Here is a 114,818-nt window from a genome sequence, read left to right on the forward strand (position 1 = left end):
TCGCTCGCCCATGCGTGGATACAGCTCCCGTACCATCGCTCCGCACGATCCGGACGGTGTCACGATCGCCTCGTACCCTGTGAAGACCTCGGAGAAGTGCCGGGCGAGTGGTTCCGCCTGGTGGCGGTAGCCGGTGTTGTAGTGGGCCTGCCCGCAGCAGGTCTGGGCCATCGGGAAGTCGACCTCCACGCCCAGTCCGGTCAGGATTTTCACCACGGCCCGGCCGGTTCCCGGATAGAGCGTGTCGTTGACACAGGTCAGGAACAGTGCGACGCGCATCGCGGCTCCTTGAAGTTGATGGTTGGACGGGTCGGGAGCCGCATCGGCAGGCGGGCCGTCACGCGCGGGACAGCCGGCCCTCGGCCGCCTGCCAGGAAGCCGCGCTGCCCCGTGGCTCGTACCGGGCCAACGGCTGTGTTTCTCTGATGAGCTGACGCATCGACCGGCGATCACCGACCAGCCCGTGCCCACGGGCCTGGACGAGAACGTTGCCCAGGGCGGCGGCCTCGGCCGGTCCGGCGACAACGGGCAGCCCGCAGGCGTCCGCGGTGAGTTGGCACAGCAGTGTGTTGCGGGTGCCGCCACCGACGATGTGGACGACATCGACCGGGTAGCCGGCGAGGTGCTGCGCGTCGGCGACGGCCCTGCGATGGGCGAGGGCGAGGGAGTCGAGGATGCAGCGGGTGACCTCGGCGGGCGTACCCGGTACCGGCTGTCCCGAGGCGCGGCACGCCTCGGCGACACGCTCCGGCATCCGGCCCGGCGCGAGGAACGCGGCGGCACCCGCGTCGACGACCGACCGCAGTGCCGGAACCTCGGCCGCCTCCCGCAGCAGTACGCCCAGATCCGGGTTGCCCCAGGCTCGCAGGGACTCCTGGAGCAGCCACAGGCCCATGATGTTGCGCAGGTAGCGGACCGTGCCGTCCAGCCCCAGCTCGTTGGTGAAGTTGGCGGCGCGGCTCTCCCGGGTCAGTACCGGTGTGTCCAGCTCCAGGCCCGCCAGGGACCAGGTACCGGTGCAGATGTACGCGAACCGTTCTCCGGTGGCGGGCACGGCGGCCACGGCGGAGGCGGTGTCGTGCGACCCGACGGCTGTCACCGGCACAGGGCCCTTGAGTCCTGTCGCTTCCAGAACCTCGGCCCGCAGCGAGCCGGCCGGGTCGCCGGGGCGTCGCAGCGGTGCGAACAGGCCGAGATCGATGCCGAGCCGATCGGCGATGCCGTACGACCACTCGCACGTCCCGGGATCGATCAGCTGGGTGGTCGAGGCGTTGGTCAGCTCGGTTCCCTGTTCCCCGGTCAGCCAGTAGGTGAGCAGGTCGGGTATGAGCAACACGCGCCGAGCACGGGTGAATTGGGATGAGGAGGCCGCGGCCGTCAGCTGGTACAGGGTGTTGAACGGGGCGTACTGCACTCCGGTCGCCGCGTACAGTTCGGCTGCCGGGACGGTGGCCCAGACTTTCTCCGCGACGCCCTCGGTGCGGGTGTCGCGGTAATGGACCGGGTTGCCGAGCAGGGCCCCGTCGGCGTCGAGCAGGCCGTAGTCGACGGCCCAGCTGTCGATGCCGACGGAATCCACCTGGCCGGCCGCCCGCAGCCCGTCCAGTACTCCTGCGTACAGGGACAGCACATCCCAGCGCAGCCCTTCAGGGATCCGGACCGGCCGGTTGGGGAAGCGGTGTGCCTCAGCCAGTTCCAGCGATTGCGTACCCACTCGGCCGATCATGACGCGCCCGCTGGACGCGCCGAGGTCGACGGCCGCGTACGACCGTACGGTCGCGCTCATCGCAGGAAGGCGGCCGCGACGCCGGCATCGACGGGTATGTGCAGCCCGGTGGTGTGTGTGAGGTCGCCTCCGGTGAACGCGAGCACGGCGTTCGCCACGTGTTCGGGCAGCACCTCCTGCTTGAGGAGGGTCCGCTGCGCGTAGAACGCGCCCAGCTTGTCCTCCTCGATGCCGTAGGTGGCGGCCCGCTGTGCGCCCCAGCCGCCCGCGAAGATCCCGGATCCGCGTACCACACCGTCCGGGTTGATTCCGTTCACCCGGATGCCGTGCTCGCCCAGTTCGGCGGCGAGCAGCCGTACCTGGTGGGCCTGGTTGGCCTTGCTCGCCGAGTAGGCGATGTTGTGGGGCCCGGCGAAGACGGCGTTCTTGGAAGCGATGTACACGATGTCGCCGCCCAGTTTCTGCGCGATCATTACCTGTGCCGCCTGCTTCGACACGAGGAAGGACCCGCGGGCCATGATGTCGTGCTGGAGGTCCCAGTCCTTGGCGGTCGTCTCCAGCAGCGGCTTGGAGAGGGAGATGCCGGCGTTGTTGACGACGAGGTCGACCCCGCCGAAGGCGAGCACGGCGGTCCTGAACGCGGCGGCGATCTGTTCCTCCGAGGTGACGTCCACGGTGACGGCGACGGCTCTGTCGGCCCCGCCGAGTTCCTCGGCGACCTTTTCGGCGCTCTCCGTGTTCAGATCGGCGACGACGACACAGGCGCCCTCGGCCACCAGCCGGTGCGCGATGGCTCTGCCGATTCCGCTGCCGGCGCCGGTGACGAGGGCGACGCGCGTCGCGAGCGGCTTGGGCTTCGGCAGGCGCTGGAGCTTGGCCTCCTCCAGTGCCCAGTACTCGATGCGGAACTTCTCCGACTCCTCGATCGGCGCGTACGAGGACACCGCCTCGGCGCCGCGCATCACGTTGATGGCGTTGACGTAGAACTCGCCGGCCACGCGCGCTGTCTGCTTGTCCTTGCCGAAGGAGAACATGCCTACCCCGGGGATCAGTACGATCGCCGGGTCCGCGCCACGCATCGCGGGGGAGCCGGGCTCGGCGTGCCGTTGGTAGTAGGCGGCGTACTCCTCCCGGTATGCGATGTGCAACTCCTCCAGCCGTGCCACCGTTTCCTCCAGCGGCGCGGACGGCGGCAGGTCAAGGACCAGTGGCCGCACCTTGGTCCGGAGGAAGTGGTCCGGGCAGGAGGTTCCGAGCGCGGCGATGCGCGGGTGCTCGGCGCTCGCCAGGAAATCGAGGACGACACCGGAGTCGGTGAAATGGCCTGTCTGCGGCCGGTCCCGGGAGGCCAGCGAACGGATCACGGGAGCGAGAACGGCGGCCCGCTCCCGGCGTTCGGTGCTGCCCAGCGCCGCGTACCCCTCGATGACCGGCCCGAACGGCTCCGCCTTCCCGCGCTCGGCGAGAAAGGTCTCGGCGGTATGGATGATGTACAGCGAATTGCTCTCGCACTCCTCCGCCGTGCTGCCCCAGGCCGTGATGCCGTGCCCACCGAGGACACAGCCCACGGCCTGCGGGTTGGCGGCCTTCACCGCTGCGATGTCCAGCCCCAGCTGGAATCCGGGTCGCCGCCACGGGACCCACACCACACGGTCGCCGAAGCACTCGGCGGTCAGTCTCTCCCCGTCGGCCGCGCAGGCGATCGCGATGCCCGAGTCCGGGTGCAGGTGGTCCACATGGACGGCATCGACCAGCCCGTGCATCGCGGTGTCGATCGAGGGGGCCGCGCCGCCCCTGCCGTGCAGGCAGTAGTCGAACGCGGCGACCATCTCGTCCTCGCGCGCGACACCGGGATAGACATCGACGAGTGCCCGAAGCCGGTCCAGCCGCAGCACGGCCAGCCCGTCCTCGGTGAGCGTGCCGAGGTCGCCGCCGGACCCCTTCACCCACATCAGCTCGACTTCTCCGCCGGTGACAGGATCGGTATCGGTGCCTTTCGCCGACGCGTTGCCGCCCGCGTAGTTGGTGTTGCGCGGATCGGAGCCGAGCCGATGCGACCGGGCGAGGAGAGCTGCGGCTTCGTGATGGGGTGCCATGGTCGGTTTTCTTTCCGTGAGTTGTCGGACGGTGCGGAGGTGCGTGGCGGGGGAGTCAGGCGCCCCAACCGGCCTGGGTGCCGCCGACGCGCTCGGCGACGACGCGCCGGTGCCGGCCGGAGCGGTGGTACGCGGCGACCGGGTCGGGGTCCAGGCCCATGTCCTCGCGGACTTCGGCGAGCAGGGGCCTCACGTCGGTGTTGTACGCGTCCATGAGCACGGCGTTGGCGCCGAGCACGTCACCTTCCCACTGGGCGACGGCCAGTGCCTTCTGGTCGACGAGCAGTGCCTTCGCCGTGGCCTCCTGCACATTCATCACGGACCGGATGATTGCCGGGATCTTGGCCTCGATGTTGTGGCACTGGTCGAGCATGAAGGCGACCGCGGAGGTGAGCCCGCCGCCGCGGAGGACCTCGTGCATGATCCGGAACAGCTGGAACGGGTCCGCGGAGCCGACCATGAGGTCGTCGTCGGCGTAGAAACGCGAGTTGAAGTCGAACGCCCCGAGCCTTCCTTCCCGCAGCAGTGTGGCGACGATGAACTCGATGTTGGTACCCGGCGCGTGGTGGCCGGTGTCCACCACCACCTGCGCCCTGTCGCCGAGTTTGAGGCAGTGTGCGTAGGCCGTGCCCCAGTCCGGTACGTCGGTCGCGTAGAAGGCCGGTTCGAAGAACTTGTACTCCAGCAGCATGCGCTGTCCGTCCCCGAGCCTCGCGTACACCTCGGCCAGCGCGTCGGCCAGCCGGTCCTGCCGACCGCGGATGTCGTCCTGCCCGGGGTAGTTGGTGCCGTCGGCGAACCACAGCTTCAGATCCCCGGACCCCGTCGCGTCCATGATGTCGACACACTCCAGCAGATGGCCGACGGCTTTCCGGCGCACCGCCGCATCGGGGTGGCAGACACTGCCCAGCCGGTAGTCGTCGTCCTGGAAAGTGTTGGAGTTGATCGCACCCACCCGTACGCCGAGTTCGTCCGCGTACTTCGCGAGCGCCGCGTAGTCGTCGACCCTGTCCCAGGGGATGTGCAGAGACACTGTCGGGGCCACACCGGTGAGTGTGTGTACCGCGGCGGCGTCGGCCAGCTTCTCGTACGGGGTACGGGGTACACCCGGCTGAGCGAACACCTTGAAGCGGGTCCCCGAGTTTCCGTACGCCCATGACGGCGTCTCAACGGCCTGGTTCCTGAGCGCGGCCTTCACCGCGGCAAGGTCGGTCATATGGGGGCTCCTACGGGCTGGGTGTGTGAGAGCGCGGTCAACGGGCGGGCGAGGTTCGTGCGAGGCGGCGGCCCGGACAGCTCTCGCGAAGAGTTTTATGAAACGATTCAACACGGAAAGCTAGGTGTGGGTCGCGGGAGTGTCAACCCCTTCACTCATGCGGATCTCTTGTGATCTTGCCGTGACCGTGTACGGCTGAATAATTTGCAAGAATCCATTGACGTGATGTGGGCGGCATGCCTAACGTCCCGGCAACCCACTTGAAACCTTTCACGACGCCGTGAGGGCCCGCCCCGGGCGTCGTCGAGGAGCCATCCATGACTCACCCGTCCGACGCGGGACCGGCCCCGGTGCTGGCACTGAAGGACGTAGCCAAGTCCTTCGGTGCCGTACGCGCCCTGCGGGGTGTCTCCCTGGAGCTGTTCCCCGGTGAGGTACATGCCCTCGCCGGAGAGAACGGCGCAGGCAAGTCAACCCTCATCAAGACCCTTGCCGGGGTGCACCGACCGGACGCCGGCCAGGTGCTGCTCGACGGCGAGCCCGTCGCCTTCCACGGTCCGGCCGACGCCCGTGACTCCGGTATCGCCGTGATCTACCAGGAACCCACGCTCTTCCCGGACCTCTCGATCGCCGAGAACATCTTCATGGGACGCCGGCCCCGGCGTGCGCTCCGCCGTATCGACCACAAGGCGACCCACGCGGCCACCGTCGCCCTGATGCGGAGGCTCGGTGTCGACCTCGACCCCGATCGCCCTGCCCGCGGCCTCTCGATCGCCGATCAGCAGATCGTCGAGATCGCCAAGGCACTCTCGTTCGACGCCCGAGTCCTGATCATGGACGAACCGACGGCCGCCCTTACCGGCAGCGAGGTCGCCCGTCTCTTCGGCGTGGTGCGCACCCTGCGGGAACAGGGCGCGGCGGTGCTGTTCATCTCTCATCGGCTGGAAGAGATCTTCGAGATCTGCCAGCGGGTGACGACCTTGCGTGACGGGGCCTGGATCTCCAGTGAACTGCTGGACGGCATGACCGAGGACGACCTGGTGCGCCGGATGGTCGGCCGTGACCTCGACGAGCTCTACCCCAAACAGGACGTCAAGCCCGGCGAGGTCGCCCTCAGCGTCCGGCGTCTGACCCGCGAGGGCGTGTTCACGGACGTGTCCTTCGAGGTCCGGCGTGGCGAGATCGTAGGTCTCGCCGGCCTGGTGGGCGCCGGCCGCACCGAGGTCGCCCGAGCGGTCTTCGGGATCGACCGGTGGGACGCCGGTGAGGTGGAGATCGACGGGCGCGCGATGACCAACGGCGCGCCGTCCACCGCGATGTCCGCGGGCCTCGCACTGGTCCCCGAAGACCGGCGCGCCCAGGGCCTGGTGATGGACATGTCCATCGAGCGCAACATTGGTCTGACCGGCCTGCGTACAACTGTCAGGGCCGGTTTGATGGACCGGAACGCCGAACGCAGCCGCTCCCTGGACTGGGCGGTCAAGCTCCAGGTGAAGTACGCCCGGATCGCGGACACCGTCAACACCTTGTCCGGCGGCAACCAGCAGAAGGTCGTCCTCGCCAAGTGGCTGGCCACCGGGCCGAAGGTGCTCATCGTCGACGAGCCGACGCGCGGCATCGACGTCGGCACCAAGGCCGAGGTGCACCGGCTGCTGTCCGAGCTGGCCGCCGGCGGGGTGGCCGTACTGATGATCTCCTCCGACCTGCCCGAGATCCTCGGTATGGCCGACCGCGTGCTGGTGATGCACGAGGGCCGGCTCACCGCCGAGATACTCCGCTCCGATGCCACCGAGGAATCCGTGATGGCCGCTGCCACCGGGAGGGCCGCATGACGGTCACGGCTCCCACCCCCACCCCCGCGGCCGAGGAGAGCGGCACGCGCCTCATGGACCGCGTGTTCAAGATGCGCGAACTCGCCATACTGGGCGTGTTCCTGGTGATGATCGCCATCACTCAGGCGGGCAACAGCGAGTTCCTGTCCGAGCAGGGCATCAAGGACCTGCTGCTGAACGCGACCATCCTGGTGCTGGTCGCCACCGGCCAGTCCCTGGTCGTCCTCACCCGAAACGTCGATCTTTCCGTCGGCTCGACACTCGGCATCACCGCCTTCGCCGCCGGTATCTACCTCCAGGACGGCGGCAACCCGGTCGTGGCGATCGCCCTGGCGGTCCTGCTCGGTATCGGCTTCGGCCTGCTGAACGGTCTCCTCGTCAGCCTCGGCCAGGTGCCCGCCCTCGTCGTCACCCTCGGCACGCTCTACATCATCCGGGGCATCGACTCCATCTGGGTCGGGTCCCGCCAGATCACCGCGGCCGATCTTCCGGGCGGCTTCGTCGACTTCGGCTCCGGCGGTGTCTCCGCGGTGCCGTGGCTGGCGCTCATCGCGCTCGCCGTGGTGGGGGCGACCGCCTACTACCTCAAGCACTTCGGAAGCGGGCGTGAGATCTACGCGCTCGGTTCCAACCCCGAGGCCGCCCGTCTCGCCGGCATTCCCGTCCGCAAGCGGACCCTCGCCGCGTACACCTTCTGCGGAGCCCTCACCGGCCTGGCCGGCGCGATGTACCTGGCCCGGTTCGGAAACGTCGACTCCGGGACCGGCAGCGGCTACGAGCTGACCGTCGTCAGCGCTGTTGTGGTCGGTGGTGTGGTCTTCACCGGGGGGTCCGGCAGCGTCTACGGCGCGGCGCTCGGCGCGCTGCTGCTGACCTCGATCAACAGTGTGCTGCCCGCTCTCGGCGTCAGCTCCGTCTGGGTGCTCGCCATCAACGGCATCCTGCTCGTCCTCGCCATCTCCGTCGACCGGATCGTCGCTCTGCGGGTGGCCTCCGCGCTGAAGAAGAAGTCGGCGGCGGCCCGTCAGCCGGCCGCCGCCCACACCGTCTCTGTGAAGGGAGACACCGGCCATGCCTGAGTCGCTCACCCGAGCCGTCCGCTGGGACACGGTCGTCGGCGCCCTCCTGATCGTCCTGCTGCTGTTCTCCTTCTCCTTCGTGGACGGCTTCGGCAACGCCCTGAACCTGTCGTTCCTGATCGGCAACACCTTGCCGATCGCGCTGATCGCGCTGCCGATGACGATGCTGGTGGTCTCCGGTGAGATCGACATGTCGGTCGCCTCAACGGCCGGGCTGTCCGGCGCGGTGATGGGCGCCTTGTGGAACCAGGGCATGACCATCGAGGCGATCATCCCGATCTGCCTGCTGCTGGGCGTGGTCTGCGGGCTGATCAACGGCCTGCTCGTCACCCGGCTCGGCCTGCCCTCGCTCGCCGTCACCATCGGTACCCTCGCCGCCTACCGGGGCATCGCGCAGATCGTGCTCGGCTCCGACGCGGTGACCGGCTTCCCCGAGCCGTACCTGGACTTCTCGGCCGGCCGCATCGGGGACAGCTTCCTCCCGCAGGCATTTCTGCCCTTCCTCGTCCTGCTGGCCATCGCCGTCGTGGCCCTGCACGCCACCCCGTTCGGACGGTCGTTGTTCGCGATCGGCGCGAGTGAGGAAGCCGCGCGTTTCGCGGGCATCCGTGTCAAGCGGCAGAAGCTGATCCTTTTCACGGTGACCGGTCTCATGGCCTCCCTGACCGGTGTCTTCTGGGCGCTGCACTACTCCAGCGCCCGCTACGACAACGCCACCGGGCTCGAACTCTCCGTCGTGGCCGCCGTCCTCCTCGGCGGTATCGACTTCGACGGCGGAAAGGGCACCCTCGGCGGGGCGATCGCGGGCGTCTTCCTGCTCGGCGCGCTGCAGAACGTCATGAGCCTCCTGAACGTGTCCGCCCAGTCGCAGATCGTCGTCACCGGCGCTCTGCTCGTCGTCTCCGTGCTCGGCCCTCGGGTCGCACGGCAGATCGTCGTCGCGAGAGCCGGACACAGAGCCGCCGCGGCACCACAGCTGCCCGGAGTCCCGCCCCCGGCGTAACGCGGTTCCCACCGTCCAAAGCCGCTTCTTCCTCATCAGTTCCATAACCCTCGTAAAGGATGTACATCGTGCCCAGATCGACAATTCGCCGTGCCGGTACGGCCCTTGCCGCTGTCACCTCTCTCGCCCTGGCCGTCACCGCCTGCGGCGGCACCAGCAAGGAGGACGTCAAGAGCAGCGGCGGCTCGAACGTGACGGCCGGCAAGGCCGACCCGAACGCGGCCACCAAGAAGGGCCTGACTGTCGGCTTCCTCCCCAAGCAGGTCAACAACCCCTACTTCACCACCGCCGACAAGAGTGGCGAGGCGGCCGTCAAAGAACTGGGCTCCACCTACAAGGAGGTCGGCCCCTCCAGCGCCACCGACACCTCCGGCCAGGTCAACTACGTGAACACACTGACCCAGCAACAGGTCGACGCGATCGCGGTCTCCGCGCAGGACCCGGGCGCCCTGTGCCCCGCCCTCAAGCAGGCCATGAGCAACAACATCAAGATCGTCACCTACGACTCCGACACCAACCCCGAATGTCGCAACGCCTTCATCTCACAGGCCAGTGGCGAGGACCTGGGCCGCACCGAGGTCCAGCTGCTCGCCGAGCAGATTGGCTACAAGGGGGAGATCGCGATCCTGTCGGCGGCGCAGACCGCGACGAACCAGAACGCCTGGATCGAATTCATGAAGGCGGAGCTGAAGGACCCGAAGTACAAGGACATGAAGCTGGTGAAGGTCGCGTACGGCAACGACGACGCCCAGCAGTCCTTCCAGCAGACCCAGGGACTGCTCCAGGAATACCCGAACCTGAAGGGGATCATCTCCCCGACCACCGTCGGTATCAAGGCCGCCGCCCAGTACCTGTCCGGCTCCAAGTACAAGGGCAAGGTCAAGCTGACGGGTCTCGGCACCCCCAACGACATGCGCAAGTACGTCAAGAACGGCACCGTCGACGCCTTTGAACTGTGGGACCCGGCGAAGCTCGGCGATCTGGCCGCCCGCACAGCCATCGCCCTGGTCTCCGGCCAGATCACCGGTAAGGAGGGAGAGACCTTCAAGGCCGGAGACACCACCTACACCATCGGCAAGGACGGTGTGATCAGCCTCGGCAAGCCGACGGTCTTCGACGCCAAGAACATCGATCAGTTCAACTTCTGAGCACCGACCGCACGTACCGAGCACCCGCACCCCGGCGGCTGTGTGGCCGAATCCGCTCGAAGCGCCTCCGGCCACGGGCTCGCACCACTGCCCGCGAGGACGGCCGGACCATCGGCCACCTGTGTCCGCAGGTGATCCGAGGGCCGGCCGTCCTCATTCAAGGAAGGTCCCTGTCCGATGGTTCAGTCGGTGGGTATCAAGGATGTCGCGCGCGCCGCCGGAGTCTCTGTCGGCACGGTGTCGAACGTCATCAATCGCCCGGACACCGTCACGGCCGAGACCCGGGCGCGCGTGCTGTCCGCGATCGACCGGCTCGGCTACATCCGCAGCGAGTCCGCGCGGCAACTCCGAGCGGGCCGCAGCCGCATCATGGGCCTGCTCGTCCTCGATATGGGAAACCCGTTCTTCGTCGACGTGGCACGGGGTGCTGAGCAGGTCGCCCGCGACGCCGGGCTCGGTGTGATGGTCTGCAACAGCGCCGAGAACGCCGAAGAGGAGGCCAAATACCTTGCTCTCTTCGCCGAGCAACGGGTACGGGGCGTGCTGCTCACCCCGGCCGACGCCACTGGCGGCACCATCGATACGCTCCGTCGCCACGGAATCCCGTTCGTGTGGGTCGACCGTGTCTCCGAGGGCGCCGGCGAGTGCTCGGTCTCCGTGGATGACGTGGTGGGCGGCTCCCTTGCCGCAGGCCACCTGATCGGCGCCGGGCACCGGTCGATCGCGTACGTGAGCGGACCGCCCGGCCTCAACCAGGTCGCCGATCGCCGAACCGGAGCCCTGAACGCTCTCGCCGAGGTCGGCCTCGGCGAGAGCGCCCTGCGTGAGCTGCCCGCCGAACGCCTCGATGTCGCCGCGGGCCGGGACGCCGGCGCCCGCCTCCTCGGCCTCGCCGACCGCCCGACCGCCGTCTTCTGTGCCAACGACCTGCTCGCTCTCGGTGTCCTCCAGGCGATGTACGCGGCCGGCGTCACGGTCCCCGACGACCTCGCCATCGTGGGATACGACGACATCGAGTTCGCCGCCGCGGCGGCCGTCCCCCTCACCTCGGTCCGTCAGCCCACCGTCGGCATGGGAGCCCTGGCCGCCGAGCTTCTTCTGGCGGAGGCCCAGTCGGAAGACAGGGGGACACCGCACGAGCACCGCCGGGTCGTGCTCCAGCCGGAGCTGGTGGTCCGGCGCTCCAGTCTGCCGACGCGTTGACACCGTGTCGCATGGGCCATTGCAGGCCCTCGACGCGCCCACCGTGCGCGGGCAACGACGCCGCCCGGACCGTATCGGCCCCAGGAAACCCGCCACGCCTCGCGCACGGACAACGTCACTCCTCGGGCTCGCCCTCCACAAGCGCACTGTTCGCCGCGGCCTCGTCGCCCGTGACGGCGGTGAGTGCGGAGATGATGTGGGCGACCTGCTCGGCATAGTGGTCGATGAACTCTTGCGACGAGGGGTCCTGACGGGTGAATTCGCGTGCGATCCAAGGGAGGGCAACGGGGGCGATCGAGGCGCCGAAGAGGACGAGGGACAGCGCTCCGACATCGAGGTCGGAGCGGATCTCACCGCGCGCCTGCCGCTCACGGAGTACCTCGACGCTCTTGAACAGCTCGGCGGCCCGCTCGCTCTCGGAGGGCGGACGAGTGCCGGGTTCCTCGCGCGTCAGTGTGTGAACCCACCCCGGATCCTCGTGGGCCATGTGGACATACCTCCGGGCTGCCTCGGCGAAGGGAAGCGCCTGGCTGAGCCGCATGGACTCCGTCAGCCACCGCTCGCTCAACGCCTCGTACAGCCCGCGCTTACCCCCGAAGTAGTAGGTGATCAGCTGATGGCTGACACCGGCGGCCTTCGCGATACGGACCACCCGCGCTCCGCTGAAACCATGGACGCCGAACTCCGCACCGGCCGCGGCCAGAATGGCCTGTCGGGTGCCGACAGGATCACGATGCCGACCGGGATCGTCGGGGCGCCTTCGTCTCTGCCGCCCACCGGACGCTGCCGGCTTTCCTGGTGTCGTCTCCTCCTTCGCCACGGAGGCGATCTTACCGGCGGTCTCGTCGGAGGTGTCTCCGCGAGAGAAGAAACGCGTGGCGGTCAGATCGAAGCCACTGACGGCGGGCGGAATCCGTGTGGTTGAGGTGCGGATAGCGCCCAGCGGTGTCCACCGGGACTGTTCTGCCCGAGCCGACGCGGGTGCTCCGGTCGACCGACCGGAGCACCGGCGACAGGGCGTTGCCTTCGTCGCGCCGTGAGACCGCGGACGGGGGGCGTGGGCCTGTTGCTCATGGACCGGCCCCGGCACTGAAACTTCGGCGTTCGCCAGGACGGCGATCTGCGACCACGGCGACGAGCGGCAGGAGGCCCAGGTCGCGCAGCAGCGCCGAGATGAAGAACAGCTCACCATCGACGTCGAGGCCGCGAGTCCGCGCCCACACGGCGCCGAAGAAGTACGACCGGACGGAGTGGCGGTACAGCGGGCCGTCGCCAGGTGAACCGCGTGGACCGGCCGGGACGGTGAGCCGTGTTCAGCTCATGATCTGTGGCTACGCGCTGGGTGCCGGGCCGATGGGCCAGACGGTGTCCTGACAGGTGTCCTGGTCCGTGAGCAGGGCGGTCAGTGCGCGATCGCCTCCGGCGGCCGTGACGAGGCCGAGGCCGATGGCGCCGTCAGGCCCCCGGAGGCCCGGCAGGGTCAGCGCCGGGAGGCCCGCTGTGCTCGCGGCGCAGGAGAGCAGCACGGTGGCGGTGCGCAGGGCTATGCCGTTGCCGGTGGGTTCAGGAGCCGCTGTCGGGGCCGCGGGTTGGAGCAGGGCTGTCCCCGGCGGCAGGAGTTCGGTGAGCGCGAGCCGTGCCTGACTCATGACGTCCCGGGCCCAGGCCAGATACTCGACCGGCATGCTGCCGCCCGCCAGAATCGTTTCCGCGACGGAAGGCGAGACACTCTCGTAGTGCTCCTCGACCCACACGCCGTGCACCTGCCACATTTCCACGGCCTGGACGACACCAAGAGCTTCCGCCCAGGCGTCGAGACGGGAGGCGCACGTGTTCTCCCGCACCCGCACTGGAACGGCGAGCGAGTCCGCCCACGCGTGTGCCGACTCCAGGAGCCGCGGACGCAGCGAGGGGTCCGCGAGGTCGAACAGATCGGCGGCCAGGACGAGCTGATCGACGGGCCGCGCCGGTCGCGAGGGGAGAAGAACGTCGGACACCCGTTTCAGCAGTCCCGGCGTTCGGGTCATCCAGCCGATGGTGTCGAACGAAGGGGCGAGCGATACCCGACCGGTGTTCGGGACCATGCCGTGTGTCGGGCGCATGCTGTACAGCCCGCAGTAGGAGGCGGGTACGCGCACCGATCCCGCGGCATCGGTACCCAGGCCGATGTCCGCCAGCCCGAGCGCGACGGCACTCGCCGAGCCGCTGGAGGACCCGCCGGGCACTCGCCCCGGTGACACGGGATTCGGTGGCATGCCGTAGTGCGCGTTCAGTCCGAGCGAGCCGTAGGCCAGTTCGTCCGTATGGGCGATCCCGGTGATATCGGCTCCCGCGTTCAGCAGGGCCTGGACGGCTGGGGCATGGGTCGCCTGGACCGGCGCCCCGGCCAGCCATGTGGGATTTCCCGCTCCGATCGCGTGACCGGCGACAGCGAAAAGATCTTTGACCGCGACTCGCGAACCGGACAGGCTACCCGGATTCGATGCGGCGACGAGTGGCGCGCCGGCCAGTCGCCAGACTGAGGAGTCGGCCCCGTCGTCAATTGCTCCGCGGTCGCTGTCGCTCAATTCCTTGCTTCCCACTCGTTCGTGCCCGAATGCGTCCGGGTGTCCGGCGGGGGCGATCCCGCATCGCGGCGCCCGTGCAATTCCCTACCGGGGTGCCACGGACAGCGGTTGGTACTCGGGCCACCGCTCGCGCAGGCGACGGAGCCGGGTCCCCCAGTGACTCTCTGCTGCTGGTCAGCGCCCGCGCCCCGCCCGAGGCGTTGAACAGAGCGGCCACGAGTCGTCGGCAGCCGGGGAGTACATGCGCGCAGTTGTCCAGGAGCAGCGAGCGGCCAGCCACGTGACGGCGGAGTTGTTCCTCAGCGTCGATGGTCGGTACCGCGCCCAAGCGGAGATGCATCGTAACCGTTTCCGCGATGGTGCCCGAACTCCGTCCCGCCCGGCGCCACCGGACCGTAGCCCGGCCGGGTTGCTCCCGGCCCGTCGCGCCTGCCGTGACCATGGCGGTGGCGGGCTCGTTGCTGCCGTCGCGTTTGGCTTGCGGTTTCTAACCGGTACCGATCACCGGTGTCGGTCCACGGCCGGTATGGTCTGACCGCCCTGCGTGATCGCACCGAGCGTGGCAGTAATGATCTTCACCTCTGCCTCCTCGTGTCTCACGCGTTGACGCGCTGCTGAGCGCGCTGGTCAACGAGATCCAAGCGAAGGGTTCGCCTCCTCGTCAACGCGGATCAAGAACGAGTCGTCAACGCGGATCAAGAACGAGTCGACGCGCGTAGACCGTTGGGCTGGGAAACGGTCGCCGGGCGTACTGCGAAGAGCGCTGTACTCGTGGGCCTTCGACAAGAACGCCTGGCAGGTTGATCCGCCGGATGAGTGGAGGGACGCGCTGGACAGCACCGGAAACCGCCGACGAAGCGCGCGAGGCTGGTCTCACCCGTGATGAATACGCCCGCGGAACCATGCCAACGGCCTGATCGAGGACTCGATGCGGCGGTGGGAGGGGCCGAAGGACGAAGTCGCGCAGGGTGGGTGAGTGGAATCCTGGCCCGGAAATGCCCCGGAACAGCTGGCCAGAGGTGGGGTACCAGTGGGAGATATCGGGAGTATGCTCACTTTTTTACACGCGTCTCGACTCGGTGAATCCGAGAGCGCCTGACCAGCGTTGTTGCTGGTCAGGCGCTCTTTTTCGTCCCCTTAGAAGAAGCCCAGCTTCTTCGGCGAGTACGACACGAGAAGATTTTTTGTCTGCTGGTAGTGGTCCAGCATCATCCGGTGGTTCTCGCGGCCGATGCCGGACTGCTTGTAGCCGCCGAATGCCGCGTGGGCCGGGTAGGCGTGGTAGCAGTTGGTCCAGACGCGGCCCGCCTGGATGGCGCGGCCGGCGCGGTACGCGGTGTTGGTGTCGCGGGTCCAGACGCCGGCGCCCAGGCCGTACAGGGTGTCGTTCGCGGTCTTGATGGCGTCGTCGAAGTCGCTGAAGGACGTCACCGCGAGGACGGGGCCGAAGATCTCCTCCTGGAACACACGCATCCGGTTGTGGCCCTCGAAGATCGTGGGCTGGACGTAGTAGCCGCCGGCCAGCTCGCCGTCGTACTCGATCCGCTGGCCGCCCGTCAGAAGCTTGGCGCCCTCCTGGAGGCCGATGTCCAGGTACGAGAGGATCTTCTGGAGCTGGTCGTGGGACGCCTGGGCGCCGATCATCGTGGTGGTGTCCAGCGGATGGCCGGGGACGATCGCCTCCGTGCGGGCCACGCCCGCTTCGAGGAACTCGTTGTAGTGGCCGCCCTGGATCAGCGCCCGCGACGGACAGGTGCACACCTCGCCCTGGTTGAGGGCGAACATGGTGAAGCCCTCCAGGGCCTTGTCGCGGAAGTCGTCGTCGGCCGCCCAGATGTCGTCGAAGAAGAGGTTCGGGCTCTTGCCGCCGAGTTCCAGGGTGACCGGCTTGATGTTCTCCGAGGCGTACTGCATGATCAGCCGCCCCGTCGTGGTCTCGCCCGTGAACGCGACCTTCGCCACGCGCGGGCTGGACGCCAGTGGTTTGCCCGCCTCGACGCCGAAGCCGTTGACGATGTTGACCACGCCCGGCGGCAGCAGGTCGGCGACCAGACTCAGCCAGTAGTGGAGGGACGCCGGGGTCTGCTCGGCCGGTTTGATGACGACGGTGTTGCCCGCGGCCAGCGCGGGCGCCAGCTTCCAGGTCGCCATCAGGATGGGGAAGTTCCACGGGATGATCTGCGCCACGACCCCCAGCGGCTCGTGGAAGTGGTACGCGACGGTGTCGTCGTCGAGTTCGCTGAGTGTGCCCTCCTGGGCCCGCAGCGCGCCCGCGAAGTAGCGGAAGTGGTCGATGGCGAGCGGGATGTCGGCGGCCAGCGTCTCCCGTACCGGCTTGCCGTTCTCCCAGCTCTCCGCGACCGCCAGCTCCTCCAGCCGCGCCTCCATCCGGTCGGCGATCCGCAGGAGCACCTGGGCGCGGTCCGCCGCCGAGGTCCTCGCCCAGCCGGGGGCCGCGCCGTGCGCCGCGTCCAGCGCCCGTTCCACGTCCTCGGCGGTGCCGCGCGCGATCTCGGTGAAGGGGCGGCCGTTGACCGGGCTCGGGTTCTCGAAGTACCGGCCCCGGGCCGGCGGGACGTACTCGCCGCCGATCCAGTGGTCGTAGCGGGACTCGTACGAGACGATGCTGCCCTCGCTGCCGGGCGCTGCGTAACGGGTCATCTCCAGGGCCTCCCGAAGCTCCGCGCCGCCCGCCGTTGGACGGCGCCGGGGCCGACGCTAGGGCCGGGAACGTTGCGAGTGGGTTGCGCGTCCGCCGGGTCAGCCGCGCTGCCAGGCGTCCAGTTCCCGTACGCGCGCGAGCGCCGCCGGGCGCTGCGGTCCGGGCAGTACGGTGGCCAGCGCCCGCCACACGGCCAGGTCGTCCTCGCCCCACGGGCTGTACGCCCAGTCCGCCAGCAGGCCCGGATCCCCCCGGGCGATCAGCGCCGCGCGCAGCTGGTCCGCGAGGCGGCGGCGCAGCCGTACCACCGTCGGTGCCTGCGAGCCCGGCAGCAGCGGTCCGGCGTACGCGTGCATCGCCGAGGTCACCGCGCCGGACGCCAGCCGCCGCGCCACGGTGTCGAAGTCCGCGTCGACCGGCACGGCCAGCCGGTACGGGCGCGACCGCAGCAGCCCGGGGCCGAGCAGCGCGCGCAGCCGGGAGAGTTCGGCGCGCAGTGTGACCGGGGTGACCGACTCCTCCTCGTACAGCTCCACCAGCAGCTCGTCCCCGGCGATGCCCTCCGGGCGGCGCGCCAGCAGGGTCAGCAGCTCGCTGTGCCGGGGGCTCAGCCGTACCGTACGGCCGGCCGTCAGCAGCAGCGCCTCGTCCCGGCCCAGCGCGGAGAGCCGTACGGACCCGGTGGCGGGCGGCGGCGCGTCCAGCGCGAGCTGCGACTCGGCGGCCCGCGCGACCGCGGTCACGAAGGCCAGACTGTGCGGATGGGCCAGCCGGTCCCCGCCGGTGATGTCGACCGCGCCCAGCAGCCGTCCGGTACGCGGATCGTGGACCGGTGCCGCCGCACATGTCCACGGGTGCACGGGCCGCCGGAAGTGCTCGGCGGCGAAGACCTGTACGGGCCGGTCCACGGCGATCGCGGTCCCCGGCGCGTTCGTCCCGGCGACCCCCTCCGCCCAGCGCGCCCCTGGCACAAAGTTCATCCGGCCCGCCAGCAGCCGGGTCGCCCGGTGCCCCTCGACCCAGAGCAGCCGGCCGTGCGCGTCGCACACCGCCATCAGATGCTCGCCGTCCATGGCGTACGCGCCCATCAGCTCACGGAAGAGCGGCATCACCCGGGAGAGCGGATGGGCGTCGCGGTACGCGGTGAGTTCGTCGTCCGCCAGCTCGGTTCCCGGCGGATCCGCACCGCCCTCGGGACAGACCCGGGCGCGGGCGGAGCGCCGCCACGAGTCGGCCACCACCGGCCGTACGGGCCGCTCCACCCGTCCGCCGGCCGCGAACGACTCGTACGCGCGGCGCAGCGCACCGCGGCGCTTCGCCGGGTCTGCGCCCGGCTCCAGCGCCACCCATGGGTCGGTCAACGACGCCTCCCCGGTCGGAGTTCACCGAGTTCACCGGACAGGGCCATCGTCGCGCCGGCGGCCGGGCGGGGCAAGCGGCTTGCGGCAAGCGGCACATGGGCACGCGGCGTGCCGTGCGCGGGAAGCAGGCATGCCGTACGTGGTCATCCGTGTGTGTTCAGCCGTCCGTCATACCGTCCAGGGCCGCGGCGGGGTCGTGGGCGCCGGGTCCGGCCGGGGTCCAGCGGCCGTGCGTCACGTCGTAGGGCCACCATCGGCCGTCGCTCCCGTACCGCAGCCCCGCAGAGTCCCCGGCCACGGTCCAGCGGGCCGCGCCCGCGTGCACCGGCGCCGGACCCGGCCGGCCGCCGTCCGCCCAGGCGGCGTCGAGGGCGGCGCGCGCCCGGGCGAGGTCCGCCGGGCCCGGCTCCCACTCCTCGTCCAGTACGGCCAGGGCCGCGGCGCCCCCGTACCGCCACGCGCGCACCGCGAGGTCCAGCTCGGCCGGCGGGCGGCCGGTGCCCGACGCCAGCCGCTCGTCGATCAGGGCCGGACGCCCCGGCGCGGTGGCGGCGAGCCGTACACCGTCCTGGCGAACCGTCAGTTCAGCTTCCAGTGGCTGGAGTTCATGGCCGGGCGAGAGCGCGTCGGAGAGCAGCCGCAGGGCGCGCGCCGCCGTGGCGGCGGCCAGGAACTCCAGGGCCGCCGCCTCCGCTCCGGCGGGCGGAGCGGTCTCCGTGTTGAGGGACGGCGACGGCCCCGGCTCGGCCGGCGCCCGCGGGGGAGCGGGCAGCGGCGGCAGGATGTCACGCGCCGCGAAGGCCGCCGCCGCGTCGACCCCCGCCGGTCCCCGGTCCTCCCCGGCCGCGCGCTCCGCACCGGCGGCCCGCGCCGCGCCGCGCGACTGGAGTGCGGACAGCAGCCGCCGCTCGGTCCGGCCGCGCAACAGCAGCAGAACGAAAGGATCCTGGTCCAGCAGCCGGGCCAACTGATAGCAGAGCGCGGCCGTATGGGGACAGTGGTCCCACGCCCCGCACCCGCACTCCGCCTCCAAGTCGCCCACACCCGGCAGCAGTTCCACTCCCGCGCTCGCCGCGTCCTCCATCAGGTGCGGCGGCATCTCCCGGTCGAGCAGCGCCGCGACATGGCCCGCGCTGTCGACGGCCATCTCCACGAAGCGGTCCCATTCGTCGTCGGTCAGCCGCCGCAGCAGCACATCGCTCCGGTGGGCGGTGCCGTCCCGGTCCCGTACGACAGCGGTGATCCGGCCGGGACGTACGGACACCGCGCCCACCGCGCCGGCGCGGGCCCGCGCGCGCCCCTTCGGCAGCTGCTGGCCGTCGAGGGCGGTGTCCTCCAGCGCCTGGAGCCAGGCCCGGCCCCACCAGGTGGCCGCGAAACCCCTTCCCCGGGCAGGCGGTTGGGCGGCGAAGGTGCGTACCTCGTCCTCCGCCGCGTGCGCCGTCTCCGTCATCTCCGTCGCGTCGGCCGTACGGTTCGTCTCGCTCATCGCGCGCTTCCTCGCAGCTCCACCAGATCCGCCAGCTCGGCGTCGGTCAGTTCGGTCAGGGCGGTCTCGCCCGAGCCCAGCACGGCGTCCGCCAGCCGCTGCTTGCGGGCCAGCAGCCCGGCGATGCGGTCCTCGATCGTGCCCTCGGCGATCATCCGGTGCACCTGTACGGGCCGGTTCTGCCCGATCCGGTACGCCCGGTCCGTGGCCTGCGCCTCGACGGCGGGGTTCCACCACCGGTCGAAGTGCACGACATGCTCGGCGCGGGTGAGGTTGAGCCCGGTGCCCGCGGCCTTCAACGACAGCAGGAAAACCGGCACTTCGCCGTTCTGGAAGCTGTCGACCATGGCCTCGCGCTCCGGGATCGGCGTACCGCCGTGCAGGAACCGCGTCACCACCCCGCGCGCCGCCAGATGCCGTTCCAGCAGCCGCGCCATCCGCACGTACTGCGTGAACACCAGCACACTCGCCCCCTCCGCCAGGATGGTGTCGAGCAGCTCGTCCAGCAGCTCCAGCTTCCCCGACCGGTCCGCGAGACGCGGCTCCTCCTCCTTCAGATACTGCGCAGGGTGGTTGCAGATCTGCTTGAGCGAGGTCAGCAGCTTGACGATCAGTCCGCGCCGCTCGATGCCGCCCGCCCCGGCGATCGCCGCGAGGGTCTCGCGTACCACCGCCTCGTACAGTCCGGCCTGTTCGGCGGTGAGCTGGACGGCCCGGTCGGTCTCGGTCTTGGGCGGCAGCTCGGGCGCGATCCCGGGGTCGGACTTCCGGCGGCGCAGCAGGAACGGCCGGACCAGCGCGGCGAGCCGCTCGGCCGCCGCCGGATCCTCCCCGCGCTCGACGGCGTCGGCGTACCGGGTACGGAAGGTGCCGAGGCGGCCGAGGAGCCCCGGGGTCGTCCAGTCCAGCAGCGCCCACAGCTCGGAGAGATTGTTCTCCACGGGCGTGCCGGAGAGCGCGACCCGGGCCCGCGCGCCGATGGTCCGCAGCTGTCGCGCGGTCGAGCTGTACGGGTTCTTCACGTGCTGCGCCTCGTCGGCGACGACCAGGCCCCAGTCCACGCCCGCGAGCCGCGCCGCGTCCAGCCGCATCGTGCCGTACGTGGTGAGGACGAACTCGCCGTCCGCCGGGGCCTCCAGGGTGCGCGAGGCGCCGTGGAAGCGGCGGACGGGCGTACCGGGGGCGAAACGTTCGATCTCGCGCTGCCAGTTGCCCATCAGGGAGGCGGGACAGACCACCAGGGTCGGACCGGCCGCCGACGGATCGGTCTGGCGGTGCAGATGGAGCGCGATGAGGGTGATGGTCTTGCCGAGCCCCATGTCGTCCGCGAGACAGCCGCCGAGACCGAGCGAGGTCATCCGGTGCAGCCAGTTCAGACCGCGGAGCTGGTAGTCGCGCAGCGTCGCGGTGAGGGCCGCGGGCTGGGCGATGCCCGGCTCCGCCTCCCGTCCGGCGCGCTCCGGGTCGGCCAGCAGGTCGCGCAGGCCGGCGAAGGGCCCGGTGGGGCGGACGGCGTAGCGCCGGCCGCCGATCTCGGTGGAGCCGGTGAGTACGGCTTCGAGCGCGTCGACCGGGGTGAGTGTCCGGTCCCGGCTCTCGCGGGCGCGCCGGACCTGCGCGGGATCGACCAGCACCCACTGGTCGCGCAGCCGGACGACGGGACGGCTCGCCTCGGCGAGCCGGTCCAGCTCCGCCCGGTCGATGGTCCGGTCGCCCAGCGCGAAGTGCCAGACGAAGGAGGCGCGGGCGTCGGCGGAGAGGAAGGAGGGCAGCGCGCCGCCTTCTCCGTCGTCGGTGTCGTCGCCGCGCAGACCGATGGACGCGCTCGCGGTGAGCGTGCGTGTCAGCGCGCGCGGCCAGTGCACCTGGACACCGGTCGCGGCGAGCGCCTCCGACGCGTCACCCAGCAGCTCGGTGACCTCCTCGTCGGCCAGTTCGATCCCGTCGGGTACGGCGGCGGAAAGCAGCGGGGCCAGCGGCGGCCACGCGCGGGCGGCCCGGCGCAGGGCGAGCAGGGCGTCCATGCGGGCGCGCGGGCCGAAGGCCGTACCGGCGTCGCCCGACCACACCGCGCCCGCGTCCACGACGGTCGCCGGGTCGCTGACGCTGTGCATCTGGAGGACGGCGCGGAAGGCCGCCCCCGGAACGGCGGGCTCCGGTCCGCCGTCCGGTCCGCTGCCGATGCCGCCGTCGATACCGCCGGCGCCGTCGATACCGTCGCCGATGCCGGGCAGCTCGACGCGGAGCGAGAGCCGTACCCCCGCGTCGTGCCCGGCGGCCACCTCACCGGCCCAGTCCCGCAGTTCGGGAAAGCGCTGGGGCGGTACGGCGGCGAAGGCGGCGCCCGCGGTGACGACCGGCGCTGCGGGGGTGCGCGGCAGCCCGTCGACGACCGCGTCGAGGAACTCCCGCAACAGCCGCTCTGGGTCGGGGAGCAGCAGCGGGTCCTGCCCGGCGTCGAGCGGTACGGCGTGTGCGGTGGGCGGCATCGAGGCCGCCAGCGTACGGATCAGATCCAGGTCGTCCGCGGTCAGCGGCCCGGCCCGCCACGCGTCGTGGTCCGACTCGGTGAGGCCCGGCAGCATCCGCCCCTGGGCGGCCAGCCGGAGGGCGAGCAGCGCGGCCGTGCCCCAGAAGGCGGCCGACGGTGAGGCGTCCGCCGCGGTGCGTCCCCTCGTCAGGAGGGGCAGCGCGTCCGCCACGGGCACCAGCAGCGCCCCGGCCGTGAGGAGGCCGCCGTAGGTGTCCACGACGACCAGCTCCTCCCAGGAACCCGGAACGGCCGCCGGCCGCGCGCCCTCGGCGTGCCAGTAGGCGATCCGGCCGGCGCGCGCCGGATCGGAGGGAAGGAAGACTGCGGAACAGCGGGCGAGTCCGGCGATCCCGGAGGGTGTCGTGGCGGATGTCGTGGCGGGTGCCGCCGCGGGGAGCCTGTGCACGGGGAGACGCATTCCTCAAGTTTGACTACTGGGGGTCGGAGCGGCCGAGGGTACCCCACATCGACGCCTCCCGGAGCACGCGGCTGAGGTCAGCACCCCACGCGGCCTCCTTGAAACCCCCGTCCCGTCCGGGGGATTACCTCATGGTCCCGGCCGGTCGCGCGGCCGTACGTTGCAAGAGGTCGAGCGCGGTCCCGCTCGTACCCCTCCCGGCCCCTTCCCGGCCTCCCCGTTCACCTCATTCGCTCACAGACGCCCACAGACCGGAGACAGCCATGCCCCGAGCCGCTGCCGCGCCTCCCGCCGTACCGCTCGCCGCGCAGCCCGTGCCCATACCCGTACCCGAGCCCGCGACACCCGAGCCCGAGCCCGTGTCCGCACCCCGGCGCGCGGACGGCGCGGGTCGCACGGGCGGCAGCGAGTTCACCCCCCTTCTGCGGGTGGTGCGGGAGCAGGGCCTGCTGGAGCGCCGGGCGGGCTGGTACGCCCGGAGCATCGCGGTCAACCTCGTGTTCCTGGCCGCGCTCGTCACCGGGCTGGTCCTTCTCGGTTCCTCCTGGTGGGCACTGCTCCTGGCCCCGCCCCTGGCGATCGTCTCCGCCCGTACGGCGTTCATCGGCCACGACGCGGGCCACGGCCAGATCACGGCGGACCGGGGCCGGGGCCGCGTCATCCAGCTCGTGCACGCCAATCTGCTGCTCGGGATGAGCCAGGAGTGGTGGAACGACAAGCACAACCGGCACCACGCCAACCCCAACCACCTGGACAAGGACCCGGACGTGAAGGCGGACATCCTCGTCTTCTCCTCCGACCAGACCGCCGGGCGCACCGGGCTGCGCGGCTGGCTCACCCGCCACCAGGCATGGCTGTTCTTCCCGCTGACCACCCTGGAGGGCATCGCCCTCAAGGTGTACGGCTTCCAGGCGGTCTTCTCGCGCACCGGCCCCACCCTGCCGCCGCGCCGCCGCGCCGTGGAGGGCGCGCTGCTCCTGGTCCATGTGGCCGCCTACACGGCGCTGCTCCTCACCACCATGAGCGCCGGCCGGGCACTGGTCTTCGCCCTGATCCACCAGATGCTGCTCGGGCTGCACCTCGGTATGGCCTTCGCCCCCAACCACAAGGGCATGGAGATGGCCGACGGGGAGAACGGAGCGGACTGGGGACATCTGCGCAAGCAGGTCCTCACCTCGCGGAACGTCCGCGGCGGCCTCCTCACGGACTGGTTCCTCGGCGGGCTGAACTACCAGATCGAGCACCACCTCTTCCCCAGCATGCCCCGCCCCCATCTGCGGCTGGCCCAGCCCCTGGTACGGCGGCACTGCCGGGAGCTGGGGCTCCCGTACACCGAGACCGGGCTGATCGAGTCGTACCGGCAGGCCCTCGGATACATGCACGAGGTCGGCGAACCGCTACGCGTCGGCGCATAGTGGAACTGGCGGCCCGCCGCGTACGTTCACTGGACACGGAGCGGCACGGCCGCAGAGGAGGCGTGGAAGATGTCGACAAACGCGAAGATCGCCATCGGGGGAGTGGCCGTTGGCCTTCTTCTCTGGCCGCTGATCGGATTCTGGTTCTCCCTGCTGGTGGTGATCGGAGTGCCGGCAGCCGCGTATCTGATGCTGGACCCGTCGCAGCGCCGCAGGCTGCGCCGGATCAACCGCAAGGAGATCGGCCGCTGAGGCAGGCGGCCCATCCCGGGAGTGCGCGGGGGCCCGGACCGTCCGTTCGCGGCGGTCCGGGCCTTCGTATGCCGGGGTCCGGGCCTCGTACGCCTGTGGGCCGGGGCCCGTATCCCTGTCCCGGCGCGGTGGTCCGTAGAGTTCGGAGCCGTGAAAATCATTCCCGTCGCCTACGACCACCCCGACGCCGTCGCCCTCGCGGAGCAGGTACAGGAGGAGTACCGCCGCCGGTTCGGCTACGACGACGCGACACCCCTGCATCCCTCGTACTTCGAGCCGCCGAGCGGTCTGTACCTCCTCGCCTACGACATGGACACCGCCGTCGCCTCCGGCGGCTGGCGCGCCCAGGACAGCCGCGAGGAGGGGTACGCGCCGGGCGACGCCGAGGTCAAGCGCATGTTCGTCGCCCCGGAGGCCCGGGGGCGCGGGCTGGCGCGCCGGATCCTGGCCGCGCTGGAGGAGAGCGCGCGGAGCGCCGGACGGATCCGGATGGTGCTGGAGACCGGCCATCTGCTGGGCGAGGCGACCAGCCTGTACCGGTCCAGCGGGTACGGGCCGACGGCGGGATTCGGGCGGTATCGGGGGAACGCGGACAGCACGTTCTTCGAAAAGCCGCTGTAGGCCGCCACCGCCCGTGGGGCGCCACTCGCGGAACCTGCCCCCAGGCCGCCGCGCCGTTCAGTCCCGGCGGACGGCCAGCGCCAGGAAACGCCCCGGCTCGTCGGTGTACGACTCCAGCCGCCAGCCCGCCCCGGCGAGCAGGGGGCGCAGCCGGGGCTCGGCCCGTGCGTCGTCGTCGGTGATCCGGCGGCCCTGCCGGGCGGCGAGCGCGGCCCGGCCTAGGGGATGGAACAGCGCCAGCCGGCCGCCCGGCCGCACCACCCGGGCCAGTTCGCCGAGATCCCGTCCGGGCTCCGGGAGATGGCCGATCAGCCCCGCGCCGAAGACCGCGTCCAGCGCGCGGTCGCGCAGCGGCAGCCGCGTCACATCGGCGAGCAGCAGCCGTCCGCCGCGCCGCCGGCCCGCTCGTACGGCCTCGGCCAGCATCTCCGGGGTGAGATCGGCGCCCAGCACCGTTCCGCGCTCGCCCACCGCGGCCCGCAGGGCCGGCAGCGCGCGTCCCGTGCCGCACCCCGCGTCCAGCACGGCGTCACCGGGGCGCAGCCCCAGCGCGGCGACGGCGGCGGTGTAGGCCGGGCCGTCGTCGGGGAAGCGCCGGTCCCAGCCGGCCGCGCGGGCGGCGAAGAACTCCTGGACACGGGTGTGGTCGCGGGTCATGGGGACATGATCCCCCGGACCGGCCCGCCGATCGGTTCAGCCCATCGGTTCTGCCGGCCGGTATTGCTGCTCGGCCGGTCATCCGGTCAGCCGGTCATGTCCGCGAGGGCCGAGACCCGTTCGACCCGTACCCGCACCAGTAGCTCGCCCGGCACGGCGTTGCGCCGGCCGAACTCCGCGGCCCGCTCCTCTCCCATGTAGCGCGCGGCGATCCGGGTGCTCCATTTGAGGAGTTCCGCCGGATCCTCGTCGGTCTCGGCCCGGCCGTGGACGACCGCGAAGGCGAACGGCGGACGCTCGTCGTCCACACAGAGGGCCACCCGGCCGTCCCGCAGCAGGTTGCGGCCCTTCACGGTCTCCTTGCCGGTGTTGAAGACGAGATCATCCCCGTCCATGACGAACCAGACCGGCGCGATGTGCGGGCTTCCGTCGGCCCGTACGGTGCACAGCTTTCCGGTGCGCGTGCCCTCGGAGACGAAGGCATGCCACTCGTCCTTGCTCATGTTTGTCGGCATGACCGTATTTTCCGCCGGTGGGACAATCGGCGCGATGTGTGGCTCACGGATCGTGCCGATCCGGAGGCCGCTTGCGTCGCGGCGGCGGGTACGGAACGCTACGGGCGTTGCGGATACGGGAACATATGAACGGGGAGGGGCGGGAAATGTCACTCGAAAAGGGCCTTGACTGGCTGTTGGACGACCTGACCGAACGGGTCGAGCACATCAAACACGCACTGGTGCTCTCGAACGACGGTCTGGTGACGGGGGCCAGTTCGGCGCTGGCCCGCGAGGACGCGGAGCATCTCGCGGCGGTCTCCTCCGGGCTGCACAGCCTCGCGCGCGGCTCGGGGCGGCACTTCAGGGCGGGACAGGCGAGACAGACGATGGTGGAGTTCGACGAGGCGCTCCTGTTTGTCACGGCGGCGGGGGAGGGCAGCTGCCTGTGTGTGCTGACCACGGCGGAAGCGGATGTCGGTCAGGTGGCATACGAGATGACGCTGCTGGTCAACCGGGTCGGTGAGCATCTCGGTGTGCCGGCGCGGCAGCCGGACCACACGAGCCTGAGCGGGCTCTGACCGCCCGGCCGGTTCTGCCGTGCGCGGCGAGTTATCCACAGGCCCGGCGGGGGGTCTGCGCGCCACGCTATGGTCGTCACCGAGAGTAATTGATGCTCACGGGGGAGGACCAGCATGTCCATCAATGACGCCAGGACACGGCAGCCGGAGACGGTCGGGGTCAACACGGCCGCTCGGGAACTGGAGCTGAGGCGGGGCGAGTTCGCGCTCGCCGCCCAGCTCGGCCATATCCGCACCACCGCCGGGGCGACCGGGGCCGGCGGCGGGCGCCGGGTCAGCCGTCAGGAGATCGAGCGGCTGCGGGCCGCCGAGGGTTTCCCGGAGACGCTCCGGGAGCGGGTGCGGACGGTGGGCACGGCCGAGGGCGCGGAGCTGCTGTCCGTGAGCCCGGGCCGGTTCACCCGGCTGGCGCGGGCCGGCCTTGTCGCACCGGTGAGCTTCTATCTGAACCGGTACCGGGCGGTGGTCTGGCTCTATCTGGCGGACGACCTGCGGGCGTTCGCCGCGACGGAACCGGTCCTGCTCACCGGCCGGTTCCCGGAGGCCCTGCGCGCGGGCCTCGACGCGGGGGAGGACCGCAGGCCGCGCAACTGGCGCGGCAGGCGTGTCGGCCGGCTGCTGCACGAGAGCGACGATCCCTGGGAGCGGGCGGCCGTCGCCGGGTGCGTTCTGGACCCGGCCCATCTCGCGGAGCTGGTGCGGGATCCGTACGAGCGCGCGTATCTGACCCGGCTGCGGCCCCGTCTCACGCCCGCGTACCAGGAGTCCGAGGCGGCGCGGGAGACGGTGCGCCGGCTGGTGGTGGCGGACGATCCGGACGAGATCCAGTGGCACCGGGCCGTCCTGGGGAGCCTCTTGGAGGAGGCCCGGTCCGTACGGCCCGCTCCGCGCCCCGACGGCGACGGCCGGACCCGTCCCGCCCCCGGTCCGCCCGCCGCGCGGGAAACGTCCTGTGGAGCCCGTCGTGGCGGGCTGCTGGCCCGGCTGAGGGGCGGACGGGTCCTGCTCCCCGGCCGCCGGAGGGAGGACCGGAGAGAGGAACGGACGCCTGCGCCGGGGACCGTGACGCGGCGTGAGGGGCCGCGCCGGTGAGGCGGGAGCGTCCGGGCACCGCGCGCCGTGTACGGCGGCGCGCCGCCGCCCGGCTCCGGCGGGAGCGGGACGGCGGCGCGCGGGAGCCAGGATCAGCCGATGCGGTGGACGAGCTGGGTCGTCAGCTCGTAGCGCGCGCCGACGATGGCCAGCGTGCCCTTGTCCACCCTGGCGGCGAGATCGGGTTCGGCGGCGAGCCGCTTGCGGACGGCCTCGACCTGGGCGCTCACGGTGGAGTCGACCCGCTCGGCGCCCTCCTTGCTGTGGTCGATCACCGGGCGGATCTCGTCGGCCAGATACTGGATGTGCGCCGGAAGGTGTCCCCCGCTCTCCTCCGTCTCGACCGCCGCCTTGACGGCGCCGCACGACTGGTGGCCGAGGACGAGGATCAGCGGGATGTCCAGCTCCAGGGCGCCGTAGCAGACGGAGCCGAGGACGGCCTCGTCCAGCACCTGGCCGGCCGAGCGGACGGTCATCAGGTCGCCGAGTCCCTGGTCGAAGGCCAGCTCCGGGGGGACCCGGGAGTCGATGCAGCCGAGCACGAGGGCGAAGGGGTGCTGGCCCGAGACAAGGGCCTCGCGCACGGTCCGTGTCTCGTGCGGGTGCTGCTCCCGGAAGGTGCGCCAGCGGTGGTTGCCCTCCGCCAGCTCCCGGAGCGCGGCGTCCGGGGTGGTCGGGCGGGGGCGCTCGGCGCGGGGCCGGCCGGCGGCTCCGGCAGAGGGTGCCGTCAGTGCCACACCTGCCGTCGCGGCCGTCCCCGCGAGGGCCGCGCGCAGCAGGGAACGGCGAGGAGTGCCGAGCGTGGGGGTGGTGGGGGTGGTGGAGGGTGCGTGTCTGGTCGATATCACGGCCGGAGACTATCCGTGAGATCTTTGGCCATGGATTTCGGTTGGTGATTTATTGACCCGATCTTGAACCAACGACCGCTCTCGCACCAGGTATTTGGCGTGAAGTCGCCAACTCTTCGCCTCTCGGTTTGGATCGCGGTGGAGCGTGTGCGTGCCGCTGACCATGGTGTGGTTGCATGATCCGGTGATACGACCGATCGGTTCCATGGACGAGAACGCCGGCCCGGCACATCGAATCCGGCCACGGGAGAAGGGTGACCTGGAGGCGTGCGCGCGGGTGCTCGCCGAGGTGCACCGGGGCGACGGCTACCCGGTGAACTGGCCCGAAATCCCCGCCGATTGGCTGGCGCCCCCGGGACAGCTGGCCGGCTGGGTCGCCGAGCTGGACGGCCGCATCGTCGGACATCTGGCGCTGTCCCCGGCGGGCGACGGGGACGCGGCGCCCGGGCTGTGGAGCGCGCGCACGGGCCGGCCCGCCGCCGGCAGCGCGGTGGTGAGCCGGCTGTTCGTCTCGCCGTCGGCGCGCGGCCACGGCCTCGGCGCCCTGCTGCTGGACCGGGCGGTACGGGACGCCGCCGCGCGCGGACTCCACCCCGTACTGGACGTCGTCGCCTCCGACACCGCGGCGGCGGCGCTCTACGAACGCCTCGGCTGGCACCTGCTGGCCGTCGTGGAGCAGCGCTGGAGCCCGGACCGGACGGTCACGGTCCGCTGTTACGCGGCGCCCGCCTGAGCCGCGCGGACGGTCAGCGCGCCGCCGGCCGCCGGGTCGAGCTGCGGACCACCAGTTCGGGCTGGAGCACCACCGAACGGTGCGTATGACGCTCCGCGCCGGGTCCCGTCTCGGCCATCAGCATCTCGGCGGCCGTCCGCCCCATCGCGTCCGCCGGCTGCCGTACCGAGGTCAGCGGGACGACCGCCGCCGCGGCGAACTCGATGTCGTCGTACCCGACGATCGACACATCGCCCGGCACATCGACCCCGGCCCCGTACATGGCCTGGAGCACCCCCAGCGCCAGCAGGTCGTTGGCGCAGAAGACGGCGGTGGGGCGCTCGGCGAGGCCCAGCAGCCGGGCCCCGGCGTCGATGCCCGAGGCCACGTCCAGCCGCGCCGACTCCACATGGCGCAGCGCCCCGTCCGGCAGCCCCGCCTCGCGCAGGGCGCGCAGCGCGCCCGAGTGCCGGTCGCGGCACTGGGGCAGCGACATCGGGCCGCTGATGTACGTCACCGAGCGGTGCCCCGCGGCGAGCAGATGCCGCACCGCGAGGGCGCCCCCGGCGACATCGTCCACCGAGACCGAGCAGCCCTCGGCGGCCGGCACGGCCCGGTCCACATGGACGAACGGAATGTCCCGGCGCGCGAACTCCCGCACATTGCGGCCCGTCGCGTCCGCCGGGGTCAGCAGTACCCCGCGCACCCGCTGCTCGGCGAAGAGCGACAGATACTCGGCCTCCTCGGCCGGGCTGCCCGCGCTGTTGCAGAGCATCACCCCGAGCCCCGTCTCCCGCGCCGCGCGCTCCGCGCCCTTCGCGATGGCGACGAAGAACGGATTCGCCATGTCCAGCACCAGAATCGCCAGAATGCGGCTGGTGCCGACCCTGAGCTGACGGGCCGTCTCGCTCCGGACGAAACCGAGCTGGTCTATGGCCGCCCGTACCCGCACCCGGGTGTGCTCGGACACCTTCTCCGGCCTGTTGAGCACGTTCGAGACAGTGCCGACCGAGACACCGGCCATCCTGGCCACGTCCTTGATGCCGACCGTCTGCGCCACGCGTCCTGCCTGTCCTGTCACATCCCGTGGGTCACCTCACGCGGTACCCCTGCTCGCGCCGGTCATCATATCGGCGCGCGCTCCCCGTGAGCCGCCGCCCGGTCCCAGGCCCGCCGGGCATCCCGGTCGCGCGTCGGCTCGTACCGGCGCGGCTCCGTCGTGGCGCGCAGCAGGGCGCGCAGATCGGACAGATCGCCGCGGACGGCGCCCGCGGCGCGCGCCTGCACGAGTACGTTGCCGAGCGCCGCCGCCTCGGCCGGCCCGGCCACCACGGGCAGCCCGCACGCGTCGGCGGTGAGTTGGCACAGCAGCTCGTTGTGGGCGCCGCCACCGACGATGTGCACGGTGTCCACGGCCCGGCCCGACAGCCGCTGCGCGTCCTCGATCGCCCGCCGGTGGGCGAGGGCCAGCGAGTCCAGCACACAGCGGGTGATCTCGGCCGGGCTCTCCGGGGCCTTCCCGCCCGAACGGCGCGCGGCGTCCGCGATCCGCCGCGGCATGTCGCCGGGCGGCAGGAACGCCGGGTCGTCGGCGTCCACGTACGACCGCAGCCCCGGCACCTCGGTGGCCTCGGCCAGCAGCCGGTCCAGCGACCGGGGCGCCCCCTCGGCCTCCCAGGTGCGCAGGCACTCCTGGAGCAGCCAGAGCCCCATGATGTTCCGCAGATAGCGGACGGTGCCGTCCACCCCCAGCTCATTGGTGAAGTTGGCCCGTCTGCTCTCCTCGGTCAGCACGGGCGCGTCCAGTTCCAGACCGGCCAGCGACCAGGTGCCGGTGGCGACATAGGCGAAGCGGTTCCCGGACGCGGGGACCGCCGCGACGGCCGAGGCCGTGTCGTGCGACCCGACGGCCGTCACCGGCACCGGACCCGTCAGCCCGGTCTCGGCCAGCACGTCGGGCAGCAGCACACCGGCCGGGTCACCGGGGCCGCGCAGCGGCGCGAACAGCCCCAGATCGATACCGAGCGCGTCGGCCACCGACGGCGACCAGTCCCGCGCCCGCGGATCGATGAGCTGGGTGGTGGACGCGTTGGTCAGCTCCGTACCCGCCTCGCCGGTCAGCCAGTACGAGATGAGGTCGGGGATCAGCAGCAGCCGGTGCGCCGCGTCCAGCGCCGCGCTCCCGCGCGCGGCCGTGAGCTGGTACAGCGTGTTGAACGGCAGGTACTGGAGCCCGGTGGCCGCGTACAGCGCGGCGGGCCCCAGCACCGCGCCGGCTCTCTCGCCCTCGCCCTCCGTACGGGCGTCCCGGTAGTGCACCGGATTGCCGAGCAGGGCCCCCGACGCGTCGAGCAGCCCGTAGTCGACGGCCCAGGTGTCGACGCCGACACTCGCCGGCGCGCGCCCGGCGGCGGCGCCGGCCGCCCGCAGCCCGTCCAGCACCCCGCCGTACAGCGACAGGATGTCCCAGTGCAGGGTGCCGGCGATCCGCACCGGCCGGTTGGGGAAACGGTGCACCTCGTCGAGGCGCAGCGTGCCGGCGCCCCGGTCGGAGACATGCCCGACCATGACACGCCCGCTGGACGCGCCGAGGTCGACGGCGGCGAAGGGAAGCGGTTCGGAGAGTGACACGGCAGACCTCGTGAAGGGGACAGGGAGACAGGGAGACAGGGAGACAGGGAGACAGGGAGGGACAAGGAGAGAAGGGAGACGCAGGGAGATACGAGGGGTACGGGTGCGGGGTGTACGGGGCCGGAGCAGCCCGTCCCGTACACCCCGCACCCGCCGCGCGCTCAGCGCAGGAACGCCGCCGCGACCCCCGCGTCCACCGGGATGTGCAGCCCCGTCGTATGGCTCAGCTCACCGCCCGTCAGCGCGAACACCGCGTTGGCCACATGCTCCGGCAGCACCTCCCGCTTGAGGATCGTCCGCTGCGCGTAGAACTCGCCGAGCTTCTCCTCCTCCACGCCGTACACCGCGGCCCGCTCCGCGCCCCAGCCGCCCGCGAAGATCCCCGAACCGCGTACCACCCCGTCGGGGTTCACCCCGTTCACCCGGATCCCGAGTCCGCCCAGCTCGGCGGCGAGCAGCCGCACCTGGTGGGCCTGGTCGGCCTTGGTCGCGGAGTACGCGATGTTGTTGGGGCCCGCGAACACCGCGTTCTTGGAGGCGATGTAGACGATGTCACCGCCGGACTTCTGATCGGTCATCACCCGGGCCGCCTCGCGCGAGACCAGGAAGGACCCGCGCGCCATGATGGAGTGCTGGAGGTCCCAGTCCCGGGCCGTCGTCTCCAGCAGCGGCTTCGAGATCGAGATACCGGCGTTGTTGACGACCAGGTCCACCCCGCCGAAGGCGAGCACGGCCGCGTCGAACGCCGCCCCGATCGCCGCCTCGTCCGTCACGTCCACCGTCACCGCCACGGCCCGGTCCGCGCCGCCCAGCTCCTCGACGACCGCCGCCGCGCCCCCGGCGTTCAGATCGGCCACCACGACGCACGCGCCCTCGGCGGCCAGCCGGTGCGCGATGGCCCGGCCGATCCCCGACCCCGCGCCGGTGACCAGCGCGACCCGCGCGGCCAGCGCCTTCGGCGCCGGCATCCGGCGCAGCTTGGCCTCCTCCAGCTCCCAGTACTCGATCCGGAACTTCTCCGACTCCTCGATCGGCGCGTACGAGGAGACGGCCTCGGCGCCGCGCATCACGTTGACCGCGTTGAGGTAGAACTCCCCGGCGACCCGGGCGGTCTGCTTGTCCTTGCCGAAGGAGAACATGCCCACCCCGGGCACCAGCACGATCGCCGGGTCCGCGCCGCGCATCGCCGGCGAGCCGGGCACCGCGTGCCGCTCGTAGTAGGCGCGGTACTCCTCGCGGTACGCGGTGTGCAGGGCGGCCAGCCGCTCCCGTACCTCCTCCAGCGGCGCGCCGGCCGGCAGATCGAGGACCAGCGGGCGGACCTTGGTGCGCAGGAAGTGGTCCGGGCAGGAGGTGCCCAGCGCGGCCAGCCGCGGATGCTCCGCGCGGGCGAGGAAGTCGAGGACCGGCTCCGTGTCGGTGAAGTGCCCGACCTGCCGCCGGTCGGTGGAGGCGATCCCGCGGATCAGCGGCGCCAGCGCGGCGGCCCGGGCGCGCCGCTGCTCCGCCGGCAGCGGCTCGTACCCCGGCAGGACCGGACCGAAGGGCTCCGGCGCGCCCCGCTCGGCGAGAAACGTCTCGGCGGTGCGGATGATGTGCAGGGAGTTACGCTCGCACTCCTCGGAGGTCGCGCCCCAGGCGGTGATGCCGTGGCCGCCGAGCACACAGCCGATCGCCCGCGGGTTGGCCGCCTTGACCGCGGCGATGTCCAGACCGAGCTGGAAGCCGGGGCGCCGCCAGGGCACCCAGACGACCGTGTCGCCGAAACACTCGGCCGTCAGCTTCTCGCCGTCGGCCGCGCAGGCCAGCGCGATACCCGAGTCGGGGTGCAGATGGTCCACATGAGGGGCGTCGACCAGCCCGTGCATCGCGGTGTCGATCGACGGGGCCGCGCCGCCCTTTCCGTGCAGGCAGTAGTCGAACGCGGCGACCATCTCGTCCTCGCGGTCGACCCCCGGATAGACACCGCTCAGCGCGCGCAGCCGGTCGACCCGCAGCGCGGCCAGGCCCTCCGGCCGCAGCGTGCCCAGATCGCCGCCCGATCCCTTCACCCACATCAGCTCGACCTCGTCACCCGTGACCGGGTCGGTGGCGGAGCCCTTGGCGGAGGTGTTGCCGCCCGCGTAATTGGTGTTGCGCGGATCGGCGCCGAGCCGGTGCGAACGGGCGAGCAACTGCTCGGCCTCGGGGTGAAGACGGGGCTGGTCGTTCATCATGTCCCTCGGTGAAGTGCGGTCTCTACGGGTGGACGGGGCACGGAGTACGGGTACGGGCCCGGCGGCGGCGGCCGACGGGCGCTCAGGCACCCCAGCCGGCCTGGGTGCCGCCGACCCGCTCCGCGGCGATCCTCTTGCCGTAACCGGAGGCGTGGTACGCGGCGACCGGGTCGGCGTCCGCGCCCAGCTCCGCGCGCGCCTCGGCCACCAGCGGGCGGACATCGGTGTTGAAGGCGTCCATCAGCACCGCGTTGGCGGCCAGCACGTCCCCGGAGCGCTGCGCCGCGTCCAGCGCGTCCGCGTCCACCAGCAGCGCCTTGGCCGTGGCCTCCTGGACGTTCATCACCGAGCGGATGATCGCGGGGATCTTCTCCTCGATGTTGTGGCACTGGTCGAGCATGAACGCCGTCCGCGAGGTGTACCCGCCGCCCCTGATCACCTCGTACATGATCCGGAACAGCTGGAAGGGGTCGGCGGCGCCGGCCATCAGGTCGTCGTCCGCGTAGAAGCGCGAGTTGAAGTCGAAGCCGCCGAGCTTCCCCTCCCGCAGCAGCAGCGCGACGATGAACTCGATGTTGGTGCCCGGCGCGTGGTGCCCGGTGTCCACGACGACCTGGGCCTTCTCACCGAGCTTGAGGCAGTGCGCGTACGCCGTGCCCCAGTCCGGTACGTCCGTGGCGTAGAAGGCGGGCTCGAACAGCTTGTACTCCAGCAGCATCCGCTGGTCGTCACCGAGCCGTTCGTACACCGCCGACAGGGCCTCGGCGAGCCGTCCCTGGCGCGCGGAGATGTCGTCCTGGCCCGGGTAGTTGATGCCGTCGGAGAACCAGAGCTTCAAATCGCGCGACCCGGTGGCGTCCATGACGTCCACGCACTCCAGCAGATGCCCCAGCGCCTTGCGGCGCACGGCGGCGTCCGGATGGGTGACGGAACCGAGCTTGTAGTCGTCGTCCTGGAACACGTTCGAGTTGATCGCCCCGATCCGCAGCCCCAGCTCCCGCGCCCCGTCCGCGAGCCCGGCGTAGTCGTCGACGCGGTCCCACGGGATGTGCAGGGCCACCGTCGGCGCCACGCCCGTGTGGGCGTGCACCCGGGCGGCGTCCGCCAGCTTCTCGGCCGGGGTGCGCGGCACGCCCGGCTGGGTGAACACCTTGAACCGCGTACCGGAATTCCCGAACGCCCACGACGGCGTCTCGACGGCCTGTGACTTCAGCGCCGCCTTCACAGCGGACACGGCGGATCGACCCGTCATCTCTCAGCGCTCCCGTGGTGCGGACTCGCCAGGCGAGTCGGTGTCGCGATTCCTTATGAATCGTTTCATCGCGGTGAAGCTATGGGAGTGGACCACGTGTGTCAACCCTCCGCGCAGCACCCGTGAGCCCCCTGCGGCGCGCGGGGGAAGCCCCCGGAAAATGTCGTGCGCGGCCCATTGACGCCGTCCCTGGGCGACGTTTAGCTTCCGTGCAACTTCTTTGAAACCTTTCACGGCGGGTGGTGCTCTCCGGCCATTACCGCTGAGGAGCCCCCATGAACCAGCCCGCCACAGGTCCCGCCCCGGTCCTGGCCCTCAAGGACGTGAGCAAGTCCTTCGGCGCTGTCAGGGCTTTGCGGGATGTCTCCCTGCGTCTGCTCCCCGGTGAGGTCCACGCCCTCGCCGGGGAGAACGGCGCGGGCAAGTCCACGCTGATCAAGACGCTCGCCGGGGTGCACCGGCCCGACAGCGGCGCCGTGCTGCTCGACGGCGAGCCCGTCGTCTTCCACGGCCCGGCCGACGCCCGGGACGCCGGTATCGCCGTCATCTACCAGGAGCCGACCCTCTTCCCCGATCTGTCGATCGCGGAGAACATCTTCATGGGCCGTCAGCCCCGCCGCTCCTTCGGCCGTATCGACCGCGCCGCCGTACGGGAGACCACCGCCGCCCTGATGAAGCGGCTCGGCGTCGACCTCGAACCCGACCGGCCCGCCCGTGGCCTCTCCATCGCCGACCAGCAGATCGTCGAGATCGCCAAGGCGCTCTCCTTCGACGCGCGGGTCCTCATCATGGACGAACCGACCGCCGCCCTCACCGGCGGCGAGACCGCCCGGCTCTTCTCCGTCGTGCGCACCCTGCGGGCCGAGGGCGCCGCCGTCCTGTTCATCTCGCACCGGCTGGAGGAGATCTTCGCGCTCTGCCAGCGGGTCACCACCCTGCGGGACGGCCGCTGGATCTCCTCGCTGCCGCTGGCCGGACTCACCGAGGACGATCTCGTACGCTCCATGGTCGGCCGCGACCTCGGCGAGCTGTACCCCAAGCAGCAGACCACCGCAGGCGACACCGCGCTGTCGGTCCGGAGACTGACCCGTGAGGGCGTCTTCCACGACATCTCCTTCGACGTACGGCGCGGCGAGATCGTCGCGCTCGCCGGGCTGGTCGGCGCGGGCCGCAGCGAGGTCGCGCAGGCCGTCTTCGGCGTCGACCGGGCCGACGCCGGCGAGGTGACCGTCGACGGCCGTACGCTGCCCGCCGGTTCACCGACCGCCGCCATGGCGGCCGGACTCGCGCTGGTCCCCGAGGACCGGCGGCAGCGCGGACTGGTGATGGACATGTCCATCGAACGCAATATCGCGCTCACCGGCCTGGACCGGCTGGGCCGCGCCGGTCTGGTCCGCCGTCCGCTGGAGCGCGGCCGGGCCGCGGACTGGGCCGTACGCCTCCAGCTCAAGTACAACCGCCTCGCCGACCCGGTCGGTGTGCTCTCCGGCGGCAACCAGCAGAAGGTCGTCCTCGCCAAGTGGCTGGCCACCGAACCGGCCGTCCTCATCGTCGACGAACCCACCCGCGGGATCGACGTCGGCACCAAGGCCGAGGTGCACCGGCTGCTCTCCTCGCTCGCCGCCGAGGGGCTCGCCGTCCTCATGATCTCCTCCGACCTGCCGGAGGTCCTCGGCATGGCCGACCGGGTGCTCGTCATGCGCGAGGGCCGGCTCACCGCCGAGATCCCCCGCGCCGAGGCGACCGAGGAGACCGTCATGGCGGCGGCGACCGGACTGGGCGAAGGCGAAAGGGCCACGGCATGACCACACTTCTCGACCAGCCCCCCACGGACACCGGCGGCGCCCGCTCGGCGCGCTCGCTCGTGGACGCCGTGTTCCGGGCCCGGGAGATCAGCATCGCCGGAGCCCTGGCGCTGCTCATCCTCTTCACCTGGATCTCCAACTCCCGCTTCCTCGACGACCAGGGCGTCAAGGACCTCCTGCTCAACGCCTCCATCCTGGTCCTGCTCGCCGTCGGCCAGTCCGTGGTCGTCGTCACCCGCAACATCGACCTCTCGGTCGGCTCGGTCGTCGGGCTCTCCGCCTTCGCCTGCGGCAAGTTCGTCGCCGGCAGCGACCACGGCGTGCTCACCGTCCTGCTGCTCGGCATCGCCCTCGGCACCGTCTGCGGACTGGTCAGCGGCGCACTGGTCAGCTTCGGCCGGGTGCCCGCGCTCGTGGTCACCCTCGGCATGCTCTACATCATCCAGGGCCTCGACTACTGGTGGGCCCAGGGCGAGCAGATCAGCGCCAACGACGTGCCCGACGCCATCCTGCGCCTCGGCAGCGGCGGCGTCCTCGGCGTGCCCTATCTGCCGCTGATCGCGCTGGCCCTGCTCGCCGCCACCGCGTACTTCCTGCGCTCCTACCGCTCGGGCCGCGAGCTGTACGCCATCGGCTCCAACCCCGAGGCCGCCCGGCTCGCCGGAGTGCCGATCCGCCGCCGGGTCCTCGGCGCGTACGCCTTCTCCGGCGCCGTCGCCGGATTCGCCGGCGCCCTGTGGCTCGCCCGCTTCGGCACGGTCGTCGCGGACAACGCCCACGGCTGGGAACTCACCGTCGTCAGCGCCGTGGTCGTCGGCGGGGTCGCCATCACCGGCGGCACCGGAACGGTCTGGGGCGCGGCGCTCGGCGCCCTGCTGCTCACCACCATCGGCAGCGCGCTGATCGTCCTGAAGGTCGACGCGTTCTGGCAGGGCGCCATCACCGGCGCGCTGCTCCTCGCGGCCATCAGCGTCGACCGGATCGTCTCCCTGCGCATGACCGCAGCACTGAGGAAGAGGAGCGCCCGACATGGGAATGGCGCCTGACACGCAGACCGCGCCGCCGCCCCCGGCGACGGCACCGCACGAGCGGGGCGCGACCCCCGGTGAACGCGTCAGGGCCGTCGGACTGCGCTGGGACACCGCGGTCGGCGCCCTGCTGGTGGCGGTCTTCGTCGTGGGACTCGGCAGCACCGACGGCTTCGCGTCCGGCGAGAACCTCGCCTTCGCGTTCAACGACATCGCCGAAGTCGCCCTGATCGCCCTGCCGATGACCCTGCTGGTGGTCGCCGGGCAGGTCGATCTCTCCGTCGCCTCCATGCTCGGTCTGGGCAGCGCGCTGACCGGCGCGCTGTGGAACGCCGGCTGGGCCTTCGAGACCATCGTCCCCGTCGTGCTCCTCGTCGGCGTCGCCGGCGGACTCCTCAACGGCTGGCTGGTCACCCGGGTCGGACTGCCCTCGCTCGCCGTCACCATCGGCACCCTCGCCCTCTACCGGGGCCTCGCCTCCGTGGCGCTCGGCAGCGACGCCGTCACCGACTTCCCCCGTACGTACGCGGACTGGGCCGTCGACACCACCACGATCCCCGGCACCTTCGTCACCTACCCCGTCGCGCTGTTCATCGTCCTGGCGATCGCGACCGCCGTCCTGCTGCACTCCACCGCCTTCGGCCGGTCCCTGTTCGCCATCGGCGCGCAGGAGGAGGCCGCCTACTTCGCCGGGATCAGGGTCAAGCGCTACAAACTCGTTCTCTTCGTCGTCACGGGCGCGTTCGCCGCCTTCGCCGGGATCGTCTTCACCCTCCGGTACGGCAGCGCCCGCGCCGACAACGGGCTCGGCTTCGAGATGCTCGTCATCGCCTCCGTCCTGCTGGGCGGGGTGGACTTCGACGGCGGCCGGGGCACGCTCTTCGGCGCGGTCGCCGGCGTCCTGCTGATCAGCGTCCTGAAGAACCTGCTGACCCTCAACGACGTGCCGAACGAGGTCCAGGTCATCGTCACCGGCCTGCTGCTCGTCGCCTCCGTCCTCACCCCCCGCCTGATCGCCGCCGCCGTCGAACGCCGGCACCGGCGCGCGGCCGACGACACCGCCGCCCCCACGCCCTGAAGCCCCGTCCGCCGCCCGTCGCACCGCGCCGTACCGCCCGTCGCACCACGCCGAGCCACCCGACCCTTCAGAAAGGCACCCCGCCATGCCGATCCGTCACCCCGCCCGACGCCGCGCGGCCGTCACCGCCGCCACCGCCTGTGTCCTCGCCGTCGCCCTGACCGCCTGCTCCGGCACCACCAAGGACAGCGTGAAGCAGGACGACAGCACCGTCGGTACGGACACCTCCACCGCCGCCTCGGCCGACCCGGACGCGCCCCTGAAGAAGGGCCTCAAGCTCGCCTTCCTGCCCAAGCAGATCAACAACCCCTACGAGAAGATCGTCGACGAGGCCGGTATCGCCGCGGCCAAGGAGTACGGCGCCACCGGCAAGGAGGTCGGTCCCTCCGACGCCAGCGCCTCCTCCCAGGTCTCGTACATCAACACCCTCATCCAGCAGCGCCAGGACGCCATCCTGATCGCGGCCAACGACCCGAACGCGGTGTGCGGTCCGCTCAAGCAGGCCATGAAGAAGGGCATCAAGGTCGTCGCGTACGACTCCGACACCGCCAAGGACTGCCGCCAGCTCTTCATCAACCAGGCCAGCTCCGAGGAGATCGGCCGCAGCCTGGTCCAGCACCTCGGCGAACAGCTCGGCCACAAGGGCAAGATCGCGATCCTCTCGGCCACCCAGAACGCCACGAACCAGAACACCTGGATCGAGTTCATGAAGGACGAGCTGAAGCTGCCCGCCTACAAGGACATGGAGCTGGTGAAGGTCGCGTACGGCGACGACGCGGACCAGAAATCCTTCCAGCAGACCCAGGGTCTCCTCCAGGCGTACCCCGACCTCAAGGGCATCATCTCGCCCACCACCGTCGGTATCGCCGCCGCCGCCCGCTACCTCAGCGACTCCTCGTACAAGGGCAAGGTCGTCCTCAACGGCCTCGGCACCCCGAACCAGATGCGCAAGTACGTCAAGGACGGCACCGTCGAGCAGTTCTCCCTCTGGAACCCGGAGGAGCTGGGCTACCTCGGCTCGTACGCCGCCGCCTCCCTGGCCTCCGGGCAGATCACCGGCGCCGAGGGCGAGACGTTCAAGGCCGGCACGCTCGGCGAGTACACCATCGGCAAGGACGGCGAGGTCATCCTCGGCGAGCCGACCGTCTTCGACAAGAAGAACATCGACAAGTTCGACTTCTGATCTGCTTCCGACCGCTTTCGACCCGACTTCCGATCGGACTTCCGATCCGACCTCCGAGAGGGGCCAGCACCCGTGCGGCGCGTCTGTTTCCTGCTGAAGGTCCGCCAGGACCGCATCACCGAGTACCGAGAGCGGCACGCCACCGTCTGGCCGGACATGCTCCGCGCCCTGTCGGAGAGCGGCTGGCACAACTACTCGCTCTTCCTGCGCGACGACGGACTGCTCGTCGGCTATCTGGAGCTGGCGGACGGGGACTTCGCCGCGGCCCAGGCGGCCATGGCGGCCACCGAGGTCAACGCCCGCTGGCAGAAGGAGATGGCCCCCTTCTTCGAATCCCTCGACGGCGACCGGCCGGACGAGGCGATGAAACCGCTCACCGAGGTCTTCCACCTGGCCTGAGCGGCCGGCCGGGCCGGGCCCCACCGGGGTCCGGCCCCGTCCCGTACCGGAGTTCCGCACTCAACGGAGAGATACGGACATGAGACTCAGGACCGCCGCGACCGCGACCGCGGCCACCGTGCTCCTCGCCACCGCCACCCTGCCCGGCGCCACCGGTACGGCCCTCGCCGCCGACCCCGCCCCGGCCGTCACACCGCTCGCCGACACTCAGCTCGACGCCCAGGCCGTCTACTTCGTCTCGTACAACGGCCTGGTCAACAACAACGCCTTCCAGAAGAACGGACTGCTCACCTACCGGGGCTATCAGTACGCCGCCTGGTACACCGCCGACCGCACCGCCGTCGTCGGCCGCCGCGCGCTCGGCGCCTCCTCCTGGGCGACCGTACGCCTGCCCCACCAGCTCACCGCGAACGACTCCCACAACGTCATCTCCATGGGCCTCTCCCGTGTCGACGGCCGGCTGCACCTCAACATGGACTCGCACAGCAACGGCTTCTTCTACGTCAAATCCGCCGCCGGACTCCTCGACGACCCCGCCGCACGCGCCTGGACCGGCGGCCAGTTCGGCTCCGTACAGACCTCACTGGACGGGCTCGCGCTCACCTCGCAGTTCACCTACCCGCAGTTCGTCGCCACCCCCGAGGGCCGCCTCCAGCTCAGCTACCGGGCGGGCATCTCGGGCAACGGCCGCAACGGACTCGCCGAGTACGACGGCACGAAGTGGACCGCCCTGGGCGAATGGTCCGGCTCCACCGGCACCTACACCAGCGAGCACGGCTCCAGCACCGCCCGCAACATGTATCTGCACGGCATCGACTACGGAAGCGACGGCCGGCTCCACGCCTTCTACACCTGGCGCGAGCAGAGCGCCGCCGTCATGTGCAACAGCGGCGGCATCACCAACCACGACACCGGCTACGTGTACAGCACCGACCGCGGCCGGACCTGGCGCAACGCGGCCGGCACCCAGGTCGGCACCACCGGCGGCAGCGACCCGGTGACGGTGAACGACGCCGGCACGGTCGTCGACGCCCTCAACCCCGACCACTCGCTGATGAACCAGGAGAGCCAGGCCACCGACTCCGCCGGCCTCCCGCAGGCGGTCATCAGCTACGTCCCGGGCCGCTTCGGCCAGTGCACCACCAACTACGTCGCCGACCGGACGGCCAACGGCCGCGCCTTCCATCTCGTCAGGAACGCCGCCGGCGCCTGGAAGAAGACCGAGATACCCGTCCCGCTCAACTCCAGCCAGCGCACCCATCTCGTCCTCGACCGGTACGACAACGCCTACGCCGTCCTGCCCTACGGCCGGATCGCCGCCGCGTCCAAGGCGTCCGGGTACACCGACTGGAAGACCCTCTTCGACGCCAACGGGCTGAACGCCTTCGGCGAGGTCGTGGTGGACGACACCCGGCTCGCCCAGGACGGTGTTCTGTCGTACATGTACCAGCAGAGGTCGAGCGGCACCACGCCCTCGGCGCTGCGCGTCATCGACTTCCGGCTCCCGTCCTGAGACACGAAAGCCGCTGTCCGACCGAAGGAACCCCATGACCGCACGGACCCCCGCCGTCGCCAGGAAACCCAGGATCGGCCTGGTCGCGGGCGGACTGGGAGCGTACTGGCCCCAGTTCCCCGAGCTGCTCCCGCGGCTGCGCCGATCGGCCGCCCGCGTCACCGAACGCCTGAGCGCGTTCGACGCCGAGGTCGTCGACGCCGGCTTCATCTCGGACGCCGAGGAGGGCGCGGCGGCGGCCGAGCGGCTGCGCGCCGCCGACTGCGACCTGATCGTCGGCTTCCTCACCACCTATATGACCGCCACGATGCTCGTGCCCGTCGCCCAGCGCAGCGGCGCGCCCGTGCTGCTCATCAACCTCCAGCCCAGCCCCGCCATGGACCACGCCTCGTTCGACACCGGCCAGTGGCTCGCGTACTGCGGCGCCTGCCCGCTGCCCGAGATGGCCAACGCCTTCGAACGCGTCGGCGTCCCCTTCCGCTCGGTCTCCGGCCATCTGGAGGACGAGCGCGCCTGGGAACGCATCGGCCGCTGGATCCGCGCCGCCGGGGTCCGCGCGGCGCTCCGGGGTGGCCGGCACGGGCTGATGGGACACCTCTACCCCGGCATGTACGACGTCGCCACCGACCTCACCATGGTCCCCGGACAGCTCGGCGGCCATGTGGAGGTCGTCGAGTTCGACGATCTGCGGGTACGGGTCGAGGAGGCCCGGGACGGCGACATCACGGCGCAGCTGGACCGGACCCGGGAGGTCTTCGACATCGCCGCCTCCGTGGACGAGGACGACCTGCGCTGGGCCGCCCGCGTCGCCGTCGGCCTCGACCGGCTCGTCGCCGACTTCGACCTGGACTCCCTCGCGTACTACCACCGCGGACTGAACGGCGAGGTCCACGAACGGCTCGGCGCCGGAATGATCCTGGGCTCCTCCCTGCTGACCTCGCGCGGGGTGCCCGCCTGCGGGGAGTACGAACTGCGCACCTCGCTGGCCATGCTGATCACCGACCGCCTCGGCGCGGGCGGCTCCTTCACCGAACTCCAGGCGCTGGACTTCACCGCCGACGTGGTCGAGATGGGCCACGACGGCCCCGGACACCTCGCCATCAGCGCCCGCAAACCGCTGCTGCGCGGACTCGGCGTCTACCACGGCAAGCGCGGCTGGGGCGTCTCCGTCGAATTCGACGTACGGCACGGACCCGTCACCCTGGTCGGCCTCGGCCAGACCCGCGACGGCCGCTACCGGCTGATCGCCGCCGAGGGCGAGGTGGTCGACGGACCGCACCTGGAGATCGGCAACACCACCTCCCGGGTCTCCTTCGGCTGCGACCCGGGGGAGTGGACCGACGCGTGGAGCGCCAGCGGGGTCGGCCACCACTGGGCCCTGGCCACCGGCGCGCTGCTCCCCGAACTGCGCGCGCTGGCCGGACTGACCGGCCTCGACCTGGTGGAAGTCGCCGTCCGATGAGACGGCCGGTGGGCATCAAGGACGTGGCCGGGGCGGCCGGTGTCTCGGTGGGCACCGTCTCGAACGTGATCAACCGCCCCGACTCCGTCACCGAGGAGACCCGCCGGCGCGTCCTGTCCGCCATCGAACGCCTCGGTTACGTACGCAGCGAGTCCGCGCGCCAGCTGCGCGCGGGCCGCAGCCGCATCCTGGCCGTACTCGTCCTCGACATGGCCAACCCGTTCTTCGTGGGCGTCGCCTCGGGCGCGGAACGCTCCGCGCGCGCCGCCGGGCTCGGGGTGATGCTCTGCAACAGCGCGGAGAGCCCGGCGGAGGAGGCCGCCTATCTCACCCTCTTCTCCGAACAGCGGGTACGCGGCGTCCTGGTCACCCCCGCCGACATGAGCGGCCGCAACCTCGACGCGTTCCGCCGCCATGGCATCCCGTTCGTCTTCGTGGACCGGGTCGTGCCCAGCGCCGACGGCTGCTCGGTCTCCGTCGACGACGTCAACGGCGGCGCGCTGGCCGTCCGCCATCTGCTGCGCCGCGGCAGCCGCGACATCGCGTACGTCAGCGGACCGATGCATCTGACGCAGTGCCAGAACCGCCGCGACGGCGCGCTGCGGGCCCTCGCCGAGGTCGGCCTGCCGCCCGCCGCGCTGCGCCATGTCGAGGCCGCGCGGCTCGATGTCACCGCGGGCCGGGACGCCGGGGCGCGGCTGCTCGGCATGGCGCCCCGGCCGACCGCCGTGTTCTGCGCCAACGACCTGCTCGCGCTCGGGGTCCTCCAGACCCTCTACCACGCGGGGGTACGGGTGCCCGAGGACATCGCCCTCGTCGGCTACGACGACATCGAGTTCGCCGCGGCGGCGGCCGTGCCGCTCACCTCGGTGCGCCAGCCCGCCCGCCGGCTCGGCGGCGCCGCGGCCGATCTGCTGATCGAGGAGACCGGCGACGATGCCGCCGCGCACCGGCACCGGCGCATCGTGCTCCAGCCCGAACTGGTCGTCCGCGCCTCCACACTGGCCGGCGCGCGGCACTGACGGCGGTCGGCGAGGGGGAGCGGCTCACCCCGGCCGCTTCTCCGCACTGGCCGGCCCCGTCGGCGCGGGCACCCGCGCGGCCCCGGCCCCGTCCGCGTCGGCCCCCGTTGTGTCCGCCCCCGCCGTGTCCGCCGCGGCGCCCCGGGCGAGTTCGGCGTTGAACTGGGCACCGGCCAGCAGCGACAGATTGGTGACCCAGAGCCAGACCAGGAACACGATGATCCCGGCGAGCGAGCCGTACAGCCGGTTGTACGTGCCCGCGTGCGACGTGTAGACCGCGAACCCCGCCGATGTCAGCAGCCAGAGCGCGACCGCCAGAATCCCGCCGGGCAGCGCCCTCCGCAGCCGGCGCGTACCGACCGGCCCCGTCCGGAACACCATCAGCACCAGCACCGCCGCCAGTGCCAGCAGCAGCGGCCACTTCAGCGACCGCCACACCAGCGACACCGTCATCCCCATCCCCAGCAGCCGCCCCAGCGTTGTCGCGGCCTCCCCGGTGAGAACGAGCGTGAAGGCGCTGGTCACCAGCAGCGTCAGCATGCCGAGCGCGGTCAGCGCGATCCGCGGCGCGGTCCGCCACGGCGGCCGGTGGTCCACCGCGCCGTGCATCGCGTGCAGCCCCCGGCGGAACACGCTGAGATAGCTGGACGACGACCACAGCGCGCCGACCGCGCCGACCGACCCCAGCAGCCAGGCCGCCGACCGCTGCTCCGCCATCTCCACCAGCGCGCTGTGCACCAGCTGCCGCGACTGCCCCGGCACCAGCCCCGCCGCCTGATCGGTGAACTGCCCGCTGGCGTCCGGGCCGACCAGCCCGATGGCGCAGACGGTGACCAGCAGCGCCGGGAAGATCGCCAGCACCGCGTAGTACGTGAGCGCCGCCGCCCGGTCCATGGCGTCGTCGTTCCACAGCGCCACCGGCGTACGACGCAGCGCGCCGGCCAGCCGGTCGCGCCACGCCGGCGCGCTCCCGGTGGTCTCCTTCACGTCCCTGCGTCCGGATTCCTCGGCGGACAACGCTGCCTCCTGCGTACTCGACCGTGCCGTCATGGTTCGACGGGCCAGGTCACAGCCTGCCTGATCACGCCGGCGCCACCGACCGGCGGTGTCGGGCGGCGGCGTCGGCAGGCCGCTACGAGACCCGCGCCTCGGCGCCGCCCGTGTCGTGCTCGTCGTCCGGGAGATGCACGTCGTTGACCGTCACGTTCACCTCGACGACTTCGAGGCCGGTGATCCGCTCGACCGCCGCGATGACGTTCTCCCGGACATCACGCGCCACCTCGGTGATCGCCACGCCGTACTCCACCACCAGGTCCAGATCGATCGCGGTCTGCCGCTCGCCGACCTCCACCTTGACGCCCCGCCCCACATTGGGCCGCCCGCCGGGCACCCGGTCGCGCACCGCGCCGATCGTACGGGAGAGCCCGCCGCCCATGTCGTACACGCCGGGGATCTCCCGCGCCGCCATGCCCGCGATCTTGACGACCACGACATCCGCGATCGAGGTCCTGCCGCGGGTGGCGGCCGGCTCGTCCGCGCCCGCCGCACCGGCGCCCACGGTCGTGGAGCCCACGGGGGCGGGGCTCGCGCCGCCCGGTCCGGGCACGGCCTTCTTGAACACGGGAGCTTCCTGCGTCGCTGTCATGGAACAGCCTCCTGACTTCTCGTCCGGTCGCCCGGATCTCGGGGACTCTCAACTCGTTGGACCCACCATCGGGGACATCGTCACGCGGACACGACGGGATTCGGGAAAATTCTTCCGACGGCGTTCCGCGCGTGACGATGGCCCGTGTCAGGTGTCCAAGCCCTCGGCCCCCGGAAAAGCGGGGGTACGGGGATGTCGAGAGGAGCCGCTGAGTGCCCGGCAACGGGAAACAACTGCCGGCCCGCGCGCCGGACCGGGAACCGGAGCCGGACCGGGAACGGGAGCGGGAACGGGAGCCGGACCGGTCCGACGACGGCCTGCTCGCCGTACGCGCGGGCGAAGGCGACGAAGAGGCGTTCGAGACGCTGGTGCGCCGGCACGGCCCGGTCATGCTCCAGCTGGCCACCCGGCTGCTCGGCAGCCGTACCGAGGCCGAGGACGCCGTACAGGACGCGTTCGTGAACGCCTGGCGGAAGCTGCCGGAGTTCCGCGGCGAATCCGCCTTCAGGACCTGGATGTACCGGATCGTCACCAACCGGTGCCTCAACCAGCTACGCGCCCGCCGCCCGGCCGCCGATCTCTACTCGGTACCGGAACCGGCCGCGCCCGAACACCAGTCCTCACCCGCCCGCGTGGCCGAGTCCCACGCCGCCACCCGAGCCCTGGCCGGGGCCATGGCCGGGCTCTCGCCGGAGCAGCGTGCCTGCTGGGTCCTGCGCGAGCTGCACGGACTGTCGTACGAGGACATCGCGGAGACGGTCGGAATCAGCCTTCAGGCGGTCCGCGGCCGGGTCTTCCGAGCACGCCGCTACCTGACGGAGGCGATGAGCGCATGGCGCTGAACGCGCGCCCGGGCCGCCCCGGGGAGCCGGGGGAGACACCCGGGCACGAGCAGATCCACGAGCAGATCCACGAGCAGTTCCATGACGAGGAACCGCTGCCCTGCGGTCGCGAACTGAGCGCCGTCTGGGAAGCGTGGGACGCCGGGGAGACCGCCGGCGACCCCCATCTGACCACCTGCCCGCACTGCGCCGCCGCCCTGGCCGATCTGGCCGCCCTGGACGACGCCGTACGCGAGGCACGCGCCGACGAGGCACCCGACCCGACCGGTCTCGCCGAGCTGACCGGCCGGGTCATGGACATCGTGCGGCTGGAGCTGCGCCCCGGTCGGCCGCTGCCGCTCGGCGGGCCCGAGGACGACGCCTGGATCGTGGAGGCCGCGGCCGCCCGCGCCTTCCGCGCCGCCGCCGAGACCCTGCCGTCCGTACGGGCCGGCAGCTGCCGGATCACCCCGCTGGACCCGGACGCCGCCCGGCGCCCGACGGCGGCTGGCACGGGCTCGGGGGACCGGGGCCCGGTCCGGGTCAGGCTGGAGGTGGCCGCCGGACTGCGGTGGCCGCTGCCCGAACTGGCCGAGTCGGTACGGGAACGGGTGGCGGAAGCCGCCAGGGAGGCCATCGGCATCGAGGTGGGACGTATCGACGTGGTGATCGTGGATGTCCTGGCAGCCGCGGAGCACGAGGAGGGAGGACACCGATGAGCGCACAGCGGAAGATCCAGGACGAACTGTCCCTCGCGGCGGCGGACGCCGCGCGCGGGGTCCCGGGGGTGGCGTTCCTGCGGCCCGGGATCGTCGACCGGCTCCGCGCCTCCGCCGCCTCCCGCGCCGGACGCGCCGGTGCCGGGACGGACGGCGCGACGGGAGGAGGGACCGCGGGCGTACGGGTACGGCCGCCGGCCGGCGGTGAGGGTGTCTGGCAGATCGACATTCAGCTCGTCACCCGTGCCGCGCACCGGACGCTCGATGTCACCCGCGCCGTACGGGAGACGGCCGGGGCGGCGGCCGGCGCCGTCCTGCCCGGGCCGGGTGACCGGGTGCGGATCACGGTGACGGTCACCGGCATCGTCTGACCCGCCCGCCGCCCGCGGTCCCGCCCCGTCCCCCCCCTCCGTCCCGCTCCCGGCCGTCCGATAACCCTTGCCCCGCCGTCTCGTTGTCCCCACCGAAGGGTGTGCGACGAGCGGAGGCCGGATGACAGACGGAAGTTGGACGGGGCCGGGGGACGGCCGGGGGCACGGGGCCGGGAGCACGGGGGCGACCGTCCGCGACCGCACCCGGCGCCGGTTCCTGCGCGCGCTGTTCGCCCTCGGGGTGGTCACGGGCACGACGGCGGCGCTGACCCCGATCCTCCGGGCCGGCCGCTCCGGCGACGGGCACGGCGCCCGTCCGGTGGCCGACGAGATGTACCGGGGACGCCATATCCGGATCCTGGCCGGCGACCCGGCCCCCGGCTCCCTGCCCGACATCCGCATCGACGGGCGGCCCCTGCATGTGATGCGGCGCGCGGACGGCAGCTATCTGAGCGCGGTCAACCACTACGAGCCGTTCCCCACGCCGATCGAGGCGGCCAGGGCGGCGGTGGACGACCTCAGGGGCGCCCAGCTCGCCGGGGCCGTACCGGCCCACCACATCTGACGTGTCCGAACCCGGGGAGGGCCTGTCCGTGTACACCAGGAAGAATCAGCGCGATCTCACCGCCGCCGAGAAGAAGGGCTTCGTCGCGGCCGTCCTCGCGGTGAAACGCTCCGGCGAGTACGAGGACTTCGTCCGGCTGCACGACGAGTACAACGTCTCCGACCAGCAGGGCGGCCTGCGCGCCGGGCACATGGCGCCGTCCTTCCTGCCCTGGCACCGGCGGTTCCTGCTGGAGTTCGAGCGCGCCCTCCAGCGCGTGGACCCCAAGGTGACCGTCCCGTACTGGGACTGGACGGCCGACAACACCCCCGCCGCCGGTCTCTGGGCCGAGGACTTCCTCGGCGGCACCGGCAGGGCGCGCGACCAGCAGGTCACCACCGGGCCGTTCGCCCACAAGGAGGGCAACTGGACCATCAGGAACGGTGTGACGACGGGGAAGTTCCTGACCCGTGACCTCGGCCGCCCGTCCTCCCCGGTCTCCCTGCCCAGCAGGGCCGAGATCGCCGCCGCGCTCGACGAGACGGTGTACGACGCGGCGCCCTGGGACTCGACGGTCACCACCGGCTTCCGCAACCGGCTGGAGGGCTGGATCACCGGCGACGCGCGCGGCCGCAACCACAACCGGGTCCACCGCTGGGTCGGCGGCGCCATGCTCAGCACGGCCTCCCCGAACGATCCCGTCTTCTGGCTCCACCACTCCTTCGTCGATCTGCTCTGGGACCGCTGGCAGCGCGCACACCCGGCGTCCGGCTATCTGCCCGAGCGGCGGCTTGGCGCGGGCGATCCGCAGCGCGGCCGGGTGATCAGCCGGGAGGAACCCCTCCCGCCGTGGAACGTCGCCCCGTCCGCACTCCTCGACCACAGCGGGCTCTACCGCTACGCCGAGTAGAGCCGGGCGACGGAGCCGGCCGTACACGCGCGACGGCCCCCCGCGTTCGCACGCGGGGGGCCGTCCCTCACCGGATCGCGCGGCCCGCGGGCCGCGCACCGTCATTCAGCGGTCGGTGACCGTGGCTCAGTAGCCGTAGCCGCCGTGGTGACCCGAGGCGTTGACGCACGTGTTGCCGAACGCCGGGTTCAGCAGACCGACGACGTCGATCGAGTTGCCGCAGAGGTTGACGGGGAGATGCACCGGCACCTGGAGGACATTGCCGGAGAGCACACCGGGGGAGCCGACAGCGGTGGCGCCGGCGCCGGCGTCGGCAGCGGCCATACCGGCGCCACCGGCCAGGACGGCGCCCGTGCCGACGAGAACAGCGGTTGCCTTCGCGATACGCGACATCAAGAATCTCCTTGAACGTGTGGAGCACAGCCGCACGATGTGCGGCCTTCACGCGGTTCAACGCCGGGATCCACACGCGGTAACGCCCAACACGCCATCCATTTCGGATCGGTTCGCTTCCCCACCTGATCAGCGCAGCCTCAGCCCGAGCGGCGCGGCTGGAGCGTGGTGGCGTACGTACCGCCCCGGGCCAGCAGTTCCTGGTGGCTGCCCACCTCGACGATCCGGCCGCGGTCCATCACGACGATCCGGTCCGCGCCCCGGATGGTGGACAGCCGGTGCGCGACGACGAACACCGTCCGGCCCCGTACCAGCTGGGACAGCGCGTCCTGGATCAGCGCCTCGGACCGGTTGTCCAGCGCCGAGGTCGCCTCGTCCAGCACCAGCACGCGCGGGTCCCTGATCAGGGCCCGGGCGATGGCGAGCCGCTGCCGCTGTCCTCCGGACAGCCGGGCGCCGCGCTGCCCGACCACCGTGTCCAGCCCCTCGGGCAGCCGGTCGACGAACTCCGTCGCGTTCGCCGCGACCAGCGCCCGTCGCAGCGCGTCGTCGTCGGCGCCGCCCTCCAGACCGTAGGTGACGTTCTCCCGGACGGTCCCCTCGAAGAGGATCGACTCCTGCGGCACCACCGACAGGAAGCGCCGGTACGTGCGCAGATCCAGCTCCGCCATGTCCGCGCCGTCCAGCAGGATCCGGCCCTCCGAGGGCCGGATGAAGCCGATCAGCAGATTGAGAATGGTGGATTTTCCCGCGCCCGACGCCCCCACCAGGGCTATCGTCTCGCCGGGCCGTACGGAGAGGTCGAAGCCGCGGACCGACGCCTCCGTGGCCTCCGGGTAGCGGAAGCCCATCCCCTCGAAGTCGATCCGGCCCTCGACCCGGTCGACGCCCGCCTTGCCCTCGTTGCTCTCCAGATCGGGCGCCTGGAGCACCTCGCCCATGGACCGCACCGACTCCAGCCCCTTGGAGATGACCGGGGTCAGCCCCATCAAGGTGGTCAGCGAGGCGGTCAGCGCCGTGAAGAAGGCGCTGATCATGACGACATCACCGGCCGAGAGACCCAGCCAGCCGTGGTACGCGACGACCGCCGAGCCCGCGAGACAGCCCACCGCCATCGTGTTGAGGAGGATCCAGGACAGCGCCCCGAAGCGGCCGTTGAGCAGATCCAGCCGGAACCCGGCGGACAGCACCCGTTCCAGCGTGTGGTCGACCCGGTGCAGCGCCGTCCGCTCCAGACCGTGGGCGCGGGTGATCGGGATCAGTGTGGTCATCTCACCGACGTGCGAGGACATCCGTTCGACCTCCAGCCGGAACTCCTCGTTGTTGCTGCGGATCCGCGAGCGCAGCCGGCGCACCAGCAGCGCCGCCAGCGGGACGACGACCAGGAACACGGGCAGCACCGCGGGGGCCCGGAAGCCGATCACCACCAGCCCGCCCACCAGTGTCATGATCGCGCCGAGCCCCATGTCGGCGCTCTGCTGGGTCATCTGCTCGACGCCCTCGACATCCCGGACCACCTTGGTCTGGAGGACCCCGGCGCTGACCCGGGCGTGGTAGCCGATGGACAGGTACTGCATCCGGCGGCAGAGCGCCGAGCGCAGCTCCCGGCCCATACGGCGGATGCTGGAACTCATCAGGCGCGCGTAGAGCAGCGCCAGCGGGAAGTTCAGGACGAGGACGAACACCAGGACGCCGGTGTTGTACCAGAGTTCGGCGATCGGCCGGTGCTCCACGACGACATCGATGATGTTGGCCGTGATCAGCGGCAGCAGCCAGACGGGGATGTGCTTGACGGCGAAGACCAGCACGGCGAGCGAGAGCCTGCGGCGGTCGGGCCGGAAGAGATAGGCGAGGGTGCGGAGCGGGTGTTCCCCGGAGTAGTGGTGGTCCAGCGGGCTCGTACGCGGGACGGAATCGGGTTTCTGCATGGAGAGCGGAATCCTCTTCAGGGGTGGGTGGTGACGCACTCGGCGCGTGGAGACACGGAGGCGCGCAGACGAGTCTGCTCCCCTCCCCGGCCGATAGGAAGCGCTTTCTAGAGATCGCTTTCTACCGGTCGTTCCCCGCGTGGCCCGCGACGCCGTCCGTACCACCCCGGAGGCACTCCGCGCGTGCCGCGGGCCGATCGGTGAGAGGCTGGCCCCATGGCCGATCGGGGTGCACCACTACCGGCCGCCGCGCCGCCGGACGACTGGCCCGCCCATCCGGACCTGAGCCTCGCTCTGAACCGCATGGGCAGTTTTGACTGGGATCTCGACACCGGATCGCTGTATCTCGACCCCACCGCGCTCGCCGTGTTCGGCCTGCGGCCCGAGGAGTACACGGGCGAGCCGGCGGCCCTCGCCGACCGGATCCCGCCGCACGACGCGGCCCGCCTCAAGGCCCTGGTGGCCCGGGCGCTCAAGGAGGGGACCGCCGACTGCGGCGCGTACTTCCGCATCCGCGACCGGGACGGCACGGTCCGCTGGACGCACACCCAGGCGCACATCAGACACGACGAGGCGGGCCGGCCGCTCCGGATCATCGGCATCGTGCGCGGCGCCCGGCACGAACTGGCCGAGATCGCCGCCAGAAGCGATCTGGACGAGGACCGGCAGCGGCTGACCGGTGTGGTCGCCCGGACCACCGCGCTGCTGGCCTCCGCCGGGACCGTCGACGACGTCCTGGACATCCTGCGGGACGAGGAGGCGCTCGGGCACCTCATGGCGGTGAGCGTGATGCTCGGCGTCGTCGAGGGCGAACGGATCCGGCTGCTCGCCGAGGCCCGCTCGGGCTCCTTCGTCCCCGAGCTGCACTACACGCGGATCGCCGACCCGTACCCGATGAGCGAGGTGGTACGCACCGGACGCCCCCGCTTCCTCACCTCCCGGGCCGAGTTCCGCGCCGCCTACCCGCGGCTCTGGCCGCACATCGAACCCCTGTCGGTCGCCTCCGGCGCGTACCTCCCGCTGATCGTCGAGGCCAGGCCGATCGGCGCGCTCGGACTGCTCTACCCCCGGCCGGGCGGCTTCCACGAGGAGGAGCGCAATCTGCTGGTCGCGCTGAGCGGCGGGATCGCGCAGAGCCTCCAGCGCACCCGGCTCTACGAACAGCAGCACGATCTCGCCGAGGACCTCCAGCAGGCGATGCTGCCCCGCCACATCCCGGCCGTCCGGGGCGCGCGGACGGCCGTACGGTACCGCTCCGCGCGGATCGGCCGCAGCGTCGGCGGCGACTGGTACGACGTACTGCCGCTGCCCGGCGGGCGGGTGGGGCTGACGATCGGCGACGTCCAGGGCCACGACACCGACGCGGCCGTGGTGATGGGCCAGTTGCGCATGGCGCTGTGGGCCTACACCGCCGAGGGCCACCCGCCGGACACCGCGCTGGCCCGTGCCTCGGTCCTGCTCGGCCGGCTGGACACCGACCGCTTCGCGACCTGCACCTATGTGGAGGCCGATCTGCGCACCGGAGAGCTGCGGATCGTGCGCGCCGGGCATCTCGACCCGCTGGTACGGCGCGCCGACGGCAGCTGCGAGTGGCTGCCCACCGCCGGCGGACTGCCGCTCGGGCTCTCCGCCGAGTTCGCCGGGCCCGGCGGGATCAGCTACCCGGTCACCCACGGGACGCTCGCGCCCGGCGACACGATCCTGCTCTGCACCGACGGCCTGGTGGAGGAGCCGGGCACCGACCTGGGCGACAGCCTGGAGGTGCTCCGCCGCCGCGTCCTCGACGGCCCGGCCGGGCTCCCGGAACTGGCCGACCGGCTCTTCGCGGCGGTGGTGGAACGCGACGGCGACGACGACCGGGCGCTGCTGCTCCTGCGCAGGAACGGGCCCGGCACGGACTGAGAGCCGCCCTTCGGCCCCCTCACCGCGTGTTCTCCCCGGCCTTTGCCCGGACGCCTGGTTCATTGCTCTGTGCGCGGCCACGGTGGCCGCCGGGCGTGCCGGGGAGAAGTCGTGGACAGAGCGGAAGCCGCGCGGACGATTCCGTACCACCCGGTCCCGGCGCGGGGGCTGGTGGCGCGGACCGCCGTACTGGCCACGGCCCTGACCGCGCTGCTGGCGGGGACGCTCGCGTCGGCCCCCGGCGCGGTCGCCGACTCCGGGGTTGACCCGCGGCCCCGGAGCGCGGCGGAGGCGCTTCGGCCGGTCGCGCCGCCGCCCGCGAGCGCCGGCGCGGGCGCGCCGCGCGCCCCCGGGGCCGCCGAGGACGGCGCCGACGGGATCGAGACCGCGCGCTCCTCCCGGCCCGTCGCCCCCGGCGTCCGGCTCACCTCGTACGACCGCCTCGAAGCCGGCGCGTGGCTGCGCGTGCACACCCTCGCCGTGGATCTCGCGGCCGGCGCGGGCGTCGACCATCTCTCCACGGGGCGCGTCTCGGACCGCCGCCCGGTCTCGGAACTCGCCGCCGGGCACGACCCGGGGCCCGGCCGCCGTACGGTCGCCGCGATCAACGGGGACTTCTTCGCCATCAACGAGTCGGGCGCGCCGCAGGGCCCCGCCCTCGCGGCCGGCCGCCTCGTCCAGTCGGCGGGGGCGGGCGCCGAACGGGCCGTCGGTATCGGCCCGGGGAACGCGGGCCGTCTCCTGCGGCTCTACTTCGACGGTACGGTGACGCTCCCCTCGGGCCCGCGTCCGCTCGCCGCGTACAACGCGGCCAGGGTGCCCGCAGGCGGTATCGGCGCCTACACGGCCGGCTGGGGCGCCGCCGACCGCGCGTTCACCGTGGACCGGGCCGCCCCGGTCACCGAGGCGGCCGTACGGGACGGCCGGGTCCGGTCCGTGACGGACCGTCCGGGCACGGGCCCCGTCGAGCCGGGCACCACCGTCCTCATCGGCCGGGAAGCGGGCGCGCGGGCGCTCGCCGCGCTGCGGCCCGGTGACCCCGTCGCGCTGGAGTACCGGCCGCGCACCGACGGCGGGCCGCTGCCCCGGACCGCTGTCGGCGGCCGTGAGCTGCTGGTGGTGGACGGTGTGGCCCAGCGCCACGAGGGCGAGGGCAACAACACCGCCGCGTCGCGCACCGCCGTCGGCTTCTCCCGCGACGGCTCCCTGATGCAGGTGATCACGGTCGACGGCCGGCAGGCCGACAGCGGCGGGGTCACCCTGACCGAGCTGGGGCTGATGATGCGCCGGGCGGGCGCCCACAACGCGCTGAACCTCGACGGCGGCGGCTCGGCCACCCTCGTCGCCCGCGCCCCCGGCGGCACCGCCCTGAGCGTCGTGAACAGCCCGTCCGACGGCGGCGAGCGCCCGGTCCCCAACGGGCTCGCCATCACCGCCCCGGCCGGCGGCGGACGCCTCGCGGGCTTCCGCGTCGAGACCCGTACGCCCCCGGCCGGTGCGCCGACCGCCGACCCCGTGAAGGGCGGCCACCCGGAGCGGGTCTTCCCCGGGCTGACGCGCCGGCTCGTCGCCACGGGCTACGACGAGACATACGGACCGGCGGCCGGAGCGCCGCGCTGGCGCGTCGTACGGCCCTCGGTGGGCCGGGTCGACGGCGGCGGGGTGTTCACCGCGCGGACCGGCGGCACCACGGAGGTACGCGCGGAGCGGGGGCCCGCCGGCGGCGGTACGGAGCTGACGGTGCTCGACCCGCTCGCCCGGCTGCTGCCGACCACCGAGCGGGTGGCCCTCGCCGACGCGGCGGCGACCGGCACCTTCGGCTTCGTCGGTCTCGACGCGCACGGCGCCAGTGCCCCGGTCGAACCCGCCGACGTCACACTCGACTACGACCGCGCGCTGTTCTCCGTGGCCGACGACGGACACGGTTCCTTCACCGTACGGGCCCCGGCCGGCGGCGCGGGACGGATCACGGCGACGGTGGCCGGAGTCACGGCCGTCCTGGCGGTCACCGTCGGACTCGAAGAGCGGCCGGTGGCCGGCTTCGACGACGCGGCCTCCTGGACCTTCCGCCAGGCGCGCGCGGCCGGTTCGGTGTCGGCCACCCCCGACGGGCACACCGGCCCCGGGCTCACCCTCACGTACGACTTCACCCGGTCCACCGCCAACCGCGCCGCCTACGCGTACCCGCCGAGGCCGCTTCCGGTGCCGGGGCGTCCGCAGTCCTTCACGCTCTGGATCAAGGGAGACGGCCGGGGCGCCTGGCCCACGCTGCACCTCAAGGACGCGGCCGGCTCGGACCAGTTGCTGCGCGGCCCGTACCTCACCTGGACCGGCTGGCGGCGGGTGACGTTCGCCGTACCCCCGGTGGCCGCCGCGCCGCTGAGCATCGAGCGCTTCTATCTCGCGGAGACCGCCGCCGACCGCCAGTACTCCGGCGCGGTCACCGTGGACGAGCTGACGGCGTGGGTACCGCCCGCCGTGGAACTGCCCGGACCGGACCGCCCGGCCGGTCCGCTGATCGGTACGGCGGCCCGCACGGCGAGCCGCGACTGGCGGTTCGCGCTGATGTCCGACGCGCAGTTCGTCGCCCGGGACCCGGACAGCGCGATCGTGGCGCGGGCCCGCCGCACCCTGCGCGAGATCCGGGCGGCGAAGCCGGACTTCCTGATCGTCAACGGCGATCTCGTGGACGAGGGCGCGCCCGAGGACCTCGACTTCGCCCACGCCCTGCTGACGGCGGAGCTGGGGGACGCGCTGCCCTGGTACTACGTACCGGGCAACCACGAGGTGATGGGCGGTTCCATCGACCGGTTCGTGGCGCGCTTCGGTCCCGCCCAGCGGGTCTTCGACCACCGCGGCACCCGGCTCCTGACGCTCGACACCTCCCGGCTGACCCTGCGCGGCGGCGGTCTCGCCCAGATCCGGGCGGTACGCGACCAGCTCGACGCGGCGGTCCGGGACGACCGGGTGGGCGCGGTCCTCGTCGTCACCCACGTACCGCCGCGCGATCCGACCGGACAGCGGGCCAGTGAGCTGGGGGACCGCAAGGAGGCGGCCCTGCTGGAGCGGTGGCTCGCGGACTTCCGCCGGACGACGGGCAAGGGCGCCGCCCTCATCGGCGGCCACGCCGGGGTGTTCGACGCCTCGCGGGTGGACGGGGTGCCGTATCTGGTCAACGGCAACGCGGGGAAGGCCCCGGCGGGACCGGCCGGCCGGGGCGGCTTCACGGGCTGGTCGCTGGTCGGGGTGGACCGGGTGACCCGTGCGCGGTGGACGGACGCGCGGCTGCGGCCGTGGCGCGGCGGGCCCGACTGGCTCTCCGTACAGACGCGGGCGCACACGGACGGGCTGACCCTGACGGCGCCGCCGGTCCTGGCGGCGGGCGCGGACGCGCGCGTCACGGCGACGGTCACCCAGGGGACCGGCGCGGACGCGCGGGCGGTACCGGCGGCCTTCCCGCTCAGCGCCGACTGGACCGGCTCCCGCTCCCTGCGTATCGGCTCCCGGAGCGGTGCCCGCCCGCACCACACGGCGGTCTTCGACCCGGCCACCGGCATCCTCACCGCGCTGCGCCCCGGCCGGGTCACGCTGGCGGTGACGGTCGGCGGCGTGACCCGGCGGGCGGACATCCGGATCGCGGCGACTTCGGAACGGGGCGTCCCGCGCCCGCCCGATACTTTGGTCGGCCCGCTCGCTGCCGATGGCCGATTGCGGCTCCTGACAAGCCGTTTCTAGCCTTCACGGGTGAAGACCTTCCTCGGATTCCTGTCCTTTCTTCTGCTCTCCCAAGGAGTGGGTGGCGTGCTGTACGAGTTGACCGGCGGCTGGTTCAGGCTCTGGTCGGTGGTGTCACGGAACGACCTCTTCGACGGGTACGAGACCGCGGTGAGCATCGCCCTGATCGTGGCGGGCATCGCGGTGGGCGCGGCGGCCTCGGCGGTGTCCACGGCCCGCAGGGGCCGGGTGTAGCGCGGGCGGCCCCCGGGCGGCGGCGGTACGTTGAAGCGACGGGCGCGAGACCGGTTCACCGCGAGCGGAAGGGCGTTCCCCTCATGAAAACCGTGGCACTCGGATCGCAGGGCCTCACCGTCTCCGCCGAGGGGCTGGGCGCGATGGGCATGAGCGTCTGGTACGGCCCGCGCGACGAGCGGGAGGCCGTCGCCACGCTCAACCGGGCCGTGGACATCGGGGTCACCTTCATCGACACGGCCGAGGCGTACGGCCCGTTCGAGAACGAGAAGCTGATCGGCCGCGCCCTCGGCAAACGACGTCACGAGATCACCCTCGCCACGAAGTTCGCCACCGAGTTCGACGACGACGGCACGGCCCACGGGCTCAACGGCGGTGCCGCGTACGCGCACCGCGCGGTGGACCGCTCGCTGCGCCATCTCGGTACGGATGTCATCGACCTCTACTACCTGCACCGCGTCGACCCCCGGGTGCCGGTGGAGGAGAGCGTCGGGGCGATGGCCGAGATGGTCCGGGCCGGGAAGGTCCGCCACATCGGGCTCTCGGAGGCCACCCCCGACCAGATCCGCCGGGCCCACGCGGTCCATCCGCTGACCGCGCTCCAGTCGGAGTATTCGCTGTTCAGCCGGGACGTGGAGCACAACACGGTGCTGGCGACGGTACGGGAACTGGGCATCGGGTTCGTCGCGTTCTCCCCGCTGGGCCGGGGCTTTCTCTCCGGGAAGATCACCCGTCGCGACGACCTCGCCCCGGACGACGCCCGCCGCGGGCTGCCCCGGTTCACCGAGGAGAACATCGCGGCGAACCTGGCGGTCGTCCACAAGGTCACCGAGCTGGCCGCGGCCAAGGGCGTCACCCCGACACAGCTCACGCTGGCCTGGCTGCTGGCCCAGGACGTCGTTCCCATCCCCGGCACCAAGCGGCGCACCTACCTCGAACACAACGCGGAGGCCGCCGAGATCCACCTCGGCGCCGAGGATCTGGCGGCGATCGACGCGGCGGCGCCGCACGGCATCGCGGCGGGCGCCCGGGAGCGCCCGCCGCACACCTGACCCCGCTTCACCTCTCCCCGGCTCGTATCTTCCCGGCTGACCTCTCCCCGGCTCAGGGCTCCTCGGGGAGCCGGAGCGTCCCGTCCGGCCCTCGTACGTCGCGGATGATCCGCGGCTCTCCGACCGGATTCCCCCGCGGATCGACCGTCAGGGCGACCGCGTGATCGCCCGCGCAGCGGCGTCCGTCCGCCCGGGGCGCGTCGCAGAACGTCACATGACCGGTCATCCGGTCGACGGTCCCGGGCTTCAGCCACCAGATCCCCGAGGCCGTGCCCGGCTCGGCCGACGGCTCGACGGAGCGCAGCCAGGCACCGACCGCCTCCGTCACGGTGCTGTCGAACGCCCGGCCGTCCGCGTAGGGCCTGCTGAGGTAGGCACGCCCGGAGCGGGGATCGGCCCGGCCGTCGCGCACGGTGTACGAGGCGGTGTAGTACGGCCGCCCGGCCAGCGCGGCCAGCAGCTCGCCGCCGGACAGCCGGAGCACGGTGGGCAGCGCGGTGTTCCCGGCCGGCAGGGCGGCGGCCGCCTCGGGGGCGGCGATGTGCACGGAGACCGACCCGGTGGCGTCCGGGGCCCAGGCCGCGACACATGTCCCGAGGTCCGCGAGGATCCGGGTGACCGTGGCGTTGGCCGGCTCCGCGACCACCCAGGGGGTCCACGTACCACCACCGGGGCGCACCCCGACGACCTCGTACCCGCACCCGGCGAACGCGGCCCGCATCGCGCGCAGCGCCTCGGCCCGCTGCCGGCCGGCCGCGATCGCCTCGGCCAGCCGGGCGCCGCACTCCTCGCCGCCGCAGCCGCCGGCCTCGGCGTCGACCCGCAGCGTCACGGCCGCGTCCGGGTCGTCGGCCAGCGAGAACGTGATCTCGGACCCGGCCGCCGCCGGGAACAGGGTGCGCGCCGCGACCACGTCGAGCAGCCCGGGGTAGTGCTCCCCGGCCGCCTTCTCCGCGAGCTGCCGGTCGCTCTTCGTGGAGACCACGCCGCAGCCGCCGAGCGCCAGCGCGACCGCGCACACCAGCACCCCGCCGACCGCGCCGCCCGGCCACCATCGCTGTCGTGCACGCCCCATGATCCCGCCCCCGCTGTCCCGCCGCCGTACTGTCCGATGAGCTGACATTCGTGACGATAGGCAGCGGCCTGGGCCGGCCGGATGAGTACACCTACTCAGCTCATCGCCACCGCGGCGCGCTCAGAGCGCGCCGAACGCCCGGGCGTGGTCCCGGGCCCAGACGCGGTACGGGGTCGCCGGGCGGCCCAGAAGGCGCGTCAGATCCGGTTCCACGCCCGCCTTCGCGCCGGTGCCCTGCCGGACGGCGCTCTCCATCAGGGCGTCCGCCACCGGAGCCGGGAAGCGGGCGAGCAGGGCCCGGTGGGCCTGGTCACGGTCCAGGGGCTCCAGACGCAGCGGGCGGTTCAGTACATCGGAGAGGACGGCGAGCTGCTCGGCGGCGCCCAGGGCGGCCGGTCCGGTGAGGGCGTGTGCCCGGCCCGGGGCACCGGGGGCGGGGCCGGTGAGCGACAGCGCGGCGGCGTCCGCGATGTCGCGCGGGTCCACGGTCGCGTTGGCCGAGGCCCCGTCGAAGACCCGCACGACCCCCTCCGCGCGGATCGACCGCGCCCAGCCCAGCGTGTTGGACATGAAGGACCGCGGACGCAGGAACGTACAGCCGATCCCCGACGCCCGCAGCACCTCCTCGCAGGACCGCTGCCAGCGGGTGATCAGATCGGTCGCGTCCGGCTCGGCCACCGCCCGCGCGGACAGCTTCACCACATGGCGCACGCCCCGGGCGCGCGCCGCGGCGGCGAACCGCTCGTCGTGCTCCGGGGCCAGCGGATCGGCCGTCACCAGCAGCGCCGCCCTGACACCGGTCAGCGCGGCCGACAGACTCGTGGCATCGCCGAAGTCGCCGCCCACCACCTCGGTCCCGGGACCCGCGAGGGCCGCGGCTCGACGGGGGTCGCGGGCGAGCAGCCGGACCGGTTCGCCGGTGCGCAGCCGCCGCGCCACCAGCCCTCCGACGGTGCCGGTGACACCGGTCAACAGGATCATCGCTCGCGTCCTCCCGCGCTCTCCTCCGTACCGCCGTGTCACACCTCTGTGCGCCGCGGCCCGCCCGGCACCCCCTGAACGGACGATACGGCCCCGACCTTCCCCTACGTTCCGTAGTCGCACCGGGCGGCCCGGACGCTCCCTCAGCTGCCGCGCCCGGGCCGCGCACCGCTCGCCGGAGGGCCCGCCGGGGAGCCCGTACCCCCCTCTTCCAGCGGACCGTCCCGGGTTGCGGGGTGGTGGGCCATCCGTGAGTGTGGGCCGCAGTTCACAGTGAACACCAATGAAGGAGAGCGTGTCGTGGCGACTCTGTGTAAACCCGCGGTCTCGGTTCCCGAACATGTGATCACCATGGAGGACACACTCGCTCTCGCCCGCTCGCTCCACGCCGACCACCCGCAACTGCCCCTCGCGCTGCGGCTGATCGAGAACACCGGTGTCACCAAGCGCCATATCGTCCAGCCCATCGAGGAGACGCTCAGACACCCCGGCTTCGAGGACCGGAACGTGCTCTACGAGGCCGAGGCGAAGGCCCGGGTGCCCGAGGTCGTGCGGCGCGCCCTGGACCACGCCGAGCTGCGGCCCGCGGACATCGACATGATCGTGTACGTCTCGTGCACCGGGTTCATGATGCCGTCCCTGACCGCCTGGATGATCAACACGATGGGGTTCCCCGGCCACACCCGCCAGCTGCCGATCGCCCAGCTCGGCTGCGCGGCGGGCGGCGCGGCCATCAACCGGGCGCACGACTTCTGCCGGGCGTACCCCGGCTCGAACGTCCTCATCGTGGCGTGCGAGTTCTGCTCGCTCTGCTACCAGCCCACCGACCTCGGTGTCGGCTCGCTGCTCTCCAACGGACTCTTCGGCGACGCGGTCGCCGCCGCCGTCGTCCGGGGGGAGGGCGGCACGGGCATCACGATGGAGCGCAACGGCTCCCACCTCGTGCCCGACACCACGGACTGGATCGCCTACAGCGTCCGTGCCACCGGCTTCCACTTCCTGCTGGACAAGCGGGTGCCCACCACCATGGAACCGCTGGCGCCCGCCCTGCGCACCATGGCCGACCAGCACGGCTGGGACGCCACCGGGCTCGACTTCTACATCATCCACGCCGGCGGCCCCCGGATCCTCGACGACCTCAGCCACTTCCTCGCGGTGCCGCCCGAGGCGTTCCGCTTCAGCCGCGGCACCCTCACCGAGTACGGCAACATCGCCAGCGCGGTCGTCCTGGACGCGGTGCGCAGGCTCTTCGACGAGGGCGCCGTGGGCGACGGCGCGCGCGGTATCGTCGCCGGCTTCGGCCCCGGGATCACCGCCGAGATGGCGCTGGGACGCTGGACCTCCTCCGGGGGCGCGGTGAGCGCCGCCATGAGGGACCGCCAGATCCTGACCGGCGCGGGCCGCAGCCCGGAACGGGTGAGCTGAGCCGGGTGCGCGGCGTACGCGGGGCGTGCGGGGTGCTCGGTCCGGGCGGTCCGGGCCGGAGCCCGCTCCCGCCGCGACACACTCCGGCGGGTCCTTCGCGCCCGGTCCGGCCGGGGCGATCATGAGCGCGCGCCGAACGGGCACCGGCCGGCCGCCACCCACTCACCGTCCAGGAGACCGAATGACCCAGCTGGCGCGGCCCGAGGGACTGATCGTCCCCCCGGGCGGGGGCAACACCATCCGCACACCGGCCCAGCAGGTGACCTTCAAGGTCACCGGGGAGCACTCCCGGGTCTCCTCCAGCTTCGAGGTGATCGTGCCGCCGGGCTTCGACGTCGGCGCCCACCGGCATGTGCGCAGCGAGGAGCTGTTCTACGTACTCGACGGCGAACTGGACGTACTGGCCTTCGAACCGAGGGTACGGACCGACGACTGGCGCCACTGGGAGTCCGAGTCCGGCCTGACGGCGGTACGGGCCACCCCCGGCACCGTCATCGTCGTACCGCCGGGCTGTCCGCACGCGTTCGCCAACCGGACCGGACAGCCCGTGAAGATGTTCTTCCAGGCGTCCCCGCCCTCCGACCACGAGCGGTACTTCGAGGAGCTGCTCGACATCCTCAAGGACGGCGGCGCCCCGGACCCGGCGGCGATCGCCGATCTCCGGGTGCGCTACGACATCGAGCAGCTCACCCCGCTGCGCCACGACCCCTGAAGGGACTGCCGGCCGGTGGACACCGGACATCCGCCCCGGCGGACGGCGCCGGTCGTCGCCGTCGTCGTGCTCGTCATGGCCGCGCTGACGGCCGGCTGGCAGCTGATCGACCGGGCGCTGAACGACCGTCAGCCGCTGCCGCGCGGCGCCGTGCTGGAGCTGGGCCCCGATCCGGCCCTGCTGCGGGTGGCCGACGACGGCTGGTCGCTGAGCAAGTCGCGCAGCGACGCCGGCTCCTCGTACGTGCTGACCCGCGCCGGGGTCGAGGTGGCCGCCGTGTACGTCGGACTCACCGAGGCCGCCGGGCCCGGCGAGCTGTGGGCGGGGCTGCGCCGGGTCCAGTCCGTCGCGGACGGCGGCAGCCGGCTCGGCGCGCCGCGGGCGATCGTCGCGCGCTCCGGCGCCCGGGGCCGCACCGGGACGCTGACCAGGGACGGCCGTACGGGCACGGCCACGCTCTGGCTGCCGCCCGGCGGCGGCTACGCCGTGGAGATCACCGTCCTGGCACGGCCGGACGCCGGGGCCGGCGCGGTCCGGGCCGCCACGGCGCTGGCGCACAGCGTGTCGTTCCCCCGGCAGGGCCCGTGAGGCCCGTCGTCGCGCCGGCGCGGCCCTCGGCGTACACGGCGGTACGCGGCTCCCTGCGCCGGTGGCCGGTCGGCTGCCTCTGCGCCGTACTGTGCCTGGCGGGCTGCGCCTTCGTCGCCTTCGAGTTCGCGGCCGTCGTCCGGGTCTTCCCCGATCTCGCGTTGCTCGCCTTCGTCCTGCTGCTGTTCACGGTCGTCGTGGGCAAGGCGGCCCTGGCCCGGGTCCGGCCGTTCCGCGATCCGCCGCGCGCCTGGGCGTGGAGCGGGGTCGCCTGGGGAGCCACCGCGGCGACCGCGTGCGCCCTCGTCGCCAACGACGGGCTCCAGTCCATCTGGGCCAAGACCGCCGGAGTGGGCTTCGGCTCCCGCTGGGGAGCGGCGCTCACCGCGCCGCTCAACGAGGAACTCCTCAAGTTCTCCGGCGTCGTCCTGATCGCCCTCGTCGCCCGCCGGCTGATCCGGGGCCCGCTCGACGGGTTCTTCCTCGGCGCGTTCACCGGACTCGGCTTCCAGGCGGTGGAGAACTGGACGTACGCGATGAACGCGATCCTGGCAGGCGGCGGGGTGAACGGTGTCACCGAGGTCACCCAGTCCTTCACCACCCGGGTCCTGCTGACCGGCCTCGGCTCGCACTGGGCGATGAGCGCCGTCGCCGGGACCGGCGCCGGTGTGCTGTTCGCGCACAGCGACCGGCCCGTGCGCCGGCGGCTCGTACCGGCCGCCGCCTGTGTCCTGACGGCCATGGGCATGCACGCGCTGTTCGACGCGCCCGTGCTGGACTCCGCCGGCGGCCTCGCGGTCAAGGTCGCGGTCAACTTCCTTGTCGCCGTGGGCTTCTGCCTGGTCCTGCGCCACCGGGCCCGCCGCCGCGCCCGCGCTTTCCTGGAGTCGGCGGAGACCCCGATCGGCGTCGAACTGCTCACGCGCCGCTCCCGGCGCCGCGCCCTGGAACGGGTGGCGCCGGGCCACCGCGCCGTCGCGGCGGCGCGCGCCGCTTCCTATCTCGACATCGTCGAGGAACGGGCCGCGAACGGCGACGCTCCCGAGCGGGCGCCCGACATGAACATCATTACCAAATGATGGTCGCACCCGAATGCCGTACCGGACGGTGACGCCGTCGGCGGTTCGTCGTTACGGAGGCGAAATCAGGCCAGCAGCACCCGGAACGACCGGGTGTCACCGCCTGCCGAGGCAACTGGAGGGAACCATGACGACAACCGCGCACGCACCCCACCCGAACCACGCGCACGAGCACGGCGCGGGCTGCGGCCATGTGGCCGTCCCGCACGAGGACCACGTCGACTACGTCCACGACGGGCATCTGCACCAGGTCCACGAGGACCACGTCGACGAGTGCGAGCCGGGCGGCCACGCCCCGCACGGCGGCCACGACCACCGGCACGGCGCGGGCTGCGGCCATGTGGCGGTGCCCCACGGCGACCACGTGGACTATGTGCACGACGGACACCGCCACGCCGAGCACGAGGGCCACTGGGACGACCACTGACCGCAACGCGACCGGCCCCGGCCGCTCCCTGACGGGGGAGCGGCCGGGGCCGGGGCGTACGGCGTGGCTCTCGCTCAGCCCACCGGGGTGGCCTTGACGGGGAGGTCCTCGGCGGCGGCCTTCTCCGCCGCTTCCTCGGCGAGCCGCTCCATGCCGCTCGTCGTCTTGAGGGGCTTCTCCTTGAGGAAGACCACCGCGAGCACCGTGAACGCCGCGATGGGCGCGGCGACCAGGAAGAGTTCGGCCGTGGCCACGCCGTAGGCGTGCTCCACGATGTCCCGCATCGCCGGGGGCAGCTGCGACATGTCGGGCACGGCGTGCCCGCCGGAGCCGCCGGAGGCCGCGCCGCCCGCGTCACCGAGGCTCTTGCTCATCTCGGCGGAGACCCGGTTGGCCAGGATCGCGCCGAGCACGCTCGTCCCGATCGTGCCGCCCATGCTGCGGAAGAACGTCAGGACGGAGGTGGCGGCGCCCAGCTCCGCGGCCGGGACGTCGTTCTGCGCCACGAGGACCAGGTTCTGCATCAGCAGGCCGACGCCGATACCGAGGATGGCCATGTAGACGCTGAGCAGGGTGAAGCCCGTACCGGCGTCGATGGTGGCCAGCAGGCCCAGCCCCGCCGTCATGGTGACGGCGCCGACGATCAGATAGATCTTCCACTTGCCGGTGGAGCTGATGAGCTGTCCGGCGACGGTCGAGGAGACCAGCAGCCCGAGGATCAGCGGCAGCCCCATCAGACCGGCGACGGTGGGGGACTTGCCGAGCGAGATCTGGAAGTACTGCGAGAGGAAGACGGTGCCGCCGAACATGGCCAGACCGACCAGCAGGCTCGCGACGGTGGTGAGGCTGACCGTCCGGTTGCGGAAGATGTCCAGCGGGATGACCGGCTCGGGGACATGGGCCTCCACGTAGACCGCGGCGCCCAGCAGGGCGACTCCCGTGAGCGTCAGGGCGAACGTCTGCCAGGAGAGCCAGTCGAAGTTGTTGCCCGCCAGCGAGGTCCAGATGAGCAGCGCGCTGACGCCCGCGACGATCAGGAACGCGCCCAGGTAGTCGATCTTCACCTCACGGCGCGTCGTGGGCAGCCGCAGGGTGCGCTGGATCAGCAGGATCGCGGCCAGCGCGAACGGTACGCCGATGAAGAAGCACCAACGCCAGCCGAGCCAGGAGGTGTCCACCATGACCCCGCCGATGAGCGGTCCGGAGACCGTACCGACGGCGATGACGGCTCCGAAGATCCCGGCGTACTTGCCCAGCCTGCGGGGCGGGACGATGGCCGCCATGACGATCTGCGCGAGGGCGGTCAGCCCGCCCGCGCCGATGCCCTGGACGACCCGGCTGAAGATCAGCAGCCCCACGCCCTGCGAGAAGCCCGCGAGGAGGGAGCCCACGATGAACAGGGCCAGCGAGAGCTGGAGCAGCAGCTTCTTGTTGTAGAGGTCGGAGAGCTTGCCCCACAGGGGCACGGTCGCCGTCATGGCGAGCAGCTCGGAGGTGACGACCCAGGTGAACGCGGACTGGCTGCCGTTGAGGTCGGCGATGATCCGGGGCAGGGCGTTGGCCACCACGGTGCCGGCCAGGATGGCGACGAACATCCCCGCCATTAGCCCGGACATCGCCTGGAGTATCTGGCGGTTGGTCATGGAGGGCGGCGCCTGTTCGGGCGCCTGAGCTGAACTCACGTGTCCTTCTTCTCTCAAGACGAAAAGCGGTGGGGCACTGCGGACTCAGCCGCCGGTGGGCGGTTCCGCGAGGCCGGCGGCCAACTGGTCGAAGACGCGCCGGAAGATGCCGGAGAACGTGCCGGGCCGCCCCTGGGCGAACGAGTGCTCGACGGCGACCCGGACGGCGGTGGTGGCGACGGCGGCGAGCAGTCTCGGGTAGAGACCGAGGCCGGAGGATTCGAGCGGGCCGCACTCGACGCGGCCGTCGGCGCCGGCCCGGGAGCCGGCGCGCTCCGCCGGGCGGCCGTCGGGCACCGGACCGCCGGCGAGCCGGTCGGCGATCGCCTCGGCGAGCAGAACCTCCTCGGCGATGTGCAGCCCCAGGCCGCGCACCAGCAGATGAGGGGAGCGCTGGAGCACCTTGGCCCGCAGGCTCCAGATCTCGTGCTGCTCCTCCACATCCCTGAGTTCGGCGGCCATGGCGTCGCGGACGACGGCGAGCGCGGGCGGGCCGGCGGGCGTCTCGCGCACCGCGCGCCGTATCCGCTGCCCGGCCTCCGGGTCGAGCATGACGAACGCGTCGTCGTGGCACTCGAAGTAGTTGAAGAACGTACGCGGCGAGACACCGGCCGCCTCGCTGATCGCCTCGACGGTCACGTTCTCGGCGCCGTGCTCTGCGGCCAGCCGCACCGCGGCCTCCGCCAGCGCCGCCCGGGTGGCCCGCTTCTTGCGCTCCCGTAGCCCCGGGACCGTACCGTCACTGTTCACGTATTGCAGAGTATGCAAAAATGCAGCATCCGCAAAATTATTTTCTGCCCTTAATCTAATCCGTATGGAGCAGCGTGGTTTGGGCAGAACAGGGCGAGCGGTCTCCGCCGTCGGACTGGGAACGTGGCAGCTCGGCGCGGACTGGGGCGCGGTGACCGAACCGGACGCGTTCGCCGTCCTGGACGCGGCCGTCGAGTCGGGCGTCACCTTCTTCGACACGGCGGACGTGTACGGCGACGGCCGCAGCGAGCGGCTGATCGGCCGCTATCTGAAGGACCGGCCGGACGCCGGGGTGTACGTCGCGACGAAGATGGGCCGGCGCGCCGAGCAGCTCCCCGAGAACTACGTACTGGACAACTTCCGCGCCTGGAACGACCGTTCCCGGGCCAACCTCGGGGTGGACACCCTCGACCTCGTCCAGCTGCACTGCCCGCCCTCGTCCGTCTACTCCTCCGACGAGGTCTTCGACGCGCTCGACACCCTGGTGGCGCAGGAGCGGATCGGGGCCTACGCGGTGAGCGTCGAGACCTGCGCCGAGGCGCTGACGGCGATCACCCGGCCCGGGGTCGCGAGCGTGCAGATCATCCTCAACCCGTTCCGGACGAAGCCGCTCGAAGAGGTGCTGCCGGCGGCCCGGGCCGCCGGGGTCGGCATCATCGCGCGCGTGCCGCTCGCCTCCGGGCTGCTGTCCGGGACGTACACCGGGGAGACGGTCTTCGCCGCGGACGACCACCGCGCGTACAACCGTCTCGGCGAGGCGTTCGACCGGGGGGAGACCTTCTCGGGTGTCGACTACGGGACGGGGCTCGCGGCGGCCGCCGAGTTCGCCGGGCTGGTGGCCGGCGGCGCCACGCCGGCGCAGACCGCGCTGCGCTGGATCATCCAGCAGCCGGGCGTCAGCAGCGTCATCCCCGGCGCGCGCTCCGTCGCCCAGGTCCGCGCCAACAGCGCCGCCGCCGGACTGCCGCCGCTGACCGCGCCGGTGCTGGAGGCCGTACAGGAGCTGTACGACCGGCGGCTGCGGGCCTCGGTCCACCCGCACTGGTAGACACGCACATCCGGGGGAGCCCGGCGGGGCGACGGCGGGCGGGAGCGGCGAACGGGAGGCGGGGAGCCGTTCGCCGCTCCGATCGGGCGGCGCGACGGCAAGAGTTGGTCGTTTCTGTGGCTGTATCGCGTCGCGCCATGTAGCGTCTTGATCAGCTGTCGTGGTTCCGAAGTACCGCTCGCCCGTGACGTGCCGTTGCGGGCGTTTGTGCTGTTCAGCGTCTCTGCGGACCAGGGCGATCACCTCCGGTTCCCCGCACCGTGCGGGGAGCCTCAGCGTCCCTCGAAACGGAGACTCAACATGGCCAGCGGAACAGTGAAGTGGTTCAACTCGGAAAAGGGCTTCGGCTTCATCGCCCAGGACGGTGGCGGTCCGGACGTGTTCGCGCACTACTCGAACATCGCGGCCACGGGCTACCGTGAGCTGACGGAGGGCCAGCAGGTCAACTTCGAGGTCACGCAGGGCCAGAAGGGCCCGCAGGCGGAGAACATCACCCCCGCCTGACCCTCTCGTACGGCAGAGCGCGCAGGGCGCCGGTCCGGTGGATTTCCCCGGGCCGGCGCCCCGCTGTGTGAACTGCGTGCGGTGGGTGCGGGCGGCAGGCGCGATCAGGCCATGTGGTGATCAGGCCACGTTCTGCCGTGGCCGCGGCTCGGGGTCCCGCACGCTCTCGGGGAGCGCTAGGGCCTGTCTGACAAATAGCGCCGTCCGCCCGTAGGGCGGGGCTCGCGGCGTCTGGTGCGTGCGATCGCAAGGCGGAGGGTCGCCCCAGTACTGGACGTACTGGGGTGATCCCGACAACGCCGCGAGCGTGCGTGCCAGGCGTCGCGAGCCAGGCGGGATTTGTCAGACAGGCCCTAGGTTCCAGCCAGTGATCACCGGACGGTCGTGCTCCGTGCCGAGCCGGGACAGCGTGCCGGTGGCGAGCTGGAACAGCGCCCCGGCGGCCGGCGCGAGCCCCAGATAGCGCGCGGTGAGCACCCGCAGGAAGTGGCCGTGCGAGACGAGCGCGACATCGTCGTCCGCGGAGCGCAGCGCCTCCAGTGCCTCGTCGAGCACCCGGTCGGCGCGCCGGCCCACCTCCTCGGGGTTCTCGCCCGGCTGCTCGGGGCGGCCGGGGGTGACCCCGTCGGTCCACAGGTTCCAGCCGGGGCGCGTGCGGTGGATCTCGGCCGTCGTGACGCCCTCGTAGCCGCCGTAGTTCCACTCGTGCAGCCCGGGAGTGATCCGCTGCCGGTCGAGACCGGCCAGCTCGGCGGTGCGCCGGGCCCGGGCCAGCGGGCTGACCAGCGCGAGACCGATACGGCGTTCCGCCAGCAGCGGAGCCAGCGAGCGGGCCTCGCTCTCGCCGCGCCCGGTCAGCGGCAGATCGGTGTAGCTGGTGTGCCGGCCGGACAGGGACCAGTCGGTCTCACCGTGCCTGATCAAGATCAACTCACCCATGTGGGCCGCTCGCTTTCCGGTGCTCAGGGCTCCGTGAGCGGGGCCCGTCCTCCCAGTGTCCCCTGCCGGGGTGACCGGCGGCGCGGGGAATGCCGCTGGTGGGCGCCGTGTTATACGGGCGTACCTACCTGACGGAGACGATCTCCGTCGTAAGGAGGGAGAGAACGGTGAAGCCTCGTATCCACCCCGTCTCCCGTCCGGTCGTCTACCGCGACCGCGCGGCGGGCACCGCCTTCCTGACCCGCTCGACCGCCGACGCGGCGGAGCGCGTGGAGTGGGAGGACGGGAACACGTACCCGGTCATCGATGTGGAGATCTCTTCCGCGAGTCACCCCTTCTACACCGGCAAGGGACGCGTGGTGGACACCGCGGGGCGGGTGGAGCGGTTCGAGCGGCGTTACGGGAAGCACGACAGCTGACCCCGTAGGTCCGCCGGACGCCCGGCCCGGACCCGCAGCAGAAGATGTACGTGACAGACAGAGCCGGACAGGGGCCCGAAGAGGGCTTCTGTCCGGCTCTCCGCGTCGCGTGGGCTGCTACTTCGGCCACGTGTGTGAGCCCGCGACGGGCGGCGCCCGTCAGGCCGGAGTGGCGTCCGGACCCGGGCCCGCCTCCACGGTCCTGACCAGCGGCGCCAGCTCGGGGATCCGTGCCGCCGCGTCCAGGGCCTCGCGCAGCGCCGTGTCGTTCGTCGGCCGCGCGAGCGCGAGCAGCTCCCGGCCCGCCTCGCTGACCTCGGTGTAGATCCCGCGCCGGTCGGTCGGGCACAGGTACCGGGCGAGCAGGCCGCGGTCCTCCAGCCGGGTGACCAGGCGGGTGGTGGCGCTCTGGCTGAGCACGACGGCGTCGGCGACCTGCTTCATCTGGAGATGGCCGCCGTCGCCGTCGTGCTGCCGGCTGAGGACGTTGAGCAGCGAGTACTCGCGGACGCTGAGGTCGTGCCGGGCCTGGAGCGCGCGCTCTATGTGTCCTTCGATCCTGCTGTGCAGCAGCGAGAGCGCGCACCAGCCCTGGGCGAGTCCGGTGGGCGCGGTGTCCGCGGCGGTCATGACGTCCTCCTGCTCGGTACGGCTCGGTACGGCGTGCGTGCGACGTGCGGGGTGCGCCGTGGTGCGCTGTTCCAGGATAGGCCACCTCCGCGATATAACGCGCTTGCAATTAATCCGCGTCTGCAAGTATTGTGTGTGACGGTAAAAGGCTCACGCAATCGCTTGAAAGGTGGCACGCCATGCCCTTGGCCCTCCTCGCTCTGGCCATCGGGGCTTTCGGGATCGGAACGACAGAGTTCGTGATCATGGGACTGCTTCCCGAGGTCGCCGCCGCGTACGGCGTCACCATCCCCACGGCCGGACTGCTCGTCACCGGCTACGCCCTCGGGGTGGTCCTCGGCGCCCCGCTGATGACCGTCCTCGGCACCCGGATCTCCCGCAAGCGGATGCTGATGCTGCTGATGGTCCTGTTCGTCGCGGGCAATGTGCTCTCCGCGCTCGCGCCCACCTTCGGGGTGATGCTCGCCGGACGCGTCGTCGCCTCGCTCGCCCACGGCGCGTTCTTCGGCATCGGCGCCGTCGTCGCCGCCTCCCTGGTCGCCCCGCGCAAGAAGGCGGGCGCCATCGCCCTGATGTTCACCGGACTGACCGTCGCCAATGTCGTGGGTGTGCCGCTCGGCACCCTCATCGGCCAGAGCGCCGGCTGGCGGGCCACCTTCCTGCTGGTCGCGGGGCTTGGGGTGCTCGGCCTGGTGGGCATCGCCGCCCTCGTACCGGAACAGCCCCGTGACGGGGGCATACGGCTGCGCCACGAACTCGCGGCCCTGCGCGATGTGCAGGTGCTGCTCGCCATGGCGATGACCGTGCTCGGCTTCGGCGGGGTCTTCGCGGCGATCACCTACATCACCCCGATGATGACCCGGACCGCCGGATTCGCGGACTCCTCGGTGACCTGGCTGCTGATGCTCCTCGGGCTCGGCATGGTCGCCGGCAATCTGATCGGCGGCAGGTTCGCGGACCGCCGGCTGATGCCCCTGCTGTACGGCACGCTCGGCGCGCTCACCGTCGTTCTGGCGCTCTTCACGCTCACCGCCCACCACAAGGCCGCGGCGGCCGTCACGATCGCGCTGATCGGCGCGCTGGGCTTCGCGACCGTACCGCCGCTCCAGAAGCGGGTGCTCGACCAGGCCGCCGCCGCGCCCACGCTGGCCTCCGCCCTGAACATAGGCGCCTTCAACCTCGGGAACGCGCTGGCCGCCTGGCTCGGCGGACTGGTGATCGCCGCGGGGTACGGATACACCGCGCCCAACTGGGTCGGCGCCGCGCTCGCCGGATCCGCGCTCGTCCTCGCCCTTGTCTCCGGCGCCCTGGAACGCCGCCGTACGCCCTCTCCGTCCTCCTCTCCCCCTTCCTCTCCGGACCGTGCCGTCCCCCGCCCGGCGGCGGGCGTCCGGGCGAAGGGAGAGGTCCCGGCCCGCACCCGGTGAGCTGTCCGGTTGGCGCCCGAGGTGTCAGGCTTCGCTGGACCGGTTCCGTCGACAGTAAGGAGAACACCGCGTGTTCCCTCTTCTCCCGGCCCTCGCCGCCCGCGCGCAGCGCCCCGCCCTGCGGTTCGGTGACCGCGCCCTCAGCCACGCCGAACTGGCCGACGCGGCGGGCTCCGTGGCCGCCGGGCTCACCGGCGCGGGCCGGGTCGCGGTCTGGGCCACGCCCACCCTCGGCACGGCGGTGGGCGTGGTGGGCGCGCTGCTCGCCGGGGTCCCCGTCGTCCCCGTCAACCCCGGGAGCGGCGAGCGGGAGCTGGCGCACATCATCGGGGACAGCGCCCCCACCCATGTCGTCGCCGATCCGGACGTCATGCTCCCGCCCGCCCTGGCGGCGCTGGTACGGGTGGCTCCGGCCGCGGCCGGAGCCGGGTCGGCGACGGAGCGGTCCTTCGCGGAACCCGCCCCGGAATCACCCGCGTTGATCGTCTACACCTCCGGTACCACCGGCCCGCCCAAGGGCGTCGTCCTGCCGCGCCGGGCCGTCGCCGCCACACTGGACGCGCTGGAGGACGCCTGGCAGTGGACGGCCGACGACGTACTCGTCCACGCGCTGCCCCTCTTCCATGTGCACGGGCTGATCCTCGGCATCCTGGGACCGCTGCGCCGGGGCGGCGCCGTACGCCACCTGGGACGGTTCGACACCGAGGGCGTCACCCGCGAACTCCTCTCCGGTGCCACCATGTTCTTCGGCGTACCGACGATGTACCACCGTCTCGCGGAGGCGCTCGGCACGGATCCCGCGCTCGCCAAGGCGCTGGCCGGGGCGCGGCTGCTGGTCTCGGGCTCCGCCGCGCTGCCGCTGACCGACCACCGCCGGATCACCGCCGCGACCGGCCGCCGGGTCGTCGAGCGGTACGGGATGACCGAGACGCTGATGAACACCAGCGTCCGCGCCGACGGCGAGACCCGCGCCGGTACCGTCGGGGTGCCGCTGCGCGGGGTGGAGCTGCGGCTGGTCGACGAGGCGGGCGACGCGATCGGGACGTACGACGGGGAGAGCGTCGGTGAGATCCAGGTGCGCGGACCCAACCTGTTCACGGAGTATCTGAACCGGCCCGAGGCGACCGCCGACGCCTTCACGGACGGCTGGTTCCGTACGGGGGACATGGCGATCCGCGACCCCGACGGCCAGGTCCGGATCGTCGGCCGGAAGGCCACCGACCTGATCAAGAGCGGCGGTTACAAGATCGGCGCGGGCGAGATCGAGAACGTCCTGCTGGAGCACCCCGGGGTACGGGAGGCGGCGGTGACCGGGGAGCCGGACGCCGACCTCGGTGAGCGGATCGTCGCCTGGATCGTCCCGGCCCGCGACGAAACCCCGCCGTCCGCCGAGGAGTTGGCCGCGCATGTGGCGGCGCAGCTCGCCGCGCACAAGAGGCCCCGCGCCGTGCGGTATCTGGACGCGCTGCCCCGCAACGACATGGGCAAGATCATGAAGCGGGAACTGCGCCAACATCGGGGCGGCGGCGCGGATTTCTCATAGCCCTCTCACCGGCTTTTCAGACTGTATGCCTAAGGTGTGGGTCGTGACGAACTCGACTCCACCCGGCTGGCACCCCGACCCGGGTCACACAGGTGACGGTCCCCGTCAGGAACGATGGTGGGACGGCACGGCCTGGTCCGACGAACTCCGTCCGGGGCCACCCGGCGCGTGGGGTCCGCCGGACGCGCCGCCGTATCCGGCGCTGCCGCCCGCCACCGCGCCCTCCACCGGCCGGCGCGTGATCGTCGGGGTCACCGCGACGGTGGTGGCGCTGGCCATAGCGGGCGGTTTCTATCTGCTCGGACGGGACGGCGGGGGCGGCGGCCCGGCCGACGCGGCCGGGAACGGCTCCCCCCGGTCCGAGGCGCCCTCGCGCCCGGGGGAGCGGAGCCCGGGGCCCGACGGGCAGGGCGGCAACGGCGGATCCGGCGGCGGGAACAGCGGGCCGCAGGTGCCCACCGAGGACGGTTACGCCACGGACGCGGCCAGCGGGATCAGCATTCCGGTACCGGACGGCTGGACCGGTGTGTCCGGTGTCATCGGCGCCCAGATCACCACCGGGAACTACACCTGCCCCGGCGGCTCCGAAGGCACCTGTGTGCGCGGCGGGGTGAACTCCGCGCCCGCCGCCGCGCTGAAGAACACCGAGAAGACGGCCAAGGCGTCCGCCGAGAAGGACATCTCGGCCAATGCCGAGGAGTCGTACGGCAGCGAGGTCTACGGGATCGCCTCGCACGAGGAGCTGAAGTCCGAGGCGGTCACCGTGGCCGGTCAGAAGGGCTATCTGGTCCGCTGGAAGGTGACCACCAGCAAGGGCGACGACGGCTATGTGCAGTCGGTCGTCTTCCCCTCGCCCAGCACCCCGAACCTGCTCGTCGTCGTGCGCTCCGGGTTCGACATCAACGACAAGGCGCCCAAGCTCGCCGTCATGGACGAGATCACCAAGGGCATCAAGGCCGCGAAGACCAGCGGCACCGGCAACGGGCGCGGCGTCTGAGCGCCGGGTAGCGCCTCTTCGCGCCTCTTCGCGTGCGGGTTTCTCCGGGCGGGCCGCCGTGTGCGGCCCGCCCGTCCGTCGTGCCCGGACAGGAGAAGGGCCGCGCGGCCGTACACTCCCCTCATGGGCGGTACATGTAAGGCGATCGGCTCCTTCGTCGTGCGCGGTCACGGCTAGCGACGCGCGCCACCCGTCACCCCGCCCCCCGCCCCCTTGCCCCTCGCCTCTTCCGGCGACGGCTCAGGCCCGGCTTCTCCCTTGCGTATCACCGCCGCGTACCACCGCTTCCTCCCGTACCAACGCGTCGCCACGGACTCGTGGACCGCCGCGCCCTTCACGACGAGAGGACCCCCTGTGAAGTTGAGCGAGCTGCTCGCGGGGCACGATCACGAGACTCTGCGGGGCGAGCCGCACACGGCGGTCACCGCGGGCGTCTGTCTCGACGCGCACCGGGTGTCGCCCGGATCGCTGTTCATCGCCGTCCCCGGCCATCGCGAGGGCGGTCCCGAGGCCATCGGACCGGCGCTCGCGCGCGGCGCCGTCGCGGTGCTGGTGGACGCGTCGACGCCGGAGGTGCCGGCGGCCGTGTGGGCGCAGAACGGGGTGTGTGTCGTCCGCGTACCGGACGCCCGGCGGGCCGCGGCCCTCGTCGCCTCCCGCTACCACGGCGAGCCGGGGCGCGGCATGGACATGGTGGCCGTGACGGGCACCAACGGGAAGACCTCGGTCTCGTACATGGTGGAGTCCGTACTGCGGCTGGCCGAGGGCGCGCGGGTCGGGGTCATCGGTACGGCGGGCAGCCGGATCGGCGACGAGCTGATCCCCATGCCGAGGTCGGTGCTGACCACACCCGAGGCGCCGGACTTCCAGTACCTGCTGGGGCGGATGCGTGAGCGCGGGGTCGGCACCGTGGTCCTGGAGGCCACCTCCATGGGGCTGCTGCACCACCGTGTGGACCACGCGTTTCTCGATATCGGCGTCTTCACCAATCTGACGCAGGATCATCTTGACGACCACGGCACCATGGAGCACTACCGGGACGCCAAACTCCGGCTGTTCCAGGGGCTCTGCGAGCGCGCGGTGGTCAACGCGGACGATCCGGTGGGCGCCGGGATCGCCGCGCTGATGCCCGGGGCCGTCGTGACGTACGCGCTCGACGCCGCCGCGGACTACCGGGCGACCGATCTGACCATGGACGCGTTCGGCACCCGCTTCACCCTGCACCACGAAGGGCGCAAGTACCCGGCGGCGATTCCCGTCCCCGGCCGGTTCTCGGTGTCCAACGCCCTGGCCACGGTGGCCGCCTGCCATCTGCTGGGGCACGACCTGGCCGGTCTCGTCGGGGTCCTCGACCGGATGCCGCCGGTCCCGGGGCGGTTCGAGCGCTTCGAGACCCCGGACGGCACCGCCGTCATCGTCGACTACGCGCATTCGCCGGACTCGCTGGAGAAAGTGCTCACCGCGATCGGTGAGTTCGCCCGTGGCCGGATCATCACCGTCTTCGGCTGCGGCGGCGACCGCGACATCACCAAGCGCGCCCGGATGGGGGAGATCGCCGGAACACACTCCGATGTGTGCGTGCTGACCTCGGACAATCCGCGCGACGAGGACCCCGGGGCCATCATGGACCAGATCGCGCCGGGGCTCGACACCACCGGCACCCGGTACGAGCGGCTCCCCGACCGCCGCGACGCCATCGCATACGCCCTGGCCCAAGCGGGGCGCGGTGATGTCGTGCTGATCGCGGGGAAGGGAAGCGAGCCCCACCAGATCGTCGGTGACCGCCTCATCCCGTTCAGCGACATGGCGACGGTGCGCGAACTCGCGCGGTAGGAGCCTGCCTGCCGGCGGCCCGGGTCCGCACACGGGCCCCGGCCACCGCACGGTCAGGGCGCCGCGGTCCCGCTCTCCGTCGCCGCGCCCGCCGTCGTCGCCGCGCCCGCCGCCGGGCTTACCGGCTCGTGCGCGTACGGCAGTGCGTCCAGCGACCGGTCCGTGCAGAAGCGCGCCACGAGGTCCGCGAACTCCGTGATCCGCTCCACCGGGGCCAGATGGTCGGCCTCGTCGATCAGCAGATAGCGGGCGCCGGGCGGCAGCGCCGCGACCACCTCGTGTCCCATCGCGGGGGTGGTCAGTGTGTCGTGCTCCCCGGTCACCACCAGACTCGGGACGGCCGGTACCGGACCCGGCCGGTACCAGTCGTGCCGCATCAGCCGGGAGTTGTGCTCCGCCGACTTGCTCAGCTGCTCGGGGTCCTGGCCGACCATCTGCTGGTAGACGAGGCGGGAGACGGCCGTGTGCTTGCGGACCAGTCCGGTGCCGGGCGGCGACATGAAGTGACCGGCCAGCTCACGCGCGATGGCCGTCGTCTCGCCGCGCTCGATCATGACCGCCCAACGCTCCATCGACGCGGCGTAGTTGGCCGGAATGCGCATGGTCATACCGGTCAGCATCAGCCGGACGACCGCCTCGGGGCACTGCTGCGCGAAGCGCAGCGCGATGGCGCCGCCGAAGCAGACCCCGATCAGATTGACCCGCGCGACGCCGAGTTCGCGCAGCAGCTGCCGGACGGCGGCGGCCAGGAAATCGAGGCCGTGCTCGGCCGGCAGGAAGTCGGCGCTGCCGTACCCGGGCAGATCCACGGTGATCATTTGTGCCAGCGGAGCCAGTGTCTTCTCGTGCCGTACCCAGGAGTTGCGGTCCTGCGAGGAGCCGCCGAGGACCAGGATCGGCTCGGTCAGCGGCTCCCCGCGGCCCACGACGCGACAGGTGTAGCGGAACCCCTCGAACGTGAAGTCACGCTCCTCGACCGGGCACGCCGCGGCGGGGGGCGCCCCGTCGGCGGCCTGCCCCGGGATCAACGGGCGTGTGCCGGGCGACGGCTGGCCCTGGGCGAGAACGGTATCGGCGGACATGGCTGACTCCAGTGGGGCTCCGGGTACGGACAGGAACGTCCCTGCCTAGCAGTTGGGCCGCGCGGAGCGGGTATCGGTGACCCGATCGTGGGCGGTTCGCGGCTCCCGGTCCGCCGAGCGATTCGACACTCGCTCACCAGAGCGGGGTGCGCCCTGCGGCCGGGCCCGGTACAGACCCGTACAACGGGCAGCGATCCGGCCACCTCAACCGGATCGCGGGCAAACCGCCCACCGGGGTGAATCCGGGGTCCGCCGGGCCGGTGGGTTGACTTCGAGAGCACTCGCGCTCGTAGCGTGCCCGGCATGACTACCGCTCAGCACAGCATCGGCTCGGGTTTCGGGCCGCGCGGCACCGCCGCCGGGGTTCTCCGCGGCATCGATCTCACCGGCCGGCTCGCCGTCGTCACCGGCGGCTGCTCGGGGCTCGGCCTGGAGACCCCCCGCGCCCCGGGGACCTCGACGGCGTCCGCGGCTTCGCCGACCGCTTCCTCGCCTCGGGCCGCACCATCGACATCATGATCAACAACGCCGGGATCGTGGCCTGCCCGGAGACCCGGGTGGCGCCCGGGTGGTCTCGGTGTCCTCCGGCGGTCACCGGCTCCCGCCCGTCCGCTGGGATGACACGATGTTCGAGCGCGGCTACGACAAGTGGCTCGCCTACGGCCAGGCCAAGACGGACGGCCAACGTACTGTTCGCCGTACACCTCGACGCGCTCGGCCGGGAGTCGGGTGTACGGGCCTTCGCGCTCCACCCGGGCGGCATCATGACCCCGCTCCAGCGCCATCCGGAGCGCCGCGAGATGGTCGACGCGGGCTGGATCGACGCGGACGGCACCGTGGTGAACAGCGAATTCAAGACACCCGAGCAGGGCGCGCCCACCCAGGTGTGGGCGGCGACCTCGCCCACGCCGGCCGGGCTGGGCGGTGTCTACCGCGAGGACCGCGACATCGCGGAGCCGGCCTCCCCGGACCGCTCCGGCGGGGTCCACGGCCATGCCACCGACCCCGGGCGGGCGGCGCGTCCGTGGCGGCTCTCCGCCGGGCTGACCGGCGTCGACGCCTTCGCGCCGACCGGGTCCGCGCCCGCGTCCGCGTAGGCGCCGTCGGGCGCCCGGCCCGGCCCCGGACCGGGCGCCCGACGGACCGGCTCAGGTGGTGGCGCGGTGGACGAGCGTGGTCGGCAGGGTCAGATGGCGGCGCTCGGCGGACGGGTCCTCGATCTCGTCCAGCAGCAGCCGGGTGATCGTCCGCCCCAGCTCCTCCGTCGGCTGGTTCACGCTGGTCAGCGGCGGGACCGTATGGCGCGCGACGATCGAGTCGTCGAAGCCGATGACCGCCACGTCCTCCGGCACCCGCCGCCCCCGCTCCCGCAGGACCGTCAGCGCGCCCGCCGCCATCACGTCCGACGCGGCGAAGACGGCGTCGAGGTCCGGCCGGCGTTCGAGAAGTTCACGCATGGCGGCGCGCCCGCCCTCCTCGGTGAAGTCGCCCGGGGCGATGAGCGACTCGTCCGGCGCGGGGCCGCCCGCGGCGGTGTGCGCGTCGCGCCAGCCGCGCAGCCGGCTCCGGCCCACGTCCATGTCGAGCGGCCCGGTGATCGTCGCGACGGCCCTCCGCCCCCGGCCGAGCAGATACCGTACGGCCTGCTCCGCGCCGCCCTCGTTGTCGGAGCGCGCGTGGCTCAGCGGCTCGGCCACCGAACGCCGCCCGGCCAGGACCGTGGGGATGCCCGACGTCTCCAGGAACGCGGGCAGCGGATCGTCCCGGTGCACCGCGATGAGCAGCACCCCGTCGACCCGGCGCGCCTCCACGAAGCGGATCAGCCGGTCCCGCTCGCGCCCGTCCCGGACGAGGATCAGCAGCAGCTGCATGTCCGTGTCGGCCAGCTCGGTGCTCACCCCTCGGATGACGGCCGAAAAGTATGGTTCCGACGCCAGCCGGCTCTCCGACTCGGGGATCACCAGGGCGATGCTGTCGGTCCTGCTGGTGACCAGGGACCGGGCGGCCGGATTCGGTACGTAGCGGAGTTCGGCGATGGCGGCCTCGACGGCGGACCTGGCCCGCGCGCTGACCCCCGGGGCGTCGTTGACGACGCGTGAGACCGTACCGCGGCCTACTCCCGCCAGCTGGGCCACGGCTTCAAGAGTTGGCCTCTGGCCTGGTGGTTTACGGCTGCTCATCGCGTCTCCCGACTCTCACCCCCGGCCCGCGTCACGGCGCTCACCAGGGGATTGTGCTGTCCGGCCGGTATTTCGGCCGCTCGACGCCGCCGCCCGGACACATTCGCGCAACGGAACCGACTTCGACTCTTGACACGACCCTGTGTCTACGGAGAGTCTTCCACAACCCGTTGGGAGCGCTCCCATTCTCTGTCCGGGGCGGGTCTCCCAGCAGTCGATCCTGAGCCGCAGCCGGCGCACGCCCGTGCCCCGCTGCAAGGAGGAAGCACCATGGGCATGGCCCGTCATCGCTTCGGTACCACCCTCGCGTCAGCGACAGCAGCGGCTGTCTCACTCGCGCTCGTCGCAGGCTGCTCCAGCGGCGACGACTCGGACAAGGCGACCGCCAAGGACGGCAAGACCGTCATCACCATGGGGCTCTTCGGCGTCATGGGATACAAGGAGAGCGGCCTGCTCGACCAGTACATGAAGGACCACCCCGACATCAAGATCGAGGCGGAGGTCGCCGGTGACGAGCAGACCTACTACACCGCGCTCCAGACGCACCTGGCGGCCGGCAGCGGACTCAAGGACATCCAGGGCATAGAGATCGGCCGCGCGAAGGAAGTGGTCGACACCCAGGCCGACAAGTTCATCGACCTGTCGAAGACCGAGGGCGTCGACCACTTCCTGCCCTGGAAGCTGAGCCAGGTCACCACCAAGGACGGCAAGGTGCTGGGCCTCGGCACGGACATCGGTCCGATGGCGATCTGCTACCGCAAGGACATGTTCGAGCAGGCCGGGCTGCCGACCGACCGTGAGGAGGTCGCGAAGCTGTGGGCGGGGGACTGGTCCAAGTACGTCGAGGCGGGCCGGACCTTCAAGAAGAACTCGAAGGACAAGAAGCTCGCCTTCGTGGACGCCTCCAGCGGTCTGTTCAACGCGATGATCTACGGCGATGAGAAGCAGTTCTACGACGAGGACGGCAAGCTCATCTACCAGGACAACCCGGTGGTGCAGGACGCCTGGAACCTCGCGGTCTCCGCCGCGAAGGACGGCCTGACCGCCAAGCTGCCGCAGTTCCAGAAGGGCTGGGACCCGGGTCTCGCCCAGTCGACCTTCGCCTCCACCGTCTGCCCGGCCTGGATGCTCGGCCACATCAGCGAGAAGGCCGGACCGGCCAACAAGGGCAAGTGGGATGTCGCCCAGGCACCCAAGGGCGCCAACTGGGGCGGCGCGTTCATCGGGGTGACGGAGCAGAGCAAGGTCAAGGAGGAGGCCCAGAAGCTCGTCTCCTGGCTGACCGCTCCCGAGCAGCAGGCGTTCATCTTCGAGAAGCTCGGCAACCTGCCCTCCTCGAAGACCGCGCTCGACCTCCCGGCGGTCACGAGCGCCAAGTCCGAGTACTTCAGCGGCGCGCCGATCGGCCAGATCTTCGGCGCGGCGGCCAAGGAGATCCCGAACAAGCAGGTCCTGGGACGCAAGGACGCCGCCATCAAGGACGCGTTCTCGCAGGGGCTCCAGCTGGTCGACCGCGGCAAGGACGCCGACGAGGCATGGAAGACGACGGACGAGCGGATCAAGAAGCTGACGCGCTGACCCGGCACCGACAGCCACACCGGCACCACCGCGAAACCGACAGCGACACCGACACCGACGTCGGAACCGACAACGATCGCGGCGCCCCCAGCGGCGCCGGCGTCGTCCGGCCGGCGCACGGTGTCCCGGCGGCCGGTCCCCGATCAGGGGACCGGCCGCCCGGGCCGCCCGGCTCCCACCGGGCACCGCCGCCCCCGCTCACCACCCGTCACCGCACCACCGGTCAAACTCCACGGAAGGAAGCCCTTGTGGCCACCTCCACCCCGGCAGCCCCCACGGGCGGGCAGCCGCACCCCGCGTCAGCCGCGCCACCCGGGAAGGGCGGCGCGGGCGGCGGTTCCTCCCAGCAGTCGCGGCGCAACATCATCCACCGGTTCGACCTCAAGGGCATGCCGTACGGATTCATCGCCCCGTTCTTCCTGATCTTCGGCGCCTTCGGCCTCTACCCGCTGCTCTACACCTTCTGGATCTCGCTGCACCGTGTCGAGCTGTCCACGATGCACACCAGGGAGTGGCGCGGGCTCGCCAACTTCACCGAACTCCTCAAGGACGACCTGTTCTGGAACGCGCTGACCAACACCTTCACCATCGGGGTCATCTCCACCGTTCCCCAGCTGCTGATGGCGCTCGGCCTGGCCCATCTGCTCAACTACCGGCTCCGCGGCTCGGTGTTCTTCCGCGTCGCCGCCCTGGTGCCGTACGCGACCTCGATCGGCGCCGCCGCCCTGGTCTTCACCATGCTCTTCGAACGCGACTTCGGGATGGTCAACTGGGCCCTGGGAGCCGTCGGGATCGACGGCATCGACTGGTCGAGCGAGAAGTGGCCCGCCCAGTTCGCCATCTCCACCATCGTGATCTGGCGCTGGACCGGCTACAACGCGCTGCTCTACCTGGCCTCCATGCAGGCCATCCCGAGGGACCTCTACGAAGCCGCCGCGATCGACGGGGCCTCGCGCTGGCAGCAGTTCCGTACGGTCACCATCCCGGGCATCAGCGCCACCATCATCTTCACCATCGTCCTCTCCACGATCGGCGCGACCCAGCTCTTCGGTGAGCCGCTGATCTTCGGACAGGGGCCGAACGGGGTCAGCGGCGGCGCCGACAACCAGTACCAGACGCTCGGCCTGCTGCTCTACGAAGAGGGCTGGAAGAACTACCAGATGGGGCGGGCATCCGCGATCGCCTGGGCCATGTTCCTCATCCTCATCCTCATCTTCGTCCTCCAGCGCGTCATCGGGCGCGTCACATCCCGCAAGTCCTGACCAGGGAGCCAGCAGCCCATGACCACCGATATCGCACCGGTCCTGGCGGACGCGCAGGACCGGACCCCGCCCTCGCGCCCCGCCGAGCGCCGGCTGCGCCGCGCGCTGCGGCCGGGCGCGGGACGCCAGCACCACGCGGGTCCGCTCGCCTACGTCCTGCTCGGCTTCGCCGCCCTGGTCTCCCTCTTCCCCCTCTACTGGACGATGGTGGCCGCCTCCACCACCAACACCCGGATCACCCAGAGCCCGCCGCCGTTCCTCCCCGGGCCGAACCTGTTCAAGAACCTGGGCAAGGCGTGGACCGACGCCGCCATGGGCCAGGCGATGATGAACAGCCTGATCGTCGCGGGCGTGATCGCGCTCTCGACGGTCTTCTTCGCGACCCTGGCCGGCTTCGCCTTCGCCAAGCTCCGATTCAAGGGGCGCAACGCCCTGCTGATGCTGGTCATCGGCACGATGATGGTCCCGCCGCAGCTCGGTGTCGTACCGCTGTTCATGATGATGGCCGACCTCGGCTGGGGGCAGAAGCTGCCCTCCGTGATCTTTCCGACCCTGGTCAGCGCGGTCGGTGTGTTCTTCATGCGGCAGTATCTGAAGGAGGCGCTGCCCGACGAGCTGATCGAGGCGGGCCGGATCGACGGCGCGCACTCGCTGCGGATCTTCTGGTCCATCGTGCTGCCGATCGCCCGGCCGCCGATGGCGGTGCTGTTCATGATCACGTTCGTCCACGCGTGGAACGACTTCTTCTGGCCCTTCATCGCCCTCGACATGACGAATCCGACGGTTCCCGTGGCGCTCTCCCAGCTCAGCGCGGGGTATGTCCGGGACCAGTCGGTGATCATGGCCGGGGCGCTGCTCGGCACACTGCCGCTGCTGGCGATGTTCCTCGTCTTCGGCCGGCAGATCGTCGGCGGCATCATGCAGGGCGCCGTGAAGGGCTGACCCGGCGTCAGCCGCGCGGGGGCGCGGGCGCGCCGCGTCCGTACCACCGTTCCGGGTGCCGCCGTCGCCCGCACCATCGTGGTGCGCACCGCCGTTCCCGGCGGCGGCACCGTTCCGTACTGCACCTGTTCCACGTACCGCTGTTCCACGTAAGTCCGAACTCTGCGGAAGGACCCTTGTGGCCACCTCCACCCCCACCCCCGCACTCACCTTCCCCGCCGGTTTCCTGTGGGGAACGGCGACCGCGGCGTACCAGATCGAGGGCGCTGTCCAGGAGGACGGCCGGACCCCCTCCATCTGGGACGTCTACTCCCACACCCCGGGCCGGGTGCGCAACGGCGACACCGGCGACATCGCCGTCGACCACTACCACCGCTGGCCCGAGGACATCGAGATCATGTCCGGGCTCGGCGTCGGCGCGTACCGGTTCTCGGTCTCCTGGCCCCGCGTCCAGCCCACCGGCAAGGGACCCGCCTCGGAGAAGGGCCTCGACTTCTACCGCCGGCTCGCCGACGGACTGCTCGCGAAGGGGATCAGGCCCGTCGTCACCCTCTACCACTGGGATCTGCCCCAGGAGCTGGAGGACGCGGGCGGCTGGCCCGAGCGGGACACCGCGTCCCGGTTCGCCGAGTACGCGGGCATCGTCGCCGACGCCCTGGGTGACCGGGTCACCACCTGGACCACCCTCAACGAGCCCTGGTGCAGCGCCTTCCTCGGCTACGGGTCCGGTGTCCACGCGCCCGGCCGCACCAACGCCGCCGACTCGCTGCGCGCGGCGCACCACCTCAACCTCGGCCACGGACTCGCGGTCGCGGCGCTGCGCGAGCGGCTGCCCGCCGACGCCCAGATCTCCGTCACCCTCAACCTGCACCACGTACGGCCGCTGACGCCCGGCGCCGAGGACACCGACGCGGCGCGCCGTATCGACGCCCTGGCCAACGGGGTCTTCACGGGACCGATGCTGCGGGGCGCCTATCCGGCGGACCTCATCGAGGACACCGCCGGCGTCACCGACTGGTCGTTCGTCCGGGACGGCGATCTCGCGCGGATCCACCAGCCGCTCGACTTCCTCGGCGTCAACTACTACTCGCCGACGCTCGTCTCGCACCACGAGAGCCCCGACGCCCACCGCTCCGACGGCCACGGCGCCAGCGAGCACAGCTCCTGGCCCGGCGCCGACCGTGTCGCCTTCCACCAGACCCCCGGCGACCGGACCGCCATGGGCTGGACGATCGACCCGGACGGTCTGTACGAGCTGCTGACGCGCGTGGCCGACGACCACCCCGGGCTGCCCCTGATGATCACCGAGAACGGCGCGGCCTTCGACGACTACGCGGCCCCCGACGGCGAGGTCCGCGACCCCGAGCGCATCGCGTATCTGCGCGGTCACCTCTCCGCCGTCCACCGCGCCATCGAGTCGGGCGCCGATGTCCGCGGCTACTTCCTCTGGTCGCTGCTCGACAACTTCGAGTGGGCGTACGGCTACAGCAAGCGCTTCGGCATGGTGTACGTGGACTACGCGACCCAGCGGCGCACCCCGAAGTCCAGCGCGCGCTGGTACGCGGAGGTGGCCCGTACGGGCTCCCTGCCCGTCGAGTAGCGGGAGAACAGCGGTCGGGCGCCGGCCGCTGGTCATTCCCCCCGGCCCGCCCAGGCGCGCCGTTCGTCGTCCCGGGGCGCGTGGACGACGTACGGCGCGCCGCCCGTACCGCCGTACGTCATGACCGGCCGCGAGTTGTCCCAGGCCGGCCAGCCGGGGTCGCCCGTCGCGGCGAACGCCACCCAGGCGGCGTGCAGGGCGTCGGCGAGCGGCTGCGGGGCGCCCGGCCCGGTGAGTGCCTCGGTCGCCGGGAGCCGGAGGGTGTCGAAGACGAAGCCGATCTCCAGCGCGTGGCACGCGCGCAGGTCCAGGACCGGGGACGGCCGGCCGAACTCGTAGAAGTACGTTCCCGCCGGGGCCGAGCGCCGGGCGTCGGCCAGCCGGTTGAGCGGGACGCGCAGCAGCAGATCGGTGGCGAGCGCGCCGAGGATCTCGCCGTGGGACGCGCCGGGCCGGCCGGCCCGGTAGACCGCGGCGGTCCGGCGCCGTACCCCGAATCGCGCCGGCGCGAGCCGCAGCGTGAGCGGGCCGATCCGGTCGATTGTCCCGCCGGGCACGAACCACAGGCGGTACTCGTCGGTGGTGGTGCCCATCAGCAGGTCGATCCCGCCGGCGCGGCCGTCGACGAGCGCCCGCGCCGGATCCTCGGGGAGCACGTCCCCGTCCACCACGAGATCGAAGCCCGCGCCGCCGGACATCGGGTGCCCGCCGGCCGACTCGCGCTGCGCGCGTAGCAGTTCACCCCGGTCCACGGCGGCGAAGGCGGCGGCGGTCGGCGCGACCCCCAGCCGTTTCGCGACGCGCCGCGTCGTGCGGCGGGCCCTCGCCGGGGTCATGGCCGACGGCACCCCGCTCTGGAGCACGGCCCGCCGTACCAGCCCCTCGGAGTACGGGGACGCCAGCAGCCCGGCCACGCAGAACGCCCCCGCCGACTCTCCGAAGACGGTGACCAGATCCGGATCGCCGCCGAAGGCCGCCACGTTGCGGCGGACCCAGCCGAGCGCCGCCAGCTGGTCGCGCAGCCCGAGATTGGCGGGCGCGTCGGGGAACATCCCGAACCCCTCCATACCCAGCCGGTAGTTGACCGAGACCAGCACCACACCGTCCCGGGCGAACGCGGCGCCGTCGTACGTCTCCACGGCCGACGAGCCGTGCCGCAGCGAACCGCCGTGGATCCACACCATCACGGGCAGCCCGCCGCCGCCCGGGTCCGGGGTCCACACATTGAGGTTCAGACAGCCGTCGCCGGGGATCTCCGGATCCGGGAGCAGCCGGTCCAGCGGGGGCGCGTACGGCGTCTTCGGCGCGGTGGGCCCGAAGCGGGCCGCCGCGTACGGGATGCCGCGGAAGACGGCGACGCCGTTCTCGGTCCGCCCGCGCACCCGGCCGTACTCGGTGACGGCGACAACGGTCGGGTCCATGGCACTCCTGCCGTCCTTGCTTCCCGGCCGGGAGGGAACTCTCTCTGTATATCCAGGATATTCGGGTATATGTACCGCGTAGATACGACGTGGAGGGCAGGTGGACCCTGTGTCCGATCACTTCGAGAGCGTGCGGGCGGGCAGGGCCCGGCGGGCGGGGGCGCTGGCGGTGGCCGCGGGCCTGCTGGCGCTGGCCACGGCCGCGTGCGGGAGCGGGAGCGGTGGACAGACCGCCACGGGAGGCGGCGGGGGGACCGCGGGCGACGCGAGTTCCGGAGCGGCCAGTTCCGGTGGGGCGAGTTCCGGTGGGGCTCCGTCCCCCGCGCCTTCTTCCAGCGCGGCTCCTGCCGGTACGGCCGCCAGTACGGCTGCCGGTACCGCTCCGTCCGGTACGGCCGGCTCCGCCGCGCCCGCCCCGGCCGCGGCGCCGCGCTGTACGGCGGAGCGGCTCGGGCTGAATCTGAGCGCGCCCGACGTGGGCGCCGGGAACATCCGCTACGACCTGCGGCTCGTCAACAAGGGGACGAGCGCGTGCACACTCCAGGGCTTCCCGGGCGTCTCGCTGCTCGCGGGCGACGGTGAGCCCATCGGCCGGCCGGCCACCCAGGAGGGCGAGCGGCTGCCGGCCGTGACGCTCGCGCCCGGCGGGGTCGCCCTGACCACGCTGCACACCCTGAACAAGGGCATCAAGGGCCCGTCCTGCTGGCAGGCGCCCAGCCTCATCAGGATCTATCCGCCGGGCTCCACGGACGCCATGACGCTGCGCTCGGCCGAGCCGGTGGTCTGCGGCGACACCTTCACCGTCACCGCCATGAGCGCGGGCTGAGGAGCCCCGCCCGCGCGGCGCGGCGGGTCAGACCTCGCCGAAGAGCTGCGTCCAGTACGTACCGGCCGGACCGCCGCCCGCGTACCCCACCCCCAGATGGGTGAAGCCGGGTTTGAGGATATTGGCCCGGTGGCCGGGGCTGTCCATCCAGCCCCGGACCACCTCGCGCGCGGTGCGCTGGCCGCAGGCGATGTTCTCGCCGATCCCCCGGTGGCCGGCTCCGGCGCGGGCCGCGCGGTCCCAGGGCTGGAGCCCCTCGGGCGAGGTGTGCGCGTAGAAGGCGCGTGCGGCCATGTCGGCGCTGAAGTCCTGCGCGGCCGTCGCCAGCCGGGCATCGGCGGCCAGCGGCCGGAGCCCGGCCGCGGTCCGCTCCGCGTTGGTGAGGGCGAGGACCTCGGCGGTGGTCCGGGCCAGTCCGTCCGCCGTGAAGGGCACCGCCCACAGCGCGGTCCAGTAGACGTCACCGGAGCGGGGGTCGGTGTGCCGGCCGATGCCCGCCTCCGTGAGCGCGGGATCGCGCGGCGGACCGCCGGTGGCGTCGTCGCTCAGGCAGTACGCCACGAAGTCGCCGGGGGTGCGGGGACCGGAGACCAGATGCTGCTCGATCCGGAGATAGCGGTACCCGCCGGCGGTGATCCGCTGGAAGACGGAGACGCCGTCGTCGCCCTCCGCGTCGAGCCGCCGCTGCCGCGCCATCGCCGCCGCGTGGGCCCGGGCCGCCGCCGACAGCCGTGCGTCCACGGAGACCGGCGCCAGCCCGGCCCGCGCGCGCTCGGCGCCGACCAGCGTCGCGAACTCCGCCTCCGTACCACTGTCGCCCGAGGGGCGTGCGGGGGCGGGCCGTGACGGCGCGGGTCCGGAGGGTACGGGCCGGGGCGCGGGCGTACGGGGCGGGGTGGGCCCGGCCGACTCGTCCGCCACGTCCACACCGAAGTCCCGGGCTATCCCGGCCAGCCCGTCCGCGTACCCCTGCCCCAGCGCGCGCAGCTTCCAGCCGCCGCCGCGCCGGTAGATCTCCGCCAGCAGCAGCACCGTCTCGTGTGTCGGACGTACGGGGGTGAACCGCGCGACCACCCCCGCGCCGGGCCCGGTGACGGTCAGCGTCGGCACGGGCAGCCGGCCGAGCGCCGTCGCGGGGTCGGCGGGGCTGACGACCACGGTGACCCTGCTCGCCCCCGCCCGCAGCCGCCGGGGATGGACCCCCGCGCCGTCCGCGCGCAGCAGGGCGCCGGGCGCCGACGGCTGGTTGTAGAAGACGAAGTCGCCGTCCCCGGCGACCTTGCCGCTGTCGCCGGTGATCAGCAGGGAGAGATCGAAGGGGCCCGGTACGCGGAGGGACAGCTCCGCGTCGGGCAGGGGCAGATTCCCGCCGGATACCAACTCGGTCATCGCCACCGTCCGTTCCCCGTGCTGTGGAGCCGCCGTCCGCACGGCGTTGTGAGGGGAACGTCGCGGAGGGGCGCGGTGGTTCCGCGCGGCGGGCGCGAGTTGTCCACAGGCTCTCCCCGGGCGGCGGCGGGCTGTGCACACTGGAGCCATGGAAACACTCGTGTTCATGACGCTGCCTGGGCTGGTCATCCTGCTGACCGTGGTGGCCTTCGTCGATCAACTCCTTCTGCGCATGGGGCGGTCGGGCATGCTGCCGTGGCGCAACAGCGTGCGGCAGGGCCAGATCTCGGCCACCGGTTTCGAGCAACTGCACGCGAGCTTCTCGCCCGGCAAGCAGAACGAACTCAAGGAGCGGCAGTCGGCGCTGCTCATGCGGGACGACGAGGAGGACGGAGCGCCCCCGCACCGCACCACGGTCGATCTGGACGGCGGTACGGCGGTCATCCGCATACCGGGCGCGGGGCCGGTGGGCGGGGCCGCCCGGCCGGTGGCGAGCCCCTTCGCATAGGCTGATCACTCACCGATGCCGCGTCAACGGGCCTGCCCACAAGGCCATTTACCTGTCCCGCGGCTCCACACCCAGGAGCGCCCCCATGACGACGGGAACACCGAAGCCTCCGCTCGGCACGAACGAGCGATGTGTGGAGGGACTCAACCTTGTGGCCCGCGTCCGTTGATGTCCGGATATCAGATGAAGTAAGACCTGTTTTGGTCACGCCCAGTCGAACACCTTTATCAACAAGTGATCAGAACGATGTTTGTCACGACCCCTTATGGCCATAGTGTCGCCACCGTAAACACACGGCTTCTGCACATAAGCCACACAAGGGGGAGGGGCACACCACTCATGCAGGGCACCATCGATGGATTCAACTATGGAGCCGTCACGCCTGTGGCGGCCTACCTCATGGCATGTCTGGGCGCCGCTCTGGGGCTTCGCTGCACCACCAGGTCGCTCCGTACGGAGCGGTCCTGGAAGCCTGGATGGCTGGCCCTGGGCGCGACCTCCATCGGTTCGGGAATCTGGACGATGCACTTCATCGCCATGATCGGATTCCAGGTGAAGGAAGTGCCGATCGGATATGACGTACCCACGACGATCGCCAGCCTCGCGGTGGCGATCATCGTGGTCGGTATCGGTGTCTTCATCGTGGGTTACCGCGGTGCGACCCGGACCACACTGCTTGTCGCGGGCACCCTGACCGGTTTCGGGGTGGCGGCCATGCATTACATCGGCATGGCCGGAATGCGACTGCATGCCCGTATGGAATATGACACCACTGTCGTGGTGCTCTCCGTACTGATCGCCGTCGTCGCGGCGACCGCCGCGCTCTGGGCCGCCGTGTCGATCCACGGCTTCCTGCCGAGCCTGGCGGCGAGCATGGTGATGGGGATCGCCGTGACCGGTATGCACTACACGGGGATGGCCGCCATCAGCGTGCACCTCCAGGGACTCACCGGAGTCTCCGCGGGTGGCGGTTCGGCCTCCTCGATCATGTTCCCGATGCTGCTCGGCCCGGTGATCTTCCTGGTGCTGGCCGGCGTCGTGGTCATGTTCGACCCGCTGCTGGTGCTCGGTGAGGGGGACTGGGACCAGCCGGCCGCCAAGCCCGCGCGGAAGGACACCCAGGCCCGACCGGTCTGGCCGCCGGTGTACGACGAATCCGCCGACCGCAGGCCCCCCGCGCCCAGCGCGGGGCCGGCGCCGTACCGCGACAATCAGCGGCCCCGCGACTGGTAGACCGGATTCCCGTCCCCACGAAGAGCGCCGCCCCGCGATCCGCGGGGCGGCGTTTTCCGTCTGTGCGCCGGGGGCCGGTCCGGCGAGGGCGAATCCGTCGAGAGGTCAGTCCGCCGTCCGCTCGGCGGACTCAATGGACTCCCTCAGCCGCGCGCTGGCCATCCGCATGTGCTCGGCCATGGCCTCGTTCGCCGCGTCGGGGTCGCGGGCGCGGATGGCGGCGAGCACGGCGTCGTGCTCGCACAGGGTGCCGCTCACCGTGCCCTCCAGATCGCTGACCCGCTCCATCCACACCTGAAGCAGCGCCCGGATGCTGTGCAGGATGTCGCTGAGCACCGAGTTCCCGGCGATGTTCGCCGTCTCCAGATGGAAGGCGATGTCGGCGTCGATGAACGACGCGGCGTCCGTGCCCGCGTCCCGCATCCGCCGCAGATGCTCCTCCAGCCGGGCCACGTCCTCGTCGCCGGCCCGTTCCGCCGCCAGCCGGGCCGAGACCCCTTCGAGGTGCGTACGGACCTCGACCAGGTCCTGGGTGCGCCGCTGCCCCAGCATGAGGCCCCAGTTGATGGCGCGCGGCAGGAACTCCGAGGTTCCCTCGCGTACGTACGACCCCGACCCCGGGCGGATCTCCACGATGCCGAGCACATCGAGCGCCGAGAGCGCGCCGCGCACGCTGGAGCGCGCGACCCCCAGCGCCTCGGCGAGCTGACGCTCGGCGGGCAGTCGAGTGCCGGGCTTGATGTCACCGGCGGAGAGATGGTCGAGAAGCCGCTTCGCGACCTCGCTGACCGAGGATTCGCGGACGACGGGGCGGAGGAGCCGGGCGAGATCCGGCGAACCGGACATGGGCTGATCGGGCTGACTGGTCACGGTCACCAGTACACCAGATGGGTGTTCCCGCTGTTCAGGTACGTCCTGAGTCGCCTCATTCTCGCCCCTCGGGCACCGCTGTCAAGAGAGACGCAGGTCACATAAAGAGTGACGCTCGCCACATTGGTCAATTGGTGACCAATTTTCTTCTGGGGGTTACCTTGATGACACATCAGCCGGTCGAGCGGGTGCCGCTGTCTTTTTCAGCCACGATCGCTACCGACTATGACCCGAGTCCGGACAGAGCTGTCCGGCGCAGCCGAGGGAGTCACCATGGGTGCCACCACGTCTCCATCCGCCGTGGAGAGATCAGCCATCAGGAAGGTCTCGATCCGGCTCGTCCCGTTCGTGGCGTTGATGTTCTTCATCAACTACCTCGACCGGACCGCCGTCTCCTTCGCCGAGCCGAACGGAATGGGCCACGACCTCGCGCTCACCGCGGCGCAGTTCGGATTCGCCTCCGGTGTCTTCTTCATCGGATACATCATCCTCGAAGTGCCCAGCAACATGGCGCTCCACCGCTTCGGCGCCCGCCGCTGGCTGGCCAGGATCATGGTGACCTGGGGCATCGTGTCCCTGCTGTTCACCTGGGTGCAGAACAGCGAGCAGCTCTACGCGCTGCGCTTCCTGCTCGGTGTCGCCGAGGCCGGCTTCTTCCCCGGCGCCATCCTCTTCCTGAGCCAGTGGGTGCCCACCCGGCACCGCACCAAGGTGCTCGCCCTCTTCTACCTGGCACAGCCGCTCACCACGGTCATCGGCGCCCCGTTCGCGGGCTGGCTCATCGGCCACCACGGGCTCTTCGGCCTTGAGGGCTGGCGCGTGATGTTCCTCTTCGTGTCGATCCCCGCGATCGTCATCGGCGTCATCGCCTGGTTCTACCTGATCGACCGCCCCGCCGACGCCAAGTGGCTGACCCCGGCGGAGAAGGACTGGCTGACCACCGAGCTGGCCGCGGAGAACTCCACCAAGACCGGCAACAAGGAGAGCCACGGCCGCGAGGCCCTCAAGGAAGCCTTCCGCAGCGGCCGGGTCTGGGTCCTCGCGATGGTCTACTTCGGCTTCATCTACGGCCTGTACGCGCTCGCCTTCTTCCTGCCGACCATCATCGCCGGCTTCCAGGACAGCTTCGGCACCTCGTTCAGCGTCATGGACAAGGCGCTCATCACCGCCATCCCCTACCTCCCGGCGGCCGTCGTCCTCTTCTTCTGGTCCCGGCACGCCACCCGCAACGGCACCCGGACCTGGCATGTCGCCGGCCCCGCCGTCGTCGGCGGTATCTCGATCCCGATCGCCCTGTACATGGGCTCACCGGCCGCGACCATCGCCGTGATCACCGTGACGGCCTGCTCCATCTTCGCCGCGCTGCCCGTCTTCTGGTCGATCCCCTCCCGCTTCCTGACCGGCGCCGCCGCCGCGGCGGGCATCGCCCTGATCAACACCATGGGCAATATCGCGGGCTTCGCCGCCGGGTACGTCACCGGCTGGCTCAAGGACTTCAGCGGGAGCTACACCCTCTCCATGTTCGTCGTCGGCGGCTTCATGCTGCTCTCCGCGCTGCTCATGGTGATCCTCTCCCGGCGCCGGCCCGCCGACCCCTCCAACCCCGCGGACCAGCCGCTCCTTGAGGTGCACTGACATGACCCGCCTGTTCAACGACCCCGCAGCCTTCGCCGACGAGGCGCTGGAGGGCTTCGCCCTGGCCCACCGCCGCTGGGTGCGGCCGGTGACCGGCGGGGTCGTACGGTCCACCCCGGGCGCCGCCGGCCAGGTCGCCGTCGTGATCGGCGGCGGCTCCGGCCACTACCCGGCCTTCTCCGGCCTGGTCGGCCCCGGGCTGGCCCACGGCGCGGCCGTCGGCAATGTCTTCGCCTCGCCGTCCGCCCGGCAGATCCGTACCGTCGCCAAGAACGCCCACACCGGCGGTGGTGTGCTGCTGATGTACGGCAACTACGCGGGCGACGTCCTGCACTTCGGCCAGGCGGCCCAGCAGCTCAACGCCGAGGGCGTCGAGACCCGCTGTGTCGCGGTCACCGACGACATCTCCAGCGCGAGCGCCGCCGAGGCGGACAAGCGCCGGGGCATCGCCGGCGACCTCCCGGTCTTCAAGGCCGCCGCGGCGGCGGCCGAGGAGGGCCGCTCCCTCGACGAGGTCGTACGGGTCGCCCGGCACGCCAACGCCCGGACCCGCTCCTTCGGGATCGCCTTCGGCGGCTGTACGCTCCCGGGCGCCGACCACCCCCTGTTCACGGTCCCCGAGGGCCGGATGGCGGTCGGCCTCGGCATACACGGCGAGCCCGGCATCGGCGAGCAGGACGTACCCAGCGCCGACGAGACCGCCGAACTGCTGGTCTCCTCCCTCCTCGCCGAACTCCCCGAGGGCGTGGACACGGCGGACGGCGCCCGCGCCGCCGTCATCCTCAACGGCCTGGGCACCGTCAAGTACGAGGAACTCTTCGTCGTCTACCGGCGCGTCGCCGCGCTGCTCGCGGAGGCCGGGATCGAGGCCGTCGACCCCGAGGTCGGCGAGCTGGTCACCAGCTTCGACATGGCGGGCGTCTCGCTCACCCTCTGCTGGCTCGACGACGAGCTGGAAACCCTCTGGACGGCCGGGGCCGACACCCCCGCCTACCGCAAGGGCGCGGCCCGCGCGGCCGGCGGCCCGGCCGTCCTCGACACCGTCTCCGAGACGGCCGGTGCCGAGGCCGTCCCCGAGGCCACCGACGCCTCCCGTACGGCGGCCCGTACCGTCGTCGCCGCGCTCACCGCCCTCCGGGACACCGTCAACACCCACGCCGAGGAACTCGGCCGGATCGACGCCGTCGCCGGGGACGGCGACCACGGCATCGGCATGAGCCGCGGCTCGACGGCCGCCCACCGGGCCGCCGTCGAGGCCGCCGAGGCCGGGGCCGGCGCCGGTACGGTCCTCGCCGCCGCGGCCGACGCCTGGTCCGACCGCGCGGGCGGCACCTCCGGCGCCCTGTGGGGAGTCCTCCTGCACGCCGTGGGGACCGCCCTCGGCGACACCGACGGGCCCACCGCCCGTACCGTCGCAGACGGGGTGGGCGAGGCGTCCGCCGCCGTACGGCGGCTCGGCGGCGCCGAGGTCGGGGACAAGACCATGGTCGACGTCCTCGTCCCCTTCGCCGACACCCTCGCCACCGCCACCGCCGAGGGCGCAGCCCTCGCCGACGCCTGGGACCGCGCCGCCACCGCCGCCGAAGGGGCGGCCAAGGCCACCGCCGACCTCGTCCCCCGGATCGGCCGCGCCCGGCCGCACGTCGAGCGCTCCCTGGGCACCCCGGACGCCGGCGCCCACTCCCTCGCGCTGATCGTCCGCGCCGTCCACGGCGTACTCGCCGGCCACTGAAACCCACCCACCGAGGAGCACCCCCCCCATGAGTGACAAGCTGCGGATCGTCGTCGGCTCGGACGACGCCGGATACGACTACAAGGAAATACTCAAGACGGATCTCGGCACCAGCGCCCTGGTCGCCTCCGTCACCGATGTCGGCGTGGACGGCGACGGACACACCGCCTACCCGACCATCGCCATCGCCGCCGCCGAGATGGTCGCGCGCGGCGAGGCCGACCGCGCCCTCCTCGTCTGCGGCACCGGCCTCGGTGTGGCCATCGCCGCCAACAAGGTCAAGGGGATCCGGGCCGTCACCGCCCACGACTCCTTCTCCGTCGAGCGCGCCGTCCTCTCCAACAACGCCCAGGTCCTCACCTTCGGACAGCGCGTCGTGGGCATCGAGCTGGCCCGCCGGCTCGCCGCCGAGTGGCTGACCTACCGCTTCGACGAAACCTCCGCCTCGGCCGCCAAGGTCCAGCTGATGAACGACTACGAGACCGACGAGGAAGCCGCCGCCTGATGTCCGCACCCACCCTGCTCGGGGTGAGCCTGAAGATGTACTTCGGGCATCACGAGACCCTCAACTGGGCCCGCCGCGTCGGCGACATCGCCGCCCGGCACCCGGCCGTCACCGGCGGCCTCACCGAGGTGTTCGTGCTGCCCGCCTTCCCGGCGATCGTCCCGCTCACCTCCGTCCTCGCCGGCACCGGCGTCCGGATCGGCGCGCAGGACCTCGCCACCGACGACCGCGGCCCCTTCACAGGCGAGGTCTCGGGCCCGTACCTCAAGGAGATCGGCTGCGCCTACGCCGAGGTCGGGCACGCCGAACGGCGCCGCCTCTTCGGCGAGGGCGACACCGTCGTCGCCGCCAAGACCGCCGCCGCCCTGCGCAACGGGCTCACCCCCGTGCTCTGCGTCGGCGAACTCGACCGGGCCGCGCCGGCCGAGGCCGCCGACCGTACCGTCGCCGAGCTGGCCCGTATCCTCGCCACCGCCGCGCACGACGGCGGCGCGGACGGCTCCGTCGTCGTCGCCTACGAGCCCCAGTGGGCCATCGGCGCGCCGGAGCCCGCCTCCGCCGGACACATCACCGCCGTGTGCGCCGCCCTCACCGCCTGGCTGGACGCGCGCCCCCGGTACGCCGGCAGCCGCGTCATCTACGGCGGCAGCGCGGGCCCCGGACTCCTCGGCCGGCTCGGCGCGGGCGTCGACGGGCTCTTCCTCGGCCGCTTCGCCCACGACCCGGCCGCCGTCGAGTCCATCCTCGACGAGATCAGCGCCCGCGCCACGGCACCGACCGCCGTACGGGAGGACGTCTGATGGCCTACGGACTGTCGACCTACGCCTACTTCTGGCGCATCTCCGCCCGCGCGCCCAAGCCGCTGACCGTGGAGCAGATGCTCCACAACACCCGCGAACTGGGCGGCGACGTCTTCCAGATCTGCGACTACCCGCTGATCGAGACCTTCGACGACGCCCGCCTCGCGGACATCCGCGCCACCGCCGCCGACCTCGGCATCACCCTGGAACTCGGCACCCGCGGCGTCCTCGCGGAGCGGCTGGACACCTACCTCGCCCTGGCCGGCAAGCTCGGTGTCACCCTCGTCCGCTCCATGCTCAACACCAACGACCACCGGCCGTCCACCGACGAGGCCACCGCACTGCTGCGCGCGGGCGTCCCCGCCTACGCCGCACAGGGCGTCACCCTCGGCCTGGAGACCTACGAGCAGGTCGCCACCGACGACCTGCTCACCGTCGTCCGCGCCGTCGACGACCCCCATCTGGGCGTCGTCCTCGACCCCGGCAACTGCGCCGCCCGGCTGGAGCGGCCCAAGGACGTCGTCGAGGCCACCGCACCGTACGTCGTCAACATCCACGTCAAGGACTTCGCCTTCACCCGCAGGGACGGCTGGGTCGGCTTCACCTACGCCGGCTGCCCGCTGGGCGAGGGCCTGCTCGACTACACCCACCTGGTGGAGACCGTACGGCCCGGCCAGCGCGGCATCAACCAGATCGTCGAGCACTGGCTTCCATGGCAGGACGACGGATTCGAGACCACTGCCGGGATCGAGGACCAGTGGACCCGGCACTGCATCAGCACACTTCAGAGGAGCAAGTAATGGGCACCGAGAACAAGACCGTCGCCGTCATCGGCGCCGCCGGCAAAATGGGCCAGCGCGTCTCCAACAACCTCGTCAAGAGCGACTTCCGGGTCCTGTTCTCCGAGAACTCCCCCCAGGGCCAGGAGCTGATCCGCGGGCTCGGCCGTGAGCTGACCGACTCCGACGAGGCCGCCAAGCAGGCGGACGTCCTCATCCTCGCGGTGCCCGACGTCGTCCTCGGCAAGGTCTCCGAGCTGCTCGTCCCGCTGATGAAGCCCGGCGCCGTCCTGCTCACCCTCGACCCGGCCGCCGCCTACGCCGGCCTGCTCACCCGCCGCGACGACGTGCACAACGCCGTCGCCCACCCCTGCCACCCCTCCGTCTTCCTGGAGCGCACCACCAAGGAGGAGTACGCGGACACCTTCGGCGGCATCGCCGCCCCCCAGGAGGTCGTCGCCGCCTTCGAGGGCCCGGACGCGTCCGTCCAGCCGCTCGCCGAGGCCGTCATCCGCACCATGTACGCGCCCGTCGTGGACGTGCACTGGGTGACCGTCAAGCAGCTCGCCGTCCTGGAGCCGACGCTCGTCGAGACCATCGCCTGCATGGTCGGCGCGCTGCTCACCGAGGCCCTGCACGAGACGGTGCACACCGTCGGGGTCCCGGAGGCCGCCGCCCGCGCGATGCTCCTCGGCCACACCCAGGTCGCGCTGGCCAACACCCTCAAGGGCGACAACCCGTTCTCCGACGCCTGCCTGATCGCCATGGACTACGGCCGCGAGTCGATCGTCAAGGACGACTGGAAGAAGGTCTTCGAGGACGACGAGCTGGACAAGGTCATCACGCGCATGCTCCGCATCAAGGAGATCAAGCGCTGACCGCACCGCACCCGGCAGACGGCACCGGCCTCCCCCAGCACGTACGGGGGAGGCCGGTGCCGTCTTTTGCTACGCGGGCAGCGGACCCTCGCTCGCCCAGTCCAGCGTGAAGGTGACCGGCCCCGCGAACAGCCGGTACTCGGGCAGCACCCCCGGCCCGCACGACGCGCTGCCGATGCCCTGCTGCGCAGCGTCCAGCGTCAGCCGGACCAGATCACCGCGGACCAGATCGGTGGGATGCCGTGCCGCGTCCAGCTCCTCGCTGCTCCACGGGCGCGCGGCGAAGGCGAACGGCGCGGGCCCGCCGACCAGCAGCCCCGGCCCGCCCGTCCGGTCCGTCAGCCGCACCCAGCGGACATCGGCCCTGCTGCCGTTCTCCTGCGGGAAGAGATACGGCGTCTGGAGCTGGTCGAGCCCCGCCGTGAACCGCCCGATCCGCAGGGCGCTCCGGGTGTCGGGATACGCCTCGTACGGTCCGCCGCCGAACCAGCTCACCGTGTCGAGCGCGCCCGGCACGGCCGCGCGCAGCCCGAGCCGCGGCAGCGGCAGATCCCAGACGCCGACCGGCTCGACCTCCAGCGTCAGCCGCAGCCCCCCGCCCGGCCGGTCCTCCGGCGCGCTCCAGTGGTAGACGGCCGACATCGCCGCGTCGGTGCCCGCGGCGGCCACCCGCGTGGTCACCGTGAGCCCCTCCTCGCCGGTGTCCACCGACAGGACCCGGTGCTCCAGCCGGTCGAGCCCGGCCGCCCGCCACCGCTCGGCGACCGAACCGCCCCAGCCGCGCAGGTCGTTGTCCGTGGGGGCGCGCCACAGATCCAGCCGCGGCCCCTCGACGGCCAGCGCCCCGATCCGTACCAGCGTGCCGGTGTACGGGTCGAACGCGCCCTCGCCCAGGGTGAGCAGCCCCTCCGCGGTGGTGCCCGGACGCCTGCCCCGGCCCGGCGGCGGTACGGCCGGCGCGGCGGCCAGCAGCGCCTGGCCCCAGGCCACCTCGTGCCCCGCGGGCGCCCACGCCTCGTCCTTGGCGAGCCGCGCGCTCACCGTCAGCCGGCGCTCGCCCGCCGCCCCGGCCGCCGCCGCTTCGGTCAGCGCGCCGGGCCAGGCCACCACCGCCGTACCGCCGGGTGCCACGGCGGGGACGGTCAGCTCGCCCTCGGCGCGCGCCACCCCCTCGTCCTCCAGCAGCCAGTGGAACGACAGATGACCGGTGGTGGCGAAGTCCAGACCGTTGCGCACCGAGACCCGGCGGGCGTGCGGATCGATCCGTACCGTCACCGGCTCGATGACCTTCTTGTACTCGGTGAGGCCGGGGGACGGGGTGCGGTCGGGGAAGACCAGCCCGTCGGCCACGAAGTTCCCGTCGTGCACGACCTCGCCGAAGTCCCCGCCGTACGCGAAGAACTCCCGGCCGTCCGGGGTCCGGCGGCGCACCCCGTGGTCGATCCACTCCCAGACGAACCCGCCCTGGAGCCGGGGATGCTGCTCGAACAGGCGCTGGTACTCGGTCAGCCCGCCGGGGCCGTTGCCCATGGCGTGGGCGTACTCGCACAGGATGAACGGCAGCGTGCGGCGGTGCGCATCCAGGGCCGGGTCCTTCGTCGGTTCCTCGGTGCCCCGGCCGATCCGGTCCGTCTCGTCGTGGTCCGCGTACATCCTGCTGTACACATCGACATAGCCGCTGTCCCAGTCGCCCTCGTAGTGCACCGGACGGCCCGGGTCGCGCTCGTGCGTCCAGTCGGCCATGGCCCGCAGATTGCCGCCGGTCCCCGACTCGTTGCCGAGCGACCACATGATGACGCTGGGGTGGTTCTTGTCGCGCTCGACCATACGGCTCATCCGGTCGAGGTACGCGTCGCGCCAGCGCGGGTCGGCGCTCGGGTTGTCCCGCCAGTTGTTGGGCTCGAAGCCGTGTGTCTCCAGATCGCACTCGTCGACGACCCACAGGCCCAGCTCGTCGCAGAGGTCGAGGAAGCGGGCGTCGGGCGGATAGTGGCTGGTGCGGACCGCGTTGATGTTGTGCCGCTTCATCAGCTCGATGTCGTGGCGCATCGTCTCCGGGGTCAGGGTGCGTCCGGTGTCCGGGTCCCACTCGTGGCGGTTCACCCCGCGCAGCAGGACCGGAACCCCGTTGACCCGCAGCAGACCGTCCTCGACCGCGACCGTACGGAAACCGATACGCAGCCGCACCCGTTCGCCCGCCGTGGCCAGCTCCGCGTCGTAGAGCCGGGGTGTCTCGGCGGTCCACGGCTCCACGGGGACGCGGACCTCCTCGCCGACGGCGAGGTCGAGACCGAGTTCGGCCACGGTGATCCGGCCGGGCGCGCCGGCCTCCACCCGCAGCACGCCCTCGCCGCTGCCGCGGTCGTAACCGGCGTGCACGAAGACATCGCCCACACCGTCCAGCGGCCGGTGGAGCAGCGCGACGGAGCGGAAGATGCCGGACAGCCACCACATGTCCTGGTCTTCCAGATAGCTGCCCGCCGACCACTGGTGCACCCGTACGGCCAGCACATTGCGGCCGGGGCGCAGCGCGTCGGTGGCGTCGAACTCGGTGGGCAGCCGGCTGCCCTTGCCGTTGCCGAGCGGCACACCGTTCAGGAAGACCGCGAAGGCCGAGTCGACGCCCTCGAAGCGCAGCACACCGCGCCCCGACTCCGGCCACTCCGCGGGCAGTTGGAACTCCCGCCGGTACTCGCCGGTGGGGTTGGCGTCGGGCACGCGCGGCGGGTCGACCGGGAACGGGAAGACCACGTTGGTGTAGGCGGGGGAGCCGTAGCGCGGTGTGTCCGCCACGTCCCGCAGCTGCCAGCTCGACGGCACGGCGAGGAGGTCCCACCGCGCGTCGTCGTGGTCGGGCGCCTCGAAACCGGGGGTCAGTGTGTGCCGGGAGGCCGCGAGCCGGAAGCGCCAGTCGCCGTCCAGATCAAGGGCCATGGCGTCCGACACGGACCGGGCCCGGGGGGCGAGCCGCCCCTGCCCCGGGTCATGGCTTTCGACGTAGTCGAGGGAGGCGTGGTCGAAACGGTCGCTGGGCACGGATGGGGTATCCCTTCGGGCGGGCGTGGCCGGAGCACCGTTGAGTGCGGCCGTACAGGTGACGTTTTCCATGCAGACTAGGTGAAGTCTCGGGCCACGTCGCCCCCCTGGGCCAGGAAAGTCGCCTGATCGGGGCCGGGTCCGGCGGTGGCACCGGGCCTCAGGTAGAAACCGGTTTCTCGATCTGCGTCCGGACCGTTGACCCTGATAGCAATCGGTTTCTACATTGAGACGCACACCGGTGTCCCGGCCGCCGCCGACGGGCACCCCAGGACTCAGGGAAGGACCGGTATGACCTCCGGCCGTCATCTCCGCAACCCCGTGCTGCCCGGCTTCCATCCGGACCCGAGCATCGTCCGGGTGGGGGCGGAGTACTACATCGCCACCTCCACCTTCGAATGGTTCCCGGGCGTCCCCGTGCACCGCTCCACCGATCTGGCGCACTGGGAGCACGCCGGGCATCTCCTCGACCGCGCCGAGACGCTCGACCTGCGCGGAGTACCGGACTCGGCCGGTGTCTGGGCGCCCTCACTCTCCCACCACGACGGGCGGTTCTGGCTGATCTACAGCATCGTCAGGACCGTCGGATCCCCCTACAAGGACGTCGACAACTTCCTCATCACCGCCGACTCGATCGAGGGGCCCTGGTCGGAGCCCGTCTTCCTCAACTCCTCCGGCTTCGACCCCTCGCTTTTCCACGACGAGGACGGCCGCCACTGGCTGGTCAACCTCCAGTGGGACCACCGCCCCGGCCGGCCGTCCTTCGCGGGCATCGTGCTCCAGGAGTACGACGAGGGGAAGCGGGCGCTCGTCGGGGAGATCAGCCACCTGCTGCGCCACGACGAACTCATCGAGGGCCCCAACCTGTACCGCCGCGACGGCTGGTACTACCTGATGCTCGCCGAGGGCGGCACCGGCTGGAACCACGGCATCCTGATGGCCCGCTCCCGCTCGCTCACCGGACCGTACGCGCTCGACCCCGCCGGATCGCTGCTGACCACCCGCGACGCCCCCGACGCGCCCCTCCTCAAGGCCGGGCACGGGGAGCTGGTGGAGACCCCGGACGGCGAGTGGTACCTCGTCCATCTCGCGTCCCGGCCGGTCGCCACCCCCGAGGGGCCGCGCTGTGTCCTCGGCCGGGAGACCTGTATCCAGCGGGTTGAGTGGACCGACGACGGCTGGCTGCGGCTCGCCCACGGCGACAACCGGCCACGGGTGACGGTCCCCGTGCCGCGCTCGGCGCCCCACACGGTCCCGGTCCCCGCCGCGGACCGGGACGACTTCGACGCCCCCGTCCTGGCCGGCGGCTGGAGCACCCTGCGGGTCCCGGCCGACCCCTCCTGGCTGAGCCTGACCGAGCGGCCCGGCTCGCTGCGGCTGCGCGGGCGGCAGAGCCCGCACTCGCTCCACGGGCAGAGCCTGGTGGCCAGGCGGCTCACCTCCGTACGCTGCCGGGTCACCACCGAGCTGGACTTCCGGCCGGCCCACTTCTCCCAGCTGGCCGGGCTGATCTGCTGGTACGACACCACCACCCACTACTACCTGCGCGTCACCCACGCGGAGGGACGCGGCCGGGTGCTGGGCCTCACGATCACCGACGACGGCGTCCACACCGAGCCCGCGGACGCCGAACTGCTGGTCGAGGAGTGGCCGCGGCTGCTGCTGCGGGCGGACTTCGACGGCGCCGAACTGCGCTTCAGCGCCTCGCCCGACGGTACGGACTGGATCCGCGTCGGCCCCGTCCTGGACGCGACGAAGCTCTCGGACGACTACGGCGACCGGCTCCGCTTCACCGGGGCGTTCGCCGGGGTGTGCGCCCAGGACCTGGGCGGGACGCGCGCCGTCGCGGACTTCGACTGGTTCGAGCTGACCAACCTCTGAGCGCCCCGTCACCCGTGTGCCGTCGCTCACGCACCCGTGGTGTCGCGCCTCGTCCACGTGTGGAGAACCCTTGTAGAAACCGATCTCTCTTTCATCGGCTTGTTTCTGCCGTGCGTCACCATTGACCCTGTCGGTCCCAGGTGCTTAGCGTAGAGATCGGTTGCTATCGTATATCCGAGCCGGAGGCCACTTCCCTTGACCGAGCGTCCCCTGGCGTTGTTCGCCATGAGTGCGGAGAATCCGCCGAAGCTGCTTCCGTCCGGTGTCCTGGCCAGGCTCCGCACCTCGGTCGACATCGATCCCACCCTGGTGGCCGAGGACTTCGGGGACCCCCGGGTCCGCGCCGCCCTCGGCGAGACCGAGATCCTCATCACCGGCTGGGGATGCCCGCCGATCGACGACGCCGTGCTGGCGGCGGCGCCCAGACTGCGCGCGGTCCTGCACACCGCCGGATCGGTGAAGAGCATGATCACCCCCGGCTGCTGGGAGCGGGGCCTGATCGTCTCCTCGGCCGCCGACGCCAACGCGCTGCCCGTCGCCGAGTACACGCTCGGCATGATCCTGCTGGCCGGCAAGGACCTCCTCGGCGCCCGCGAACGCTACCGCGCCGCCCGCGCCTTCACCCTCGGCGAAGTCATCCCGGACATCGGCAACTTCGGCCGCCGGATCGGAGTGGTCGGCGCCTCCCGGATCGGCCGCCGTGTCATCGAGCTGCTGCGCCCCTTCGACTTCCGGGTCTCCCTGGCCGATCCGTACGTCGACGCCGCGGGCGCCGCCGCACTGGGAGTGACCCTGCGGGGGCTGGACGAACTGCTGCGCACCAGCGACATCGTCACCGTCCACGCGCCCGCCACCCCCGAGACGGACGGGCTCATCGGCCGCCGTGAACTGGCGCTGCTGCCGGACGGCGCGGTGCTCGTCAACACCGCCCGGGGCAGTCTCGTCGACACCCCCGCGCTCGTCGAGCAGCTGAGCACCGGCCGGATCAGCGCCGTACTCGATGTCACCGAGCCCGAGCCGCTGAACGCCGACTCCCCGCTCTTCGACCTGCCCAACGCCTTCCTCACCCCGCACATCGCCGGCTCGCACGGCAACGAGCTGCACCGGCTCGGCCTGTGCGCCGTGGAGGAGCTGGAGCGGCTGCTGCGCGGACTGCCGCTGTCCCACCGCGTCGACCGCGCCGAGCTGGAGCGTGCCGCGTGACCGAGCCCCTGACACCGATCACGAGCTGGGGCCCCGAGGCCCTCACGCTCCACCTCGCGCACGGCGCCGACCTGGTGCCCCGCCTCGCTGTCAACGCGGCGCCCGGCCGCGCGGCCCTGCCGCTCGTCGAGGTCGAGCTGGCCGGACAGGGCCGCAGCGGCACCTCCGGCAAGCGCCATGTGGACGGCGCGGTCTCGCGCCGGCTGCGGTACGACGGCCATGACGCGGACGGTGAGCGGCTGACCGTACGCACCCGTGACCCGGAGACCGGTCTGCGCGCCGCCACCCACTTCCGGCGCACCGGGACCCTGCCCACCGTCTCCACCTGGACCGAGCTGACGGCGGGGGACCGGACGGCCGACATCGAGAACGTCTCCTCCCTGGTCCTGTCCGGCGTCGCCGCGCTGCTCGGCGCCCCGGGCCGGTGGGAGCGGGACGTCCGGCTCTGGACGGCGGACAATCCGTGGAGCGGCGAGTACCGCTGGCAGGGCGTCCCGCTCGGCGCCGCCGGGCTGATCGACACCGGGATGACCCGCTTCGGCCAGACCGGCTCCAAGAACCGGGTGGCCCGCACCAGCACCGGCTCGTGGCCCTCCTCCGAGCAGCTGCCCATGGGCTGGCTGGCGGGCCCGGACGCCGTCCTCGCCTGGCAGATCGAACACAACGGGTCGTGGCACACCGAGATCGCCGACCGCTTCGACGAGATCTATCTGCTGCTGTCGGGTCCGGGCCGGCGCGAACACCAGTGGTCCGTGCGGCTCGCCCCCGGCGAGAGCTTCACCACCGTACCGGTCACCTTCACCCTCGCGCCCGGCCGGGACGCGGCGCTCGCCGCCCTCACCGGCCACCGGCGCGCCGTCCGCCGCCCCCACCCGGACACCACCGAACTCCCCGTGGTGTTCAACGACTTCATGAACTGCCTGATGGGCGACCCCACCACCGAAAAGCTGCTGCCGCTCGTCGCCGCCGCGGCCGCCGCCGGCTGCGAGTACTTCTGTGTCGACGCGGGCTGGTACGACGACGAGCGCGCCGGCGACGGACCCGGGGGAGTGCCCGGCTGGTGGGACGCGGTCGGCGCCTGGGAGCCCGCGCCCTCGCGGTTCCCCGGCGGACTCGCGGAGGTCACCGACGCCATCAAGGCCGCCGGGATGATTCCCGGACTCTGGCTGGAGCCCGAAGTCGTCGGCGTGCGCAGCCCGTTGGCCGCCTCCCTGCCCGACGAGGCGTTCTTCCGGCGGGACGGCACCCGGATCACCGAGTGGGGCCGCCACCAGCTCGACCTGCGCCATCCCGCGGCCGTCGCCCATCTCGACGACACCGTGGACCGGCTGGTCGGCGAGTTCGGCCTCGGCTATCTGAAGCTCGACTACAACATCGACATCGGCGCCGGTACGGACAGCGGGCCGCACGGCCCCGGCCACGGGCTGCTGGAGCACAACCGCGCCTATCTGCGCTGGCTCGACGGCGTCCACGACCGGCACCCCGGGCTGGTGCTGGAGGGCTGTGCGGCGGGCGGCATGCGCATCGACCACGCCACCCTCGCGCATGTCCCCGTACAGTCGCTCAGCGACCAGCAGGACGAGCTGCTGATCGCCGCGATCGCCGCCGCGGCCCCCACCGCCGTGCCGCCGGAGCAGGGCGCCGTCTGGGCCTACCCGTACGCCGGACAGAGCGACGAGGAGATCGCCTTCACGATGGTGTCGGCGCTGCTGGGACGCGTTCATCTCAGCGGCCGGATCGATCTGCTCGCACCGGACCAACTCGCCCTGGTCGCCGAGGCGCTCACCGCGTACGGCGGCTACCGCCGCGAGCTGGCCCGAGCCCTGCCGTCCTGGCCGCTCGGACTGCCCGGCTGGCGCGACGACTGGCTGGCCCTCGCGCTGGACACCGGCACCGAGACACTGCTCGCGGTCTGGCGCAGGACGGGCGCGGACGCGGTCCGCGAGATACCGGTCCCGGCGGGTACGCGCGCGGTCGTGCCGGTGTTCCCGCGCGGGGCGCCCGGTGAGGCGGTGCTCGACCGGGAGACAGGCCGGCTGCGGATCACGCTGCCGTCGGCGCCCTCGGCCCGTCTCCTGAGGCTCCCGCGGGCGGTGTCTCCACTATCGTGAGCCCCACGCACACCGCGGGGTGGAGCAGGGCGAAGGGGACAAGCACACGTGGACATGAACGCGACGGGTCCGTCCGGCAGGGAAGCTTCGACGGTCAGGGATGTCGCCAAGCGTGCCGGGGTGTCCGCGTCGACGGTCTCGCGGGTGCTGGGCGGTACCTATCCGGTGGCCGCCGCCACCCGTACCCGTGTCCTGCGCGCCATGCGCGAGCTGGACTATGTCGTCAACGCGCACGCGCGGGCCCTCGGCGGCTCCACCAACAAGAGTGTGGCGTTCGTCGTGGACGATGTCACCGGCCCGTTCTACGCGCACATCGCGCGCGGTGTGGAGGAACAGGCGTCCGCCGAGGGGCGGTTGTGCATGCTCTGTACGACCCACGGCGATCCGCAGCGGGTGCTGGCCGTCGTGGAGCTGATGCGCGAGCAGCGCGCCGACGCGGTGATCGTGGTGGGCGGCGCCTGGGAGAACAAGGAGTACCAGGCGCGCATGACACACTTCGCGCACGCGCTGGACCGCGCCGGATCGCGGCTGGTGCTGGTGGGCCGGCCGCCGCTGGGTGAGGGCGTCCCCGCCACCGTCGTCGAGTACGACAACGAGAACGGGGCGTTCGCGATGACGACCCATCTGCTCTCCCTGGGCCACCGGCGGATCGCGTTCATCGGCAAGGTGCCCGGGCTCTCCACCAGCGGCCAGCGCGTCGACGGCTTCCTCAGGGCGCACGAGACACTGGGCCTGGAAGCGGACCCGGGGCTGATCGTGGAGGGCGAGTTCACCCGGTCGTGCGGCTACCGCGCGACGGCCCGGCTGCTGGCCGACAAGGCGGAGTTCGACGCCGTCTTCGCCGCCACGGACATGGTCGCCGCCGGAGTGCTCCACGCGCTGCGCGAGGGCGGTGTACGGGTCCCGGAGGACGTCTCCGTCGTCGGCTACGACGACATCCCGGTCGCCATCGACCTGCACCCCGCCCTCACCACCGTCAGCATCCCGCACGAGGAGCTGGGCCGTACCGCCGTACGGCTCGCCCTGCACCGGGAGGAACTCCCCGACGCCCAGCACCAGGTGCTGGGCACCCACATCGTCGTACGCGGCTCCACCCGGCGGCCCGGGCGCTGAGGGCACACCGACACTCCCAGGGCGCGACTAGAGATCGATTTCTAGTCGCGCCCTGTGCTGTGTCCGTCGCTGAAGGGCCGGTTGACAGCTGCTCCGCCGCCGGTACGGCGCGAATGAGGCCCGTAACAGAAGATTTCCGTGCCTGACATCTTGCTCATCCGGTGGTCTGCGCTTAGCTTCCGTAGAGACCGATTTCTATGAGTCGCGCAGCTGATCTCGAAGTCGGCTTCCTCTTCCGTGCCCGAACCTCCTGAGGAGGGGTGTCATGCAACGCACACACTTCGCAGTGACAGCCGCGACCACCGTGGTGCTTTCCGTCGTCCTGGCCGGCTGCGGGGGTGGGGACCGTGGCGGCGACACCGCCGCCAAGGGCCCCGTCACCGTCACCTACTGGACCTGGGACGAGCCCAAGACGATCCAGCCCGTCGCGGACAAGTTCAACGCGACCCACGACGACATCAAGGTCAAGATCGTCAAGCAGGCGGACAACCCGGGCACGGCGGCCAATCTGCGCAATGTCGTGGCCTCGGGCAAGGGGGTGCCGTGTCTGGTGAAGAACTTCGGCCAGGTCCCCGGACTGGTCGGTGAGGGGCTGCTCTCCGATGTCACCGACGGGGTCGAGCCGTATGTGAAGAAGGGCGTCTTCAACGACGCCTCCCTGCTGGGCGCGCAGGCCGGCGGCCGCTACTACGGCGTGCCGATCGGCTACCAGCCGAGCTTCCTGGTGATCAACCGCAAGGTCTACGACCAGTACGGCGTCGCCGTCCCCAAGACCTGGGACGAACTGATCGAGGCCGGCAAGAAGCTCAAGAAGCACGGCGTGTACGTGATGAACCTGGCGGGCGAGGACCCCTCGACGCTGGAGAACCTCGTCCAGCAGGCCGGCGGCAGCTGGTTCGCGACCGAGGGCGACACCTGGAAGGTCGACTTCCTCTCCCCGGAGTCGCTGAAGGCCGCCGATGTCATCCAGCGGCTCGTGGACAACGGACTGGTCGCGAACCAGACCTATATGGACCGCCCCGCGCTGATCAACTACTTCGACTCCGGCAAGATGGTCTCGCTCCCCACCCAGGTCTGGCAGCTCGGCAACTACGAGCTGAACTACAAGAAGTCCCTGGGCGACTGGGAGCCCGTCGACCTCCCGCAGTTCGCGGACGCCCCCTCGTTCACCGCCCCGGCCCACGGCACCGCGCTGCTCGTGCCGAAGGGCTGCGCCCACCCGAAGGAGGCCGTCGAGGCCGCGGTGTGGATGAACACGACCAAGGAGGGCATCGACGCCAGCTACCAGGAGGACATCAAGCAGTACAACTGGCCGGGCGCGATCCCGGACCCGAGCCCCTGGGTCGACTCGGCGGTCCCCGACAAGCTCTTCGGCGCGCGCAAGGGAGAGGCCAGGGACGTCATCCTCAAGGCGGTCAAGGGCGCCAAGGACACCTGGATCGTCGGCCCCAACTACACCGGTGTCTTCGCCGAACTCCAGGACCAGTGGGCCAAGGTGGTCACCAAGAAGATAACGCTGCGTCAGGCACTGGAGCACATGCAGAAGTTCACCGTCGACGACCTCAAGTCGAAGAACATCAACGTCGAGGGCTGATCGATGGCCGTGGAAACACCAGCTCCACCACGCGTGGTCCACCTCAAGTGGCGGCGTGTGATGGCCTTCAAAGGTGCCTCGTTCACCTTCCCGTTCTTCCTCGGGTTCGTCGTCTTCACCGTGGTGCCGGTGGCGATCGCGCTCAAGGAGAGCCTCTACACCGAACAGGGATCGGGGCTCGGCTTCGGGCCGAAGACCGTGGAGTTCTCCGGTGTGGACAACTTCGTCCGCGGCTTCGAGGACGCCAAGTTCTGGTCGGCGATGGGGCGGGTCGCCCTGTTCGCCGCCATCAGCATCCCGCTGATCCAGCTCGCGAGCCTCGGGCTGGCGCTGCTGATGGACATGGTCAAGCAGCGCCTCGCCAACCGCTTCCGGATCGCGCTGCTCGTGCCGTACATGATCCCCGGGATCGTCGCCACCCTGATCTGGATCTATCTCTACAGCCCGGTCGTCGGGCCGATCACCCCCTTTCTGGCCTTCTTCGGAATCGACGCGAACTTCTACAGCGGCGACATGATCTGGGTCTCGATCGGCATCCTCATCGCCTGGAGCTCCATCGGATTCAACATGCTGATCCTCTACGCGGCCCTCCAGTCGGTGCCCCGTGAACTGTTCGACAGCGCCCGGGTGGACGGCGCCTCCGAGTGGCGGATGGCCTGGTCGATCAAGGTCCCGCTGGTCCGGCGGTCCCTGGTGCTCACCACGGTGCTCAGCATCATCGGATCGCTCCAGATCTTCAGCGATCCGCTGCTCTTCCGGTCGATGACACCGGAGACCGTCACCAGGGACTTCACCCCGATCATGGCCATCTACGACTGGGCCTTCGCGCAGGGCGACTTCAACTACGCCGCCGCGCTGTCGATCATTCTCGCGGTGGTCGTCGGCATCGCCTCGGCCATCTTCTACCGGCTCACGAACAAGGCGCCCACCTCATGACCACGACGATGGACCGGCCCCCGGCGAAGGCGTCGGGCGGGCCCCCGGCGGCCCGCCGGCGCACCACGGGCGGCACGGTGCGGCACACCAGAAGGACCAGGGTGCTGGTGCTGGTGGGACTCGCACTGTTCACCCTCTACTCACTGGCCCCGGTGTGGTGGCTGCTGGTCGCCGCGACCAAGAGCCAGCGCGACCTCTACACCACCAACGGGCTGTGGTTCTCGGAGTTTCACTTCTGGGACAACCTCAAGGACCTGTTCACCTACCAGGACGGCATCTTCCTGCGCTGGATGTGGAACACACTGTTCTACGGCTTCGCGGGCACCATCGGAATGACCCTGGTCTGTGTCGCCTGCGGCTACGGACTGGCCATGTACGAGTTCCGGGGCCGCGGTGTGCTGATGGCCTGCATCATCGGGTCCTTCCTGGTCCCCGGAGCGCTGCTGACCATCCCGTCCTTCCTGCTCTACACGGATCTGCGGCTGATCGACACACCGTGGGCCATCATCGTGCCGGGCTTCTTCAACGCCTTCTCCGTCTATCTCGCCAAGGTGTACGCGGAGGGCGCCATCCCGCCCGAACTGCTGGAGGCGGCCCGGATCGACGGCGCGGGCGAGTACCGCATCTTCTTCCAGATCGGCGCCAGGCTGATGTCGACGGGCGCCGCCACCATCTTCGTCCTCGGCTTCGTCGGGGCGTGGAACAACTTCTTCGGCCCGCTCGTCTATCTGCGCAGCAGTGAGAAGTGGACCGTCATGCTCGGTCTCTACTCCTGGCTCAAGGTGAAGGTCGACAGCTCCGTCGACCTGACGGGCCTCGTGGTGGTCGGCTCCATCGTCTCGCTCATCCCCATGGTGATCCTGATGCTCTCGATGCAGCGCTACTGGCGCTCGGGGGTGACGATGGGCAGCCTCAAGTAGCCGGCTCCGGGACCGGCACTCGCACCGGCCCCGGCACACCGGACGGGAGGGGCGGTCACTCCCGTCCGGCCGCGTAGCGGATCCCGCCGCGCAGATGGGCCAGGAAGACCGGGTCCGCGAAGGACTCCGCGGTGTGTCCGAGCGCGGTGTAGAACACCGGGCCGCCCATCCGCTCGTGACACCACACGAGCGGATGGTCCGCCCCCATGCCGCCGCCCGTGTACGACGACTCGTGAGCGCGGGCCAGCACACGTACGCCCGCGGGCACGGCGCGGAAGTCGTACCACTCGTCCGTGAAGTCCCACCGGGCGTCCAGATGGCGGGTGGCGGGATGGGCGTGGTCGGTGACCGCGACCGTGCCCGGCTGGAGGTCGGGGTGGCGGGCGAACCGGGCGCCGAGCAGCTCCCCGTAGTACGGCCAGTCGTACTCCGTACAGGCCGCCGCGTGGATCCCGACGAACCCGCCGCCGCCCGCCAGGTGCCGGCGCAGCGCGTCGCGCGCGGCGGGGGTGAGGACCTCCCCGCTGGTGGAGAGGAAGACGACGACCGCGCAGCGCGGGATCTCGCGCTCCAAGGCGGCCGGGTCCTCGGTGGCGACGCTCTCGAAGCCGTCCTCGGCCACGAGCCGGCCGACGGCCTCGACACCGGCCGGGATCGAGTCGTGGCGGTAGGCGGTGGTGCGGCTGTACAGCACCACACGCGGTGGATGGTGGGGCATGGCTCTCCCGTGGTGGACCCTGGCTGGACGGGCGGGCTCGGCATCCGTGCCGGAGAGGACAGGTGATGAGGAGCATAGACATCGTTCCCTACGGAAGATGTCGTTGCCAACCCCGTTCCGGAGGCAAGCAGCCCCTGGGCTGCCTCCATCGGACGCCACCGTCGCAGAGACCGGTTGCCCTACCTCCTCGCCGACGCCCCCATCGGCCTTCCGTCGGCACCCGGCCGGGAACTCCGGCGGGGGTGCCCGCTTCCCGGCGCGGTACCTGTTAGGTACCGTACGGGTATGCCATCACTCAACATCACCTTCACCGAGGACGAGCTGGAGGCGGTGCGCGCCGCGGCGTCCGCCGAGGGCAAGTCGCTCAAGCAGTACGTGCACGACCTCCCGCTGCGCGAGCAGCAGCGCCTCCAGTTCGTGCGGTACGCGGTCACCTGGGGCGAGCAGCACCGGAGCGAGTTCGACGAGGCGTTCGCCAACGAGGTGCCCCCCGCGGCGCGCGGCGGGCGGCAGGTGGAAGCCGCCTGATGCCCGTGGTGTACATCGACGTGGCCTGGCTGCTGGACGTACAGGAACAGGCCGTCCCGGAGGACGTCTCCGTGGCCGACTACTCGGCGCTCGTGGCCGCGGTCGCCCGCCACCGCACCCGTATCCCGCGCCCGGCGACCAGCGAGCCCGACGGCGCCTGGCGCGCCGCCGCCCTCATCCACACCCTGGTGCGGCTGGAGCCGCTGCCGTACCGCAACAGCCTGTTCGCCTGCCAGGTCGCCGCCGCGTACATGCACGCCTCCGGCGAGGGGATCGACCCGCCGTACGGGGCGCTCGTGGAGCTGGTCCGCGCCATCCAGGCCGGCAAGGCGAACGTCTACCAGGCGGCGGACCAGATCCGCGCCTGGCGCATCTGATCCGCCGCCCCGTCCCCGGCCCGGCCGGGTCCGGTCCGGTCCGGTCTACTTGGCCTTGTCGACGAACTCCGTGGTGAACGTCTTGCTCAGATCCACCTTGGCACCCTTGAGGTTCGGGTTGAACGCCCGCAGGACGCGCTCGACGGTCTCCGGTCCGTCGGCCGGCATCACACCGTCCGTGGTGAACATCGGCAGGGTGCTCTCGATGGCCTTCGCGTACAGCCCGTCGCCGCCCTGCGCGTAGTCGGTGGGCATCTTCGCCGCGATCTCCTCCGGGGAGTGCGTCGACATCCACTTCAGAGTCTTCACGAAGGCGTTGGCCAGCTTCTGGACCGTCTCCTTGTTCTTGTTCACCCAGTCGGTGTTCATGTAGAGACTGGAGGACGGGTACGGTCCGCCCAGCGCGGCCTTCGAGCCCTCGGGCGTCCGCATGTCGATGAGGACCTTGCCGAGCTTCTTGTCCAGGATCTGCGCGACCGTCGGGTCGGTGGTCATCCCGCCCTGGATCGAGTTCTGCTGGAGAGCCGAGATGAAGGTCTGGCCCGCGCCGACCGCGACCGTGCTGAACTCGTCCGTCCGCACCCCGTTCTTGACGGCGAGATACTTGGTGAGGAAGTCCGTGGAGGAACCGAGGCCCGTCACACCGAGCTTCTTGCCCTTGAAGTCCTTGGCCGAAGTGATCTCGGCGGCGGCCTTGTTGGAGACGACCTCCACCTCGCCGGAGGCGTGCGAGAACTGCACCACCGACTGCACGTGCTTGCCCTTCACCTGAAGGTCCAGCGTGTGGTCGTAGAAGCCGACGACACCGTGCACATCGCCGGAGACCAGCGAGGTCGTGGCCTGCACCCCGGCCGGCTCGGTCAGCAGCTGGACATCGAGGCCCTCGTCGGTGAAGTAGCCGAGCTTCTGCGTGAGCATCGCCGGCAGATAGATGACCTTGTCCAGGCCGCCCACCATGATCTTGACCTTGCCGCCGGAGCCCACCGCGGAGGAGTCGCCGCCGCAGGCGGTCAGGGTGGCGAGGGCGAGCACGGCGGAGACCGCGGCTGCCGGAAGTCTGAGATGAGTACGCATGTCACGTCCTTGTGATCGGGGCCCGGCGGGGTGTCCGCGGGCCCGGGGAGAGCGGCCGGGGGAGAGCGGCCGGGCGGTGGTGAGCGGTCAGCGGTCGGCGCCGGCTTCGGCGGGCTTCCAGCGGAAGAGGCGTTTCTCCAGGAAGGTCAGCAGCGCCTCGGCGAGCAGCGCGACAACCGCGAGGATCACCATCGCCGCGTACACCCCGGCCGCGTTGAACGTGCCCTGCGAGGCCGAGACCAGCAGCCCGATGCCCTTCGTCGCACCGATGTACTCACCGACGATCGCGCCGATCAGCGCGAAGCCGAAGCTGACATGGAGACTGGTGAAGATCCACGAGGTGGCGGACGGGATCACGACCTGAAGGGTGACCTGCCGGTTGGTCGCGCCCAGGATCCTGGCGTTGGCGACGAGATTGCGGTCCACCTCCCTGGCCCCCTGGAAGGCGTTGAAGAAGACCGGGAAGAAGACCAGCACGACCGCCGAGGCGACCTTCGAGGCCGGTCCCAGACCGAACCAGATCAGGAAGATCGGCGCCAGCACGATCCGCGGCAGCGCGTTGAGCACCTTGATGTACGGGCCGAGCACATCGGCCAGGAAGCGGACCCGGCCGAGCGCGATGCCCAGCACCACTCCGGCGGTCACCCCGATGACCCAGCCGAGGAGCGCCTCGTACAGCGTGTACCAGATCTGCTCCCACAGGGAGCCCTGCGGGGTGCCGTGCACCGCCCACTGGACGATCTGGTCCCAGATCTTCGACGGCATCGAGAAGTTGAACGGATCGATGACGGCCGATCTGGCCATCCACTCCCAGATCCCGATGATCGCGAAGAGCAGCAGGATCCGGGTCCCGTAGACCACGAACTGGCGGTTGCGGGCCGCCCGGGCCCTGGCCCGCGTCCGCTCGCCGCCGGCCTCCCCGCCCGGATCCGTCACGTCGCCCGCGCTCTTCCCCGTGGTCTTTCCGGTGGTGTTCCCGGGCGTCTTCCCGGCCGGCGCGGCAGGGTTGGTGACGATCTCAGGCGGCATCGGCGGCACCCCTCTCGCGTGTGATCCGGACCTCTTCGCCGAGCGAGGACCAGATCTCCCGGTAGATCTCGATGAAGCGCGGTTCGAGCCGTACGGACTCGACCTTGCGGGGGCGCGGCAGGTCGATCCGGAAGACCTCCTTGACCGTCGCCGGTCCGGCCGTCATCACGA

The 114,818-nt window shown here is 71.8% G+C and carries 98 protein-coding genes and 2 pseudogenes (2 of these 100 cut by a window edge); 63 read left to right on the forward strand and 37 right to left on the reverse strand.

Annotated features, from left to right (window positions below; translation table 11 throughout):
• The 4 genes in view from DVK44_RS34655 to rhaI (DVK44_RS34670) are tightly spaced (at most 58 nt apart) and all read right to left on the reverse strand, a layout consistent with a single transcriptional unit that may run on beyond the window.
• Positions 1-279 carry the start of a (Fe-S)-binding protein gene (locus DVK44_RS34655; RefSeq protein WP_114664566.1) on the reverse strand. The gene continues 477 nt to the left of window position 1, outside the view, so 279 of the gene's 756 nt are visible here — the first part of the coding sequence; its start codon is at positions 277-279; its stop codon lies beyond the left edge, outside the window.
• A 58-nt stretch (positions 280-337) separates the two neighbouring features.
• On the reverse strand, positions 338-1,786 hold the full coding sequence (locus DVK44_RS34660) for a rhamnulokinase (RefSeq protein WP_114664567.1): 1,449 nt from the start codon (positions 1,784-1,786) through the stop codon (positions 338-340).
• On the reverse strand, positions 1,783-3,822 hold the full coding sequence (locus DVK44_RS34665) for a bifunctional aldolase/short-chain dehydrogenase (protein WP_114664568.1): 2,040 nt from the start codon (positions 3,820-3,822) through the stop codon (positions 1,783-1,785). Before DVK44_RS34665 ends, DVK44_RS34660 begins: the two co-directional genes overlap by 4 nt.
• Before the next feature lie 55 nt (positions 3,823-3,877).
• The gene (rhaI, locus tag DVK44_RS34670) at positions 3,878-5,038 is read right to left on the reverse strand and encodes an L-rhamnose isomerase (RefSeq protein WP_114664569.1); all 1,161 of its coding nucleotides are present in this window, start codon (positions 5,036-5,038) and stop codon (positions 3,878-3,880) included.
• 317 nt (positions 5,039-5,355) lie between these two features.
• Between rhaI (DVK44_RS34670) and DVK44_RS34675 the strand changes: the two genes are divergently transcribed.
• The 5 genes from DVK44_RS34675 to DVK44_RS34695 all read left to right on the forward strand — a co-directional run bounded on the left by DVK44_RS34675 (position 5,356) and on the right by DVK44_RS34695 (position 11,303).
• Positions 5,356-6,870 carry a sugar ABC transporter ATP-binding protein gene (locus tag DVK44_RS34675; protein ID WP_114664570.1) on the forward strand — a complete coding sequence of 505 codons (1,515 nt, stop codon included), beginning with the start codon at positions 5,356-5,358 and terminating at the stop codon, positions 6,868-6,870.
• Positions 6,867-7,949 carry an ABC transporter permease gene (locus DVK44_RS34680; protein ID WP_114664571.1) on the forward strand — a complete coding sequence of 361 codons (1,083 nt, stop codon included), beginning with the start codon at positions 6,867-6,869 and terminating at the stop codon, positions 7,947-7,949. Before DVK44_RS34675 ends, DVK44_RS34680 begins: the two co-directional genes overlap by 4 nt.
• The gene (locus DVK44_RS34685) at positions 7,942-8,952 is read left to right on the forward strand and encodes an ABC transporter permease (protein WP_114664572.1); all 1,011 of its coding nucleotides are present in this window, start codon (positions 7,942-7,944) and stop codon (positions 8,950-8,952) included. The genes DVK44_RS34680 and DVK44_RS34685 overlap by 8 nt, the downstream gene beginning before the upstream one ends.
• A 59-nt stretch (positions 8,953-9,011) precedes the next feature.
• Positions 9,012-10,100 (forward strand): rhamnose ABC transporter substrate-binding protein, encoded by a 1,089-nt coding sequence (gene rhaS / locus DVK44_RS34690; RefSeq protein WP_408055378.1) that lies wholly within the window; start codon positions 9,012-9,014, stop codon positions 10,098-10,100.
• Positions 10,101-10,277: 177 nt separating this feature from the next.
• Positions 10,278-11,303 (forward strand): LacI family DNA-binding transcriptional regulator, encoded by a 1,026-nt coding sequence (locus tag DVK44_RS34695; RefSeq protein WP_114664574.1) that lies wholly within the window; start codon positions 10,278-10,280, stop codon positions 11,301-11,303.
• Positions 11,304-11,418: 115 nt separating this feature from the next.
• Here DVK44_RS34695 and DVK44_RS37465 read toward each other — a convergent pair whose 3' ends face one another.
• The 6 genes from DVK44_RS37465 to DVK44_RS34730 form a co-directional block, all read right to left on the reverse strand.
• Positions 11,419-12,009 (reverse strand): TetR/AcrR family transcriptional regulator, encoded by a 591-nt coding sequence (locus tag DVK44_RS37465; protein WP_228447717.1) that lies wholly within the window; start codon positions 12,007-12,009, stop codon positions 11,419-11,421.
• Between the two features lie 625 nt (positions 12,010-12,634).
• Positions 12,635-13,870, reverse strand: coding sequence for an amidase family protein (locus tag DVK44_RS34710; protein WP_228447501.1), 1,236 nt, complete (start codon positions 13,868-13,870; stop codon positions 12,635-12,637).
• Positions 13,871-15,007: 1,137 nt separating this feature from the next.
• Positions 15,008-16,531: an acetaldehyde dehydrogenase ExaC gene (gene exaC, locus DVK44_RS34715; RefSeq protein WP_114664576.1), complete on the reverse strand. Its 1,524-nt coding sequence runs from the start codon at positions 16,529-16,531 to the stop codon at positions 15,008-15,010.
• Positions 16,532-16,630: 99 nt separating this feature from the next.
• Positions 16,631-17,893 (reverse strand): GAF domain-containing protein, encoded by a 1,263-nt coding sequence (locus DVK44_RS34720; RefSeq protein ID WP_114664577.1) that lies wholly within the window; start codon positions 17,891-17,893, stop codon positions 16,631-16,633.
• 157 nt (positions 17,894-18,050) lie between these two features.
• Positions 18,051-19,382, reverse strand: coding sequence for an SWIM zinc finger family protein (locus DVK44_RS34725; RefSeq protein ID WP_408055379.1), 1,332 nt, complete (start codon positions 19,380-19,382; stop codon positions 18,051-18,053).
• A complete protein-coding gene (locus DVK44_RS34730) occupies positions 19,379-22,321 on the reverse strand; it encodes a DEAD/DEAH box helicase (protein ID WP_408055380.1) in 2,943 nt (980 codons plus the stop codon). Before DVK44_RS34730 ends, DVK44_RS34725 begins: the two co-directional genes overlap by 4 nt.
• Positions 22,322-22,596: 275 nt before the next feature.
• Between DVK44_RS34730 and DVK44_RS34735 the strand changes: the two genes are divergently transcribed.
• The 3 genes from DVK44_RS34735 to DVK44_RS34745 all read left to right on the forward strand — a co-directional run bounded on the left by DVK44_RS34735 (position 22,597) and on the right by DVK44_RS34745 (position 24,621).
• A complete protein-coding gene (locus tag DVK44_RS34735) occupies positions 22,597-23,748 on the forward strand; it encodes a fatty acid desaturase family protein (protein ID WP_114664579.1) in 1,152 nt (383 codons plus the stop codon).
• A gap of 69 nt (positions 23,749-23,817) precedes the next feature.
• On the forward strand, positions 23,818-24,000 hold the full coding sequence (locus DVK44_RS34740) for a hypothetical protein (RefSeq protein WP_114664580.1): 183 nt from the start codon (positions 23,818-23,820) through the stop codon (positions 23,998-24,000).
• Between the two features lie 150 nt (positions 24,001-24,150).
• Positions 24,151-24,621 carry a GNAT family N-acetyltransferase gene (locus DVK44_RS34745; protein WP_114665635.1) on the forward strand — a complete coding sequence of 157 codons (471 nt, stop codon included), beginning with the start codon at positions 24,151-24,153 and terminating at the stop codon, positions 24,619-24,621.
• Between the two features lie 57 nt (positions 24,622-24,678).
• Here the strand turns inward: DVK44_RS34745 and DVK44_RS34750 are convergent, their stop codons facing one another.
• Both DVK44_RS34750 and DVK44_RS34755 read right to left on the reverse strand, forming a co-directional pair.
• Entirely contained in the window at positions 24,679-25,278 is a 600-nt protein-coding gene (locus tag DVK44_RS34750; protein ID WP_114664581.1) for a class I SAM-dependent methyltransferase, read from the reverse strand.
• An 86-nt stretch (positions 25,279-25,364) separates the two neighbouring features.
• The gene (locus tag DVK44_RS34755; RefSeq protein ID WP_114664582.1) at positions 25,365-25,793 is read right to left on the reverse strand and encodes a PPOX class F420-dependent oxidoreductase; all 429 of its coding nucleotides are present in this window, start codon (positions 25,791-25,793) and stop codon (positions 25,365-25,367) included.
• A 146-nt stretch (positions 25,794-25,939) separates the two neighbouring features.
• On the opposite strand from DVK44_RS34755, the gene DVK44_RS34760 reads away from it, so the two are divergent.
• Complete coding sequence (locus tag DVK44_RS34760) at positions 25,940-26,353, forward strand: roadblock/LC7 domain-containing protein (protein WP_114664583.1); 414 nt, start codon at positions 25,940-25,942, stop codon at positions 26,351-26,353.
• Between the two features lie 114 nt (positions 26,354-26,467).
• A complete protein-coding gene (locus DVK44_RS34765) occupies positions 26,468-27,445 on the forward strand; it encodes a DUF6397 family protein (RefSeq protein ID WP_114664584.1) in 978 nt (325 codons plus the stop codon).
• Between the two features lie 92 nt (positions 27,446-27,537).
• Here the strand turns inward: DVK44_RS34765 and DVK44_RS34770 are convergent, their stop codons facing one another.
• Positions 27,538-28,293, reverse strand: a complete 756-nt coding sequence (locus tag DVK44_RS34770) for a carbonic anhydrase (protein ID WP_114664585.1) — start codon at positions 28,291-28,293, stop codon at positions 27,538-27,540.
• Positions 28,294-28,498: 205 nt separating this feature from the next.
• Here DVK44_RS34770 and DVK44_RS34775 point away from each other — a divergent pair, with 205 nt between their 5' ends.
• Complete coding sequence (locus tag DVK44_RS34775; protein ID WP_114665636.1) at positions 28,499-29,026, forward strand: GNAT family N-acetyltransferase; 528 nt, start codon at positions 28,499-28,501, stop codon at positions 29,024-29,026.
• A gap of 13 nt (positions 29,027-29,039) precedes the next feature.
• Here DVK44_RS34775 and DVK44_RS34780 read toward each other — a convergent pair whose 3' ends face one another.
• From DVK44_RS34780 to rhaI (DVK44_RS34795), 4 genes are all read right to left on the reverse strand, one after another.
• Entirely contained in the window at positions 29,040-30,065 is a 1,026-nt protein-coding gene (locus DVK44_RS34780) for a LacI family DNA-binding transcriptional regulator (RefSeq protein WP_114664586.1), read from the reverse strand.
• A gap of 65 nt (positions 30,066-30,130) precedes the next feature.
• A complete protein-coding gene (locus DVK44_RS34785) occupies positions 30,131-31,636 on the reverse strand; it encodes a rhamnulokinase (protein ID WP_228447502.1) in 1,506 nt (501 codons plus the stop codon).
• Positions 31,637-31,797: 161 nt separating this feature from the next.
• Entirely contained in the window at positions 31,798-33,849 is a 2,052-nt protein-coding gene (locus tag DVK44_RS34790; RefSeq protein WP_114664587.1) for a bifunctional aldolase/short-chain dehydrogenase, read from the reverse strand.
• Between the two features lie 85 nt (positions 33,850-33,934).
• Positions 33,935-35,104: an L-rhamnose isomerase gene (gene rhaI, locus DVK44_RS34795; protein ID WP_114664588.1), complete on the reverse strand. Its 1,170-nt coding sequence runs from the start codon at positions 35,102-35,104 to the stop codon at positions 33,935-33,937.
• A 275-nt stretch (positions 35,105-35,379) separates the two neighbouring features.
• On the opposite strand from rhaI (DVK44_RS34795), the gene DVK44_RS34800 reads away from it, so the two are divergent.
• From DVK44_RS34800 to DVK44_RS34835, 8 genes are all read left to right on the forward strand, one after another.
• Positions 35,380-36,909, forward strand: coding sequence for a sugar ABC transporter ATP-binding protein (locus DVK44_RS34800; RefSeq protein ID WP_114664589.1), 1,530 nt, complete (start codon positions 35,380-35,382; stop codon positions 36,907-36,909).
• A complete protein-coding gene (locus DVK44_RS34805) occupies positions 36,906-37,955 on the forward strand; it encodes an ABC transporter permease (protein ID WP_114664590.1) in 1,050 nt (349 codons plus the stop codon). Before DVK44_RS34800 ends, DVK44_RS34805 begins: the two co-directional genes overlap by 4 nt.
• Positions 37,939-39,015, forward strand: coding sequence for an ABC transporter permease (locus tag DVK44_RS34810; protein ID WP_114664591.1), 1,077 nt, complete (start codon positions 37,939-37,941; stop codon positions 39,013-39,015). The genes DVK44_RS34805 and DVK44_RS34810 overlap by 17 nt, the downstream gene beginning before the upstream one ends.
• Before the next feature lie 85 nt (positions 39,016-39,100).
• Entirely contained in the window at positions 39,101-40,198 is a 1,098-nt protein-coding gene (gene rhaS / locus DVK44_RS34815) for a rhamnose ABC transporter substrate-binding protein (protein ID WP_114664592.1), read from the forward strand.
• A gap of 72 nt (positions 40,199-40,270) precedes the next feature.
• Complete coding sequence (locus DVK44_RS34820; protein WP_114664593.1) at positions 40,271-40,597, forward strand: L-rhamnose mutarotase; 327 nt, start codon at positions 40,271-40,273, stop codon at positions 40,595-40,597.
• Positions 40,598-40,676: 79 nt separating this feature from the next.
• Positions 40,677-42,110 carry a BNR repeat-containing protein gene (locus DVK44_RS34825; protein WP_114664594.1) on the forward strand — a complete coding sequence of 478 codons (1,434 nt, stop codon included), beginning with the start codon at positions 40,677-40,679 and terminating at the stop codon, positions 42,108-42,110.
• A gap of 34 nt (positions 42,111-42,144) precedes the next feature.
• On the forward strand, positions 42,145-43,572 hold the full coding sequence (locus DVK44_RS34830; protein ID WP_114664595.1) for an L-fucose/L-arabinose isomerase family protein: 1,428 nt from the start codon (positions 42,145-42,147) through the stop codon (positions 43,570-43,572).
• Positions 43,569-44,594, forward strand: coding sequence for a LacI family DNA-binding transcriptional regulator (locus DVK44_RS34835; protein WP_114664596.1), 1,026 nt, complete (start codon positions 43,569-43,571; stop codon positions 44,592-44,594). The genes DVK44_RS34830 and DVK44_RS34835 overlap by 4 nt, the downstream gene beginning before the upstream one ends.
• 24 nt (positions 44,595-44,618) lie before the next feature.
• Here the strand turns inward: DVK44_RS34835 and DVK44_RS34840 are convergent, their stop codons facing one another.
• Positions 44,619-45,611 carry a YihY/virulence factor BrkB family protein gene (locus DVK44_RS34840; RefSeq protein WP_228447503.1) on the reverse strand — a complete coding sequence of 331 codons (993 nt, stop codon included), beginning with the start codon at positions 45,609-45,611 and terminating at the stop codon, positions 44,619-44,621.
• Between the two features lie 115 nt (positions 45,612-45,726).
• The gene (locus tag DVK44_RS34845; protein WP_114664598.1) at positions 45,727-46,239 is read right to left on the reverse strand and encodes an Asp23/Gls24 family envelope stress response protein; all 513 of its coding nucleotides are present in this window, start codon (positions 46,237-46,239) and stop codon (positions 45,727-45,729) included.
• A gap of 212 nt (positions 46,240-46,451) precedes the next feature.
• Here DVK44_RS34845 and DVK44_RS34850 point away from each other — a divergent pair, with 212 nt between their 5' ends.
• From DVK44_RS34850 to DVK44_RS34870, 5 genes are all read left to right on the forward strand, one after another.
• Complete coding sequence (locus DVK44_RS34850) at positions 46,452-47,081, forward strand: RNA polymerase sigma factor (protein ID WP_408055381.1); 630 nt, start codon at positions 46,452-46,454, stop codon at positions 47,079-47,081.
• Complete coding sequence (locus DVK44_RS34855; protein WP_114664599.1) at positions 47,072-47,779, forward strand: Asp23/Gls24 family envelope stress response protein; 708 nt, start codon at positions 47,072-47,074, stop codon at positions 47,777-47,779. Before DVK44_RS34850 ends, DVK44_RS34855 begins: the two co-directional genes overlap by 10 nt.
• A complete protein-coding gene (locus DVK44_RS34860) occupies positions 47,776-48,150 on the forward strand; it encodes an Asp23/Gls24 family envelope stress response protein (protein ID WP_114664600.1) in 375 nt (124 codons plus the stop codon). Before DVK44_RS34855 ends, DVK44_RS34860 begins: the two co-directional genes overlap by 4 nt.
• Positions 48,151-48,271: 121 nt before the next feature.
• Entirely contained in the window at positions 48,272-48,715 is a 444-nt protein-coding gene (locus tag DVK44_RS34865) for a tyrosinase family oxidase copper chaperone (protein ID WP_114664601.1), read from the forward strand.
• A gap of 28 nt (positions 48,716-48,743) precedes the next feature.
• Entirely contained in the window at positions 48,744-49,604 is an 861-nt protein-coding gene (locus tag DVK44_RS34870) for a tyrosinase family protein (RefSeq protein ID WP_114665639.1), read from the forward strand.
• A gap of 126 nt (positions 49,605-49,730) precedes the next feature.
• Here the strand turns inward: DVK44_RS34870 and DVK44_RS34875 are convergent, their stop codons facing one another.
• Positions 49,731-49,997, reverse strand: coding sequence for a chaplin (locus tag DVK44_RS34875; protein ID WP_114664602.1), 267 nt, complete (start codon positions 49,995-49,997; stop codon positions 49,731-49,733).
• A 140-nt stretch (positions 49,998-50,137) separates the two neighbouring features.
• Entirely contained in the window at positions 50,138-51,925 is a 1,788-nt protein-coding gene (locus DVK44_RS34880) for an ABC transporter ATP-binding protein (RefSeq protein WP_114664603.1), read from the reverse strand.
• A gap of 216 nt (positions 51,926-52,141) precedes the next feature.
• Between DVK44_RS34880 and DVK44_RS34885 the strand changes: the two are divergent.
• The 4 genes and pseudogenes from DVK44_RS34885 to DVK44_RS34900 all read left to right on the forward strand — a co-directional run.
• A pseudogene (locus DVK44_RS34885) lies at positions 52,142-53,812 on the forward strand (SpoIIE family protein phosphatase); the annotation flags it as partial.
• Between the two features lie 186 nt (positions 53,813-53,998).
• Positions 53,999-57,562 (forward strand): phosphodiester glycosidase family protein, encoded by a 3,564-nt coding sequence (locus DVK44_RS34890; RefSeq protein ID WP_408055424.1) that lies wholly within the window; start codon positions 53,999-54,001, stop codon positions 57,560-57,562.
• Between the two features lie 9 nt (positions 57,563-57,571).
• Positions 57,572-57,796 (forward strand): hypothetical protein, encoded by a 225-nt coding sequence (locus DVK44_RS34895; protein WP_114664605.1) that lies wholly within the window; start codon positions 57,572-57,574, stop codon positions 57,794-57,796.
• Between the two features lie 83 nt (positions 57,797-57,879).
• On the forward strand, positions 57,880-58,848 hold the full coding sequence (locus DVK44_RS34900) for an aldo/keto reductase (RefSeq protein WP_114664606.1): 969 nt from the start codon (positions 57,880-57,882) through the stop codon (positions 58,846-58,848).
• A gap of 52 nt (positions 58,849-58,900) precedes the next feature.
• On the opposite strand, the gene DVK44_RS34905 is transcribed toward DVK44_RS34900, so the two are convergent.
• Both DVK44_RS34905 and DVK44_RS34910 read right to left on the reverse strand, forming a co-directional pair.
• The gene (locus tag DVK44_RS34905) at positions 58,901-59,923 is read right to left on the reverse strand and encodes an SCO7460 family lipoprotein (protein WP_162794226.1); all 1,023 of its coding nucleotides are present in this window, start codon (positions 59,921-59,923) and stop codon (positions 58,901-58,903) included.
• A 120-nt stretch (positions 59,924-60,043) separates the two neighbouring features.
• The gene (locus tag DVK44_RS34910) at positions 60,044-60,904 is read right to left on the reverse strand and encodes an NAD(P)H-binding protein (RefSeq protein WP_114664608.1); all 861 of its coding nucleotides are present in this window, start codon (positions 60,902-60,904) and stop codon (positions 60,044-60,046) included.
• A gap of 300 nt (positions 60,905-61,204) precedes the next feature.
• On the opposite strand from DVK44_RS34910, the gene DVK44_RS34915 reads away from it, so the two are divergent.
• The 5 genes from DVK44_RS34915 to DVK44_RS34935 all read left to right on the forward strand — a co-directional run bounded on the left by DVK44_RS34915 (position 61,205) and on the right by DVK44_RS34935 (position 65,135).
• On the forward strand, positions 61,205-62,329 hold the full coding sequence (locus tag DVK44_RS34915) for a type III polyketide synthase (RefSeq protein WP_114664609.1): 1,125 nt from the start codon (positions 61,205-61,207) through the stop codon (positions 62,327-62,329).
• 181 nt (positions 62,330-62,510) lie between these two features.
• On the forward strand, positions 62,511-63,041 hold the full coding sequence (locus DVK44_RS34920; RefSeq protein WP_114664610.1) for a cupin domain-containing protein: 531 nt from the start codon (positions 62,511-62,513) through the stop codon (positions 63,039-63,041).
• Positions 63,042-63,056: 15 nt separating this feature from the next.
• The gene (locus DVK44_RS34925) at positions 63,057-63,629 is read left to right on the forward strand and encodes a hypothetical protein (RefSeq protein WP_114664611.1); all 573 of its coding nucleotides are present in this window, start codon (positions 63,057-63,059) and stop codon (positions 63,627-63,629) included.
• Positions 63,626-64,708, forward strand: coding sequence for a PrsW family intramembrane metalloprotease (locus tag DVK44_RS34930; protein WP_228447504.1), 1,083 nt, complete (start codon positions 63,626-63,628; stop codon positions 64,706-64,708). The genes DVK44_RS34925 and DVK44_RS34930 overlap by 4 nt, the downstream gene beginning before the upstream one ends.
• Positions 64,709-64,835: 127 nt before the next feature.
• Positions 64,836-65,135: a hypothetical protein gene (locus DVK44_RS34935; protein WP_114664612.1), complete on the forward strand. Its 300-nt coding sequence runs from the start codon at positions 64,836-64,838 to the stop codon at positions 65,133-65,135.
• A 74-nt stretch (positions 65,136-65,209) separates the two neighbouring features.
• Here the strand turns inward: DVK44_RS34935 and DVK44_RS34940 are convergent, their stop codons facing one another.
• Positions 65,210-66,778, reverse strand: coding sequence for an MDR family MFS transporter (locus DVK44_RS34940; RefSeq protein WP_181957687.1), 1,569 nt, complete (start codon positions 66,776-66,778; stop codon positions 65,210-65,212).
• Between the two features lie 84 nt (positions 66,779-66,862).
• Positions 66,863-67,576: a TetR/AcrR family transcriptional regulator gene (locus tag DVK44_RS34945; RefSeq protein ID WP_162794305.1), complete on the reverse strand. Its 714-nt coding sequence runs from the start codon at positions 67,574-67,576 to the stop codon at positions 66,863-66,865.
• Between the two features lie 55 nt (positions 67,577-67,631).
• Here DVK44_RS34945 and DVK44_RS34950 point away from each other — a divergent pair, with 55 nt between their 5' ends.
• Complete coding sequence (locus DVK44_RS34950) at positions 67,632-68,615, forward strand: aldo/keto reductase (protein ID WP_114664615.1); 984 nt, start codon at positions 67,632-67,634, stop codon at positions 68,613-68,615.
• Between the two features lie 300 nt (positions 68,616-68,915).
• A complete protein-coding gene (locus tag DVK44_RS34955) occupies positions 68,916-69,119 on the forward strand; it encodes a cold-shock protein (RefSeq protein WP_114664616.1) in 204 nt (67 codons plus the stop codon).
• A 342-nt stretch (positions 69,120-69,461) separates the two neighbouring features.
• Here DVK44_RS34955 and DVK44_RS34965 read toward each other — a convergent pair whose 3' ends face one another.
• Entirely contained in the window at positions 69,462-70,058 is a 597-nt protein-coding gene (locus DVK44_RS34965; RefSeq protein WP_114664617.1) for a histidine phosphatase family protein, read from the reverse strand.
• Between the two features lie 167 nt (positions 70,059-70,225).
• Here DVK44_RS34965 and DVK44_RS34970 point away from each other — a divergent pair, with 167 nt between their 5' ends.
• Entirely contained in the window at positions 70,226-70,477 is a 252-nt protein-coding gene (locus tag DVK44_RS34970) for a type B 50S ribosomal protein L31 (protein ID WP_114664618.1), read from the forward strand.
• Between the two features lie 159 nt (positions 70,478-70,636).
• Here DVK44_RS34970 and DVK44_RS34975 read toward each other — a convergent pair whose 3' ends face one another.
• Positions 70,637-71,107: a MarR family winged helix-turn-helix transcriptional regulator gene (locus tag DVK44_RS34975; protein ID WP_114664619.1), complete on the reverse strand. Its 471-nt coding sequence runs from the start codon at positions 71,105-71,107 to the stop codon at positions 70,637-70,639.
• 179 nt (positions 71,108-71,286) lie between these two features.
• Here DVK44_RS34975 and DVK44_RS34980 point away from each other — a divergent pair, with 179 nt between their 5' ends.
• The 4 genes from DVK44_RS34980 (at position 71,287) to DVK44_RS34995 (ending at position 76,907) form a co-directional block, all read left to right on the forward strand.
• Positions 71,287-72,534 carry an MFS transporter gene (locus tag DVK44_RS34980; RefSeq protein ID WP_114664620.1) on the forward strand — a complete coding sequence of 416 codons (1,248 nt, stop codon included), beginning with the start codon at positions 71,287-71,289 and terminating at the stop codon, positions 72,532-72,534.
• A 70-nt stretch (positions 72,535-72,604) separates the two neighbouring features.
• Positions 72,605-74,077 (forward strand): acyl-CoA synthetase, encoded by a 1,473-nt coding sequence (locus tag DVK44_RS34985; protein WP_114664621.1) that lies wholly within the window; start codon positions 72,605-72,607, stop codon positions 74,075-74,077.
• A 43-nt stretch (positions 74,078-74,120) separates the two neighbouring features.
• Entirely contained in the window at positions 74,121-75,074 is a 954-nt protein-coding gene (locus DVK44_RS34990; RefSeq protein ID WP_181957593.1) for a DUF2510 domain-containing protein, read from the forward strand.
• Positions 75,075-75,428: 354 nt separating this feature from the next.
• Positions 75,429-76,907 (forward strand): UDP-N-acetylmuramoyl-L-alanyl-D-glutamate--2,6-diaminopimelate ligase, encoded by a 1,479-nt coding sequence (locus tag DVK44_RS34995; protein WP_114664623.1) that lies wholly within the window; start codon positions 75,429-75,431, stop codon positions 76,905-76,907.
• 53 nt (positions 76,908-76,960) lie between these two features.
• On the opposite strand, the gene DVK44_RS35000 is transcribed toward DVK44_RS34995, so the two are convergent.
• Positions 76,961-77,989 carry an alpha/beta fold hydrolase gene (locus tag DVK44_RS35000; RefSeq protein ID WP_114664624.1) on the reverse strand — a complete coding sequence of 343 codons (1,029 nt, stop codon included), beginning with the start codon at positions 77,987-77,989 and terminating at the stop codon, positions 76,961-76,963.
• Positions 77,990-78,292: 303 nt separating this feature from the next.
• Here DVK44_RS35000 and DVK44_RS35005 point away from each other — a divergent pair.
• A pseudogene (locus DVK44_RS35005) lies at positions 78,293-79,086 on the forward strand (oxidoreductase).
• Positions 79,087-79,137: 51 nt separating this feature from the next.
• Here the strand turns inward: DVK44_RS35005 and DVK44_RS35010 are convergent.
• On the reverse strand, positions 79,138-80,169 hold the full coding sequence (locus DVK44_RS35010; RefSeq protein ID WP_114664625.1) for a LacI family DNA-binding transcriptional regulator: 1,032 nt from the start codon (positions 80,167-80,169) through the stop codon (positions 79,138-79,140).
• Positions 80,170-80,445: 276 nt separating this feature from the next.
• Between DVK44_RS35010 and DVK44_RS35015 the strand changes: the two genes are divergently transcribed.
• The 4 genes from DVK44_RS35015 to DVK44_RS35030 all read left to right on the forward strand — a co-directional run bounded on the left by DVK44_RS35015 (position 80,446) and on the right by DVK44_RS35030 (position 85,551).
• Positions 80,446-81,747 (forward strand): ABC transporter substrate-binding protein, encoded by a 1,302-nt coding sequence (locus DVK44_RS35015; protein ID WP_114665642.1) that lies wholly within the window; start codon positions 80,446-80,448, stop codon positions 81,745-81,747.
• Between the two features lie 248 nt (positions 81,748-81,995).
• Entirely contained in the window at positions 81,996-83,009 is a 1,014-nt protein-coding gene (locus tag DVK44_RS35020) for a carbohydrate ABC transporter permease (RefSeq protein WP_228447505.1), read from the forward strand.
• 18 nt (positions 83,010-83,027) lie between these two features.
• Positions 83,028-83,951 carry a carbohydrate ABC transporter permease gene (locus DVK44_RS35025; RefSeq protein ID WP_114664626.1) on the forward strand — a complete coding sequence of 308 codons (924 nt, stop codon included), beginning with the start codon at positions 83,028-83,030 and terminating at the stop codon, positions 83,949-83,951.
• A 178-nt stretch (positions 83,952-84,129) separates the two neighbouring features.
• Positions 84,130-85,551 carry a GH1 family beta-glucosidase gene (locus DVK44_RS35030; protein ID WP_114664627.1) on the forward strand — a complete coding sequence of 474 codons (1,422 nt, stop codon included), beginning with the start codon at positions 84,130-84,132 and terminating at the stop codon, positions 85,549-85,551.
• Between the two features lie 32 nt (positions 85,552-85,583).
• Here the strand turns inward: DVK44_RS35030 and DVK44_RS35035 are convergent, their stop codons facing one another.
• Positions 85,584-86,972, reverse strand: a complete 1,389-nt coding sequence (locus tag DVK44_RS35035) for a carboxylesterase/lipase family protein (RefSeq protein ID WP_114664628.1) — start codon at positions 86,970-86,972, stop codon at positions 85,584-85,586.
• 109 nt (positions 86,973-87,081) lie between these two features.
• Between DVK44_RS35035 and DVK44_RS35040 the strand changes: the two genes are divergently transcribed.
• Positions 87,082-87,798 carry a DUF4232 domain-containing protein gene (locus tag DVK44_RS35040; protein ID WP_114664629.1) on the forward strand — a complete coding sequence of 239 codons (717 nt, stop codon included), beginning with the start codon at positions 87,082-87,084 and terminating at the stop codon, positions 87,796-87,798.
• Positions 87,799-87,825: 27 nt separating this feature from the next.
• On the opposite strand, the gene DVK44_RS35045 is transcribed toward DVK44_RS35040, so the two are convergent.
• Entirely contained in the window at positions 87,826-89,187 is a 1,362-nt protein-coding gene (locus tag DVK44_RS35045; RefSeq protein ID WP_114664630.1) for a CAP domain-containing protein, read from the reverse strand.
• Positions 89,188-89,335: 148 nt separating this feature from the next.
• On the opposite strand from DVK44_RS35045, the gene DVK44_RS35050 reads away from it, so the two are divergent.
• Together DVK44_RS35050 and DVK44_RS35055 are read left to right on the forward strand one after the other, a co-directional pair.
• The gene (locus DVK44_RS35050) at positions 89,336-89,695 is read left to right on the forward strand and encodes a DUF6191 domain-containing protein (protein WP_114664631.1); all 360 of its coding nucleotides are present in this window, start codon (positions 89,336-89,338) and stop codon (positions 89,693-89,695) included.
• A gap of 339 nt (positions 89,696-90,034) precedes the next feature.
• Positions 90,035-90,928: an MHYT domain-containing protein gene (locus DVK44_RS35055; RefSeq protein WP_114664632.1), complete on the forward strand. Its 894-nt coding sequence runs from the start codon at positions 90,035-90,037 to the stop codon at positions 90,926-90,928.
• 105 nt (positions 90,929-91,033) lie between these two features.
• Here the strand turns inward: DVK44_RS35055 and DVK44_RS35060 are convergent, their stop codons facing one another.
• Entirely contained in the window at positions 91,034-91,804 is a 771-nt protein-coding gene (locus tag DVK44_RS35060; RefSeq protein ID WP_114664633.1) for a FadR/GntR family transcriptional regulator, read from the reverse strand.
• Between the two features lie 267 nt (positions 91,805-92,071).
• Here DVK44_RS35060 and DVK44_RS35065 point away from each other — a divergent pair, with 267 nt between their 5' ends.
• From DVK44_RS35065 to DVK44_RS35090, 6 genes are read left to right on the forward strand one after another with little or no spacing between them, the layout of a single operon-like run.
• Positions 92,072-93,433, forward strand: coding sequence for an MFS transporter (locus DVK44_RS35065; protein WP_114664634.1), 1,362 nt, complete (start codon positions 92,072-92,074; stop codon positions 93,431-93,433).
• 1 nt (position 93,434) lies between these two features.
• Positions 93,435-95,165, forward strand: coding sequence for a dihydroxyacetone kinase family protein (locus DVK44_RS35070; RefSeq protein WP_114664635.1), 1,731 nt, complete (start codon positions 93,435-93,437; stop codon positions 95,163-95,165).
• A gap of 28 nt (positions 95,166-95,193) precedes the next feature.
• Complete coding sequence (locus DVK44_RS35075) at positions 95,194-95,670, forward strand: ribose-5-phosphate isomerase (protein ID WP_114664636.1); 477 nt, start codon at positions 95,194-95,196, stop codon at positions 95,668-95,670.
• The gene (locus DVK44_RS35080) at positions 95,670-96,470 is read left to right on the forward strand and encodes a triose-phosphate isomerase family protein (protein WP_114664637.1); all 801 of its coding nucleotides are present in this window, start codon (positions 95,670-95,672) and stop codon (positions 96,468-96,470) included. The genes DVK44_RS35075 and DVK44_RS35080 overlap by 1 nt, the downstream gene beginning before the upstream one ends.
• Complete coding sequence (locus DVK44_RS35085; protein WP_114664638.1) at positions 96,470-97,270, forward strand: sugar phosphate isomerase/epimerase family protein; 801 nt, start codon at positions 96,470-96,472, stop codon at positions 97,268-97,270. The genes DVK44_RS35080 and DVK44_RS35085 overlap by 1 nt, the downstream gene beginning before the upstream one ends.
• A complete protein-coding gene (locus DVK44_RS35090) occupies positions 97,270-98,127 on the forward strand; it encodes a phosphogluconate dehydrogenase C-terminal domain-containing protein (protein ID WP_231717302.1) in 858 nt (285 codons plus the stop codon). The genes DVK44_RS35085 and DVK44_RS35090 overlap by 1 nt, the downstream gene beginning before the upstream one ends.
• A 69-nt stretch (positions 98,128-98,196) precedes the next feature.
• Here DVK44_RS35090 and DVK44_RS35095 read toward each other — a convergent pair whose 3' ends face one another.
• Positions 98,197-101,163: a glycoside hydrolase family 2 TIM barrel-domain containing protein gene (locus DVK44_RS35095; RefSeq protein ID WP_228447506.1), complete on the reverse strand. Its 2,967-nt coding sequence runs from the start codon at positions 101,161-101,163 to the stop codon at positions 98,197-98,199.
• 291 nt (positions 101,164-101,454) lie between these two features.
• Here DVK44_RS35095 and DVK44_RS35100 point away from each other — a divergent pair, with 291 nt between their 5' ends.
• The 7 genes from DVK44_RS35100 to DVK44_RS35130 all read left to right on the forward strand — a co-directional run bounded on the left by DVK44_RS35100 (position 101,455) and on the right by DVK44_RS35130 (position 110,921).
• Positions 101,455-103,044 (forward strand): glycoside hydrolase family 43 protein, encoded by a 1,590-nt coding sequence (locus DVK44_RS35100; RefSeq protein ID WP_114664641.1) that lies wholly within the window; start codon positions 101,455-101,457, stop codon positions 103,042-103,044.
• 195 nt (positions 103,045-103,239) lie between these two features.
• Positions 103,240-104,247 carry a hydroxyacid dehydrogenase gene (locus DVK44_RS35105; protein WP_114664642.1) on the forward strand — a complete coding sequence of 336 codons (1,008 nt, stop codon included), beginning with the start codon at positions 103,240-103,242 and terminating at the stop codon, positions 104,245-104,247.
• Entirely contained in the window at positions 104,244-106,358 is a 2,115-nt protein-coding gene (locus DVK44_RS35110) for a glycoside hydrolase family 36 protein (RefSeq protein WP_114664643.1), read from the forward strand. The genes DVK44_RS35105 and DVK44_RS35110 overlap by 4 nt, the downstream gene beginning before the upstream one ends.
• A 54-nt stretch (positions 106,359-106,412) precedes the next feature.
• Positions 106,413-107,471 carry a LacI family DNA-binding transcriptional regulator gene (locus DVK44_RS35115; RefSeq protein WP_114665644.1) on the forward strand — a complete coding sequence of 353 codons (1,059 nt, stop codon included), beginning with the start codon at positions 106,413-106,415 and terminating at the stop codon, positions 107,469-107,471.
• 265 nt (positions 107,472-107,736) lie between these two features.
• Positions 107,737-109,065 carry an ABC transporter substrate-binding protein gene (locus tag DVK44_RS35120; protein WP_114664644.1) on the forward strand — a complete coding sequence of 443 codons (1,329 nt, stop codon included), beginning with the start codon at positions 107,737-107,739 and terminating at the stop codon, positions 109,063-109,065.
• A gap of 60 nt (positions 109,066-109,125) precedes the next feature.
• Positions 109,126-110,001 (forward strand): carbohydrate ABC transporter permease, encoded by an 876-nt coding sequence (locus DVK44_RS35125; protein WP_114665645.1) that lies wholly within the window; start codon positions 109,126-109,128, stop codon positions 109,999-110,001.
• Positions 109,998-110,921, forward strand: a complete 924-nt coding sequence (locus DVK44_RS35130) for a carbohydrate ABC transporter permease (protein WP_114664645.1) — start codon at positions 109,998-110,000, stop codon at positions 110,919-110,921. The genes DVK44_RS35125 and DVK44_RS35130 overlap by 4 nt, the downstream gene beginning before the upstream one ends.
• Positions 110,922-110,976: 55 nt before the next feature.
• Here the strand turns inward: DVK44_RS35130 and DVK44_RS35135 are convergent, their stop codons facing one another.
• Positions 110,977-111,639, reverse strand: coding sequence for a ThuA domain-containing protein (locus tag DVK44_RS35135; RefSeq protein WP_114664646.1), 663 nt, complete (start codon positions 111,637-111,639; stop codon positions 110,977-110,979).
• A gap of 285 nt (positions 111,640-111,924) precedes the next feature.
• On the opposite strand from DVK44_RS35135, the gene DVK44_RS35140 reads away from it, so the two are divergent.
• Together DVK44_RS35140 and DVK44_RS35145 are read left to right on the forward strand one after the other, a co-directional pair.
• The gene (locus DVK44_RS35140; RefSeq protein ID WP_114664647.1) at positions 111,925-112,167 is read left to right on the forward strand and encodes a hypothetical protein; all 243 of its coding nucleotides are present in this window, start codon (positions 111,925-111,927) and stop codon (positions 112,165-112,167) included.
• The gene (locus DVK44_RS35145) at positions 112,167-112,544 is read left to right on the forward strand and encodes a toxin Doc (RefSeq protein ID WP_114664648.1); all 378 of its coding nucleotides are present in this window, start codon (positions 112,167-112,169) and stop codon (positions 112,542-112,544) included. Before DVK44_RS35140 ends, DVK44_RS35145 begins: the two co-directional genes overlap by 1 nt.
• Positions 112,545-112,589: 45 nt before the next feature.
• On the opposite strand, the gene DVK44_RS35150 is transcribed toward DVK44_RS35145, so the two are convergent.
• The 3 genes from DVK44_RS35150 to DVK44_RS35160 all read right to left on the reverse strand — a co-directional run.
• Positions 112,590-113,618, reverse strand: a complete 1,029-nt coding sequence (locus tag DVK44_RS35150; RefSeq protein ID WP_114664649.1) for an ABC transporter substrate-binding protein — start codon at positions 113,616-113,618, stop codon at positions 112,590-112,592.
• Positions 113,619-113,705: 87 nt separating this feature from the next.
• Positions 113,706-114,647, reverse strand: coding sequence for an ABC transporter permease (locus tag DVK44_RS35155; RefSeq protein ID WP_114665646.1), 942 nt, complete (start codon positions 114,645-114,647; stop codon positions 113,706-113,708).
• Positions 114,637-114,818, reverse strand: the 3' portion of a protein-coding gene (locus DVK44_RS35160) for an ABC transporter ATP-binding protein (RefSeq protein ID WP_114664650.1). The gene runs 634 nt beyond the window's last position; the window shows 182 of its 816 coding nt (coding positions 635-816); its start codon lies off the right edge, out of view; the stop codon is at positions 114,637-114,639. Before DVK44_RS35160 ends, DVK44_RS35155 begins: the two co-directional genes overlap by 11 nt.

Origin of the sequence: Streptomyces paludis (genome assembly GCF_003344965.1) — a bacterium.
Lineage (GTDB): Bacteria > Actinomycetota > Actinomycetes > Streptomycetales > Streptomycetaceae > Streptomyces > Streptomyces paludis.

What these genes read in the sequence shown, in the direction of transcription:
- DVK44_RS34660 (WP_114664567.1), bottom strand. Translation starts at nt 1,786, where the DNA reads ATGAGCGCGACCGTACGGTCGTACGCGGCCGTCGACCTCGGCGCGTCC.
- DVK44_RS34665 (WP_114664568.1), bottom strand. Translation starts at nt 3,822, where the DNA reads ATGGCACCCCATCACGAAGCCGCAGCTCTCCTCGCCCGGTCGCATCGG.
- rhaI (WP_114664569.1), bottom strand. Translation starts at nt 5,038, where the DNA reads ATGACCGACCTTGCCGCGGTGAAGGCCGCGCTCAGGAACCAGGCCGTT.
- DVK44_RS34675 (WP_114664570.1), top strand. Translation starts at nt 5,356, where the DNA reads ATGACTCACCCGTCCGACGCGGGACCGGCCCCGGTGCTGGCACTGAAG.
- DVK44_RS34680 (WP_114664571.1), top strand. Translation starts at nt 6,867, where the DNA reads ATGACGGTCACGGCTCCCACCCCCACCCCCGCGGCCGAGGAGAGCGGC.
- DVK44_RS34685 (WP_114664572.1), top strand. Translation starts at nt 7,942, where the DNA reads ATGCCTGAGTCGCTCACCCGAGCCGTCCGCTGGGACACGGTCGTCGGC.
- rhaS (WP_408055378.1), top strand. Translation starts at nt 9,012, where the DNA reads ATGTACATCGTGCCCAGATCGACAATTCGCCGTGCCGGTACGGCCCTT.
- DVK44_RS34695 (WP_114664574.1), top strand. Translation starts at nt 10,278, where the DNA reads ATGGTTCAGTCGGTGGGTATCAAGGATGTCGCGCGCGCCGCCGGAGTC.
- exaC (WP_114664576.1), bottom strand. Translation starts at nt 16,531, where the DNA reads ATGACCCGTTACGCAGCGCCCGGCAGCGAGGGCAGCATCGTCTCGTAC.
- DVK44_RS34725 (WP_408055379.1), bottom strand. Translation starts at nt 19,382, where the DNA reads ATGAGCGAGACGAACCGTACGGCCGACGCGACGGAGATGACGGAGACG.
- DVK44_RS34735 (WP_114664579.1), top strand. Translation starts at nt 22,597, where the DNA reads ATGCCCCGAGCCGCTGCCGCGCCTCCCGCCGTACCGCTCGCCGCGCAG.
- DVK44_RS34740 (WP_114664580.1), top strand. Translation starts at nt 23,818, where the DNA reads ATGTCGACAAACGCGAAGATCGCCATCGGGGGAGTGGCCGTTGGCCTT.
- DVK44_RS34750 (WP_114664581.1), bottom strand. Translation starts at nt 25,278, where the DNA reads ATGACCCGCGACCACACCCGTGTCCAGGAGTTCTTCGCCGCCCGCGCG.
- DVK44_RS34755 (WP_114664582.1), bottom strand. Translation starts at nt 25,793, where the DNA reads ATGCCGACAAACATGAGCAAGGACGAGTGGCATGCCTTCGTCTCCGAG.
- DVK44_RS34760 (WP_114664583.1), top strand. Translation starts at nt 25,940, where the DNA reads ATGTCACTCGAAAAGGGCCTTGACTGGCTGTTGGACGACCTGACCGAA.
- DVK44_RS34765 (WP_114664584.1), top strand. Translation starts at nt 26,468, where the DNA reads ATGTCCATCAATGACGCCAGGACACGGCAGCCGGAGACGGTCGGGGTC.
- DVK44_RS34775 (WP_114665636.1), top strand. Translation starts at nt 28,499, where the DNA reads ATGGACGAGAACGCCGGCCCGGCACATCGAATCCGGCCACGGGAGAAG.
- DVK44_RS34790 (WP_114664587.1), bottom strand. Translation starts at nt 33,849, where the DNA reads ATGAACGACCAGCCCCGTCTTCACCCCGAGGCCGAGCAGTTGCTCGCC.
- rhaI (WP_114664588.1), bottom strand. Translation starts at nt 35,104, where the DNA reads ATGACGGGTCGATCCGCCGTGTCCGCTGTGAAGGCGGCGCTGAAGTCA.
- DVK44_RS34800 (WP_114664589.1), top strand. Translation starts at nt 35,380, where the DNA reads ATGAACCAGCCCGCCACAGGTCCCGCCCCGGTCCTGGCCCTCAAGGAC.
- DVK44_RS34805 (WP_114664590.1), top strand. Translation starts at nt 36,906, where the DNA reads ATGACCACACTTCTCGACCAGCCCCCCACGGACACCGGCGGCGCCCGC.
- DVK44_RS34810 (WP_114664591.1), top strand. Translation starts at nt 37,939, where the DNA reads ATGGGAATGGCGCCTGACACGCAGACCGCGCCGCCGCCCCCGGCGACG.
- rhaS (WP_114664592.1), top strand. Translation starts at nt 39,101, where the DNA reads ATGCCGATCCGTCACCCCGCCCGACGCCGCGCGGCCGTCACCGCCGCC.
- DVK44_RS34825 (WP_114664594.1), top strand. Translation starts at nt 40,677, where the DNA reads ATGAGACTCAGGACCGCCGCGACCGCGACCGCGGCCACCGTGCTCCTC.
- DVK44_RS34830 (WP_114664595.1), top strand. Translation starts at nt 42,145, where the DNA reads ATGACCGCACGGACCCCCGCCGTCGCCAGGAAACCCAGGATCGGCCTG.
- DVK44_RS34835 (WP_114664596.1), top strand. Translation starts at nt 43,569, where the DNA reads ATGAGACGGCCGGTGGGCATCAAGGACGTGGCCGGGGCGGCCGGTGTC.
- DVK44_RS34845 (WP_114664598.1), bottom strand. Translation starts at nt 46,239, where the DNA reads ATGACAGCGACGCAGGAAGCTCCCGTGTTCAAGAAGGCCGTGCCCGGA.
- DVK44_RS34855 (WP_114664599.1), top strand. Translation starts at nt 47,072, where the DNA reads ATGGCGCTGAACGCGCGCCCGGGCCGCCCCGGGGAGCCGGGGGAGACA.
- DVK44_RS34860 (WP_114664600.1), top strand. Translation starts at nt 47,776, where the DNA reads ATGAGCGCACAGCGGAAGATCCAGGACGAACTGTCCCTCGCGGCGGCG.
- DVK44_RS34865 (WP_114664601.1), top strand. Translation starts at nt 48,272, where the DNA reads ATGACAGACGGAAGTTGGACGGGGCCGGGGGACGGCCGGGGGCACGGG.
- DVK44_RS34875 (WP_114664602.1), bottom strand. Translation starts at nt 49,997, where the DNA reads ATGTCGCGTATCGCGAAGGCAACCGCTGTTCTCGTCGGCACGGGCGCC.
- DVK44_RS34880 (WP_114664603.1), bottom strand. Translation starts at nt 51,925, where the DNA reads ATGCAGAAACCCGATTCCGTCCCGCGTACGAGCCCGCTGGACCACCAC.
- DVK44_RS34900 (WP_114664606.1), top strand. Translation starts at nt 57,880, where the DNA reads ATGAAAACCGTGGCACTCGGATCGCAGGGCCTCACCGTCTCCGCCGAG.
- DVK44_RS34905 (WP_162794226.1), bottom strand. Translation starts at nt 59,923, where the DNA reads ATGGGGCGTGCACGACAGCGATGGTGGCCGGGCGGCGCGGTCGGCGGG.
- DVK44_RS34910 (WP_114664608.1), bottom strand. Translation starts at nt 60,904, where the DNA reads ATGATCCTGTTGACCGGTGTCACCGGCACCGTCGGAGGGCTGGTGGCG.
- DVK44_RS34920 (WP_114664610.1), top strand. Translation starts at nt 62,511, where the DNA reads ATGACCCAGCTGGCGCGGCCCGAGGGACTGATCGTCCCCCCGGGCGGG.
- DVK44_RS34935 (WP_114664612.1), top strand. Translation starts at nt 64,836, where the DNA reads ATGACGACAACCGCGCACGCACCCCACCCGAACCACGCGCACGAGCAC.
- DVK44_RS34940 (WP_181957687.1), bottom strand. Translation starts at nt 66,778, where the DNA reads ATGACCAACCGCCAGATACTCCAGGCGATGTCCGGGCTAATGGCGGGG.
- DVK44_RS34950 (WP_114664615.1), top strand. Translation starts at nt 67,632, where the DNA reads ATGGAGCAGCGTGGTTTGGGCAGAACAGGGCGAGCGGTCTCCGCCGTC.
- DVK44_RS34955 (WP_114664616.1), top strand. Translation starts at nt 68,916, where the DNA reads ATGGCCAGCGGAACAGTGAAGTGGTTCAACTCGGAAAAGGGCTTCGGC.
- DVK44_RS34965 (WP_114664617.1), bottom strand. Translation starts at nt 70,058, where the DNA reads ATGGGTGAGTTGATCTTGATCAGGCACGGTGAGACCGACTGGTCCCTG.
- DVK44_RS34975 (WP_114664619.1), bottom strand. Translation starts at nt 71,107, where the DNA reads ATGACCGCCGCGGACACCGCGCCCACCGGACTCGCCCAGGGCTGGTGC.
- DVK44_RS34980 (WP_114664620.1), top strand. Translation starts at nt 71,287, where the DNA reads ATGCCCTTGGCCCTCCTCGCTCTGGCCATCGGGGCTTTCGGGATCGGA.
- DVK44_RS35000 (WP_114664624.1), bottom strand. Translation starts at nt 77,989, where the DNA reads ATGTCCGCCGATACCGTTCTCGCCCAGGGCCAGCCGTCGCCCGGCACA.
- DVK44_RS35010 (WP_114664625.1), bottom strand. Translation starts at nt 80,169, where the DNA reads ATGAGCAGCCGTAAACCACCAGGCCAGAGGCCAACTCTTGAAGCCGTG.
- DVK44_RS35015 (WP_114665642.1), top strand. Translation starts at nt 80,446, where the DNA reads ATGGCCCGTCATCGCTTCGGTACCACCCTCGCGTCAGCGACAGCAGCG.
- DVK44_RS35025 (WP_114664626.1), top strand. Translation starts at nt 83,028, where the DNA reads ATGACCACCGATATCGCACCGGTCCTGGCGGACGCGCAGGACCGGACC.
- DVK44_RS35035 (WP_114664628.1), bottom strand. Translation starts at nt 86,972, where the DNA reads ATGGACCCGACCGTTGTCGCCGTCACCGAGTACGGCCGGGTGCGCGGG.
- DVK44_RS35045 (WP_114664630.1), bottom strand. Translation starts at nt 89,187, where the DNA reads ATGACCGAGTTGGTATCCGGCGGGAATCTGCCCCTGCCCGACGCGGAG.
- DVK44_RS35050 (WP_114664631.1), top strand. Translation starts at nt 89,336, where the DNA reads ATGGAAACACTCGTGTTCATGACGCTGCCTGGGCTGGTCATCCTGCTG.
- DVK44_RS35055 (WP_114664632.1), top strand. Translation starts at nt 90,035, where the DNA reads ATGCAGGGCACCATCGATGGATTCAACTATGGAGCCGTCACGCCTGTG.
- DVK44_RS35065 (WP_114664634.1), top strand. Translation starts at nt 92,072, where the DNA reads ATGGGTGCCACCACGTCTCCATCCGCCGTGGAGAGATCAGCCATCAGG.
- DVK44_RS35070 (WP_114664635.1), top strand. Translation starts at nt 93,435, where the DNA reads ATGACCCGCCTGTTCAACGACCCCGCAGCCTTCGCCGACGAGGCGCTG.
- DVK44_RS35075 (WP_114664636.1), top strand. Translation starts at nt 95,194, where the DNA reads ATGAGTGACAAGCTGCGGATCGTCGTCGGCTCGGACGACGCCGGATAC.
- DVK44_RS35080 (WP_114664637.1), top strand. Translation starts at nt 95,670, where the DNA reads ATGTCCGCACCCACCCTGCTCGGGGTGAGCCTGAAGATGTACTTCGGG.
- DVK44_RS35085 (WP_114664638.1), top strand. Translation starts at nt 96,470, where the DNA reads ATGGCCTACGGACTGTCGACCTACGCCTACTTCTGGCGCATCTCCGCC.
- DVK44_RS35090 (WP_231717302.1), top strand. Translation starts at nt 97,270, where the DNA reads ATGGGCACCGAGAACAAGACCGTCGCCGTCATCGGCGCCGCCGGCAAA.
- DVK44_RS35100 (WP_114664641.1), top strand. Translation starts at nt 101,455, where the DNA reads ATGACCTCCGGCCGTCATCTCCGCAACCCCGTGCTGCCCGGCTTCCAT.
- DVK44_RS35115 (WP_114665644.1), top strand. Translation starts at nt 106,413, where the DNA reads ATGAACGCGACGGGTCCGTCCGGCAGGGAAGCTTCGACGGTCAGGGAT.
- DVK44_RS35120 (WP_114664644.1), top strand. Translation starts at nt 107,737, where the DNA reads ATGCAACGCACACACTTCGCAGTGACAGCCGCGACCACCGTGGTGCTT.
- DVK44_RS35125 (WP_114665645.1), top strand. Translation starts at nt 109,126, where the DNA reads ATGGCCTTCAAAGGTGCCTCGTTCACCTTCCCGTTCTTCCTCGGGTTC.
- DVK44_RS35130 (WP_114664645.1), top strand. Translation starts at nt 109,998, where the DNA reads ATGACCACGACGATGGACCGGCCCCCGGCGAAGGCGTCGGGCGGGCCC.
- DVK44_RS35135 (WP_114664646.1), bottom strand. Translation starts at nt 111,639, where the DNA reads ATGCCCCACCATCCACCGCGTGTGGTGCTGTACAGCCGCACCACCGCC.
- DVK44_RS35140 (WP_114664647.1), top strand. Translation starts at nt 111,925, where the DNA reads ATGCCATCACTCAACATCACCTTCACCGAGGACGAGCTGGAGGCGGTG.
- DVK44_RS35145 (WP_114664648.1), top strand. Translation starts at nt 112,167, where the DNA reads ATGCCCGTGGTGTACATCGACGTGGCCTGGCTGCTGGACGTACAGGAA.
- DVK44_RS35150 (WP_114664649.1), bottom strand. Translation starts at nt 113,618, where the DNA reads ATGCGTACTCATCTCAGACTTCCGGCAGCCGCGGTCTCCGCCGTGCTC.
- DVK44_RS35155 (WP_114665646.1), bottom strand. Translation starts at nt 114,647, where the DNA reads ATGCCGCCTGAGATCGTCACCAACCCTGCCGCGCCGGCCGGGAAGACG.